116 protein-coding genes, 1 tRNA gene, 2 pseudogenes and 1 other annotated feature (2 of these 120 running past the window's edge) are annotated in these 115,343 nt (G+C 38.8%); of the genes and pseudogenes, 80 read left to right on the forward strand and 39 right to left on the reverse strand.

Annotated elements, in window-relative coordinates:
• On the reverse strand, nt 1–470 hold the 5' portion of the coding sequence (locus M3226_RS07900; protein WP_251564168.1) for a hypothetical protein. It extends 928 nt beyond the left edge of the window; the window shows 470 of its 1,398 coding nt (coding positions 1–470); it begins with the start codon at nt 468–470; the stop codon falls past the left edge of the window.
• 143 nt (nt 471–613) lie between these two features.
• Nucleotides 614–1,108, reverse strand: a complete 495-nt coding sequence (locus M3226_RS07905) for an antibiotic biosynthesis monooxygenase family protein (protein ID WP_251564170.1) — start codon at nt 1,106–1,108, stop codon at nt 614–616.
• Nucleotides 1,109–1,353: 245 nt separating this feature from the next.
• Between M3226_RS07905 and hemE the strand changes: the two genes are divergently transcribed.
• From hemE to M3226_RS07955, 10 genes and pseudogenes are all read left to right on the forward strand, one after another.
• Nucleotides 1,354–2,400: a uroporphyrinogen decarboxylase gene (gene hemE, locus M3226_RS07910; RefSeq protein ID WP_251564172.1), complete on the forward strand. Its 1,047-nt coding sequence runs from the start codon at nt 1,354–1,356 to the stop codon at nt 2,398–2,400.
• Between the two features lie 521 nt (nt 2,401–2,921).
• Nucleotides 2,922–3,851: a ferrochelatase gene (hemH, locus tag M3226_RS07915; protein ID WP_251564174.1), complete on the forward strand. Its 930-nt coding sequence runs from the start codon at nt 2,922–2,924 to the stop codon at nt 3,849–3,851.
• A gap of 39 nt (nt 3,852–3,890) precedes the next feature.
• On the forward strand, nt 3,891–5,303 hold the full coding sequence (gene hemY, locus M3226_RS07920; protein WP_251564529.1) for a protoporphyrinogen oxidase: 1,413 nt from the start codon (nt 3,891–3,893) through the stop codon (nt 5,301–5,303).
• A 394-nt stretch (nt 5,304–5,697) separates the two neighbouring features.
• Nucleotides 5,698–6,432 (forward strand): MBL fold metallo-hydrolase, encoded by a 735-nt coding sequence (locus tag M3226_RS07925; protein WP_251564176.1) that lies wholly within the window; start codon nt 5,698–5,700, stop codon nt 6,430–6,432.
• Nucleotides 6,433–6,448: 16 nt separating this feature from the next.
• Nucleotides 6,449–7,438, forward strand: coding sequence for a lipoate--protein ligase (locus M3226_RS07930; RefSeq protein ID WP_251564531.1), 990 nt, complete (start codon nt 6,449–6,451; stop codon nt 7,436–7,438).
• A gap of 136 nt (nt 7,439–7,574) precedes the next feature.
• On the forward strand, nt 7,575–9,137 hold the full coding sequence (locus M3226_RS07935) for a fatty acid--CoA ligase family protein (protein WP_251564178.1): 1,563 nt from the start codon (nt 7,575–7,577) through the stop codon (nt 9,135–9,137).
• A gap of 69 nt (nt 9,138–9,206) precedes the next feature.
• Nucleotides 9,207–9,983 carry an enoyl-CoA hydratase-related protein gene (locus M3226_RS07940; RefSeq protein ID WP_251564180.1) on the forward strand — a complete coding sequence of 259 codons (777 nt, stop codon included), beginning with the start codon at nt 9,207–9,209 and terminating at the stop codon, nt 9,981–9,983.
• A 383-nt stretch (nt 9,984–10,366) separates the two neighbouring features.
• A pseudogene (locus M3226_RS07945) lies at nt 10,367–11,096 on the forward strand (AzlC family ABC transporter permease).
• Entirely contained in the window at nt 11,086–11,394 is a 309-nt protein-coding gene (locus M3226_RS07950; protein WP_251564182.1) for an AzlD domain-containing protein, read from the forward strand. Before M3226_RS07945 ends, M3226_RS07950 begins: the two are co-directional and overlap by 11 nt.
• Before the next feature lie 97 nt (nt 11,395–11,491).
• Entirely contained in the window at nt 11,492–12,763 is a 1,272-nt protein-coding gene (locus tag M3226_RS07955) for a M48 family metallopeptidase (RefSeq protein WP_251564184.1), read from the forward strand.
• Nucleotides 12,764–12,875: 112 nt separating this feature from the next.
• Here the strand turns inward: M3226_RS07955 and M3226_RS07960 are convergent, their stop codons facing one another.
• Entirely contained in the window at nt 12,876–13,112 is a 237-nt protein-coding gene (locus tag M3226_RS07960; RefSeq protein ID WP_098529780.1) for an IDEAL domain-containing protein, read from the reverse strand.
• A 193-nt stretch (nt 13,113–13,305) separates the two neighbouring features.
• Between M3226_RS07960 and M3226_RS07965 the strand changes: the two genes are divergently transcribed.
• Nucleotides 13,306–13,866, forward strand: a complete 561-nt coding sequence (locus M3226_RS07965; RefSeq protein ID WP_251564186.1) for a competence protein ComK — start codon at nt 13,306–13,308, stop codon at nt 13,864–13,866.
• A gap of 3 nt (nt 13,867–13,869) precedes the next feature.
• Here the strand turns inward: M3226_RS07965 and M3226_RS07970 are convergent, their stop codons facing one another.
• Complete coding sequence (locus M3226_RS07970; protein WP_251564187.1) at nt 13,870–14,235, reverse strand: hypothetical protein; 366 nt, start codon at nt 14,233–14,235, stop codon at nt 13,870–13,872.
• Nucleotides 14,236–14,505: 270 nt separating this feature from the next.
• Between M3226_RS07970 and M3226_RS07975 the strand changes: the two genes are divergently transcribed.
• From M3226_RS07975 to addA, 5 genes are all read left to right on the forward strand, one after another.
• Nucleotides 14,506–15,444 carry an LCP family protein gene (locus M3226_RS07975; protein ID WP_251564188.1) on the forward strand — a complete coding sequence of 313 codons (939 nt, stop codon included), beginning with the start codon at nt 14,506–14,508 and terminating at the stop codon, nt 15,442–15,444.
• A 27-nt stretch (nt 15,445–15,471) separates the two neighbouring features.
• A complete protein-coding gene (locus tag M3226_RS07980) occupies nt 15,472–16,137 on the forward strand; it encodes a TVP38/TMEM64 family protein (RefSeq protein ID WP_251564189.1) in 666 nt (221 codons plus the stop codon).
• The gene (lepB, locus tag M3226_RS07985; protein WP_098529785.1) at nt 16,127–16,681 is read left to right on the forward strand and encodes a signal peptidase I; all 555 of its coding nucleotides are present in this window, start codon (nt 16,127–16,129) and stop codon (nt 16,679–16,681) included. The genes M3226_RS07980 and lepB overlap by 11 nt, the downstream gene beginning before the upstream one ends.
• A 203-nt stretch (nt 16,682–16,884) precedes the next feature.
• On the forward strand, nt 16,885–20,379 hold the full coding sequence (addB, locus tag M3226_RS07990; RefSeq protein WP_251564190.1) for a helicase-exonuclease AddAB subunit AddB: 3,495 nt from the start codon (nt 16,885–16,887) through the stop codon (nt 20,377–20,379).
• Nucleotides 20,372–24,151 carry a helicase-exonuclease AddAB subunit AddA gene (gene addA / locus M3226_RS07995; RefSeq protein WP_251564191.1) on the forward strand — a complete coding sequence of 1,260 codons (3,780 nt, stop codon included), beginning with the start codon at nt 20,372–20,374 and terminating at the stop codon, nt 24,149–24,151. The genes addB and addA overlap by 8 nt, the downstream gene beginning before the upstream one ends.
• A 37-nt stretch (nt 24,152–24,188) precedes the next feature.
• Here the strand turns inward: addA and M3226_RS08000 are convergent, their stop codons facing one another.
• From M3226_RS08000 to M3226_RS08025, 6 genes are all read right to left on the reverse strand, one after another.
• Complete coding sequence (locus tag M3226_RS08000; protein ID WP_101649170.1) at nt 24,189–24,407, reverse strand: spore germination protein; 219 nt, start codon at nt 24,405–24,407, stop codon at nt 24,189–24,191.
• A gap of 56 nt (nt 24,408–24,463) precedes the next feature.
• The gene (locus M3226_RS08005; RefSeq protein ID WP_251564193.1) at nt 24,464–24,853 is read right to left on the reverse strand and encodes a spore germination protein GerPE; all 390 of its coding nucleotides are present in this window, start codon (nt 24,851–24,853) and stop codon (nt 24,464–24,466) included.
• Entirely contained in the window at nt 24,834–25,040 is a 207-nt protein-coding gene (locus tag M3226_RS08010; RefSeq protein ID WP_251564195.1) for a spore gernimation protein GerPD, read from the reverse strand. The genes M3226_RS08005 and M3226_RS08010 overlap by 20 nt, the downstream gene beginning before the upstream one ends.
• Nucleotides 25,037–25,654, reverse strand: coding sequence for a spore germination protein GerPC (gene gerPC / locus M3226_RS08015; protein WP_251564197.1), 618 nt, complete (start codon nt 25,652–25,654; stop codon nt 25,037–25,039). Before gerPC ends, M3226_RS08010 begins: the two co-directional genes overlap by 4 nt.
• 110 nt (nt 25,655–25,764) lie before the next feature.
• Nucleotides 25,765–26,013, reverse strand: coding sequence for a spore germination protein GerPB (locus M3226_RS08020; RefSeq protein ID WP_251564199.1), 249 nt, complete (start codon nt 26,011–26,013; stop codon nt 25,765–25,767).
• Between the two features lie 18 nt (nt 26,014–26,031).
• The gene (locus M3226_RS08025; protein WP_251564200.1) at nt 26,032–26,253 is read right to left on the reverse strand and encodes a spore germination protein; all 222 of its coding nucleotides are present in this window, start codon (nt 26,251–26,253) and stop codon (nt 26,032–26,034) included.
• Nucleotides 26,254–26,597: 344 nt separating this feature from the next.
• Between M3226_RS08025 and M3226_RS08030 the strand changes: the two genes are divergently transcribed.
• The 3 genes from M3226_RS08030 (at nt 26,598) to M3226_RS08040 (ending at nt 27,624) form a co-directional block, all read left to right on the forward strand.
• Entirely contained in the window at nt 26,598–26,957 is a 360-nt protein-coding gene (locus M3226_RS08030; protein ID WP_251564202.1) for a YisL family protein, read from the forward strand.
• Nucleotides 26,958–27,077: 120 nt separating this feature from the next.
• Nucleotides 27,078–27,350, forward strand: coding sequence for a ubiquitin-like small modifier protein 1 (locus M3226_RS08035; protein ID WP_251564203.1), 273 nt, complete (start codon nt 27,078–27,080; stop codon nt 27,348–27,350).
• A gap of 1 nt (nt 27,351) precedes the next feature.
• Nucleotides 27,352–27,624: a hypothetical protein gene (locus M3226_RS08040; RefSeq protein ID WP_251564204.1), complete on the forward strand. Its 273-nt coding sequence runs from the start codon at nt 27,352–27,354 to the stop codon at nt 27,622–27,624.
• Between the two features lie 43 nt (nt 27,625–27,667).
• Here the strand turns inward: M3226_RS08040 and M3226_RS08045 are convergent, their stop codons facing one another.
• On the reverse strand, nt 27,668–29,497 hold the full coding sequence (locus M3226_RS08045; RefSeq protein WP_251564206.1) for an aldehyde ferredoxin oxidoreductase family protein: 1,830 nt from the start codon (nt 29,495–29,497) through the stop codon (nt 27,668–27,670).
• Nucleotides 29,498–29,723: 226 nt separating this feature from the next.
• Here M3226_RS08045 and M3226_RS08050 point away from each other — a divergent pair, with 226 nt between their 5' ends.
• Entirely contained in the window at nt 29,724–30,758 is a 1,035-nt protein-coding gene (locus M3226_RS08050; RefSeq protein ID WP_251564208.1) for a ThiF family adenylyltransferase, read from the forward strand.
• 36 nt (nt 30,759–30,794) lie between these two features.
• Here M3226_RS08050 and M3226_RS08055 read toward each other — a convergent pair whose 3' ends face one another.
• Nucleotides 30,795–31,358, reverse strand: a complete 564-nt coding sequence (locus tag M3226_RS08055) for a DUF2777 domain-containing protein (protein ID WP_098532453.1) — start codon at nt 31,356–31,358, stop codon at nt 30,795–30,797.
• 238 nt (nt 31,359–31,596) lie between these two features.
• Here M3226_RS08055 and asnB point away from each other — a divergent pair, with 238 nt between their 5' ends.
• Together asnB and M3226_RS08065 are read left to right on the forward strand one after the other, a co-directional pair.
• Entirely contained in the window at nt 31,597–33,444 is a 1,848-nt protein-coding gene (gene asnB, locus M3226_RS08060) for an asparagine synthase (glutamine-hydrolyzing) (protein WP_251564211.1), read from the forward strand.
• Between the two features lie 127 nt (nt 33,445–33,571).
• Complete coding sequence (locus tag M3226_RS08065) at nt 33,572–35,065, forward strand: alpha-amylase family glycosyl hydrolase (RefSeq protein ID WP_251564213.1); 1,494 nt, start codon at nt 33,572–33,574, stop codon at nt 35,063–35,065.
• A gap of 288 nt (nt 35,066–35,353) precedes the next feature.
• Here the strand turns inward: M3226_RS08065 and M3226_RS08070 are convergent, their stop codons facing one another.
• Nucleotides 35,354–36,226: an SDR family oxidoreductase gene (locus tag M3226_RS08070; protein WP_251564214.1), complete on the reverse strand. Its 873-nt coding sequence runs from the start codon at nt 36,224–36,226 to the stop codon at nt 35,354–35,356.
• Nucleotides 36,227–36,364: 138 nt separating this feature from the next.
• A complete protein-coding gene (locus M3226_RS08075; protein ID WP_251564216.1) occupies nt 36,365–36,856 on the reverse strand; it encodes a YajQ family cyclic di-GMP-binding protein in 492 nt (163 codons plus the stop codon).
• Between the two features lie 430 nt (nt 36,857–37,286).
• On the opposite strand from M3226_RS08075, the gene M3226_RS08080 reads away from it, so the two are divergent.
• The gene (locus M3226_RS08080) at nt 37,287–38,150 is read left to right on the forward strand and encodes a CvfB family protein (RefSeq protein ID WP_251564218.1); all 864 of its coding nucleotides are present in this window, start codon (nt 37,287–37,289) and stop codon (nt 38,148–38,150) included.
• Nucleotides 38,151–38,222: 72 nt separating this feature from the next.
• Complete coding sequence (locus M3226_RS08085) at nt 38,223–38,354, forward strand: DUF3941 domain-containing protein (protein WP_081810752.1); 132 nt, start codon at nt 38,223–38,225, stop codon at nt 38,352–38,354.
• 323 nt (nt 38,355–38,677) lie between these two features.
• On the opposite strand, the gene M3226_RS08090 is transcribed toward M3226_RS08085, so the two are convergent.
• Complete coding sequence (locus tag M3226_RS08090) at nt 38,678–39,526, reverse strand: DegV family protein (protein WP_251564220.1); 849 nt, start codon at nt 39,524–39,526, stop codon at nt 38,678–38,680.
• Nucleotides 39,527–39,645: 119 nt separating this feature from the next.
• Between M3226_RS08090 and M3226_RS08095 the strand changes: the two genes are divergently transcribed.
• Nucleotides 39,646–40,488 (forward strand): YitT family protein, encoded by an 843-nt coding sequence (locus M3226_RS08095; protein ID WP_251564222.1) that lies wholly within the window; start codon nt 39,646–39,648, stop codon nt 40,486–40,488.
• 64 nt (nt 40,489–40,552) lie between these two features.
• Here the strand turns inward: M3226_RS08095 and M3226_RS08100 are convergent, their stop codons facing one another.
• The 3 genes from M3226_RS08100 to M3226_RS08110 form a co-directional block, all read right to left on the reverse strand.
• The gene (locus M3226_RS08100; protein WP_098528332.1) at nt 40,553–40,738 is read right to left on the reverse strand and encodes a DUF3813 domain-containing protein; all 186 of its coding nucleotides are present in this window, start codon (nt 40,736–40,738) and stop codon (nt 40,553–40,555) included.
• Nucleotide 40,739: 1 nt separating this feature from the next.
• Nucleotides 40,740–40,892, reverse strand: coding sequence for a hypothetical protein (locus M3226_RS08105; RefSeq protein ID WP_176541100.1), 153 nt, complete (start codon nt 40,890–40,892; stop codon nt 40,740–40,742).
• A gap of 128 nt (nt 40,893–41,020) precedes the next feature.
• The gene (locus M3226_RS08110) at nt 41,021–41,830 is read right to left on the reverse strand and encodes a Cof-type HAD-IIB family hydrolase (RefSeq protein ID WP_251564224.1); all 810 of its coding nucleotides are present in this window, start codon (nt 41,828–41,830) and stop codon (nt 41,021–41,023) included.
• Between the two features lie 306 nt (nt 41,831–42,136).
• Here M3226_RS08110 and M3226_RS08115 point away from each other — a divergent pair, with 306 nt between their 5' ends.
• Nucleotides 42,137–42,445 carry a metal-sulfur cluster assembly factor gene (locus tag M3226_RS08115; protein WP_251564226.1) on the forward strand — a complete coding sequence of 103 codons (309 nt, stop codon included), beginning with the start codon at nt 42,137–42,139 and terminating at the stop codon, nt 42,443–42,445.
• A gap of 182 nt (nt 42,446–42,627) precedes the next feature.
• Nucleotides 42,628–43,755, forward strand: coding sequence for a TIGR04053 family radical SAM/SPASM domain-containing protein (locus M3226_RS08120; protein ID WP_251564228.1), 1,128 nt, complete (start codon nt 42,628–42,630; stop codon nt 43,753–43,755).
• A gap of 49 nt (nt 43,756–43,804) precedes the next feature.
• On the opposite strand, the gene M3226_RS08125 is transcribed toward M3226_RS08120, so the two are convergent.
• Nucleotides 43,805–44,503, reverse strand: a complete 699-nt coding sequence (locus M3226_RS08125) for a Crp/Fnr family transcriptional regulator (protein ID WP_251564230.1) — start codon at nt 44,501–44,503, stop codon at nt 43,805–43,807.
• A gap of 317 nt (nt 44,504–44,820) precedes the next feature.
• Here M3226_RS08125 and moaA point away from each other — a divergent pair, with 317 nt between their 5' ends.
• Entirely contained in the window at nt 44,821–45,837 is a 1,017-nt protein-coding gene (gene moaA / locus M3226_RS08130) for a GTP 3',8-cyclase MoaA (RefSeq protein WP_251564232.1), read from the forward strand.
• A gap of 70 nt (nt 45,838–45,907) precedes the next feature.
• Here moaA and ric read toward each other — a convergent pair whose 3' ends face one another.
• Nucleotides 45,908–46,606 carry an iron-sulfur cluster repair di-iron protein gene (gene ric, locus M3226_RS08135; RefSeq protein WP_251564234.1) on the reverse strand — a complete coding sequence of 233 codons (699 nt, stop codon included), beginning with the start codon at nt 46,604–46,606 and terminating at the stop codon, nt 45,908–45,910.
• Between the two features lie 230 nt (nt 46,607–46,836).
• Between ric and M3226_RS08140 the strand changes: the two genes are divergently transcribed.
• The 3 genes from M3226_RS08140 to M3226_RS08150 all read left to right on the forward strand — a co-directional run bounded on the left by M3226_RS08140 (nt 46,837) and on the right by M3226_RS08150 (nt 49,672).
• A complete protein-coding gene (locus tag M3226_RS08140; RefSeq protein WP_251564236.1) occupies nt 46,837–48,102 on the forward strand; it encodes a molybdopterin molybdotransferase MoeA in 1,266 nt (421 codons plus the stop codon).
• On the forward strand, nt 48,090–48,626 hold the full coding sequence (mobB, locus tag M3226_RS08145; RefSeq protein ID WP_251564238.1) for a molybdopterin-guanine dinucleotide biosynthesis protein B: 537 nt from the start codon (nt 48,090–48,092) through the stop codon (nt 48,624–48,626). The genes M3226_RS08140 and mobB overlap by 13 nt, the downstream gene beginning before the upstream one ends.
• 317 nt (nt 48,627–48,943) lie before the next feature.
• On the forward strand, nt 48,944–49,672 hold the full coding sequence (locus tag M3226_RS08150; protein ID WP_251564240.1) for a YwiC-like family protein: 729 nt from the start codon (nt 48,944–48,946) through the stop codon (nt 49,670–49,672).
• Between the two features lie 37 nt (nt 49,673–49,709).
• Here M3226_RS08150 and M3226_RS08155 read toward each other — a convergent pair whose 3' ends face one another.
• Entirely contained in the window at nt 49,710–50,402 is a 693-nt protein-coding gene (locus M3226_RS08155) for a Crp/Fnr family transcriptional regulator (RefSeq protein WP_374110573.1), read from the reverse strand.
• A gap of 269 nt (nt 50,403–50,671) precedes the next feature.
• Here M3226_RS08155 and M3226_RS08160 point away from each other — a divergent pair, with 269 nt between their 5' ends.
• Nucleotides 50,672–50,851: a YjzC family protein gene (locus M3226_RS08160; RefSeq protein ID WP_098528344.1), complete on the forward strand. Its 180-nt coding sequence runs from the start codon at nt 50,672–50,674 to the stop codon at nt 50,849–50,851.
• Nucleotides 50,852–50,971: 120 nt separating this feature from the next.
• Complete coding sequence (gene clpB, locus M3226_RS08165; protein WP_251564242.1) at nt 50,972–53,572, forward strand: ATP-dependent chaperone ClpB; 2,601 nt, start codon at nt 50,972–50,974, stop codon at nt 53,570–53,572.
• 48 nt (nt 53,573–53,620) lie between these two features.
• On the opposite strand, the gene M3226_RS08170 is transcribed toward clpB, so the two are convergent.
• A complete protein-coding gene (locus tag M3226_RS08170; protein WP_098528346.1) occupies nt 53,621–53,806 on the reverse strand; it encodes a YjzD family protein in 186 nt (61 codons plus the stop codon).
• Nucleotides 53,807–53,989: 183 nt separating this feature from the next.
• On the opposite strand from M3226_RS08170, the gene M3226_RS08175 reads away from it, so the two are divergent.
• The 4 genes from M3226_RS08175 to M3226_RS08190 all read left to right on the forward strand — a co-directional run bounded on the left by M3226_RS08175 (nt 53,990) and on the right by M3226_RS08190 (nt 56,955).
• A complete protein-coding gene (locus M3226_RS08175; protein WP_251564244.1) occupies nt 53,990–54,712 on the forward strand; it encodes a hydrolase in 723 nt (240 codons plus the stop codon).
• Between the two features lie 80 nt (nt 54,713–54,792).
• Complete coding sequence (locus M3226_RS08180) at nt 54,793–55,614, forward strand: hypothetical protein (RefSeq protein ID WP_251564246.1); 822 nt, start codon at nt 54,793–54,795, stop codon at nt 55,612–55,614.
• A gap of 170 nt (nt 55,615–55,784) precedes the next feature.
• A complete protein-coding gene (locus M3226_RS08185; RefSeq protein WP_251564248.1) occupies nt 55,785–56,732 on the forward strand; it encodes a BMP family ABC transporter substrate-binding protein in 948 nt (315 codons plus the stop codon).
• Nucleotides 56,733–56,754: 22 nt separating this feature from the next.
• A complete protein-coding gene (locus M3226_RS08190) occupies nt 56,755–56,955 on the forward strand; it encodes a ComZ family protein (RefSeq protein ID WP_261380761.1) in 201 nt (66 codons plus the stop codon).
• Nucleotides 56,956–56,974: 19 nt separating this feature from the next.
• Here M3226_RS08190 and M3226_RS08195 read toward each other — a convergent pair whose 3' ends face one another.
• Nucleotides 56,975–57,247, reverse strand: a complete 273-nt coding sequence (locus tag M3226_RS08195; RefSeq protein WP_251564249.1) for a hypothetical protein — start codon at nt 57,245–57,247, stop codon at nt 56,975–56,977.
• Nucleotides 57,248–57,451: 204 nt separating this feature from the next.
• Between M3226_RS08195 and M3226_RS08200 the strand changes: the two genes are divergently transcribed.
• From M3226_RS08200 to M3226_RS08215, 4 genes are all read left to right on the forward strand, one after another.
• Nucleotides 57,452–58,384 (forward strand): beta-ketoacyl-ACP synthase III, encoded by a 933-nt coding sequence (locus tag M3226_RS08200; protein ID WP_144567467.1) that lies wholly within the window; start codon nt 57,452–57,454, stop codon nt 58,382–58,384.
• A 53-nt stretch (nt 58,385–58,437) separates the two neighbouring features.
• Nucleotides 58,438–59,676: a beta-ketoacyl-ACP synthase II gene (fabF, locus tag M3226_RS08205; RefSeq protein ID WP_251564251.1), complete on the forward strand. Its 1,239-nt coding sequence runs from the start codon at nt 58,438–58,440 to the stop codon at nt 59,674–59,676.
• 133 nt (nt 59,677–59,809) lie between these two features.
• A complete protein-coding gene (locus M3226_RS08210; RefSeq protein ID WP_251564253.1) occupies nt 59,810–60,595 on the forward strand; it encodes a DUF2268 domain-containing protein in 786 nt (261 codons plus the stop codon).
• A 193-nt stretch (nt 60,596–60,788) separates the two neighbouring features.
• Entirely contained in the window at nt 60,789–61,535 is a 747-nt protein-coding gene (locus tag M3226_RS08215; protein WP_144567470.1) for a YjbA family protein, read from the forward strand.
• 59 nt (nt 61,536–61,594) lie between these two features.
• Here the strand turns inward: M3226_RS08215 and trpS are convergent, their stop codons facing one another.
• Entirely contained in the window at nt 61,595–62,584 is a 990-nt protein-coding gene (trpS, locus tag M3226_RS08220) for a tryptophan--tRNA ligase (RefSeq protein ID WP_251564255.1), read from the reverse strand.
• A 53-nt stretch (nt 62,585–62,637) separates the two neighbouring features.
• Nucleotides 62,638–62,893, reverse strand: a binding site (T-box leader).
• Between the two features lie 56 nt (nt 62,894–62,949).
• Entirely contained in the window at nt 62,950–63,306 is a 357-nt protein-coding gene (locus tag M3226_RS08225; RefSeq protein ID WP_251564257.1) for a DUF3899 domain-containing protein, read from the reverse strand.
• A gap of 223 nt (nt 63,307–63,529) precedes the next feature.
• Here M3226_RS08225 and M3226_RS08230 point away from each other — a divergent pair, with 223 nt between their 5' ends.
• From M3226_RS08230 to M3226_RS08250, 5 genes are all read left to right on the forward strand, one after another.
• A complete protein-coding gene (locus M3226_RS08230; protein ID WP_251564258.1) occupies nt 63,530–65,215 on the forward strand; it encodes a peptide ABC transporter substrate-binding protein in 1,686 nt (561 codons plus the stop codon).
• 112 nt (nt 65,216–65,327) lie between these two features.
• Nucleotides 65,328–66,257 carry an oligopeptide ABC transporter permease gene (gene opp3b, locus M3226_RS08235; protein ID WP_251564260.1) on the forward strand — a complete coding sequence of 310 codons (930 nt, stop codon included), beginning with the start codon at nt 65,328–65,330 and terminating at the stop codon, nt 66,255–66,257.
• Nucleotides 66,258–67,286 carry an oligopeptide ABC transporter permease gene (opp3C, locus tag M3226_RS08240; RefSeq protein ID WP_251564261.1) on the forward strand — a complete coding sequence of 343 codons (1,029 nt, stop codon included), beginning with the start codon at nt 66,258–66,260 and terminating at the stop codon, nt 67,284–67,286.
• Nucleotides 67,287–67,303: 17 nt separating this feature from the next.
• Nucleotides 67,304–68,347: an ABC transporter ATP-binding protein gene (locus M3226_RS08245; protein WP_251564263.1), complete on the forward strand. Its 1,044-nt coding sequence runs from the start codon at nt 67,304–67,306 to the stop codon at nt 68,345–68,347.
• On the forward strand, nt 68,348–69,289 hold the full coding sequence (locus M3226_RS08250) for an ABC transporter ATP-binding protein (RefSeq protein ID WP_251564265.1): 942 nt from the start codon (nt 68,348–68,350) through the stop codon (nt 69,287–69,289).
• A 78-nt stretch (nt 69,290–69,367) separates the two neighbouring features.
• On the opposite strand, the gene M3226_RS08255 is transcribed toward M3226_RS08250, so the two are convergent.
• Entirely contained in the window at nt 69,368–69,553 is a 186-nt protein-coding gene (locus M3226_RS08255; RefSeq protein WP_098528362.1) for a hypothetical protein, read from the reverse strand.
• 564 nt (nt 69,554–70,117) lie between these two features.
• Here M3226_RS08255 and spxA point away from each other — a divergent pair.
• The 5 genes from spxA (at nt 70,118) to pepF (ending at nt 76,313) form a co-directional block, all read left to right on the forward strand.
• On the forward strand, nt 70,118–70,513 hold the full coding sequence (gene spxA, locus M3226_RS08260) for a transcriptional regulator SpxA (protein ID WP_251564266.1): 396 nt from the start codon (nt 70,118–70,120) through the stop codon (nt 70,511–70,513).
• Nucleotides 70,514–70,784: 271 nt separating this feature from the next.
• Nucleotides 70,785–71,456, forward strand: a complete 672-nt coding sequence (mecA, locus tag M3226_RS08265; protein WP_251564537.1) for an adaptor protein MecA — start codon at nt 70,785–70,787, stop codon at nt 71,454–71,456.
• Nucleotides 71,457–71,532: 76 nt separating this feature from the next.
• Nucleotides 71,533–73,044, forward strand: coding sequence for a cardiolipin synthase (cls, locus tag M3226_RS08270; protein WP_251564539.1), 1,512 nt, complete (start codon nt 71,533–71,535; stop codon nt 73,042–73,044).
• 108 nt (nt 73,045–73,152) lie between these two features.
• Nucleotides 73,153–74,346: a competence protein CoiA gene (locus tag M3226_RS08275; RefSeq protein ID WP_251564268.1), complete on the forward strand. Its 1,194-nt coding sequence runs from the start codon at nt 73,153–73,155 to the stop codon at nt 74,344–74,346.
• 146 nt (nt 74,347–74,492) lie between these two features.
• A complete protein-coding gene (pepF, locus tag M3226_RS08280; protein WP_251564270.1) occupies nt 74,493–76,313 on the forward strand; it encodes an oligoendopeptidase F in 1,821 nt (606 codons plus the stop codon).
• Nucleotides 76,314–76,428: 115 nt separating this feature from the next.
• Here the strand turns inward: pepF and M3226_RS08285 are convergent, their stop codons facing one another.
• The 4 genes from M3226_RS08285 to M3226_RS08300 form a co-directional block, all read right to left on the reverse strand.
• Nucleotides 76,429–76,602: a hypothetical protein gene (locus M3226_RS08285; protein ID WP_251564272.1), complete on the reverse strand. Its 174-nt coding sequence runs from the start codon at nt 76,600–76,602 to the stop codon at nt 76,429–76,431.
• A gap of 317 nt (nt 76,603–76,919) precedes the next feature.
• On the reverse strand, nt 76,920–77,798 hold the full coding sequence (locus M3226_RS08290) for a ClpXP adapter SpxH family protein (protein ID WP_251564273.1): 879 nt from the start codon (nt 77,796–77,798) through the stop codon (nt 76,920–76,922).
• Nucleotides 77,782–78,192: a globin domain-containing protein gene (locus M3226_RS08295; protein ID WP_251564276.1), complete on the reverse strand. Its 411-nt coding sequence runs from the start codon at nt 78,190–78,192 to the stop codon at nt 77,782–77,784. The genes M3226_RS08290 and M3226_RS08295 overlap by 17 nt, the downstream gene beginning before the upstream one ends.
• A gap of 209 nt (nt 78,193–78,401) precedes the next feature.
• Entirely contained in the window at nt 78,402–78,992 is a 591-nt protein-coding gene (locus M3226_RS08300; RefSeq protein WP_251564278.1) for a CYTH domain-containing protein, read from the reverse strand.
• Between the two features lie 155 nt (nt 78,993–79,147).
• On the opposite strand from M3226_RS08300, the gene M3226_RS08305 reads away from it, so the two are divergent.
• The 4 genes from M3226_RS08305 to M3226_RS08320 all read left to right on the forward strand — a co-directional run bounded on the left by M3226_RS08305 (nt 79,148) and on the right by M3226_RS08320 (nt 81,978).
• A complete protein-coding gene (locus tag M3226_RS08305; protein WP_251564279.1) occupies nt 79,148–79,516 on the forward strand; it encodes a UPF0738 family protein in 369 nt (122 codons plus the stop codon).
• Between the two features lie 66 nt (nt 79,517–79,582).
• The gene (locus M3226_RS08310) at nt 79,583–80,221 is read left to right on the forward strand and encodes a GTP pyrophosphokinase (protein WP_251564282.1); all 639 of its coding nucleotides are present in this window, start codon (nt 79,583–79,585) and stop codon (nt 80,219–80,221) included.
• 39 nt (nt 80,222–80,260) lie between these two features.
• Nucleotides 80,261–81,055, forward strand: coding sequence for an NAD kinase (locus tag M3226_RS08315; RefSeq protein WP_251564284.1), 795 nt, complete (start codon nt 80,261–80,263; stop codon nt 81,053–81,055).
• A gap of 17 nt (nt 81,056–81,072) precedes the next feature.
• Nucleotides 81,073–81,978, forward strand: a complete 906-nt coding sequence (locus tag M3226_RS08320; RefSeq protein WP_251564286.1) for an RluA family pseudouridine synthase — start codon at nt 81,073–81,075, stop codon at nt 81,976–81,978.
• 32 nt (nt 81,979–82,010) lie between these two features.
• Here the strand turns inward: M3226_RS08320 and prpE are convergent, their stop codons facing one another.
• Complete coding sequence (gene prpE, locus M3226_RS08325; RefSeq protein ID WP_251564288.1) at nt 82,011–82,751, reverse strand: bis(5'-nucleosyl)-tetraphosphatase PrpE; 741 nt, start codon at nt 82,749–82,751, stop codon at nt 82,011–82,013.
• A 92-nt stretch (nt 82,752–82,843) separates the two neighbouring features.
• Here prpE and M3226_RS08330 point away from each other — a divergent pair, with 92 nt between their 5' ends.
• From M3226_RS08330 to M3226_RS08340, 3 genes are all read left to right on the forward strand, one after another.
• On the forward strand, nt 82,844–84,703 hold the full coding sequence (locus M3226_RS08330) for a monovalent cation:proton antiporter family protein (RefSeq protein ID WP_251564290.1): 1,860 nt from the start codon (nt 82,844–82,846) through the stop codon (nt 84,701–84,703).
• Nucleotides 84,704–84,811: 108 nt separating this feature from the next.
• Entirely contained in the window at nt 84,812–85,576 is a 765-nt protein-coding gene (fabI, locus tag M3226_RS08335; protein ID WP_144567491.1) for an enoyl-ACP reductase FabI, read from the forward strand.
• A gap of 112 nt (nt 85,577–85,688) precedes the next feature.
• On the forward strand, nt 85,689–86,258 hold the full coding sequence (locus M3226_RS08340) for a CotO family spore coat protein (RefSeq protein ID WP_251564291.1): 570 nt from the start codon (nt 85,689–85,691) through the stop codon (nt 86,256–86,258).
• 129 nt (nt 86,259–86,387) lie between these two features.
• Here the strand turns inward: M3226_RS08340 and M3226_RS08345 are convergent, their stop codons facing one another.
• The gene (locus M3226_RS08345; protein ID WP_251564293.1) at nt 86,388–86,906 is read right to left on the reverse strand and encodes a CotY/CotZ family spore coat protein; all 519 of its coding nucleotides are present in this window, start codon (nt 86,904–86,906) and stop codon (nt 86,388–86,390) included.
• Between the two features lie 142 nt (nt 86,907–87,048).
• On the opposite strand from M3226_RS08345, the gene M3226_RS08350 reads away from it, so the two are divergent.
• The 7 genes from M3226_RS08350 (at nt 87,049) to M3226_RS08380 (ending at nt 90,719) form a co-directional block, all read left to right on the forward strand.
• A complete protein-coding gene (locus M3226_RS08350) occupies nt 87,049–87,402 on the forward strand; it encodes a DUF1360 domain-containing protein (protein WP_098528379.1) in 354 nt (117 codons plus the stop codon).
• A gap of 311 nt (nt 87,403–87,713) precedes the next feature.
• Nucleotides 87,714–88,181 (forward strand): YhcN/YlaJ family sporulation lipoprotein, encoded by a 468-nt coding sequence (locus M3226_RS08355; RefSeq protein WP_251564295.1) that lies wholly within the window; start codon nt 87,714–87,716, stop codon nt 88,179–88,181.
• Nucleotides 88,182–88,197: 16 nt separating this feature from the next.
• Nucleotides 88,198–88,674 (forward strand): stage V sporulation protein AC, encoded by a 477-nt coding sequence (spoVAC, locus tag M3226_RS08360; RefSeq protein WP_098528381.1) that lies wholly within the window; start codon nt 88,198–88,200, stop codon nt 88,672–88,674.
• Nucleotides 88,675–89,700, forward strand: coding sequence for a stage V sporulation protein AD (gene spoVAD, locus M3226_RS08365; RefSeq protein ID WP_251564297.1), 1,026 nt, complete (start codon nt 88,675–88,677; stop codon nt 89,698–89,700).
• 4 nt (nt 89,701–89,704) lie between these two features.
• Nucleotides 89,705–90,061, forward strand: a complete 357-nt coding sequence (gene spoVAE, locus M3226_RS08370; protein WP_144567497.1) for a stage V sporulation protein AE — start codon at nt 89,705–89,707, stop codon at nt 90,059–90,061.
• A 109-nt stretch (nt 90,062–90,170) separates the two neighbouring features.
• Complete coding sequence (locus M3226_RS08375; RefSeq protein ID WP_098528384.1) at nt 90,171–90,287, forward strand: YjcZ family sporulation protein; 117 nt, start codon at nt 90,171–90,173, stop codon at nt 90,285–90,287.
• A 177-nt stretch (nt 90,288–90,464) separates the two neighbouring features.
• Complete coding sequence (locus tag M3226_RS08380) at nt 90,465–90,719, forward strand: stage VI sporulation protein F (RefSeq protein ID WP_098528385.1); 255 nt, start codon at nt 90,465–90,467, stop codon at nt 90,717–90,719.
• A gap of 22 nt (nt 90,720–90,741) precedes the next feature.
• On the opposite strand, the gene M3226_RS08385 is transcribed toward M3226_RS08380, so the two are convergent.
• The 5 genes from M3226_RS08385 to M3226_RS08405 all read right to left on the reverse strand — a co-directional run bounded on the left by M3226_RS08385 (nt 90,742) and on the right by M3226_RS08405 (nt 95,275).
• Entirely contained in the window at nt 90,742–93,042 is a 2,301-nt protein-coding gene (locus tag M3226_RS08385; protein ID WP_251564299.1) for a UvrD-helicase domain-containing protein, read from the reverse strand.
• A gap of 108 nt (nt 93,043–93,150) precedes the next feature.
• Nucleotides 93,151–93,597, reverse strand: a complete 447-nt coding sequence (locus M3226_RS08390; protein ID WP_251564301.1) for a GNAT family N-acetyltransferase — start codon at nt 93,595–93,597, stop codon at nt 93,151–93,153.
• A 3-nt stretch (nt 93,598–93,600) separates the two neighbouring features.
• Nucleotides 93,601–94,116, reverse strand: coding sequence for a YjcG family protein (locus tag M3226_RS08395; RefSeq protein ID WP_251564303.1), 516 nt, complete (start codon nt 94,114–94,116; stop codon nt 93,601–93,603).
• 112 nt (nt 94,117–94,228) lie between these two features.
• On the reverse strand, nt 94,229–94,951 hold the full coding sequence (locus M3226_RS08400) for an alpha/beta hydrolase (RefSeq protein ID WP_251564305.1): 723 nt from the start codon (nt 94,949–94,951) through the stop codon (nt 94,229–94,231).
• Nucleotides 94,952–95,050: 99 nt separating this feature from the next.
• The gene (locus M3226_RS08405) at nt 95,051–95,275 is read right to left on the reverse strand and encodes a hypothetical protein (RefSeq protein WP_251564307.1); all 225 of its coding nucleotides are present in this window, start codon (nt 95,273–95,275) and stop codon (nt 95,051–95,053) included.
• Between the two features lie 165 nt (nt 95,276–95,440).
• Between M3226_RS08405 and M3226_RS08410 the strand changes: the two genes are divergently transcribed.
• Nucleotides 95,441–95,513 (forward strand) — tRNA-Val (locus tag M3226_RS08410).
• Nucleotides 95,514–95,639: 126 nt separating this feature from the next.
• Here the strand turns inward: M3226_RS08410 and M3226_RS08415 are convergent.
• Nucleotides 95,640–96,488 (reverse strand): DNA-3-methyladenine glycosylase family protein, encoded by an 849-nt coding sequence (locus M3226_RS08415; RefSeq protein ID WP_251564541.1) that lies wholly within the window; start codon nt 96,486–96,488, stop codon nt 95,640–95,642.
• A 197-nt stretch (nt 96,489–96,685) separates the two neighbouring features.
• Here M3226_RS08415 and M3226_RS08420 point away from each other — a divergent pair, with 197 nt between their 5' ends.
• Nucleotides 96,686–97,270 carry a bifunctional transcriptional activator/DNA repair enzyme AdaA gene (locus M3226_RS08420; protein ID WP_251564309.1) on the forward strand — a complete coding sequence of 195 codons (585 nt, stop codon included), beginning with the start codon at nt 96,686–96,688 and terminating at the stop codon, nt 97,268–97,270.
• Nucleotides 97,271–97,274: 4 nt separating this feature from the next.
• On the forward strand, nt 97,275–97,802 hold the full coding sequence (locus tag M3226_RS08425) for a methylated-DNA--[protein]-cysteine S-methyltransferase (protein WP_308211935.1): 528 nt from the start codon (nt 97,275–97,277) through the stop codon (nt 97,800–97,802).
• 161 nt (nt 97,803–97,963) lie between these two features.
• On the opposite strand, the pseudogene M3226_RS08430 reads toward M3226_RS08425, so the two are convergent.
• Nucleotides 97,964–100,533, reverse strand: a pseudogene (locus tag M3226_RS08430) (rhamnogalacturonan lyase).
• Nucleotides 100,534–100,933: 400 nt separating this feature from the next.
• Here M3226_RS08430 and M3226_RS08435 point away from each other — a divergent pair.
• The 12 genes from M3226_RS08435 to M3226_RS08490 all read left to right on the forward strand — a co-directional run.
• Nucleotides 100,934–101,608, forward strand: a complete 675-nt coding sequence (locus tag M3226_RS08435; RefSeq protein ID WP_251564311.1) for a rhamnogalacturonan acetylesterase — start codon at nt 100,934–100,936, stop codon at nt 101,606–101,608.
• A 142-nt stretch (nt 101,609–101,750) separates the two neighbouring features.
• Complete coding sequence (bglB, locus tag M3226_RS08440; protein WP_251564313.1) at nt 101,751–102,836, forward strand: beta-galactosidase BglB; 1,086 nt, start codon at nt 101,751–101,753, stop codon at nt 102,834–102,836.
• Nucleotides 102,837–102,852: 16 nt separating this feature from the next.
• Nucleotides 102,853–103,866 carry a sugar kinase gene (locus tag M3226_RS08445; protein WP_251564315.1) on the forward strand — a complete coding sequence of 338 codons (1,014 nt, stop codon included), beginning with the start codon at nt 102,853–102,855 and terminating at the stop codon, nt 103,864–103,866.
• 40 nt (nt 103,867–103,906) lie between these two features.
• Entirely contained in the window at nt 103,907–104,737 is an 831-nt protein-coding gene (gene kduI, locus M3226_RS08450; RefSeq protein ID WP_251564317.1) for a 5-dehydro-4-deoxy-D-glucuronate isomerase, read from the forward strand.
• 87 nt (nt 104,738–104,824) lie between these two features.
• A complete protein-coding gene (locus M3226_RS08455) occupies nt 104,825–105,667 on the forward strand; it encodes a sugar phosphate isomerase/epimerase family protein (protein ID WP_251564319.1) in 843 nt (280 codons plus the stop codon).
• A gap of 24 nt (nt 105,668–105,691) precedes the next feature.
• Nucleotides 105,692–106,447, forward strand: a complete 756-nt coding sequence (gene kduD / locus M3226_RS08460; protein ID WP_251564321.1) for a 2-dehydro-3-deoxy-D-gluconate 5-dehydrogenase KduD — start codon at nt 105,692–105,694, stop codon at nt 106,445–106,447.
• Between the two features lie 206 nt (nt 106,448–106,653).
• Nucleotides 106,654–107,961, forward strand: coding sequence for a Gfo/Idh/MocA family protein (locus M3226_RS08465; RefSeq protein WP_251564323.1), 1,308 nt, complete (start codon nt 106,654–106,656; stop codon nt 107,959–107,961).
• Nucleotides 107,962–108,121: 160 nt separating this feature from the next.
• Complete coding sequence (locus M3226_RS08470) at nt 108,122–109,150, forward strand: glycoside hydrolase family 88/105 protein (RefSeq protein WP_251564324.1); 1,029 nt, start codon at nt 108,122–108,124, stop codon at nt 109,148–109,150.
• A 78-nt stretch (nt 109,151–109,228) separates the two neighbouring features.
• The gene (locus M3226_RS08475; protein WP_251564326.1) at nt 109,229–111,316 is read left to right on the forward strand and encodes a glycosyl hydrolase 115 family protein; all 2,088 of its coding nucleotides are present in this window, start codon (nt 109,229–109,231) and stop codon (nt 111,314–111,316) included.
• A 171-nt stretch (nt 111,317–111,487) separates the two neighbouring features.
• Nucleotides 111,488–113,347: a rhamnogalacturonan lyase gene (locus M3226_RS08480; protein WP_251564328.1), complete on the forward strand. Its 1,860-nt coding sequence runs from the start codon at nt 111,488–111,490 to the stop codon at nt 113,345–113,347.
• Between the two features lie 19 nt (nt 113,348–113,366).
• Complete coding sequence (locus M3226_RS08485) at nt 113,367–114,047, forward strand: rhamnogalacturonan acetylesterase (RefSeq protein ID WP_251564331.1); 681 nt, start codon at nt 113,367–113,369, stop codon at nt 114,045–114,047.
• 48 nt (nt 114,048–114,095) lie between these two features.
• A protein-coding gene (locus tag M3226_RS08490; protein ID WP_251564333.1) for a beta-galactosidase crosses the window boundary here: on the forward strand, nt 114,096–115,343 show its 5' portion. Its footprint extends 756 nt past the window's final position; the window shows 1,248 of its 2,004 coding nt (coding positions 1–1,248); it begins with the start codon at nt 114,096–114,098; the stop codon falls past the right edge of the window.

Consider the following 115,343-nt stretch of genomic DNA (forward strand, 5'->3'; position numbering starts at 1 on the left):
TGCCCGAACAAATTCATTGCCATGGCGACCCCAAGTGCAGGAAGCCCCGCTCTAATTGCTACCGGCAGCAGGACGGCGCCAAGCAGGGCAACAGCAGGAGATGGCCAAAAAAACCAGGAAATTACCATCATTAGGATCCCAATCGTCCAATAGGCAAGCCCTGGATTACGGATTAATTTTCGAAATGGTGAAATCATCACATCATTTATTCCAGTGGAAGTTAGGGTATGGCTCATCGCGACAATAATCGAAATAACAAGAATAGTAGATAATAGTTCAGTTATTGCATAGCTAAAACTGTTAAAAATACTGCTGACGGAGTGGCTTAAACTGCCGGTGGCTGTCAAGGCTATTAAGAATATCCCGACAATACACACAATGGTTGTGTCCCTTCTCATGACCATAAAGCCAATAATTAAAATAATAAAGGCCACATATATCCAATGAAGGGCTGTAAGTTCAATAAGCATTGAAAATCCTCCTTTCTTCCAAAAAGGGCTATAGCCCTTTTTGACTGTAATACAGAATATGTAATCTGTATCAAGTGGTGAAGTAGAGGAATAAAAAATTCGTGCAATAAAAAAATGGAGCAAAACTCCATTTTAGGTTAAGGTTAACTGTTACCTGCGATTGTATATTTGTTTATATATGGTGAGCTTGTGAAAATTTTTTGCTGCCCGTTGAAATTGGCTTTAAGTGCATCAAATGTGGAATTAGCCCCCTGCCACTTTTGATACAAGGCATTGTTTTCCCAGACAGTCATAATAATATAAGGATTGGAGGATAGAGGACGCAGCAGTCGTAATGCTGTTAAACCTTGGGCGGTTACTACATTTCCCGTCAGCTGTTTAAACTGGTGTTCAAATAAAGGACGGCCTTCATCAGTAACGGAAATGTTATTCATAACAACAAAACCCTCTTTATTTAAGTCTCCATAGGATTCTAAAACCTCATACCTGCGTGGTTCATTAAAAACGGTTTGACCACTGGTTTCATGCAGCAGTATTGCCCCATTTTCATTCAGCATCGCCAACATTCGTTCATTAGGATATTTACTTTCGATCTTCTGTAAAAAGTCTAATGTTCCAGCGGTAATATAAACATTCATCTTTGTCACCCCTAATTAATAAATCTTCCCTATTTTATACATATTCAATCTCAGTATGCTTTCTATTTATTTACACAATTTTAGTCACTTAAAAACGACTTTTTTTTGACAGATCATTTCGTACGCTATACAGAAATAGGAATAATCGTTATAGTGAGGACAGCTATGTATACCAATGGTTTTTAATTTTACCTGTATTATATTAAAATGGAAAACAGACAGTCTTTGAAAGGTGGATATTCCTCATGACAAGAACCATTAATGAAACATTTTTAAAAGCCGCAAAAGGCGAAAAGACAGACTATGTACCTGTATGGTATATGCGCCAGGCTGGCCGCTCGCAGCCAGAGTATAGAGAAATAAAAGAAAAATATTCCTTATTTGAGATTACACATCAGCCGGAGCTATGTGCTTATGTTACACGCTTGCCTGTCGAACAATATAATGTCGATGCCGCCATTTTATATAAAGATATCATGACACCGCTCCCAGCTATAGGCGTGGAAGTAGAAATAAAGGGTGGAGTTGGCCCGGTCATTGATAAACCGATTCGCTCTTTAGCTGATGTAGAAAAATTAGGTGAAATACATCCGGAAGAAGACGTTCCATATGTGCTCGATACCATCAAATTACTAACACAAGAACAGTTAAATGTACCATTAATCGGTTTCTCTGGTGCGCCCTTTACCCTTGCCAGTTACATGATTGAAGGCGGTCCATCCAAAAACTATAATAAGACCAAAGCTTTTATGTATGCAGAGCCAAAGGCATGGTTTGCATTAATGGACAAACTCGGAGATATGATTATTACATATGTAAAATCGCAAATTAAAGCTGGTGCAAAAGCCATCCAAATCTTTGATTCATGGGTTGGTGCCTTGAATGTAGAAGATTATCGGTACTACATCAAGCCAGTCATGAATCGAATTTTTACATCCTTAAAAGAGGAAAATGTTCCGCTCATTATGTTCGGCGTAGGTGCAAGTCATCTTGCCTTAGAATGGAATGAACTTCCGCTCGATGTTGTTGGTCTTGATTGGCGTCTGCCCATTCGTCAGGCTAGAGAAATGGGTATCCAAAAAGCGGTACAAGGCAACCTTGATCCGGCGATCCTTTTAGCTCCTTGGGAGGTTATCGAAGAGAAAGCTAGAGAAATATTAGACCAAGGAATGGCCCAAGACGGATATATCTTTAATTTAGGCCATGGTGTATTCCCATCGGTCAATCCAGACACATTAAAAAGATTAACTTCGTTTATTCATGACTATTCGGGATCCAAATTAAGTCGCTAATTCTTAAAAGTAAGTCGTAAAATTGGTAAGCAGTCCAATTTTTTGGCACAATATAATAAGCTGTTTCAAAAAGGCATTAAAGGATAGTAAGCCTATAATCCCTTTTTAAAAGATAAGCGTATAAAAGTTTTTAACTTTGAGAATTGTCTAGCTCCGGCGCCTAGCCCCTCGATGGTCTACAGCTTATCCAGTTGCGGCTCCTTGGGACGCAAGTCTAGCCACCCCCTGAAGAAGGCAAAAAGCGCCTTCTTGCAGGGTACGTCTTAGTCTAGAGTCCCAGGACAGTCGCCTCCATATTTAGGACAATCCGTCCAAAAGGTTAAAAAGCAACCTTTTGGCCGGCTCGTCTTATGCTTGGCTACAGAAAGCTATCGCTTTCTGTGCACATTACGGGCGACTAGTCTTTGACCCAGCTAACACCGGCCAGTCGACAAGTCGCCCTATATCGGGGCTGGCCAAGTCGCTTGCGCTTTTCTTACATAAACCAGAAAAAGTAGGACTTAAAACGAGGTGCTTTTGAGATGACAAAGAAACGAATGGGTCTATTAGTAATGGCCTATGGTACCCCATATTCATTAGATGATTTAGTGCCATACTATACCCATATTCGCCATGGCCGTAAACCAACACCTGAACTGATAGAGGATCTCAGGAACCGTTACGAAGCAATTGGGGGAATCTCTCCGTTAGCTAGAATTACCTTAGATCAGGCAGAAAAGCTGGAAGAACATCTTAATCAGATTCAAGATGAAATTGAATTTAAAATGTATTTAGGGTTAAAACATATCGAACCATTTATTGAAGATGCAGTAAAAAAAATGCATGAAGATGGTATTGAAGAAGCGGTAAGTCTTGTGCTTGCCCCGCATTTTTCAACCTTTAGTGTAAAATCTTACAATGGAAGAGCGGTTGAAGAAGCAGAAAAATTAGGTGGACTTAAAATTAAAACGATTGAAAGCTGGTACAAGGAACCAAAATTTATTAGCTACTGGGCTGATAAAATAAAAGCAATCTTTGATCAAATGCCTAAAACTGAAAAGGAGCAGGCTGTTTTGATCGTTTCTGCCCACAGTTTGCCGGAGAAGATTCTTCAATTTGGCGACCCATATCCAAGTCAGCTGAAAGAAACGGCTGAATTAATAGCCAAACAGGCTGGAATTGAAAACTTTGAAATTGGCTGGCAAAGTGCCGGCAATACACCAGAACCGTGGATTGGTCCCGATGTACAGGACTTAACGAGAGAACTGTTTGAAAAAAATCAGTACATGTCTTTCGTTTATGCACCTGTAGGATTCGTATGTGACCATCTTGAAGTGCTTTATGATAATGATATTGAATGTAAAACAGTAACAGATCAATTAGGGGCAAAGTATTATCGCCCGGAAATGCCTAATGCAAAAGGCGAATTTATTGATTGTTTAGCAACTGTAATCTTAAAAAGTTTAGCTTAATTGGAATAGACAGAAATGTTTATGGAAGCAGGTGAATCCATGGCGGAGGATAAAAAGAAGGTTGTTATTGTTGGTGGAGGAATAGCTGGACTAGCATCAGCTTTTTATCTGCAAAAAATGATTCTAGAAAATCATCTCCCCATCGAAATTCAGCTGATTGAATCATCACACCGTCTCGGCGGCAAATTACAAACCGTCAGAAGAGACGGGTATACGATTGAAAGAGGTCCTGATTCTTTTTTAGCAAAAAAAACAAGTATCATTAGGCTCGCAAAGGAAGTGGGTATGGAAGGTCAATTGGTGCCAAATGCAACGGGGAAATCATACGTTTTGGTGGACGACAAACTTCATGCAATGCCCGGCGGATCAATTATGGGAATTCCAACAGAAATTGGACCATTTATAACAACTGGTCTTTTTTCCGTTCCCGGTAAACTAAGAGCGGCAGCTGATTTTATTTTGCCTCGTTCTGAGAGCGAAAAGGACCAATCTCTAGGTCAATTTTTCAGAAGAAGATTGGGAGACGAGGTAGTTGAAAATTTAATTGAACCATTATTATCCGGTATTTATGCCGGCGATATTGACCAATTAAGTCTTATGTCAACATTTCCACAATTTTATGAGGTCGAACAAAAATACCGAAGCTTGATCATAGGGATGAAAAGAACAACGCCATCACACCCAAAACAAAAGGATGCGATGGATAAGAAAAAAGGCGGATTTTTAACCTTCAGAACAGGTCTACAATCATTTGTAGAGGCAATTGAGGCTAGGCTTAATCCTAAAATAATTTTAAAAGGCCACCGTGTTGATAAAATAATCAAATCAGAACATGATTACGAAGTTCTTCTAAACAATGGAGAGTCAATTAAAGCTGATACTATTATCGCTGCAACTCCACACCAGATAACTCAATCGATATTTTCGGATTATCGTTTCTTTGCCCCATTTAAATCTGTGCCGTCAACCTCAGTTGCAACCGTTGCATTAGCTTTTCCTGAGGAAGCTATTAAAAATGATATTGATGGGACTGGCTATGTTGTTTCAAGAAATAGCGACTATTCGATAACTGCCTGTACTTGGACACATAAAAAATGGGAGCACTCCACACCAAAGGGAAAGGTTCTGCTCCGCTGTTATGTTGGAAGAGCTGGGGATGAGACAATCGTTGATTTGTCAGATGATCAGATTATTAAAATTGTCCTTGATGATTTAAAAAGGACGATGAATATTACGTTAAATCCTGACTTTTCGATTGTTTCACGTTGGAAAAAATCGATGCCTCAATATACGGTGGGACACAAACAACGCTTAGCAAAGATCCAGGAGCAGATGAAAAAGGAATTACCAGGTGTTTTTTTGGCTGGCGCCTCTTATGGCGGAGTAGGAGTCCCAGATTGCATTGATCAGGGTGAAGCAGCAGTCCAAAATGTATTAGAATTTTTAAAATGAAAAAATCCAATCAGGAGCTGTCCGATAAGACCAGCTTCTTTTTTTATGAGATATGAAAGTATAAAAGTTTTTGACTTCGAGAATTGTCCAGCTCCAGCGCCTAGCCCCTCGAGGTCACAAGCATATCCAGTTGCGGCTCCTTGGAACTCGAAGCCTAAGCCACCCCCTGAAGAAGGCAAAAAGCGCCTTCTTGCAGGGTGCGTCTTAGTCTAAAGTCCCAGGGCAGTCGCCTCCACATTTAGGTCAATCCGTCCAAAAGGTTAAAGAGCAACCTTTCGGCCGGCTCGTCTTGTGCTTGTCGGGGCTGACCAAGGCGCTTGCGCTTTTCTAATAGAATGAATAGATGCGGTTTTTTGAGTATATTAAAGTTAGACTAAGATTTGGAGGGGATTTCATGAAATTGACCGTTATCGGATATTGGGGAGGTTACCCCAAAAAGAATGCTGCAAGTTCTGGTTATTTATTGGAACATGAAGGATTTCATTTACTAATTGATTGTGGGAGTGGTGTTCTCTCAAAACTGCAAAATGTCGTACAACCAGAGGAATTGGATGCAGTCATCCTCTCACATTACCACCCGGATCATATTGCGGATATTGGGGTTTTACAGCATGCCAGGTTAATACAAGGCTTCCTTGGTAATAAACTTCCTAATCTGCCTGTTTACGGGCATTCATTTGATGCACATGAATTTAGCAAACTGACCTATAAAACGATTACTAAAGGAGTAGCGTATAATCCTACAGATATCCTATCAGCAGGCCCGTTCAAAATATCATTTTTAAAAACGAATCATCCCGTTTCCTGTTATGCATTGAGAATTGAGGCTGGCGGAAAAACCCTTGTTTATACTGGTGATAGTTCATTTAAAGAGGAATTTATTGAATTCAGTCATGATGCAGAAATCCTTTTATGTGAATGTAACTTTTATGGAAATCAAAACGGCAAGTCTGCTGGGCATATGAATAGTATTGAGGCGGGACAGCTTGCACAGAAGGCTGGGGTAAAGCAACTAATTCTTACGCATCTGCCCCATTATGGGAACCTTGATGAGCTAATTACGGAAGCATCCAGCGAATTTAACGGTGAAATAAAACTTGCAGAAGAATTTCTATCTATCTCACTATAAGGAAGGGAATGTGACCATGTTATTTATCGATAACAAAGGGATTACTGATCCTCGTATCAATCTGGCGATTGAAGAATATGCATTGAAAAGCCTGGATATAAACGAAACATATTTATTGTTTTACATAAATGAGCCATCGATTATTATAGGAAAAAATCAAAATACGATTGAAGAAATCAATACGGATTATGTCGATAGGAATGGAATTATTGTCGTTCGCAGATTATCTGGTGGTGGTGCCGTCTACCATGACCTGGGGAATTTAAACTTTAGTTTTATTACAAAGGATGACGGGGAGAGCTTCCATAATTTCCGTAAGTTTACTGAGCCAGTGGTTGAAGCCTTGCAAAAATTAGGAGTAAACGCGATGTTGAGCGGTAGAAATGATTTAGAAGTTGAGGGCAGGAAAATATCTGGTAATGCCCAGTTTTCAACAAAGGGCCGAATGTTTAGTCATGGAACCTTGATGCTTAATTCGGAAATCGAGAATGTGGTTTCAGCTCTAAAGGTTAAAAAAGATAAGATTGAATCAAAAGGAATTAAATCAGTTCGCAGCCGAGTCGCTAATATTTCTGAATTTTTAACAGAAAAAATTAGTATAGAAGAATTTCGTTCTTTACTGTTAAAGAGTATTTTCGGCGGACAAGATGAAATACCAGAATATATTTTAACAGAAGAAGATTGGGACAGAATCCACCAGCTTTCAAAAGAGCGTTACCAAAACTGGGACTGGAATTATGGAAAATCTCCAAAATTTAATCTTCAGCATACGCGTCGTTTCCCAGTAGGTTCCGTTGATGTCCGCTTAGAGGTAAATAAGGGAATAATCGAAAGTTGCAAAATATATGGTGACTTTTTCGGTGTGGGTGAGGTAACTGAGATTGAGAAAATATTAACAGGCATCCGCTATGAAAGAAGTGATATTGAGCAGGCTCTTGACGACATAGAGACAGAACATTATTTCGGTAATATTTCAAAAGAGGAATTTATTAATTTAATCTATTAAAAATCAGCGATGTCACTTAGACATCGCTGATTTTTTACCATTTTTCACGAATTACACTTGAATACTTAAAATTCAAGCAATATAATATATTTAGAAAATTTAATATGAATGATTATTCATTCAGGGGAGGGAAACGATGAATCTTTCAGCTCAGCTTCAAGAAACCGCCAAGAAATTTGCCGACAAACCAGCCTATTATTTTATGGGGCAGCAGTGTACTTATGCTGAATTAGAAACTGCAATCCAAAAGTTTGCTTCTGGTTTAGAAAAATTAGGAATCAAGCAAGGAGACCATATTGCCTTGTTATTGGGAAATACCCCGCACTTTGTCATCAGCTTATATGGGGCGTTACGGCTTGGGGTAACCGTTATTCCCGTTAATCCCCTCTACACCGCAGATGAAATTGGTTTTATCTTAGATAATGGGGATGTAAAAGCGGTGGTTGTCCTTGATTTAGCATTACCACTTGCAGAAAAAATGCATACCTTACTCCCAAATGTAGAGCACTATATTTTTTGTGAAACAAAACCCGATTATCTCTTACAACCAGAACTAGAGAAATTATCTGTTTACTCTAAAATGAAATCGTTTACACAAGTGGTTGTCTCTGGTGCGCTGTCATTCCATGGTCCAACTCTGAAGGAGGATGATGTGGCGATTATCCTTTATACTTCTGGGACAACAGGAAAACCTAAGGGCGCTATGTTGACTCACAAAAATCTAATTAGCAACGCTAAAGATGTTGGTGATTACTTAAAAATGAATCAGGATGACAGAGTTGTCACGGTTCTGCCAATGTTTCACGTATTTTGTTTGACTGTCTCCTTAAACGCCCCATTACTAAACGGAGCAACCTTATTAATTGTACCGAAATTTAGTCCAAAAGAAGTTTTCTCGTTAATAAAGGAACATAGGGCCACTATCTTTGCAGGTGTGCCGACCATGTATAATTTCCTCTATCAATATCCAGATGGAGACCCTGATGACCTCCAATCCTTACGTTTATGTATTTCCGGTGGTGCCTCCATGCCGGTTTCGTTATTAAAGAATTTTGAGAACAAATTTAATGTGTTAATTTCAGAAGGGTATGGATTATCGGAAGCATCACCGGTAACCTGCTTTAATCCACTTGATCGTCCGCGCAAGCCTGGTTCGATTGGTACCTCGATTCTCCGGGTGGAAAATAAAATTGTCGACGAACTTGGGCAGGATGTTCCGATTGGTGGTGTTGGAGAGCTAATTGTCCGTGGGCCAAATGTGATGAAAGGGTACTATAAGATGCCGGAAGAAACACAAGCAGCAATTCGGTATGGCTGGCTTCATACCGGAGATATGGCCAGAATGGATGAAGAAGGTTACTTTTATATTGTTGATCGGAAGAAGGATTTGATTATTGTAGGCGGCTATAACGTTTATCCTCGCGAAGTAGAGGAGGTAATTTACAATCACCCGGAAGTGGTCGAGGTGGCGGTAGTGGGTATGCCGGATCCTAATCAAGGGGAGACAGTCACTGCTTATATCGTCAGCAAAAAGCCTGGACTAACACGAGAACAGGTTCAAGAATATTGCAGACAGCACCTAGCCAAGTATAAAGTGCCAACAACCATTGAATTCATAGATGAACTTCCCAAGAATACGACTGGAAAAATACTTAGACGGGCTCTTAAACATCAAATCTCCCAAAAGGTGAATAATTAAAATTTATCTTGTAAAAGCAGGCATTTTCCCTGCCTTTTTAGAATTCTCTTAATAAAGGGAGGGGTTAAAATGGAGCAAGTTTTACTTGAGATTCAAAATCATGTAGCAGTCATCACCATTAATCGTGCTGAAGCCTTAAATGCTTTTGATTATGACACTTTACTGGAATTAAAACAAAAAATAGAATCGATCCGAGTTAATCAAGAGGTAAGGGCCGTTATTTTCACCGGTGCAGGGGAGAAAGCCTTCAGCGTAGGCGCAGACTTAAAAGAACGAAGGCACTTAACTGAGGAGCAAGTCAAACGAAATTTAAATAAAATCAATGAGGTTTTTACCGATATTGATCTGCTGCCCCAGCCCACGGTTGCAGCTATAAATGGCTTTGCATTCGGCGGAGGGATGGAACTTGCGTTAGCCTGTGATTTTCGGATTTCAGCTCATGATGCGGTAATGGGATTAACAGAAACGAGTCTAGCTATTATTCCGGGTGCTGGCGGCACACAGCGGCTTCCTAGACTTATTGGGCAGGCAAAAGCTCTTGAACTCATCCTGACGGCAAGACGGCTTACAGCAAACGAAGCCGATCATTATGGACTGCTTACAAGGGTTGTCAATCGGAGTAATTTGTTAAGCGAATGTTTTTCTTTTTGCTCACAGTTGCTCGCTAACGGACCGGTTGCTTTACAGCAGGCTAAGTTTGCTATAAAGAATGGTATGAATGCGGATTTGCATACTGGCATGCAAATTGAGCGGAAGGCATATGAGATAACTCTCCCAACAGAGGACCGAATTGAAGCATTACAAGCCTTTTCAGAAAAGAGAAAACCAAATTTTAAAGGGAAATGACACGGTGCTTAGCATCGTGTTTTTTAATGAGATAAAAAAGTAAAATAGTTTTTGACTTTGAGAATTGTCTAGCTCCAGCCCAGGCGCCATCGGCTCGAGGTCACAGCTTATCCAGTTGCGGCTCCTTGGGACTCGAAGCTAAAGCCACCCCCTGAAGAAGGCAAAAAGCGCCTTCTTGCAGGGTGCGTCTTAGCATAGAGTCCCAGGGCAGTCGCCTCCACATTTAGGTCAATCCGTCCAAAAGGTTAAAGAAAAACCTTTCGGCCGGCTCGTCTTGTGCTAGTCGCCGAAGTCTATGCGCCTGGTGCTTTTCTTATTCCGTTCTGAATAAAAGTTTGCTAAAATTTATGGTTGTGAGTGGTAGAAACAAAGGGGGGAGCAGGATGGTTGATTTAGCAATAGGGAAAGAATCATCAGAATTTAAAAAGGGTATACAGGCTGGTATAAGCATCGGGATCGGTTATTTTTCGATTGCCTTGACATTCGGCCTCCTTGCCAAACCAACAGGTCTGTCCATTTATGAAACGGTTTTGATGAGTTTAATTGTGTTTGCTGGTGCGGCACAATATATTTCCTTAAGTCTTATCGCATACGGGACTGGCATTTTTGAAATTATTTTAACAACCTTTATTGTAAACATACGTCATTTTTTAATGTCTGCCACATTAAATGAGAAGGTTGAAGAGGACCACCTTCTTAAAAAATTACTCTTTGCTTTTGGAATTACGGATGAAACCTTTTCGGTTGCAGCAACAAGAGAAGGTTCAGTATCTACTGGGTATATGTTTGGGATCATAATGGTCTCCTATTCTAGTTGGGTCTTTTTTCGGGGGTTGGCCATTTAATTGGTGCCAGTCTTCCGCAAACATTGCAGGAAAGTATGGGAGTTGCATTGTATGCTATGTTTATTGGGCTGCTTGTCCCATCGATGAAAAAAGTGTGAAGGTTATTTTTTTGGCAGTTCTGGGGGCAGTTTTTAATTCTATCTTTACTCTTAGCCACATCATGGCACAAGGATGGGCGATTGTGAGCGCAACACTGCTGTCTGCCTTTATCACGGAGATTGTTGAATTGCCGAAAAGTAGGCATCGGGGGGTTCAGAATGAGGAGTGAAATACTATGGATGATTATTGGAATGGGATTTGTTACATATATCCCGCGGATGCTTCCGTTTCTCCTCTTTAAAGGGAAAGAACTTCCGCCATTTATTCAAGGGGTACTAAAAAATGTTCCTTATGCCACCCTTGGTGCGCTTGTTTTTCCAGCTATTATTTTTATTCAAGACGATGACATTTGGTATGGGGTTCTGGGAGCAGCCGCTGCTTTTGTCCCTGCGTTTTTAGGTGCCAATGTAATTGTAGTGGTCCTGGGCTCGATTGCTGTCCTTTCCTTATACTCTTATCTTCTGTAGCCAGTATTAAGACCTGCTTTTCGTTTTCTTAGTTCTAAATCCTTCTTTTTAAACTAAACTAAGTATAGAGAGGTTGTACAAAAAGGGGGACAAAATCATGGTGCGGAAAATGGGGGTCTATGCGGTTTTGGCCTTTTGTTTATATGGTTTGTTTATTTATTGGTATTTATTTCATTTAGCAGATACCTCATTACCATTTGAATTCCAAGGCTCCAAAGCAGACCCATCAACTTTCCTTAATGGAAGGGAGTTAGACTTAAGCGAAGAGTATTCAAGGATTAGAAATTTATTGTTTTTTTTATCAACTCCATTTGAATGGCTTTTCTATTTTCTTATCCTGCTATTTGGGTTTTCAAAGGCCTTTAAGCGGTGGGCAGATCAGTCAGCAAAGTATAAGGTATTGCGAATGCCTATTTATTTAATTTGGCTATCCTTTTTTGCCTTTGCTGCTACCTTTCCATTGAATTATCTTAGCTATTCATTATCTCGGACCTATCATATTTCAACTCAGACCTTTGCTTCTTGGATGAAAGATGAATTAATTGACTTCTGGATTAACTATGGTACATGGCTGATTATTGTTCCGGTTCTTTACTGGTTAATGAAGAAAAGCCAAAAGCGCTGGTGGCTCTATGGCTGGCTGTTATCTGTACCTTTTACCTTATTTATGATGTTCTTACAGCCGGTTGTGATTGACCCGTTATACAATGATTTTTATCCTTTGAAAAACAAAGAATTGGAAACAAAGATTTTAGCATTGGCAGAGAAAGCAGATATCCCGGCACAGCATGTTTTTGAGGTTAACATGGCGGATAAGACCAACGCGTTAAACGCTTATGTAAGCGGGATTGGTTCAAATGCGAGGATTGTCCTTTGGGATACCACATTAAACAGGTTAAATGATGACCAAATTTTGTTTATCATGGCTCATGAAATTTGCCATTACGTTGAAAAACATATTTATTTTGGGATAGCTGGTTACTTACTGCTCTCACTGCTTGGACTATATCTAACTTACAAAATAATGAACTGGGCTGTAAGGAAATGGGGCAAGGAATTGAAAATAGACGATGTAAGGGATATTTGCTCCTTGCCGTTATTTTTTATGATTTTATCCCTGCTATTATTTTCCGCGAGTCCACTGACTAATCTTGCTTCACGTTATGAGGAAACGCGTGCGGATAAGTATGCAATTGAAATGACCAAAAATCCGCAGGCTGCCATTAGCTCCTTCCAAGAATTAACCCGTTCTGGGTTAAGCGAGATAAACCCGCCATTACTAGTAAAAATATTCCGATATACCCATCCATCGATGCTAGATCGAATTTCCATGCTTGAGGAATATGAAATTAAGCATCGTAATCAATAGTATTTAGAGCATTTAAAGGCCAAGGATTTTTATCCCTGGCCTTTTCTAACGGTGCTGGAGCTATTAAATGTTACAAAATAAATAACCGCCGTTGATCACGGCGGTTAACATTTTAGGTTCCGAATCGTTTGTTAATCTTTTTTAGCTCAATTGAAAGTAGCTGAAAGGTCTTTTTATCACGAGTATCAATGGCTTTGTCAATTTTTTGCAGAAGCTTTTCCTTTTCCACATTCAACTGGATTTCTGACAACAGCATCTCGATGTATAAATCTTGGACGAAGTTCTCTTTCATACGGGTTCGTTTCATGGCACCAATTTTCATTAATTCTTGGTATGATTTATCGTTCATGAAAATCACCTCTGAGCTTTTTTAAAGTATATGGTTTTTTTATTATAATATCAATACTTTTTAAAATTTTCTAACAGTTTTATTCTTGACAAATAATTGTGAATATTTTCTGAACAATAAAAAGAAAGTAAGGGAGTTAAAAGTGAAAAGTGGTAAGATATGGTGGATAAATGTAACAAAAGGAGTGGGTATTTTGACGCACAATCATCAAACCGAAGATTATATAGTGAATTCCTGTACCATGTTTATAAAACCAAAAGAATATGGAAATAAAGTATTTTCACTCATTGGTGAAGTCGAAGATGAAATCCTATCTCCGCTTAAACCATTCAGTATTATTCAAAAAGGCTGTTCTTATTATGGTGTTGATTATGAAGGCAGAAGGAAAGGGACACGGCTTTTGATTGATTATTCACGTAAGCTTCCGATTCTAATTGAACCGATTAACAATATCTATACATTCTGTACCGCTTCCCCAGAGAACCCTAAATGTATTTGGTTCTTCGCAGAACATATCAAAGATTATCGTCGTGTTTCCGCACGAGAAACATTGGTCATTTTCCGCAATAATCAATCGCATATTTTCCCTGTTTCCTATAATACATTTAATACCCAAATGTTACGGACTTCTCATTTACAAATGAAGTTAATGCAAAGAGTGGAGTTTAGTCAGAAAAAATTAGCTTTTTTACTTCATGGTTCCAAGCCTTCAAAAGCATCAGAGAGTCATGAGCTTTATTTGAATAAGAAATAAGAGCTATGACGATAGGTGTTTTTTTGATAAGTATGTTTCTAATAATTCTTGGACTTTGTTTCGAATTCTTGGATTAAAATAATTATGATATTCTTCGTAGCCCTTATAGATAAACATATACATTGTAAAAGCTTCATCTCGTTTTGTTTCAATTACTTGAAGTTTATTCTTCATCATGTATTGTTTAACTTCAGCTAAATCCCGTTGAATTTCCTTCATGGTTTCTTCAATTAAATTCAAATAGGGCTTTTTTAATTTAAAAGGGCTGTTTGTTACTACAGAAAAATCACGGTTAAGGATTATAAGTACCATTGGTAAATAAATCGCCTTTTCCATGATGTCCCGCTCATCCTCTGGAATTCTAGTCATCTTATCTTCACCTTTCTTAAAAAAACGAACAAATGTTCCTTATTAATTTTAACAAAAACAGATCAAAAAATGCAATAGGAGATTAATTTACGAAAGCTTGTCATAGGACGAGCTTTCTTTGTTGCAAAAATAGGGAAAGATATGAGAAAGTTTTTAGTAATAGAAGGATATTTAATAGGGGAAAATGAATTAAATGAAGAAACTAAGTAAGAAAAACATTGTCATATAAAAGCTGAAGGGAAATAACGTGGACGAATGGGTGATAAACAAATGAGAGCTGATAGACATCAGAAAAAGAGAAGAAGAAGATGGCCGTCCATTTTTCTTGTGTGCTTGCTGTTAATTGGTGGAGTAACAGGATATGCTTATTATCAATATAAACAGGGTATTAATCAAGCATTGAAAGACATTAATACAGATCAAAAAGAAGCTGATGTGGTTTATGATTTTAAAGGGCAGAAAGATCAGTATGGTGATACAAATGTGCTGCTGCTTGGAAGTGATGCAAGGGGAAACGAAAAATCGCGCGCTGATACGATTATGATTTTACATTATAACCAAGATAGAGGGACCTTTAAGCTAACATCGATTATGCGAGACAGTTATGTCTCCATTCCAGGCCATGCAAAGCATAAAATTAACTCTGCTTTCGCTCGGGGAGGCCCTGAGTTAATGAGACAAACGATAAAGCAGAATTTTGATATTGATTTACAGTACTATGCTATTGTGAATTTTCAGGGATTTGTCCAGCTTATTGATGAAATTTTTCCTAATGGTGTAGAGATTAATGTTGAAAAAGAAATGTCAGAGTATGTGGACCCTCCATTAGAGCCTGGTCTTCAAAGACTAAATGGCAAACAAATGTTAAGCTTCGTTCGTTTTCGTCATGATGCAGTTGGTGACTTTGGCCGTGTAGAAAGACAGCAAATAGCTATTAAGGCTATTAAAGAACAATTAAGTGGTGTTAAAACTATTGCGAAACTTCCGAAACTAATTGGAGTTGTTACACCGTATATAAATACCAATATGCCGACCACTGATGGGTTATTCATGGGAAAAGAATTCCTTACAGGCGATCAAAGTATTGAGACCCTTCGGATTCCCATTGATAATAGCTTTACAGATCAACGGATAAGTGGAGAGGGAGCGGTACTTGATATTGATGTAGAGAAAAATAAAGAGGCTCTCCATCAATTTATAACAAAGTAATATAGATTAAATAAAGGAGAAAGCAGGATGGACTTCGAATCAATTAAAGCTTGGTTTACACTAGAACATATTATGAGCCTCATACAAGAGTATCGGGCTCTTGGACCGATACCAGGCATCTTGTTGATTATTGTGGAAGCATTTTTACCGTTTCTCCCTCTATTTGTGTTTGTAATGGCAAATGCGAATGCCTTTGGTCTATGGTTCGGATTTTTATATTCATGGGTTGGGGCATGTTTAGGTGCAATGCTTGTTTTTTTTCTAATTAGAATGTATGGGCAAAAACGGTTATTATCGTTTTTGTCCAAGCATCCAAAAGTCCGCAAACTTATGGATTGGGTAGAGAGTCATGGGTTTGGTCCGCTTTTTTTACTATTATGTTTTCCATTTACCCCATCAGCAGTTGTGAACATTGTTGCTGGTCTTTCGAGAATTAGCTTTGCTCAGTACATGCTGGCAGTGTGTATTGGGAAAATGGTAATGATTTTTACAATTAGCTTTATAGGTTATGATCTTCATTCATTGATAACTAAACCTTTTCGGACGGTCATTGTTTTGCTTGTGATTTTTATTCTTTGGTTAGTAGGGAAAAGAATTGAAATGAGAATGAATAAGCGTTTGGAAATTGACCATAATGGAGAAATAGATAGAAAGAAAGAAAAGGAGAAACGGAGGAGTGTTAATGAAGATTGAATGGAAAAAGGAAGGGTTAGAATGGGTTAAGGCTTTTGCAATTGGAATTATTATTTTTGCTTTTATTCGAACTTTTTTCTTTTCTAATTATATAGTAGAAGGTGAGTCTATGATGCCGACTCTCCAGGACGGAAACAAACTTGTGGTTAATAAGCTCGGATATCAGGTTGGCGAGTTAAACCGATTTGATGTGATTGTCTTTCATGCTAATGCTAAAGAGGACTTTGTTAAGCGGATAATCGGACTGCCTGGTGATAAAATTGAGTATCGGAATGATACGTTATATATTAATGGCCACAAGTATGAGGAACCCTTCTTAGATAATTATAAAAGGAAATCCCCAGGTTTAAAGTTAACGGGAGATTTTAGTTTAAAGGAAATTACTGGTGAAGATATTGTACCTGAGGGGAAATTATTCGTTCTCGGTGATAATCGATTAGGAAGCTGGGACAGCCGTCAATTTGGCTTTATTAATGCAAGTAAGGTCGTCGGTAAAGTCGATTTGCGCTATTGGCCGTTAAATGAAATAAATGTTCATTTTTAAATAAGGATACTGACAACACGATTTAATGAATCGTGTTTTTTCTTTGAGACTGTATAGCTCCAGCGCCTGTACGAGGCGCTTCCGCTTTTCTGGGTATATTTATCATTATTGGCTTAAACCAGTTCACCTGAAAATACAAACGTTTGTACTATTTTGTGGTAGAATGGGAGATACAGAGTTTCTTGGGAAAGGGAGGTTTTCTTATGTCATTAAGAATTATTACAGGCAGGTCCGGCAGTGGAAAAACTGCATTTTTCCTAAATGAAATCCGCGAACGTCTTTTAGAAAATCCGGAAGGAAAACCGATTATTTATATCGTACCCGAACAAATGACATTTTTAACAGAATATCGTCTGGCGACAGACTCGCTCGTTGGCGGGATGATTCGGGCTCAGGTGTTCAGCTTTTCCCGTCTGGCATGGCGAATACTGCAAGAGACAGGCGGGATTACTCGTTATCATTTAAGTAGTGTTGGTATGAGCATGTTGATACGTAAAATAATTGATGAACAAAAAGAAAATTTAAACATCTTCCAGAGGGCTGCTGATAAAAATGGATTTGTTCAGCAGCTTGAGCAAATGATTACTGAATTTAAGCGGTATTGTATTAGCCCAGAAGATTTAATTCAAAAAGCAGATCAGCTTGGAACAGATAGCTCCGTATCGAAAGCATTACATGATAAATTAACAGATTTAGAGAAGGTTTATTCGGAATTTGAGGATGAAACCTTTGGGAAATATATTGATTCGGAAGATTATTTCCGCCTTTTGGCAGAGAAAATTTCAGTCTCGTCTTACTTAAAAGAAGCGGAAATTTATATTGATGGGTTTTACAGCTTTACACCGCAGGAATATCAAATCATTGCAGAATTAATGGCTCAGTGTAAACAAGTTTCAATTGCGATGACAACAGACCGCTTGTCTGTGGATTCAGCGCCAGATGAACTCGATCTATTCCGCTCTTCGGCAGAGGCCTGTTACAGCCTTTATGATATTGCTAAAACATGTGGTATTGAAATAGAACAACCTATCATACTGAATGAGCAAAAAAAATGGCCATCCCCCTCCTTACGCCATTTGGAGGCACAGTTTGATACTCGCCCAGCTCTGCCTTTTCATGGGGAAACTGAAATACAAATTAGTCAGGCCGTTAATCGGAGAGCAGAGATTGAAGGAATCGCCCGGGAAATCCGTCATGTGGTTCAAACAAAAGGGTACCGTTATCGAGATATTGCCCTGTTAATTAGAAATGGCTCAGACTATCATGAAATCGTTGAACCGGTTTTTGCCGATTATCAAATACCATATTTTATTGATCAGAAAAGGACCATGCTTAACCATCCCTTAATTGAATTGATTCGCTCAACGCTAGAAATCATGAACTCTTTTTGGCGCTATGAATCCGTATTTAGAGCGATTAAAACAGAATTGCTCTATCCTCTCCAGGAGAATCCTGCTAAAATGCGCGAAAAGATGGACAGGCTTGAAAATTATTGTTTGGCCTATGGGATTAATGGCAGTAAATGGACGAAAAAGGATCGTTGGGTTTATCGGAGAATAAGAGGTCTGGAATTAACGGGAAGCGGCCAGACAGATGCCGAAAAAGAAATGGAAAATGAATTAAACGAATTAAAACTTCTCATTACAGCTCCAATATTACGTTTGTCCAGACGTTTGAAAAAAGCCGATACCGGACGAAAGCTGTGCGAGGCGATTTATTTATACTTGGAAGAATTGGATATAGCCGATAAACTAGAGCATTGGAAAATGGCGGCAGAGGAAAGTGGAAACCTTGTAAGAATGCGAGAACACGAGCAAGTATGGAATGCCGTGGTAGATCTTCTCGATCAATATGTAGAAATATTAGGGGATGACCAAGTTAGCTTAAAGGCCTTTGCTGCTATTTTAGAAGCAGGCTTTGATTCCTTACATTTTTCACTTATTCCCCCTGCACTTGACCAAGTTTTAATTGGAGACTTGGAAAAATCCCGGCTAAATGATAGTAAGATTGTTTTTGTTGTGGGCGTAAATGAAGGAGTATTACCAGCCAAAATCTCAGATGAGGGCATTCTGGCTGATGAGGACCGGGAACTATTGTTGGCAGAAGGGATGAATGTGGCACCAAGCAGCCGTACCCGTCTGTTAGATGAAAACTTCCTTGCCTATAAAGCTTTTACGGCACCCTCAGAGTTTCTTTATGTAAGTTATCCTCTTGCCAATGATGAAGGTAAAGCTCTAATTCCTTCGTCATACATCAAGCGTCTTAAGGAACTGTTCCCGGACATTCAGGAGGCTTATTATGTTGCAGACCCTTCAGAGCTTGACGAGGAGGGGCAGTTAGGGTTTGTATCTAATTTTACGACCACCCTTTCTTACCTAAACGCACAATTGCAATTGAAAAAGAGAAACTACCCCGTTGCTGATTTGTGGTGGGATGTGTATAACTACTATCTCCATAGCTCGTGGAAAAATAGGGCAGCCAAAGTGTTCTCGAGTCTTTTTTATACAAACAGGACGGTCCAATTGTCTACTGAGGTAGCAGATGCATTATATGGTGATATCATTCAGGCTAGTGTCTCAAGAATGGAATTATACAATGGCTGTGCTTTTTCTCATTTTGCCCAGCATGGCCTAAAGCTTCGTGAACGGCAAATTTTCCGGTTAGAAGCACCGGATATAGGGGAATTATTCCACGCTGCTTTAAAACAAATTGCTGAGACCGTAAATGAGCAGAACATATCATGGGCTGAATTAACGCGTGGGCAATGTGAACATCTAGCAAGAAATGCTGTCAAAACCCTAGCTCCAAAGCTGCAAAATGAAATTCTACTAAGTTCCGAAAGACATCATTATATTCAGCGGAAGTTGGAACAAATCATTACCCGTGCCTCGATTGTTTTGAGCGAGCATGCAAAGGTAAGTGGTTTTTCGCCGATTGGATTGGAATTGGCTTTTGGACCTAATGGGGAACTGCCGCCGCTAAGCTTCTCTTTGAAAAATGGCAAAAGAATGGAGTTGGCGGGGCGGATTGATAGGGTTGATCAAGCAAAAGCTGAGGATGATAGTGTCTTTTTAAGGGTAATTGATTATAAATCAAGTGAAAAAGATATTAATTTAACAGAAGTATACTATGGTTTAGCCTTACAAATGCTGACCTATCTGGATATCGTCATGACACACTCTACTGAATTGGTAGAAATGAAAGCGAGCCCTGCAGGGGTCCTTTATTTTCATGTTCATAATCCTTTTATTAATACAAAGAAAATGCTGACCATAGATGAAATTGAAAATGAAATGATGAAAAAGTTTAAAATGAATGGGTTAATGCTTAGCGATCAAAGAGTAATACAGCTAATGGACCAATCTTTGGAGTCTGGAGACTCACAAATTGTAGCAGCCGGAATCAAGAAAGATGGTAATTTATCTAAAAAATCAAAGGTTGCCAGCTTAGAAGAATTTAATCAGCTAAGAAACCATATCCGTACCATCTATCAGAAAACTGGAAACGCCATTGTAAGTGGTCAAATTGATATATCACCATTTAAATTGAAAGACAAAACACCATGTACTTTCTGTTCCTATAAATCTGTTTGTCAGTTTGATGAATCTATTGATAGCAATCATTTTCGGATTCTAACACCACATTCAAAGGATGAGATATTGGAATTGATCAAAGGGGAGGTTTCTCGAAATGAATAGTATTGTGATTCCTCCGAAACCAGAAGGGGTTACCTGGACGAATGACCAGTGGAAGGCCATAGCAGCGAGAGATAAGAATATTCTTGTCGCTGCTGCTGCCGGTTCGGGGAAAACGGCAGTTCTTGTCGAACGAATCATCCGAAAGATTCTTTCGAAAGAAGTACCAATCGATGTCGATCAATTATTAGTCGTTACGTTTACGAGTGCTTCCGCTGCAGAGATGAGGCACCGAATCGGGGAGGCACTAGAAAAAGCAATCGACCAAAATCCAGAATCTAGAAATTTGCGAAAACAGCTTAATCTTTTAAACAAAGCTTCCATTTCAACGCTTCACTCTTTTTGTATGGAAGTCATCCGTAAATATTATTATTTAATTGATATTGACCCCGGCTTCCGTATCGCTGACCCAACTGAGGCCCAATTAATCAGAGATGAAGTGATGGAAGAATTATTTGAAGAGGAATATGGAAAAAGAGAGAATGAAGCATTTTTTAATTTAGTAGATTCGTTTACAAGTGACCGCAGTGATGCTGCATTAATGGATATTGTTCGTTCCATTTACGACTTTGCTCAGTCTAATCCTCTTCCTGATCGTTATTTGGAAAAAATCATTGCTATGTATCAGGTGGAGGAAATAGCGTCTATTGAGGAGCTTCCCTTTATCGATGTACTCCTTTTTGATATTAAGCTGCAATTAGAAGCTGCTAAAGAAATGATAAATCAAGCTCTTGAACTCACAAAGCGGCCAAATGGACCGGCACCTCGTGCAGAAAACTTTTTAGATGATTTGCAGGTCATTGACACCCTTATCAAAGCCTGGCAGGATTCCTGGAACACGCTTTACCAGGCAATGCAAACATGGTCTTTTACAAGAGCGAAACAGGTAAAAGGGGATCACTATGATAAGGATTTAATAGACAAGGCACAGAAACTGCGGGACAAAGCTAAGAAAAAAATTCAAGGCATAAAGGATGAACTCTTTTCACGCCGGCCTGAAAGCTTTTTACGGGATATGGTGGAAATGCGTCCTTTAATTGCAACATTAGTTTATCTTGTAAAAGAGTTTTCAAAGCGGTTTGAGAAGGCAAAACAGGAAAAAGCGCTGGTCGACTATAACGACCTTGAACATTATTGCCTCGCTATTTTAACAGAAGGAATTTCAGATAAGGGTGAATTTCTTCCATCTGAAGCTGCCCTTGCTTACAGACTCCATTTTAAAGAAGTCTATTGCGACGAGTACCAGGATACGAATTTGGTGCAGGAGACTATTTTAAAGCTGGTGGCACAGGATGAAGAAGAAGTTGGTAATTTCTTTATGGTCGGTGACGTTAAACAGTCTATTTATCGTTTTCGTTTAGCGGAACCACAGCTTTTCCTTTCCAAATATAATCGTTTTACAGCGGATGGGTCCTCATCTGGTCTCCGCATTGACCTGGCTCAAAATTTCCGAAGCAGGAAAGAGGTCCTTGATGCCACTAATTATCTCTTTAAACAGATTATGGGGGTCAAGGTAGGAGAAATCCAATACGATGAGGCAGCAGAACTGCGGAATGGTGCACCCTATCCTGAAAATACAAAATATCCGGTAGAGTTAATACTCATTGATCAAAATGCCGAGAGTCACAAATCTGAAGAACTAGAAACAGACAACGAGAATGAAGCAGTGGAATTCGACACAGCCGATCTTGAACAATCGCAGCTAGAGGCAAGGGTAATCGCTGCTCAAATCAAGAAATTAATAAGCGATGGGGTTCCTATTTTTAACGCCAAAACCAAAACGGAAAGACCGTTAATGTACCGGGATGTTGTGATCCTTCTTCGTTCGATGACTTGGGCACCGCAATTTATGGAGGAGTTCAAACAGCAAGGAATTCCTATTTATGCAAATTTATCAACCGGTTATTTTGAAGCAACAGAAGTATCCATTATGATGTCACTTCTTAGGGTTATTGATAATCCGTATCAGGATATCCCGCTTGCCTCCGTATTGCGTTCACCTATTGTTGGGTTAAATGAGGAGGAACTATCGAAAATACGGATTGGCAGGAAACGTGGTTCTTTTTGGGAGGCTGTTACTGCCTTTTGTTTAAGTAAAACTACGGAAGTAAATGAACCTTTTTATGAAAAGGTTCGAGCATTTTTTGACATGGTAACAGAATGGCGCTCGTTGGCAAGGCAAGGTTCGCTCTCAGAGTTGATCTGGCAGTTATATCGTGATACTCAATTTTACGACTTTACGGGCGGGCTGCCTGGCGGGAAGCAGCGGCAGGCAAATTTACGCGCTTTATATGACAGGGCTCGACAATATGAACAGACATCGTTTCGAGGACTGTTTCGATTTTTACGATTTATTGAGCGCATGATGGAAAGAGGAGACGATCTCGGGGCTGCGAGAGCGCTTGGCGAACAAGAGGATGTGGTCAGAATTATGACCATCCATAGCAGTAAAGGATTGGAATTTCCTGTTGTATTTATGGCGGGAATGGCACGAAACTTTAATATGACTGATATTCGCAAACCCTATATGCTGGATAAAGAACATGGATTTGCAGCGAAATATGTGAATGCTGAAAAAAGAATATCATATCCATCATTGCCGCATATCGCTTTTAAGCAGAAAAAAAGGATGGAAATGCTCGCTGAAGAAATGCGAGTGCTATATGTTGCGATGACAAGGGCAAAGGAAAAGCTGTATGTGACAGCAACATTAAAAGATGCTGGCAAACAAATTGACAAGTGGAAAGACGTCTCCTTGCATAACGAATGGCTATTGAAAGATTATGAGCGAGCTTCTGCTATGAGTTATATAGACTGGATTGGACCCGCACTCATCCGACATCAAGATGCTAGCGAACTATGGAATGGAGAAGAGGGTAATTGGGGGATGCCGCAGGAAATCTCAAACCATCCATCTTCTTGGAATATAACGTTACAACATGCTGATGAAATAAAAAAACAGGAAATTTCCATCGAAAATGAAGAGGATCACTTTCTTAAAAAGGTTGAAAGTTTAGAGCAGGTGCCATCTGATTCAAATCTAACGGATGAAATACATGCACGGCTTACGTGGGAATATCCTTTCCCTGGTGCTGCCAGCCATCGGTCAAAGCAATCAGTTTCGGAAATAAAACGTGTCCGGGAATTAACGGATGAATATAGCAGTACAGAACTGGTTGGGCGTTTTCGAAAATCCATCTTGAAACGTCCTAAGTTTATGCAGGAGAAACAATTAAGTCCCGCTGAACGTGGGACAGCCATGCATATGGTCATGCAGCATGTGGATTTGGCAAAAGAAGTGAATCAAAAGACAATTGTTGAACAATTAAACTGGATGGTTAACAATGAACTGTTAACCCCTGAACAAAGTGAAGTGATTGATGCTAAATTGATTGCCCAATTTTTCACTTCACCGCTTGGACAAAGGTTTTATAAGGCCAAAACTGTTCACAGGGAAGTTCCCTTTACGGTTTCCTTACCTGCAAGTGAGGTTTATCCGGATTGGAATGAGGGAGATGAATCTGTTTTTGTACAAGGGATTATAGACTGTATCTTAGAGGATGAAGATGGTCTTGTGTTGATTGACTATAAATCAGACGGGATAACGGACAGATATAAAGGCGGTTTCCAGCAGGCTAAAGTAATCCTTGAAGATCGCTACAAATTGCAAATTAACTTATATACGAAAGCGATCGAACAAATTTGGAAAAGAAATGTAGTTGAAAGGTATCTATTTTTCTTTGATGGTGCCCACATATTGAAGGTAGAAAAATAAAAAAAAATGACATAGACCATTGTGGTTTATGTCATTTTTAGTTATTACCCGCTATAGGCTGATCAATCAGATTCGTGTCAAGTACATTGGTGCCGCTTAAGCCGTTATTCGTCACAATTATTCCTCCGGTATTAAATGCACCCGAGCCAGCATTCGTTTTAGAACTGCTTTTCGGGGAGATATAAACAGTATCACCAAATTGTACAATTCCTCCGCCTACATTAACAATTTGTACTGGACCAAGGATTGCTGGCATGAAAAACATCCTTTACTATTTAACTTACAGTTTTGGGCCATACATTACCATATGCATTATCCTATTTCTTGTTCATGTCCGCGTGGAAGAAGCTGGCGGATATGTTTAATTCTTACCTCCATTGAAGCATGTTTTGTGTTTCCAATATGGACAATAGATGAGTTTGATACGGCTGTAATATTAATATTATTTGCTTTAATAATGGGAGTTCGATTATGTCTTATAAATGAGATAGATTCATTGATAGGAGGGAGTTGGAGCGGCATTCTAAAAATGGAATACGAAGGAAAGTTTCCCTCGTTACCGAAAAATATTTCAGCTTCCCTTTGAACGGCAAGAGCTCGAGAGAATCCATTCAGGATGCAGGAATCACCAAGTTGAATAACTGATGAGAATGAAAGAATTATGTTCTTAAAAGTGTCGACACTAGAGGTTCGGGTTAGCATAGCCTGGAGTCACGTCCTGTTCTAATGGAACAAAAGGTCCGATGATCAGAGACTCAGGAGGGGTGTCAAAAACAGAGGCCAACTGAATGGTCTCCGCATCGCCGACTAAAAATAAGGAGGAGCTCGCAACCCCGATAACTTTTATGTTTTCTACATGAAGGATATGGTTGTAAACTTCAAAATTCATTCTGGCTTCATTCCTTTCATATTTTCAGGCAGGTTATTTAAAAAGGTCCAAACTCCATTTTGGATTTCCTGTTTGATTGCGTTAATGACAATTTCATCAATTAAAGGATCATTTTCATCGGACCGAACTTTTCCAATGTTAACTTTTAGATGATGATCAATTCTGGTAGGCAGCTGGCGAATAATATCTTCCTTTATAAAAGCTAGATATGAATCGTTTGGTTGAATAGCTAACCTATTTTGAGCATCAAAAATTATTTGTGGTAAGTCAGCTTCTAAATAATGATAAATGGCTTCTTCTATCTTTATCGATCTCTGCATTTGCTCTTTTGGAGGTATTGGTGATTTTAATGATTGGTTTTGGACAGCAAAGTCTTCGATATTAGACAAATCATTTGGATTTAAACCAATATTTAATGTGCCTTCGAGGGTCTCTACTTTCAATTGATCAAAGCTATATTCAATCCTATCTACATGAATTGTAGGCTTTTCTTTCACCTGCTTGAAATCCTTTTGTAAATTTTGGATGGCTTGTTCTAACGCAGCAATCCTTTTTTCTTGGGCTTGAATATACATTTGCATCCATTGAAGATATTGGTTCAAATCCTGATACATATAAATCACCTCACAAGCTTAATCCCCTATTTTTAACTATATGCACAATCAACACTCGATTTGCATAATTTAAATAAGTTCAACGGGAATAACGTTTTTATTTCCCCTTTTTAAGAGGTTCGAACAGCTGCTTGTAGAGGTACTGAAGGGGCTAATAACATTTGTGATCCAGATGGGTAGAATGGCACTCCTCCGGGCTTTATTCCTGACGGTGCAGGTTTTGTAAACCCTCCTGTATTAAACAAATTGGCCTGAGGTTTTATGATACCAGCACTGCCGATTTGTAAAACACTGGAGTTGGTTATACCTCCAATTTTAATGAAATTTATATGAATGGATTGCTGGATATAAAAATTCATTATTAAATCCCCCAATCACTACATATTCAGGAAATTGTTTTGATCAATGACATCTGGGTCACTTGTATTAGTTGAACTTAATTGGTTATGAACGTTTAATTGTTCGCCGGTGTTAAAGGAACCAGCACCAGCAAATGTTTTAGCAGTAGCAAATGGCATTATTTTATATACATCCCCAATGTGAAAAACAGAACTGCTCCCCAGTGTGATAACCTGTGCAACTCCAACAATCGCTGGCATAAACAACACCCTTTTTTCTTTTCAAATTTTCACCTAAAAGATAGCATCTAGAGTTAGCGTTTAAAATTTCTTTATTATCTTATGACTGGGCATTTGTAATGTGAATCATTTGCCTAAATTATATTTGTTAGACAGTTCTGTTTATTCTATTATATAAGTGACTGGTTAATTCTTTACGGGGGAATTTATATTTTAGGTTGGTAGCGGTTGTGCAAAAACATCAACCATCTGTAGGAAGTAATTTCTAAGTAGTTTGTTACGATGATTGCCTTACTTATTTTCGTAATTTAACTACTCCTATGGTATGATAGTGTGGAGCAGCACATACATAGGGAGGAATTTTCGTGATTCATGCACATATTACGGCGTGGGTTTTAGCTCTAATTTTATTTTTTGTGACAATTTCATTAACTAAAAGCGGTAAAGCAAAGGGAGCTAAAATTGTTCAAATGATATTAAGAGTACTATACCTGCTGATTATTGCCACAGGTGTAGGTCTTCTTTTCTCAGTGTACAAAATTGATGTATGGTATATTTTAAAAGCGGTTGTGGGTTTATGGGTTATTGGATTATTCGAAATGATTCTTGGCCGAGTCATTAACAAACGAAGAACTTCTACTTTTTGGATTCAGTTTGTTGTTGCATGGTTACTAGTCCTATATTTAGGATTTGTAAAATTGCCAATGTCATTTTTACATCCATAATTAAAAAAGCTGTCGGGGAGTTTCCGGCGGCTTTTTTGATTTAAAGTGTGGTGATCAACGATTCATTAGTGACAACTTGTTAGTTTGGTTTTAATATTTATGAAAGGGGGGAATTTACATATGCTAGTAAAAGTGTTTGCGAATCTCCGTCAAATTTGCGGAGGGGTAACGGTAGAGGTAAAACCTGACGGCAATCGCGTAATCGATGTTTTAGAAAAAATGGTAGATATGTTTCCGGATTTACATGCTGAAATTTTTACGTCTGAAAAAACGCTACTTCCGTTTGTTCATGTGTATGTAAATGGAAGGAACATCATTCATCTAGATGACCTCGAAACGATCGTAAAGGATGAAGACCAATTTGCCCTCTTCCCACCAGTTGCCGGTGGTTGAGATGGTAGAAAAAGATTTAGAGTTTCGCGGTATAAACATAGACCATCTCGGTATGTATTTTGAAGAACTTGGGGCAAAACTGGTAACTGATATTTTTCCTTATATTTATGAGGCCGAAGGGTGGAGCGGTCAAATCATATCAGAAGAGGAAATTTCATTTACGGCGATCTTTAAAGTTAATACTGTAAAGGTCCGTTTTATGGCAGAAGATGAGGATACGCTAGTGCGGGTGATTAAGAATTATCGTTATAAAACAACCAGGATAGGCGGATAAAAAAGCATCTGCGAAATTTACTTTCGCAGATGCTTTTTTCATATTAGACTAGCTGGCTTTCTGAATCGATAATGCCTAATTCACGAAGCTTTTGCTCAGGTACTAGACCATCTTTCCAGCCGCGGACTTGATAGTATTCTTCGAGCATAATATCCATCCGGCTTACATGACCTGCACTGTTCCCAGATGCGGGTTCTTCTGTAAAGCGTTTTGGAAGGAAATCATCTTCGCGTGTATTGAAACCAGCAAGGTTATTATAGTAACGTTCAAGATTATAAATTCTTTCCCCAGCCTTCATCACATCATCAGCAGTCATTGGAATGCCGGTCATCGTACTGTATTGCTCAGCATAGTGCTCAGCGTTTTCCGAGAATGAAGAGAACTTACAAATATTCATAGAGTCTGAGAATGCCAGCATATCTTGGAATACTTTTAATAGTTCCCCTTTACCTTCTGGTTTTAAGCGATCAGTTGGTTCAGGTATACCTGCAATTTCACTTGCTACGGTATAGCCGCGTAGGTGACAGGCACCACGGTTACTTGTTGCATAGCCAAGTCCGATACCTTGGATTCCTCGTGGATCGTATGCAGGAATAGATTGACCTTTAACCGACATGGAAAGCTCTGGTGCGCCCCAGGCAGCTGTAGCACGGGCAGGGCCTTCAGCAAGAATACCGCCGAAACCTTCACGAAGGGCGATTTTTCTTGTCAATTCAATCATGGAGTCGGCATCGCCCCAGATTAATTCTTCACTTATAATTCCTTTTTCGAATGCTTCCATTGTTACGGAGAAGCAATGACCAAGCTCGATCGTATCGAGGCCGTATTCATTACAACGGTCAATTAAATAAGAAATTGCCTCGGCATCACTTAGAAGGCAGTTAGAGCCAAGGGACCAGGCAGATTCAAATTCAACACTCTCAACCCGAGTTTTGTACTTGCCATCTTTTACTTCTACTTCTATTTTACAGCCAACCGGACAGGCATGGCAGGTTTTATTAGCAACCCGAAGGTGTGTATTAACATATTCACCACTATGTTTTTCTGCTTCATCCCAGTGAGTTAGCTGCGAGTTTTTAGTTGGAAGCGCTCCCACTTCGTTGATTAAGTTTGTAAGCACGTTTGTACCATAGACGGATAAGCCGCCTTTGTTTGGTGCTGTTAAGCCGCCATCTAAGATTGCTTTAACGGCTTTCTTATTAGCTTCTTTATATTCAGCCTCTAACTTAGGAGCCGGCATATTTCCCTTTTGAGCTGCCTTAATAACAATCGCTTTTAATTTTTTATAACCAGCAACTGCTGCAGTACCGCCGCGGCCGGCCGCACGATCATGTTCATTTATAAAGGAAGAAAAGCGAACAGTGTTTTCCCCAGCTTGACCAATCGTCATCACACTTAGGTCTTGTTCACCATAATGGTCTTTCATAGCCTGTATAAATGCTCTTGTACTTGTCCCCCACAGATTAGAAGCATCACGGAGTTCAGCTTTACCATCTTCAATATAAAGGTAAACCGGCCTGTCGCTTTTTCCTTTAAAAATAAGGTTATCAATGCCGGCCCATTTTAAACGTGCAGCAGTCCAACCGCCAATGTGAGAATCTGTAACCGTTTCTGTAAGTGGAGATTTGGTTACGACACAAAGACGCCCGCTCATGGATGAACGTGTTCCGGTAACAGGTCCTGTCATAAAACATAAGATGTTTTCAGCGGATAATGGCTCGACTTCTGGGCCGTTATCTAATACATATTTGACACCGAGACCACGGCCGCCTATGTATTTTCTGGCATCATCTTCATTGATGGGTCTGTAATCTACTGTTCCACTTGTTAAATCCACTAGAACCTCTTTGTTTTTGAAACCGCCAATGCTCATATTTTCCCTTCTTTCTATTATTCTTTTTATATAAATCTCTTAACCTTCTTACTAAAAAAGTTAAAAGACTTCTCCAAAATTTGCTAATTACCCAATTTTAATTATACACTTTTTTAAATTGTAATAAAATTAAAAATTTTAGTTGTAGCTGATAATTATTTGATAAGATAAAAGTAAATGAGCCTATTACAGCTGGACATGAATTGGAATAGAAAAGAGGAGCACAATGAATGATGATTTAGCACGATATTCTAGACAAATCCTTTTTAAAGCGGTTGGTGAAGAGGGACAGAGGAAAATGCTGAAAAGCCGCGTTGCCATTATCGGGGCAGGTGCACTCGGAACTGTTATCGCCAATCATCTTGTCCGATCTGGGGTTGGGTACTTAAAGCTGATCGATCGAGATCTAGTGGAATGGTCTAATTTGCAGCGGCAAATTCTTTATACGGAGGAAGATGCACGCATGCAGCTTCCAAAGGCCGTTGCTGCTCAAAAAAGGCTTAGGGGTATCAATTCTTCTGTTACGGTGGACGCCGTTATTGCTGATGTAAATCTAGACAATGCCGAGGATCTGTTATCAGGTATGGACGTAATTGTTGATGGAACTGATAATTTTATGACCCGTTTTTTAATTAATGATGTGGCAGTAAAGTATAGGATTCCATGGGTACATGGAGCGGCAGTAAGTTCACGAGGGATGTTTGCTGTTATAAAACCTGGGGTAACTCCCTGTTACCGTTGTCTCTTTCCGAACGTTCCAAGCAGCAATGGAGAAACCTGTGATACTGTCGGGGTATTATCAGCATTAACCGATATCATCGGATCCTATCAGGCAGTGGAAACCATTAAGCTTCTGTTAGGAGCAGAAACCACTCCTAATTTAGAACAAATAGATATTTGGGATCATTCATCCCTGCAAATGGATATTTCACAAGGGAATAATCCTAATTGCCCTGCTTGCGCACAAGGCCAATTTGATTTTTTGGACCGTTCCTCGGGTCATCAGGTTGCTTACACCACGCTTTGCGGGCGTGAAACGGTGCAAATTAGCCCGAGGCGTTCTAGAGAGTTGGAGTTAAAGAAGACAGCAGAGAACCTTCGGAGAAGTGGAAAAGTAACGGTTAACGAATTTTTACTTCGCTTTTCTCCGAATGAAGAAAAAGTATCCATTGTGATCTTTAGAGATGCCAGGGTTCTTATTCATGGTACAAATGATATTGTAAAAGCTAGACAGCTTTACGCGAAGTATTTAGGGAGTTAATAAACAAAAGGCTGGGAGTTTCCAGCCTTTTGCTTATTAAGAAATCATTTTTTCAATTACTAACCGTTTTCCCGTGTTTAATGTGAATTCAAACCGATCATTAACCTTTTCAAAGTAGCAAAAATGATGCTGAACATTACAAATTTGCTCTTGATTGTCAAAGACCATAAAATTCACCCCATCCTTTCGATTTTCGTCCGATAAAAAAGACAAATGGTTATAACAATAGATGCAATCATAAATCGAAAAATTTAAGGAATTTAGTGTCGTAACAAATTGGAAAAATGCGTCATCATTCACCCCATCCAAAAGGCGCTCAAGAGAGTAAATCAAGTGTTTTCTCATTCTAATGGTATCGTGATCACGAAGCATAATCGCTTCCTTCCCACAGTGAATTTTTCCGGGTTCACCCAATATCCCTTTCTTCCAACGGTTCAACCGGAAGACCTCAATTTCTTGATGAACGAAGTCATCTAACATCGTTGCTTCTTCGGTTTCCTCATCGAAAAAAATCCATTGATCATTGATTTGTTCGACTGTACCTACATTGTAAGCCCGCTGTTGAAAATCATATAGTTTTAATCGTTGTTGTCGATTCATCACTAACCTCCGTACACAGTTGCTTTCCTATTTCTTTTTTGACATCTTCCTGTCTTTTTAAACAATGCTTATTTCTAAAACGTAAGTATAAAAATTTTATCCAGAAGAATCCGCGTTCCATGCGGCAATTTATACCATTCTAATTAGGACAATTAACCATTTAATCTGGGCTGAATAGTATAGAGCATGTAATACCTGTTCAGTTATTCATATCTATTTGTAAGGGAGTGAGATGCGAATGTGCGGAATCTCAGGATGGGTTGATTTTAATAAAGCGATAAAAAACGAAACAGAAACCCTTGTGAAAATGGTGAATACATTAGCAAAAAGAGGCCCGGATGAAACAAATATATGGCAGGATACAAACGCCGGTTTTGGACATAAAAGGCTAATTGTGGTTGATCCTGAAGGCGGAAGACAGCCAATGACCAAACACAAAGAGGGTTATGATTACACCATTTGCTACAATGGGGAATTATACAACACTGAAGATATTCGCAAAATCCTTCTTACTAAAGGATATTCTTTTAAAGGTCATTCTGATACAGAAGTTCTGTTAACAGCCTATATAGAATGGGCGGAAGAGTGCGTAAATCATTTAAATGGTATATATGCCTTTGCCATTTGGGATCCAAAAAGGGAACAACTATTTATCGGACGTGATCGTCTTGGGGTCAAACCGTTATTTTTCACAGAACACCAAAAAGGGATCATCTTTGCCTCGGAAATTAAGGCGATTTTAGCTCACCCGGATATCAAAACCGAAATCACTCATGAGGGACTGGCGGAGGTCCTTGGAGTAGGTCCATCAAGAACCCCGGGATCAGGTATTTTCAAGGGAATGAAAGAACTACGGCCTGCCCATGCTTTAACTTTTTCACGAAACGGCTTAAAGATTTGGCGTTATTGGAATGTAAAAAGTGAGGAACATAAAGAAGATGTGGAAGAAACAGCAGAGAAGGTCCGCTATTTAGTGACGGATGCAGTTACAAGACAGCTGGTTTCCGATGTACCACTATGTACCTTTTTATCTGGCGGTCTCGATTCCAGTATCATTACGGCAATTGCTGCAAAAGGATTTGAAGAACAGGGAAAGGGACAGCTTCATACTTATTCGATTGACTATGAAGGAAACGACCTGTTTTTCACCTCGAATGAATTCCAGCCGGATGCAGATGGAAAGTTCATTCAAATGATGACAGAAAAGTTCGCCACCCAGCACCATAACAAAACGATCTCACAAGCACAATTAGTTCATGACCTAGTAGAGGCCACGGCCGTTAGAGATTTTCCTGGAATGGCCGATGTCGATTCCTCCTTGCTTTGGTTTTGTAAAGAAATTAAAAAGGATTTTGTTGTTAGTTTGTCTGGTGAATGTGCCGATGAAATTTTCGGTGGATATCCATGGTTTCATCGTAAACAAGATTTAGAGCGGCCAGGATTTCCTTGGATGCGTTCGGTAAATGAGCGGCAAAATCTGTTGAAGCCGTATTGGCGGGATCAACTAAAATTAAGTGAATTTTGTATGAAACAGTATCAACAGGCCATAGCTGAAACTCCAAAATTGGAAGGCGAAAGCTTTGAAGAAGCCAAGCGGAGAGAATTATTTTATATCAATATGACTTGGTTTATGACCACATTACTTGATCGAAAAGATAGAATGAGTATGGGTGCCAGCCTTGAGGTACGTGTTCCATTTGCTGATCATCGTCTTGTAGAATATTTGTGGAATATCCCTTGGGACATGAAAATGTATCGAGGCAGAGAAAAAGGACTTCTTCGTAAAGCATTTGAAGGAATCCTGCCGGAGGAGGTTCTTTATCGGAAGAAGAGCCCGTATCCAAAAACCCATAATCCGGAATATACAGCTGCTATACAAAAATGGATGGAGACGATATTACAGGATAAATCTTCAGTATTACATGAATTTTTCCAAAAGGACCAACTCCAAAGTATTGTAGAGACCGGCGGGAATTCATTCAAAGAGCCATGGTTCGGTCAGCTTATGACAGGGCCGCAATTATTAGCCTATCTTGTGCAGTTCCATACATGGTTTAAGGACTATGATATTAATATAGTGAATTAGGTTTTAATCTTTAAAGTACGCTTAATCTAAAAATAATTATTAAAATTTGGAATAAAAGCGGGATTAGATTAAAATGTTTATTGGAAGAGGAATCCTTACCTCTTCCTTTTTTAAGGAGGAAAAAGCCGTGAAAAAAATAACGTTCTTATTATTAACCTTTTTGCTGTGCTCATCTCTTCCTGCCCATGCAGAGATAAAAAAAGAAAACCGTTTATGGCAGGATGAATCCATTTACTCGCTTATGATAGACCGCTTTAATGATGGGGATATAAAAAATGATTTGGATGTAAACGCAAAAGATCCCTTAGCGTATAATGGCGGTGATTTTCAGGGAATCATTGACAAATTAGATTACATACATGAGATGGGATTTACAGCGATTCGGTTAACTCCCATCGTTGATAATACCCAAAATGGCTATCATGGTTATTGGGTAAAGGATTTTTATAAAACTGATGAGCACTTTGGCACAATTAAGACCTTTCAGAACCTAGTGAAAGAAGCACATAAACGGAAAATGAAGGTTATTATTGATTTTGTCGCCAATAATACCGCAGCCGATCATCCATGGGTAAGTGATCCATCCAAAAAGAACTGGTATCATCCAAAACAGAATATGGACAATGGGACTAAAAGCTGGGTAGATGGCTTGCCTGACCTAAATCAGGACAATCCTGAAGTGAGTAAATATCTGATTGATGCTGCAAAATGGTGGATTAACAAAACGAATATTGACGGGTATAGCCTGCCTGAGGTCAATCAAGTGCCATTAAGTTTCTGGACTGAATTTTCAAAAGCTGTAAAGAAAGAGAAGAAGGACTTTCTGTTAATGGGTGTTCCAACAGAAAATGCTTCAATAGATGCCGCGAGATATCAAAGCTCGGGAATTGATAGCGTGTTTGATTATACCCAAAGTAAGAAATTAAGAAAGGCATTTGCTACTACCAATCAATCATTTACTGATTTGAACTCTGCTTCAGGACAGGTTGGCAAACCAGAATTAATGGCCAACTTTTTTGATAATGAGTATACGATAAGATTTACTTCTGACATTGTGGATAAACGGCAATATCCAGGTTCACGGTGGAAAACAGCGTTGACATACCTGTACACAACCCCGGGAATTCCGATTTATTACTACGGGACGGACATTGCCTTAATAGGCGGAAAAGTTCCTGATAACCGCAGGCAAATGAACTTCCGAACCGAGAAGGACCTGATTGATTTTACAACAAAGGTGGCTGAACTAAGAAATAAGCTTCCATCCTTAACAAGAGGGAACATGGAAATGCTTTATGACAAAGGCGGGATGATTGTATATAAGCGTGTCTATAAAGGTGAAACAGCGATTATTGCGATCAATAATTCCACAAAATCACAAAAGGTTGTTTTAACAGACAAGCAATTAGCTGCTGATAAGGAACTTCGTGGTCTACTTGGCGGAGATTTAGTCCGCAGTCACAAGAATGATTACATCCTTATCATAGATCGCGACAATTCAGAAATCTATGTCCTCGCTGATAAAAGCGGGATTAACATTACCTTTATTGCTGCTTTAGTCGGTGTGGTCATCTTAACGATCATATTCTTATTATTCATAATTAAACGTGGAAAAAAATGAGAGTAGAATAATCGGCGGAAGTTGTTCCGCCGATTTTTTTATGAGATAAGTAGTATAAAGTTTTTGCCTTTGAAAATTGTCTAGCTCCAGCGCCTAGCCCCACGAGGGTCACAAGCCAATCCGTCCAAAGGGTTAAAGAGAAACTTTTCGGCCGGCTCGTCTTGTGCTCGGCTACAGTAAGCTATCGCTTTCTGTACGCATTAAGGGCGACTAGTCTTTGACCCTGCTTTCGCCGGCCAGTCGACAAGTCGCCCTAGATCGGGGCTGACCAAGGCGCTTCCGCTTTTCTTACGCATTTACGATAGTTCCCCCATTTACGTGGATCATCTGCCCACTAACATAGGAGGCGTCATCTGAGGCAAGGTATACGTAACTTGGGGCGAGCTCATGCGGTTGTCCCGCTCTGCCCAGCGGCGTATTTCCTCCAAAGGCTGCAACCTGATCCTCAGGAAAAGTAGAAGGGATCAGGGGCGTCCAAATCGGACCGGGAGCGACACCGTTCACACGAATTCCCTGTTTTGCCAGGGACATCGCCAATGAGCGTGTAAAGGAGACAATCGCCCCTTTAGTGGCGGAATAGTCTAATAATTGTTCATTTCCATGATAAGCTGTGATGGAAGCCGTATTAATGATGGATGCTCCTTTTTTTAAATGAGGCAAAGCCATTTTTGTCATATAAAAGAAGGAAAAGATATTAGTCCGGAAAGTTCTTTCCAACTGTGTTGAGGTAATATCTAATAAGCTTTTTTGTGGGTGCTGCTCGGCTGCATTGTTGACGAGAATATCAAGCTTCTGAAACTCGTTAATCGTCTTGTCTACAATATCCTTACAGGTATCTTCGGATCCAATATCACCTGAGAAAAGGAGACATCGGCGGCCTTCTGCTTCAACAAGCTGCTTAGTTTCCTCAGCATCTTGATGTTCATCTAAGTAAACAATCGCGACATCAGCCCCTTCTTTTGCAAAATAAATCGCAACAGATTTTCCAATGCCGCTGTCACCTCCCGTAATAATCGCAGTTTTACCCGCTAATTTCCCACCCGGTTTATAATTAGGATCAACTGAAACTGGGCGTGGATTCATTTCACTTTCTACCCCAGGCTGGTGACTCTGATGCTGTGGTGGAAAGGTTTGTTTTTGTTGGTTTTGATTATTACTCATTCTCGTAACCTCCCAATGTTTATTCACTGTTAGTGTGAGAAAAAAGGGCCCAATTCATGAACAAAATAAAAAAGGCAAAGGAAGATTTTCCTTACGCCTTTAATATTACCCGCCACTACGAGTAGTAAAACGATTTTATTATCGATAATTTATAAATTGAACATCAATACTAAGGTCAGCTTCACGGACTAAAGAAATAATTTTTTGCAGGTCGTCTCGGCTTTTCCCGCTTATACGCACTTGATCGTCTTGTACCTGGCTCTTTACTTTAACACCACTATTTTTAATAATGGTATTAATTTTTTTAGCGTTTTCCTTATCGATTCCCTGGACAAGATTCGCCCGTTGGCGGACAGTACCGCCTGATGCCTTTTCGATTTTACCATAATCTAAGTTTTTAACTGGCACGCCACGCTTAATTAATTTACTAAATAAGACATCCTTTAATTGGTCCATTTTATATTCGTCATCTGAAACAAGAACAAGTTCTTCTTTATCAAGTGATACTTCACTTTTACTGCCTTTAAAGTCATAACGGGTCGCAATTTCTTTCATGGTTTGAGTGATTGCATTGGTGACTTCAGAAAAGTCTACTTTGGATACAATATCAAATGAGCTGTCTTTAGACATTAGCCATACCTCCAATTAATTGATACATTCCCTGCTAAAGTTTCCCTTTACGGGTACATTATAGTAAAATATAGCAGTTCAAACAAGCAAGAAAAGCGGAAGCGCCTTGAACAGGGGCGACAGGCATAAGACGAGCCGGCGAGAAGGTTGTTCTTTAACCTTCTTGATGGATTGGCTTATGACCCCGAGCCCCTAGGCGCTGCAGCTGGACAAGAAAAGCGGAAGCGCCTTGAACAGGGGCGACAGGCATAAGACGAGCCGGCGAGAAGGTTGTTCTTTAACCTTCTTGATGGATTGGCTTATGACCCCGAGCCCCTAGGCGCTGCAGCTAGACAAGAAAAGCGGAAGCGCCTTGAACAGGGGCTTATGACTCTGAACCTAGGAGCTGGAGCTGGACAAGAAAAGCAGAAGAAAAAAGGAGTTAGAATAGATGTCTTTAACTGAACTTATCGGTCAAACTGCCACATTAAACGTAGCCCGAATTACGGACTTTGGTTATTTCTTATCAGATGGTAATGAGGATGTTTTATTGCATAAAAATCAAGCACAGCAAGAATTGGCGGAAGGGGATGAGGTAGAGGTCTTTTTATTTACCGATTCTCAAGGAAGAATTTCTGCTTCCATGACAATACCGGAGCTTTCTGTTGGTACTTATGACTGGGTCAAAGTGACAGATACAAATCCAAAAATTGGTGTATTTTTAAACATCGGTCTCCCAAAGGATATTTTGTTAGGTGCAGACGACCTCCCTGCTCACCAGTCAGTATGGCCGAAGGTAGGGGATATGGTTTATATTACTTTGAGGGTAAATCGGAGTAACTTGCTTTATGCACGGTTGGCGAGTGACCAGGTAATCCAATCCATCTCGATTGAAGCAACGAGAAAGGATTTTAACAAGAATGTACAAGGGCATATTTATCGTACCGCCAAGGTCGGCAGCTGGGTTTACACAATTGAGGGATTTAAAGGATTTATCCATGAATCGCAACGCATGGTCGAGCCTCGCTTAGGTCAAAAGGTTGAGGGGCGGATTATTGACGTTAAGGAAGACGGAACGATTAATGTATCGTTATTGGGGAGAAAAGAAGAATCCCAAGATTTAGATGCAGAAAAGATTTACGAATATTTGATGAGCCGTAATGGTGCGATGCCATATAACGATAAAAGTGCTCCAGAAGATATCCAAGAACGTTTTAGCTTAAGTAAAGGGGCATTTAAGCGGGCATTAGGAAAGTTATTGAAAGAAGGAAAGGTCTATCAGGAAGGAAGTTGGACCTACGCAAAAAAAGATTAAGGTTTGCTTACATACTCTTTTTCTAAATGACAGACAATAAGTCTTGCAAGAAATTTAGAAAGGAGTAAGGATATGCCGCACACTTCTGATAACGATAAAAAAGCACAGGACAATAACGCCTTACGACATGAAAAAAATATGATGCGAGAAAAAAACCGTCAAGCAGGAAAAAATCAATATTCTAAGAAAACAGATCACAAATAAGAAAAGCGGAAGCGCCTTGAACAGGGGCGATAGGCTACAGCCGAGCCGGCGAGAAGGTCTGCTCTTAGCATTCTTGACGGATTGACCTAAATGTGGAGGCGACTGTTCTGGGACGTGGACATAAGACGTACACTGCAAGAAGGCGCTTTTTGCCTTCTTCAGGGGGCGGATTATGGTTTGAGTCCCAAGTAGCCGCAACTGGATAGGCTTAGACCTAAGAGCCCCTAGGCGCCTGCAGCTAGACAATTCTCAAAGTCAATTTTTATACTTGTTATCAAATAAAGAAAGAGCGGGGGACCCCCGCTCTTTTTTCAAATTCATATTTAATTTAAAAAGAAAGTAGAAATTGTTCCCGGGCCAGTATGGGATCCAATTGCTGAGCCGATGGAAGAGATATATACTTCCTTTGGGTGGAACTCATTAATAATCATCTCTTTCAATTCTAGGGCAGTTGCTTCCGTATCTGCATGACTAATACCGATGATTTGTTCATTCAAACTCGAGCCCCGCTCCTTCATAATTTCAATAATCCGGCGGTAGACTTTCTTTTGCCCTCTTATTTTTTCAATCGGAACCAGTTTTCCATCCTCCATATTTAAAATCGGCTTAATATTTAGCAATCCGCCTAAGAATGCAGAAGCCTTAGAAACCCTGCCGCCTTTTGCCAAATAATCTAAATCCTCAACCGTAAAAATATGCTCCATATGTTCACTTCTAAATCTAACATCCGCTATAATTTCCTCTTTGGTTGCATTATGAAGAGCAAGTTTAGCAGCCTCTATGACAATAAGACCCACTCCAAGCGAGGCACACTTTGTATCAACAATGGTTAAATGAAAGTTTGGATATTTTTCCTTAACTTGGTCAAGAATCATAACAGCAGTAGAATATGTTCCGGATAACTCAGAGGAAAAAGCGATATAAATTCCCTCTTCATTTTTTTCAGCCATCTCCGTAAAAACTTCCTCAAATAAAAGGGGAGAAACCTGAGAGGTCTTAGGGACAACTCCACTTCTAATCGCATGATAAACAGTTTTAGGATCAATTGTTTTTACATCTTCATAGTCTTGGTTATTAATTTGCACCTTCAGGGGGAATAATATAACATTATTTTCCTTATAAAAACTTAATGGCAAATCACATGCACTGTCAGCAAGTATTTTTACTGTCATAAGCTCACCTGCTTTCCAATCATATATTTAATTACAGTTTATCGGTTTCATCTTTAAATTACAATTTCTAAATGAAGAAGTATTTAGTTCATAAATTCAGTGAATGAGGGGGAGTTCCATTGCTTTGGCTCCAAACTAAAAAAATCGTGATTGTTATTGCTGGTGCATTCATAAATGCCCTAGCCATGAATCTATTTCTTATACCGGCGAATGTTTATTCCAGCGGTTTTACTGGTGTTGCTCAATTACTCTCAAAAGTACTAAGCGATTATACACCAATTAATGTTTCGATGGGTTTTTTATTGCTTCTATTAAATATTCCGGTTGCCATTCTCGGTTGGAAAAAGGTCGGGAAATCATTTACCGTTTACAGTTTTATTAGTGTTTTACTTACTTCCTTATTTCTTTCTCTGATTCCCATCAAGCAAGTTTCACATGATATTTTACTCAATGCTGTTTTTGGAGGAGTGATTCTGGCAATCGGGGTAGGTATCACATTAAAATGGGGTGCCTCAACAGGTGGAGTCGACATTATAGCAATGGTTCTTTCGCGGATGAAGGACAAACCTGTTGGTCCCTATATGTTTGTCCTAAACGGGATAATCATTATTACGGCCGGTTTCCTTTATGGCTGGGAAAAAGCACTCTATACTTTAGTTACCTTATATACTTCTACTAGGGTAATTGATGCCATTCATACCAGACACGCCAAGTTAACGGCTATGATTGTTACAAAAAAGGCCGATGAAATGAAAAAGGCCATTCATGCTTCTCTTGTAAGGGGTATTACGATGATCCCGGCTAAAGGTGCCTTTTCAAATGAAACAAGAGAAATGCTGATGATTGTCATAACTCGATATGAACTGTTTGATTTAGAACGGATCATTCAGGAGGTCGATCCTAATGCCTTTACGAACATTGTTCAAACGACAGGGGTTTATGGGTTTTTTCGAAGAGAATAATGGAAAAAAGAGCAAGCGCCCATTTTAGCGACTAGTGTCGGTACTAAAACGGGCGCTTTTGCTACTATCTAATCTGATCTAGCTCTTGTTGCATTTGTTGGAGCTGGGCTTGTTCTGCTACAGTCGAATTGGCATAAGCAGAACTAAGTGCATTCTTTGCTTTCGCGACCGCAGAATCAAGGTCAGCAGGGTTGGCAGATTTCGCCATCTCCACAAATCTTCTGGCTTCCTGGAACAATTGGTTTCCCATGTTATATTCCTCCAAGCGAGGATTCATGCACATTCGCCATTTTCTGAGCTTCCGCTTCAGCATAGGTCATGTGATAAGGAATACGTGCAGCATGCTGGCTGACAGTATCCACTCCTTGTTGGACAAAGCGTTTTGATTTGTTTCGTTTACCCATTCGAATCCCTCCAATATGCTCAAAGCTAAGATTGAAACAGCTTTGCTGCCTCAAAACTAGTATGCACATCTATTCCCCGGTTCATTTAGGTAAACAATGGCGAAAATCTGAATTTTAAGTTTGTCCTTTTATAAATTTAACAAATCTGCAATATATTCTCCAACACCGTCTTCCTCATTGCTATGGGTGACATCCTTCGCGATATTTTTTACTTGGTCAATCGCATTTCCCATCGCAATTCCGTGACCCGCAAACTCAAGCATCTCTAAATCATTGTCCTCGTCACCAAATGCCACAACTCTTTCAGCAGGAATTCCAAAATAGTCAGCTGCTTTTTTCAAACCAACAGCCTTATTCAAACCACTTCTAATAATTTCAATTACATGCCATGGTGCTGCCCAACTGCGTTGTTCAATGACTTCGGCATGAACAGCAGATAAGTGATCGCGAATTTTCTGCAGCTGATCTTCTTCTGTATGAATAAGCAAACTTGTTGGTGAATCAGTTAAATAGTTCGCTAAATCTCCTGTAGTAATCCTAGGGTTCCCGTAGTTAAAAATTTCCAAAAGTTTCTCATCATGATAATGGAAATAAACATCATCCATTACCTCAGCAATAATATTGTGAAATTGAAAGCTTCTACATGCCTCTACAATGTCTTTTGCTACCTTAACATCGAGCGGCTCATGGTAGAAACCCCAATTCTTGTCAAGCGGATGATGGGTAAATGCTCCATTAAAATTAACGATTGGGGTATCCAATTTTAATTCGTGGTAATACATTTCACTAGAACGGTATGGCCTACCTGTTGCAATCATTACGATATGACCTTCTGCTTTTGCTTTTTCAATTACTTCCTTATTTCTAAAGGAAATGGTTTTATCATCTTTTAACAATGTCCCATCTAAGTCTAATGCAATTAAATGTTTCTCCGCCACGTGGACACCTTCTTTTTTTAAAATTTAATCAATAATGCGTTGGTTTAGAAAAAATTTTTTCAACATGATAAACTACTTATGTGTTTTATTTGAAAAATGAGGATAAATATTCCTATAATTACTATGTTAACAATTTAATAGCCAAACTGTAAAAAAATTCACACCAACTTGTTGTTAAAAAAGATATACTTGTTTTACTTAATTGCTTTAGGTTAAAGTTTACCATAAGTGAATAGGTGAGCCAAAAGCAGTGCAAGGTAGTTTTAAGAGTTATCTAAAAAAGGTGAAATTAAGGAGTGTTTCAATATGAATGAAGAATTAAAAGATAATATAATGGGTGCATTAGAGCTTGTTATCGACCCCGAGTTGGGAGTAGATATCGTGAATTTAGGATTAGTCTACGATGTTGATATGAACGAAGAAGGATTGGTTTCTGTAACCATGACTTTAACAGCAATGGGGTGTCCGCTGGCTGGTACCATTATTGACCAAGTAAAACGCGCTTTGGCAGATATTCCTGAAATTAAAGATACGGATGTTAATATTGTTTGGAATCCACCATGGAACAAAGATATGATGTCACGCTACGCAAAAATTGCCTTAGGAATCCGTTAAGAAAAAAATAATAATTTTAGAAAGCAGCAGATACCCTCATCTGCTGCTTTTTTCGTCACAAAAGATACACATATCATTTCCCACATGTGAGATAGTTCACTTTTTTTAAATATAAACAACATTATAATACAGTTAATCGACGCTGTTTGAATTTAAAATAGCGGATTAAGGGGGAGTATTAAGTGTCATTTAATCGTGATTTTAATAAAGATCCGTTTATTGTAATCTGGGAACTAACACGTGCCTGTCAGCTAAAATGTCTGCACTGCCGTGCAGATGCCCAGTATACACGCGATCGACGTGAATTGTCCTTTGATGAAGGTAAAAACCTAATTGATCAAATATATGATATGAATAATCCCATCCTCGTTTTTACAGGTGGAGATCCTTTAATGAGACATGATATCTTTGATATTGCGAAATATGCAGTCGAAAAGGGAGTACGGGTATCGATGACTCCAAGTGCCACACCCAATGTAACAAAAGAAGCAATCCAAAAAGCAAAAGAAGTGGGTTTATCGCGCTGGGCCTTTAGTATTGATGGACCTAATGCAGAAATTCATGATCATTTTCGCGGAACGGCAGGTTCATTTGATTTAACAATGGAACGAATTAAGTACCTTCATGATCTGGAAATTCCTATTCAGATTAATACTGTCATCTCAAGGTATAATGTTGCATACTTAGACGAAATGGCTAAAATGGTCGAGGCTTTGAATTGTGTACTATGGAGCGTCTTTTTCCTCGTACCAACTGGTAGAGGCCAAGTAACTGATATGATCTCACCTGTAGAGCATGAAAAGGTCTTAAGGTGGCTTTATGACTTAAGCAAACGTGTTTCTTTTGATATCAAAACAACCGAAGCAATGCACTACCGCCGGGTTGTCATACAGCAAAAAATGCGTGAAGCACATACACAGGCGAATGAAATTGATTATTTATGTGCTCTGACTGAAAAAGGCCTAACAGGTTCAATTGATGGACTTGGACGTGCCCCGAAAGGTGTAAATGACGGGAACGGCTTTGTGTTTATATCACATATTGGCGATGTCTATCCAAGTGGACTTTTACCAGTAAAAGCAGGGAATGTTAGGGAAACGCCGTTAGCAGAAATCTATCGGGAATCTCCTATCTTCAAGGCTTTAAGAAATCCAGATGGATTTAAAGGAAAGTGCGGTGTGTGTGAGTTTCGTTATGTTTGCGGCGGATCTAGGTCAAGAGCCTATGCAATCACAGGAGATTACCTTGAGAGTGAACCATTCTGTGTTTATATTCCTAAAGCATTAAGAGAAAAAAAGGAACAAGAATAAACTATATAACAAGAGGCTGCCTCTTAACAGAGTCAGCCTTGAAATTAATCTATTCAATATTGCAATATACTGCAGAACAGTTTTCACAGCCAATTTCATCCTTTAAATATTGCAAATCTAAAATGGAGATTTTGCCTTTTTTAATAGAGATTTTTTTATCTCGTTTTAATTCACTTAAAATTCGATTTGTACTTTCGCGGGATGTACCGCAAAAATTAGCAAGCTCTTGATTGGTTAGAGGTAGATCTATTAAAATTTCTTGATTCTTTTGTATGCCATAACTATTGGACATCCTGATTAAGGTTGAGAATAAGGCACCGCGTTTGCCATTTAATACAAGATCACGGAATTTGGTCTGAGTTTTACGGAAATGGTCACTCATCCATTTCATAAATTCAAATGCCAGCTTACTGTTTTGAAAAATTTCACTTTCAATAATATCTTTATTAATGGCGACAATTTCGCCTTCTTCAAGTACTTTTGCACTTAGTAAATATCTGGGATTATCTGTGAATAAGGTTAATTCTCCGCAAATATCGTTTGGTCCGCAAATTCTTAGGGAAAGTTCACGGCCGTCAGATGTAATTTTACTGATTTGAATTTTACCGGAAAGAATAATGTAAAGCTCTTCTGCCACCATTCCTTCTTGAAAAAGAAAAGTTCCTCTTTCACTTTTAAATTTCCGATCTGCAAATGTAAGTAATTCCTTTATTTCAATTGAATGTGTTGGTTTCATTGTATAAGTCATTTATATCACCTCTTAATTATTTATAAACGAGTCAAATTTCGTATTTTAGTTTGTAATCTTATTCTAACTGATTACTGGTTCATAAAACGGAGTAAACAATGACAATATAGTGAAAACCCTTAGAAGGAAAAACCTAGAGTTTGGATGAAATTGTAGAGCATCTTTTCCAAAACAACCGTTTATTCAATTAGAAACATCTGTTAAAATTAGAATAGATATAAAATGTGTTTTAATAGTGAATAAAGTAACAGTCTTTTTCTTGTAATCCTGTTACACTTATCGTATAAGCTGCCTTTAATATAATGGAGTTGATATAAATGGAAAAAACCATTATTAAAGATAAATTAAACAGACCTTTACATGACTTACGAATTTCAGTCATTGACCGATGCAACTTTCGTTGTCAGTACTGTATGCCTGCAGAAAAATTTGGACCTGATTTTGAATTTCTCCCAAGAAATGCATTATTAACCTATGAGGAAATAGAACGGCTGGGAAAAATATTCGTCCATTTAGGTGTTGAGAAAATACGGCTAACTGGTGGTGAACCGCTTCTTCGTAAGGATTTACCTCTTCTAGTAGAAAAGCTTTCAGCAATCGAAGGGCTTAGCGATATCGGGTTAACCACAAATGGAGTGTTACTGCCGAAATTGGCAAAGGACTTAAAGATAGCTGGTCTTAAACGAGTAAATGTCAGCCTTGATACGTTAAACGATGAATTGTTTGGTCAAATTAATGGACGTGGAGTGGGGACCGCTCCCGTGTTGGAAGGCATTGAGGCAGCAAAACAGGCTGGTCTCGGGGTCAAAATCAATATGGTTGTTAAAAAAGGCTTAAATGATACAGAAATTATCCCAATGGCGGAATATTGTAAAAAACATAGCCTGGAATTACGCTATATTGAATTCATGGATGTGGGATCGACAAATGGCTGGAAAATGGATGATGTAGTGACAAAAAAGCAAATTTATCATTTGCTCAAGGGGCATTTCGAGCTTGACCCTGTTGGTCCTGCATACTTTGGTGAGGTAGCCAAGCTCTATAAATATAAAGATAAGGATGTTAATGTTGGTTTTATTACGTCTGTTTCTGAGTCATTCTGCTCCAGCTGTACTCGGTCAAGACTGTCTGCAAATGGACAAATTTTCACCTGCTTGTTTAATGGCAATGGTCACGATATACGAAATTTCATGAGAAATGGAGCAACGGATAAGGAAATAACCGAGCGGATTACCGCGATATGGAATGGCCGGGATGACAGATATTCGGATGAAAGAACAGCTGAAACCCATAAAAATCGAAAAAAAATTGAAATGTCCTATATTGGCGGATAACTCTCTTTTAAAAAGAGGGTTATTTTTTTACAAAAAAACACAACCCGCTGTGGAAGCGGGTTGACTTCGATTAGATTAAATATCTTGGGAATAAAATGTTGTTTTCAAGATGCACATGCATAAAGGTTAAGCCTTCCAATGCTTCTAAACGGGCATAAACTAAACGGTAAGTACCACAGGCATCTGCTGGAAGGGCAAAGTCAGCTGTAACAGCCCGGATTTGCCGTAAAATTTCTCCGGCATGGTCATGTTCTTTTTCTAGCTCGACAATCATCTTAATGGCTTCTTCAGGATTTGGAGCCGTACCATCCGCAAGCTGCTTTATAAGCGGGAACACAATTTCTTCTTCTTTTGCCATATGCTCAAGCAATTCCTTTTTAAACTCATAAAATAGCTCATTCATTTTAATAAGTTCCGGATGATGTTCACCGTGTACACGCGAAACCTTAGTAACATATGGGCTCAGCATTGTTAATTCTTCTTCAGAAACACGATGGTAATTATTAATAACATGATTAATAATGGTATAGGAGTCTGAGTCTGTCCACACATCTACATTTTTCTCAGTGTTTTCATACTTTTCAAAGACATCTTTTAATTCTTCGATGATATTGTTAACTTTTAGCCCGTTTTGTTCTGCAGCTTGTGATAGTGGGATATTTCCCCCGCAGCAAAAATCAATTCGGTTCTTCTTAAATATATCACTTGCTTTTGGAAGTTCGTTAACAATATCCCGAACTAATGAATTGGCTGTTATGGTGAAAGTCATGATAATTCCTCCTAAAGATAAGGTAAGTTATTTATGACTTAAGCATAATAGAAATATTGAATATTAAAGGTGACCTGTATCACACATTGGCTATGTTTTTTTCTTTTTCGTCTAATTTGTGACATTTGATACGTTTGTAAGTCTTCTATAGACTTATAATGAATATTAGCTGTTATAATCCATTACATATCTAACCAAAATTATCTGTTTTGAGGCAGGAGCTGATTTATTTGCTAGAAAGAAGAAACCCAATTCTGATTGGAGAAGCAGTAAAACAAATTATGAAACATCGAATAAGTGGCGTGACGGAATACGTTTCTATAAGTGAAAGCTATGGTCGTTATTTATCAGAAGATTTAATAGCTACGAGTAATGTTCCGCACTTTGATAGAGCACCATATGATGGCTTTGCAGTTCGTTCTATCGATACCCTTGAAGCATCCCAATCAAATCCGGTCGAATTTGAAGTAATCGACCACATTGGTGCCGGAATGGTCTCGTCTAAATTAGTTGGTGAAAACCAAGCTGTTCGGATTATGACAGGTGCGATGATGCCAAATGGAACAGATGCGGTTGTCATGTTTGAAGTTGCAAAAGACTATAAAAAAAATGGTATTCCATATATGTCCATTAAAAGACAAATTAATAAGGGTACGAATGTTTCTTTCATAGGAGAAGATGCTAAACAAGGCGAAGTTCTCGTTGAAAAAGGCACCTTGATTAACCCGGGAATACAAGCGATGTTGGCGACCTTTGGCTATAAAGAAGTTCCTGTAGCAAAAAAACCGCTTATCGGTCTATTTGCTACGGGTACCGAATTGTTAGAAGTAGATGAAGAATTAGTGCCCGGCAAAATTCGCAACAGTAATTCCTATATGATTGCAGCTCAAATTGAACGGGCAGGGGGAACAGTTCATTATTATGGGAAGTTGCCTGATGAATTTGATACGTGTTTTAAAGCAGTTAAAGATGCTTTAAGTGAAGTGGATATACTCATTACAACTGGGGGAGTATCGGTGGGTGACTTTGATTACCTGCCTGGGATTTATAAAAAACTTGGAGCAGAGGTATTATTTAATAAGGTAGCTATGCGCCCTGGCAGTGTAACTACAGTTGCCATTTATAATGGAAAAATCCTTTTTGGACTATCTGGTAACCCCTCAGCTTGTTATGTGGGATTTGAACTATTTACCCGTCCGATAATCCGGACACAGCTTTTTTCCAACAAACCCCATTTGCGAAAAGAAAAGGCTTTGCTTGAAGTTGATTTTCCTAAGGCCAATCCGTTTACTAGATTTGTCAGAAGCACCACCTTTATTGATGAAGGAAGGTTAAAATCAACCCCGAGCGGTTTGGATAAGTCCAACATTATTATGAGCTTGGCCAGTGCAAACTCATTAATGATCCTTCCTGGAGGAACAAGGGGATTTATGGCAGGAGATGAAGTCGAGGTATTGCTGCTTGAAGATCATGTTGGAAGTGTGTGGCCTTGGTAGAACCTTTTATTTTTCAGGTGGTTGGATTTCAAAATAGTGGGAAGACAACAATTATAACTAAACTAATAAAATTACTGACAGACCGAGGAATAAAAACCGTCACAATCAAACATCATGGACATGGCGGTAAACCTGACGTAATGGAAGGTAAAGATTCTTCAAGGCATCTAAGTTCAGGGGCGCTTGCTGCTATTGTCGAAGGCGGTGGAAGAATGATTCTACAGGCTGAAAGGCTGAACCTAAGCCTGGAAGACGAAATAGAGCTATTAAAATTCTATCAACCCGACGTCGTCTTAGTGGAAGGCTATAAACAGAAAGATTATCCTAAACTCCTTTTATTAAAAAAGAAAGAAGACTTGTATTTATTAAAATCATTAACCAATATTTGCGCAGTTGGGTATTGGTCTGACGCGCTGAACACTGAACATATACAACCATCTTTCTCGATTAACGATGTAGCAGTGATTAATTGGACTGCTGAATTAATTTTGAGGCATGTTCATAAAAAAGATGAAAAAATTTAATAAAATTGTCAAATATGTTACTTTTATCACAGTAATACAAACTGGTACAAATTATAATACTTGTAGGGGTAATATGGTTTGATAAAATAGGTAGTTTGATTTTGTACTGGACTTGCCGGTTCCAATCAGTGGATAGCTACTATAAAGAAGTTCAAAGTTAACATAGCATGATTGGTTCCGATGCATTTCCATTTCTATCAAAGCAATGTAAAGAAGGTAATTTGCCTTCTATTTTTCACATTTAATGTGATACTCTTCACTTTTTTTTCAGAACAGCTCTTTTATAGTAAGGCTATCAGGAAAAGGAGTGAGAAAAGATGAAATTATTTTTACCCAAACAACATGGCGCATGGGCAATGCTGATTATTCCCTTTTGGCTAGGTGTAATTAATGGTGGATATGTATGGCAGGACATCCCGTTTTTTATTGGCTGGCTTTTTTTATATTTAGCGACATATCCTATGCTCCTTTTATTTAAGAAGAAAAAAGTTCAATTTTATGCCAAATGGACCATTATTTATATGATACCTGCTTTAATAATGCTGGTGTTTCCTCTTCTTCAAAGGCCTGCTATCATCATCTTTGGACTATTGATGCTGCCGTTTTTTTTAATAAATGCTTACTATACGTCTAAAAATAAAGATCGTGCGTTTATGAATGATATGAGTGCAATCTTTGCATTTGCTATCGCTGGTTTAGCTAGCAGCTACTTGGGGCAAGGTTGGCTAAAACTGAAAACAATGATTTTTCCCTTTTTAACATCGGTGTTATTTTTTATGGGCTGTACCTTTTATGTGAAAACCATGATAAGAGAGAAGAAAAATGATATGTTCAAATGGATTTCATGGACATATCATCTTCTTGTAGTAGCTGCGTGGTTGTTTAGTGGCTTTTGGATAGTCGCGATTGCTTATATTCCAAGTTTACTGCGAGCTTATTTCTTTTATGGAAAAAAATTATCGCCACTGCAAATTGGCGTATATGAAATTATTAATTCGGCTCTCATCTTTATAATCCTTTCCATTCAGATTGTTACCTTAAATTAAAAAAATCGGTGAGTTGACCGATTTTTTTTGCCTATTTTTAATCAACTTTACATATTTCTACCGGGCAATCCTCACAATCAATTTCTCTTTTTAAATAATCAATATCATAAATGGTGATGAAACCTTTATCGATTGAAATAATATCTGCCTTTCTTAAATCACTAAGCAGCCGATTGACAACCTCACGGGAAGTACCACAGAAATTTGCCAGCTCTTGATTTGTAAAAGCTAATTCCACCAGAATCCCTTGATCCGTTTTCATCCCATAACTATTGCTAATACGAATAAGAGTCGAATACAACGCCCCTTTTTTACCATGAAGGACTAAATCACGAAATTTAGTTTGTGTCTTTCGAAATTGCAGGCTCATCCATTGGATGAATTCAAATGAAAGAGCAAGATTTTGGGATAGCTTTTCTTCTAAGACGTCCTTCATAATGACAGAAACTTCACCGCTCTCTACAACCCGTGCACTTAGTAAATATCGAGATGAAGGCGAAAATAAATTCAACTCTCCAACAAAGTCTCCTTTGGAGCACATTCTAATTGTTAGCTCTCTTCCGTCAGGAATAATTTTGCTGACTTGAAGGATCCCGCTTTGGACAATATACATTTCATCAGCTTGAGAACCCTCTTGAAAAAGAAACATCCCTTTTTCAATCTTTTTTATATGGTGGACCGTTTCAAAGAGATGTGATAATGTCACAGGCATTTCTTTTACTGACTGCATACTATAACCACCTTTAAAGGTACAAATTCAATTTCCAAAAAAATTCAAGTCGTGTTAATGAGATTCCCTAGATAATACTATAATTATATTGTTAACGAAGAATAATTATCAATATCTGTAGAATAAGTTCATATAATCGTCAAAACTTAAGTCTAACGGTATTACCTAGGAAATATTGTCGACATATGTGGAATTTGAAAGAATTTCCCTTTAATGCTGTTGCAGGCAAACGGAGATAATAAAAATGTACTGGAAAAGGGGGGATAAGAATGGGACAAAATCATCAATTTAAGCCAGGTAAAAAGGCACCTAATAATGGCTTTTATATTGAGGTTGGTGACTCTGGAAGCAATGTAACTAACCCGAAAAAGATAAAACTTAAAGCGGGAGACTCATTTCCTGAGACATCAAATGATGATCGCGTTTGGAGCTACGTTCGAAAACCTTAATAAGTTTTAAAAAAAGTCATCTATTTGGATGGCTTTTCTTCTGTCATTATTTTACTTATTCTAATAAATTTTTTATAATAATATTAATAGGTCAAAAAAGGTCAAAAAGGAGTGAGGGAAATGGACCTAAACCGAATGACAGAGCGTATGCAAAATGGCATTATGGATGCACAGGTTTTAGCGATAAAGGAAAATCATCAAGAGATTGATGAACTTCATTTGTTATTATCGCTTATAAATCAGGAAGATAGTTTAATTGCTGCTATTTTAGAAAAAGCAGGCTTACCGGCGGATAGGGTAAAGAAGTCTTTATTGGGAGAATTAACCAAAAAACCACAGGTAACAGGAAGCGGTGTCGAACAGGGAAAACTTTATATTACCTCTAAACTGCAAAAGTTACTAGTAAGTGCCGAGGAGTTTGCATCTAAATTTTCGGATGAATTCATTTCTGTTGAACACATACTGTTAGCTGCCGTTTATGCAAATGATTCACATATGAAAAAAATCATTCAAACATACGGTCTAACACCGGAAATGATTTTAAAAGCAATAAAGGAAATAAGGGGGAACCAAAGAGTGACATCACAAAATCCAGAAGCGGGATATGATGCTCTTAAAAAGTATGGCCGAGACCTTGTAGCTGAAGCAACAAGCGGCAAAATCGATCCAGTCATCGGCAGAGACGCTGAAATTCGTAATGTGATTAGAATTTTATCACGTAAAACAAAGAATAATCCTGTCTTAATCGGTGAACCAGGGGTTGGGAAAACAGCAATTGTCGAGGGATTAGCCCAAAGAATTGTGAGAAAAGATGTTCCAGAAGGACTTAAGGATAAAACTATTTTTTCATTAGACATGAGTGCATTAATTGCCGGGGCAAAATTCCGCGGTGAATTTGAGGAACGGCTTAAAGCGGTCTTAAATGAAATTAAGAAAAGCGAAGGACGTATTTTGTTATTTATCGACGAAATTCACACCATTGTTGGTGCAGGTAAAACTGAAGGGGCCATGGATGCCGGAAATATGTTAAAACCGATGCTTGCCAGAGGGGAACTTCATTGTATTGGGGCAACGACACTTGATGAGCACCGGAAATATATAGAAAAAGATCCTGCCCTTGAAAGGCGTTTTCAGCAAGTATTGGTTCAAGAACCAAATGTAGAAGATACAATCTCCATATTAAGGGGACTAAAGGAACGCTTTGAGGTTCATCATGGGGTAAAGATTCACGATCATGCCTTAGTGGCAGCGGCCACATTGTCAGACCGCTATATTACAGACCGGTTTTTACCTGATAAGGCAATTGACCTTGTCGATGAAGCCTGTGCCATGATTCGTACGGAAATTGACTCCATGCCTACGGAACTTGATGAAGTGACACGCAGGGTCATGCAGCTGGAAATTGAAGAGGCAGCACTTCGGAAAGAAAGTGATGAAGGAAGTAAATTAAGACTTGAATCCTTATTAAAAGAACTGGCTGATTTGAAAGAACAAGCAGATACGATGAAGGCAAAATGGATGCAGGAGAAACAAACCATTCAAAAATTGCAGGAGAAAAGGGAGCAGCTTGAAAAACTTCGCCGCGAGCTTCAAGCATCAGAAGATCGATATGATTTAAATCGGGCAGCTGAATTAAGACATGGACAAATCCCTTTAATGGAAAAAGAACTTAAACAATTGGAGGAAAAATCAGAAAAGAATGAGCGGCTGCTCCGTGAAGAAGTAACTGGGGAGGAAATTTCAAATATCGTCTCAAGATGGACAGGAATACCACTTTCCAAGCTAGTCGAAGGGGAAAGAGAAAAATTACTTAAATTAGAATCCATTCTTCATCAACGGGTGATAGGCCAAAATGAGGCAGTTAGCTTGGTGTCGGATGCGGTTTTAAGAGCGAGGGCTGGTATTAAAGACCCGAACCGTCCAATTGGATCATTTTTATTTTTAGGTCCGACTGGCGTAGGGAAAACAGAACTTGCGAAGGCGCTCGCTGAGTCCTTATTTGACAGTGAAGAGCATATAATAAGAATAGATATGTCGGAATATATGGAGAAACATGCGGTTTCTCGATTAATTGGTGCACCTCCGGGATATGTAGGGTATGAAGAAGGAGGCCAGTTGACAGAAGCTGTAAGAAGAAGACCCTATTCTGTTATTTTGATGGATGAAATAGAAAAGGCGCATCCGGAAGTATTTAATATTCTCTTGCAGGCCCTTGATGATGGCCGAATTACTGATTCGCAAGGTCGAGTGGTAGATTTTAAAAACACCGTCATTATTATGACTTCCAATATCGGCTCCCACTTCCTACTCGATAGAAGTGAAAATGAGATTGAAATTTCAGATGAAACAAGGGAGAAGGTCATGAGTCAATTAAGGTCTCATTTCCGACCGGAATTCTTAAATCGAATTGATGAGACGATCCTCTTTAAACCTTTATCATTAGGGGAGATAAAGAATATTGTTGTAAAGATGCTGATCGATTTGCAAAATAGGTTAAAACAGCAGCAAATTAATATCACGATAAGTGAAGATGCGAAGGAATTTATTGCTGTAAATGGATTTGATCCTATTTATGGGGCACGGCCTTTGAAACGGTATATCCAAAGGAATATCGAAACGAAGCTTGCACGTGAAATCATTGCAGGGAAGATACATGATCAATCAACGGTTGACATCTCCATTGCTGAGGGTGAGGTATCTATAAAAGTACAAGAAAAGTAGTTAAAACAGAAAAAAAGGTCCTCCAGTTTGCTTGGAAGACCTTTTTTATTAATGATTTTCTACAGGTTCATTTGGAATCACAGCTGTAGCAATGAGAATTAATATGGTTACCCCAACAGCAGCAATAGAACCTTGAGCAAAATTATATTCTGCACCGGCTGTCATTGAACTAACAACATATGTAAGCATTTGCACTAAAAGGAAAGACCAGAAAAAAGTCCAAAAAATACGCACTCATTTTCACCTCTTACTTATTATACATTAATTTAAATACTACCATACAATACAGAAAAAATATATAAAAAACAATTTTCTGATTTATGTTTTCAAGTTCTGAAAAAAATGGGCAAACTCCCTTTCAACTTATGTGAAACGGCATACAATACCTTGAGGAATTATGTAAAAGGAGATTTAGCGATGGAGAATCGTAATTTTCAGATGGATACCCAATGGAATATCATTCATTACCCCGAAATGCCTACAGGATTTGGGATCCTAATAATTGGAGATGAAAGGCACTTTGTCGATGAAAGCAAATGCTTTTGGACGCAAAACGAAGGAAAGCAGGCAATTATCAATGAATTAAAAGATGCCGGGTACACCATTTTTTCCTCAAATCTTTATGGGCGAAACTGGGGGAGCGAAAATGCTGTCGAGCTTGCTCAAAGGTTATATCAGCATGTAATTAGAAGTGAAATTCTTAATAATAAAATTCATGTTTTAGCAGAAGGAATGGGGGCGTTAGTGGCTGTAAAGCTATTAGAAAAGATGAAGGGGTCAATTCGTTCAGTAGTCCTGCTTAATCCCATTCTTTCCCTAAAACATCATTTAGAACAAGAAAAAGAGCATAAGTTCTTTTATAAAAAATTAATGAGGGAATTAATTGCTGCACATCAACTCGACCAGTCTACCCTCGAAAATGAAATATTCAACATGGAAGAAATGGTTCATCTTGATTTTGACTGTCCGATAAGGATTATCCAAGTTTTAGCTGGCGGGAGATCGTACACTCAATCAAAACTTTATCAAAAAATCCTTAATACCCCAAAGATAGATCCAACCTTCATTCTACCCGAAAAAAAACCTCAGCTCGGAACCATGGTTATCAAATTTTTTAACAGTCATGAATCAGTACTATAATGGTAAGCCTCCCCAAAATGAAATAATTCCTATTAATAGAGCATAGGATTCATTAAGGTTATTTTGGGGAGGAAGATGTAATGGACAAGGCTATTATTTTTGGTATTTATAATTTTGTTAGTTTTCATATGGGAAGTACGCTCTTAAATAAGGGTTTAGAGGTTATTGGCCTTCATATTGGTGAAGCTCCGTTTCTTGAGGAGAAAAGGCTGGAGGTAGGCAGGAATGCAAACTTTAAGGAAATCTCCATATCACAATTAGATGCTTACAGAGAAGATGACACCGCTAAAACAACGTTGATCATTTCACTTTACGATTTATATATCTTGAATACTGAAACCATTTTACAAAAACAAACCGTTACAAGCTTAGAACAATATATTGAAAAAAATAAAAATCTGACTGATATTATATTCATCCTGCCAATCCAATTACTAATTTCTAATGAGGCACAGGCTTTGCGGACATTTATTGAGCATGCGATTGCCTGGCGGAAGAAAAACCGTTTTTATTATTTACCAGCCATTTATGGTCCTTGGCAGCCGTCCATGTTTACTTTCCAACAAGCACTGATGGCAAAAAGGGACGATAGCGTAATTAGGGCAAGTAAACGAGAATGGACTGGCGATATCCTATTTGTGGATGATGCGGTCGAAGCTATACTGGCATCGAGCGAAAATTCAGATGCTGTGGACAATATGAACTTTTTGATAGAAAGCGGTAAAGAGAATTATTGGGTTCAGTGTGCGGAGCAGTTGAAATTAGATAAAGTGATTATAGAAGGTGTACAATCTGAACAATTGGAAATAGATAAAACGATTAAACGAGTAACAGTAAAAAGGGTAACCCCATTCAATAATTCGATTGAAGAACAAATAGAAATAGTGAAGCGTTTAATTTAAATTTTTCTAATGTGCTTAATAAGGAATAATTCCTAATTAAATACACTGAACAAGTTGGTATTCGAGACTTTTCAATTAATTGTTCTAGGGTTAAAATAGAAAGAAAACAAGACGTATTTTACAATTTGGGTATATAATGGAAAGGGTGTCGTACAAAGGGGTTGCAGCAAATGGTAAACCGTTTCGGTATCATTCTCTTATGTCTTCTCCTACTGGCGGCATGCGGAGAACCAAAAGCTTCGGGAAAGTTATATAAGGTTGGCTTGTTAGTCCCTGAAACGATCAATGACCAGGTGTGGGGAACAAAGGGGTTTAATGGGATGCTAAAAATCCAATCGAAATTTCATGTGGAAGTATTTTATAAAGAAGGAATGACTTCTCAGGCTGTGGTCGAACAAGCGGTGAAAGAATTTGACCAAAAAGGTGTAAATCTTATTTTTGGTCATGGATCTGAGTACGCCGAATTCTTTAATAATATTTCAAAACAGTATCCTAACATCCACTTTGTCAGCTTTAACGGTGATGCAAAGAACAAGAACACCACCAGTTTAACCTTTAAATCCCATGCAATGGGTTTTTTCGGTGGAATGGTTGCAGCCCATATGTCCCATACTAATAAGGTCGGTGTTTTGGCCGCATATGAATGGCAGCCAGAAATTGAAGGGTTTTATCAAGGGGCATTGGCAGAAAATAAAGATACCAAGGTTAGTATTGAATATGTTGAAAATTGGGATGACAAGCAGAAAGCAATTCAGTTGGCCGACCAAATGCTGAAAAATGGTGTCGATGTGGTCTACCCAGCAGGGAATGGATTTAATGTACCTGTTATCGAGCAGGTCAAAGAACACGGGTTATATGTGATTGGCTATGTTTCTGAACAGTCTGATTTAGGTGAATCAACTGTTTTAACAAGTACCATTCAACAGGTTAACAAATTGTATGTAAAGGTTGCAGAGCAATATAGTAATGGGAATTTACATTCCGGTAATCTTTCATATGATTTTCAAGATAACGTTATTTCCCTTGGGAAGTTTAGCCCATTGGTCTCGAAGGAATTTATTGGTCAATTGAATCGGCAAATTGACCACTATAAGAAAACAGGAGAATTACCTAAATAATTTAATCAAAGGAGTACATAAAGTGAACAATCAAGACAATACACTACAATTTATGCAAATCGCAATGAAATATTTACCGGAAGCAAAAGAGCAATTAGATCAAGCAGGTGTTGAACTGTCCATGGAGCTCATTCAGCCCTTTATGAATTTATTCTCTAAGGTAATGCAGGAAGCATACGAGCTTGGTAAGGAGGATGCTCTTAAGGAGAGTCTAAGTAAATAAGCTGCCAGTTGTTGGCAGCTTATTTTTTTTTCCATAATTGCTCAATGAATGGGTATACTTTATTAAACAATGGCCTTAACCCGCGAACTGAATCAACTAAAGTATCGATATTCGTCATTAGTGCCTCATAATCAATGCTAGAATCTTGTTTAGGTTCTGAATGGTGCTGAGATTTTTGCCCATTGTTATCACTCCTAGGGCCAAACATTAAATTAGTAAATCGGTCTTCCTTTATCTGCTCTTCCCTTTCTTCTTGATTTTCAAATTCCTGCCCATCCTCAAAATCTGCCATACCTTTCCTTCCTCCCCTAAAAATACCTTTTAATGTAGAATATGTGTCAACAAATAAAAGGTATGCACATTAGCGGATTATAATTAGGAAGAAACAGTTGCTTAAAAGAGGAGGAGTTTGATAAAATTAGTACCAAGTCATAATAATTGATATTAATCCTAAAAAATAGATAGGGTCTGATCAAAAATTAAAGGAGATGGAATAATGAGAGCTGGTATTGTTGGAATGGGCAGATATTTACCTGAAAAAATTCTCACCAATCATGATTTAGAAAAGATGATGGATACCTCTGATCAATGGATAAGAACCATGACAGGGATTGAAGAAAGAAGAATAGCTGCCGATGATGAAACCACATCTGATATGGCATTTGCTGCTGCTCAAAAAGCAATCCAAGATGCCGGTATAACCCCGAAGGATATTGATTTAATATTGGTAGCGACTGTAACACCTGATTCTCCATTTCCATCCGTTGCTTGCCGAATCCAAGAAAGATTAGGCGCTACAAAAGCGGCAGCAATGGATATTAGTGCTGCATGTGCTGGATTTATGTACGGTATTATAACAGGTAAACAATTTATTGAGTCCCAGGCTTACAAATATGTATTAGTTGTAGGTGTTGAAAAGCTTTCAAAGATAACTGACTGGAATGATCGGAATACTGCTGTCTTATTTGGCGACGGTGCCGGTGCAGCCATTATTGGACCTGTTTCTGAAAATCGTGGGATCTTATCATTTGAATTAGGTGCTGATGGAACTGGGTCAAAACACCTATATCAAGACGAGTACATTATCATGAATGGCCGAGAGGTCTTTAAATTTGCTGTTAGACAAATGGGAGAAAGTTGTATAAATGTACTTGAAAAAGCGGGGTTAACAAAAGAAGATGTCGATTTCTTAATCCCGCATCAAGCAAACATTCGGATTATGGAGGCATCAAGACAAAGATTGGAATTACCAATCGAAAAGATGTCAAAGACGGTAAATAAATATGGTAATACTTCAGCCGCATCCATTCCTATTTCATTGATAGAGGATATTGAAGCAGGTAGAGTCAAAGATGATGACCTAATTGTTATGGTTGGCTTTGGCGGCGGCTTAACTTGGGGCGCCATTGCGATGCGCTGGGGAAAATAAGGGACGAATGATTATTATTTTTGGATAAATAGATTGAAAAAGGAGATGTCTAAATGGAAAAGAGAAGGGTCGTTGTTACAGGAATTGGTGCAGTCACACCGCTTGGAAACGATGTTGAGACCACATGGAAAGGGATTCTAGAAGGTAAGTCCGGTGTCGGACCGATGACAAGAGTAAATGCAGATGAATACCCGGCAAAGGTCGCTGCCGAAGTAAAAGACTTTAATCCGGAAGCTTTTATGGATAAAAAAGACGCACGTAAAATGGACCGTTTTACACAGTTTGCTGTTGCCTCGGCATTAATGGCAGTTCAGGATGCCAATTTGACGATAAATGAAGAAAACTCACATAGAGTGGGTGTTTGGATTGGTTCGGGTATCGGCGGGATGGAAACATTTGAAAACCAATTTGAAATATTCCAAAAAAGAGGATATAAGCGCGTAAGTCCTTTCTTTGTTCCAATGTTGATTCCTGATATGGCAACAGGTCAAGTTTCTATTATACTTGGTGCCAGAGGCTTCAATTCATGTACAGTAACAGCGTGTGCAACAGGAACTAACTCCATTGGTGACGCATTTAAGGTCATTCAGCGTGGAGATGCCGATGCGATGGTAACGGGCGGAGCAGAAGCACCGATTACGAAAATGTCAGTTGCAGGATTTTGTGCGAATACTGCCCTTTCAACAAATCCAGATCCTAAAACTGCCAGCAGACCATTTGATAAAAATCGCGATGGATTTGTCATTGGTGAAGGTGCGGGTATCGTGGTATTAGAAGAATTAGAGCATGCCCTAGCACGCGGAGCAAAAATTTACGCTGAGATTGTCGGATACGGAGCAACTGGAGATGCCTATCATATTACTGCTCCAGCACCAGGCGGTGAAGGTGGTGCCCGGGCGATGAAAATGGCGATAAATGACGCTGGTTTAGCACCAGAGGATATTGATTATGTTAATGCTCATGGAACCAGTACGGATTATAATGATAAGTATGAGACACTTGCAGTAAAAGAAGTATTCGGTGATCACGCCTATAAATTTGCAATCAGTTCGACAAAGTCCATGACAGGCCACCTTCTCGGTGCTGCAGGGGGAGTAGAAGCAATTTTTACTGTATTGGCGATGAGAGATAGTATCCTTCCACCAACTATCAACTATGAGACACCTGACCCAGAGTGTGATTTGGATTATGTAGTAAATACAGCACGCTCGAAAGAAATCAAAGCAGCGATGAGCAATTCACTTGGCTTTGGCGGTCACAACGCCACAATAGTCTTTAAAAAATACGAATAAGAGAAGATACAGGCCTGACGCAAAGTTTGGCCTGTTTTTTGTTTTTAATGATACTCCCCATGATTGGTCGAACTTATTAAAAAAAATTTCATAAAATGGCCAGAAGACGTAAATACGTTTATGGGGTGACGGAATGGGAATCATTAGGACTGATCAATGGCTTGAGGAGGATTTTGATAATCCATTAAAAATTTGTGAAAAGCTTCTTCCTTATTTTAAAGGGCAAACAGAAAGAGAAATATATCGCGAGTTAATGCATTTTGGAATGTACCAGCCGTCTCGATCCACTAAAAAAAATCAACTAGAGATGCTCAAACAGCAGTCATGGGATAAAGTAGAAAAAATTTTCGCTAAATATAAAAATAGATGGAGTGGTCCGGATATCCCTATTTTCCTCTTTCCGATTGCACAGGCTGGCGGTTTTTTTAAAAAAGAGGAAAAAGGAAAAGCGGGGGTGTCCTTCCCGGATAAAATGTTTCTATTTCTATCGAATTATGATAATCCGAAAGATGTCGAAGCACTCTTTGTTCATGAATACCATCATGTTTGCAGAATGCGCTTGTTAGATAAGAATATAGGGGACTACACGCTACTAGATTCTCTAATAATTGAAGGGCTGGCAGAATATACTGTATTAAAATATTGCGGGAGTGAATATTTAGCCGCCTGGTGCGGTATGTATTCTGAAAAGGAGATAAAAAAGTTTTGGAATCGATATCTTAAAAATCAGCTAGGAATAAACAAAAAGGAGAGAGTACACGATGAACTCCTATATGGAGGTGGAAGGGTTCCCAGACTATTAGGCTATGCAGCAGGATTTTATCTTATTGAAAATTATTACAAAAAGAGCCATTATTCTACAAAGTTATCTTTCACTACACCTGCTGAAAGTTATCTAAAAGGGATGGATCTATTTTAGTTAATAATTGAATGATTTATTAGAGACCGATGAATTCCCTCAAACCAATCCAAAATCTACCATGACGAGTGGTAGTTTTTTATGGATATGACTTTTTAAAATGGAATTGGATCAAAATATATATAGAGGAATAATTTAACTGAGGTCTGACCATACTGATTGACAAATAGTTTCTTGAAGTGAGGGGATGTACATGTTGTATCTTCATGATGTTTGGGTAAATTGGTTTGAAGGTGAAGAAAATGGATATAATGTTTGCCACTTTCATGAATGGCGTAAGGATGACGGAGTAGAGCTGTTAGATCAAGTGCCGCTACTTAAAGTTGAGCCGCTTCTTTTTGATTATATTGAGAATGATCTATCCGAGTTACCTCAACAGCTTCTCGATGATATTTATCAAAAAGCATACTTAAGAAAAAACCATGAAAGAATTCAAATGGACTATTGCTTCGTAGTTACGGACGGGACGGGAATATTAGCAGTTGATACAATTGGCTACAATATTCCAATTCGAAAAAGCAGATTAATACCTAGACAGGAACAGCTTGTTTACGAAATGATAAGCCAGCATGAAGCGAAACCATATCATTTTTACGCCCAGCCTAAAACAAAGGACTTTCATATACTATCACCAGAACCGGATTTGATGAGAGGGTTAACAAGAAAAGAACGACAGTTAAAACAACTACTATTTATGGCACTTGATCAACTTTTAACTTCCAACAATCAAGCAGAGGTAAGGTATTGGTACACTGAATGGTGTCCAGAGCAATATTCTACCATTCAAGAAATGAATTTTGAAGAAGCTTGGGAACAATTATTTGAAGAAACAAAGTATGGCTGGTCAAAACGCCATGAAACATTCTGTGAAAATTTAATAAAAGGGCAGCCCTTCTTTGAAAAACTTTGGGAGATGGAACACGGTCCAAAGGTTAATTAAAAAGCCTGACTGCAAAAGGTATGTCCCGCATACCTTTTGCCCGTCAGGCTTTTAGTTATTTATCTTTTCTTCCTGCCTAGCCCCATCGCATTTTCCATCTTCTTCAATGTTCTGCTGGCAACCTGGTTGGCTTTTTCAGCTCCGCGGTCTAAAATATCATCCAGCTCATTTGATTTTAACAAATTGTAGTATCTCTCTTGGATAGGTTTTAGAAAATCAACCACTACCTCTGCCAAATCGCCTTTGAAATCCCCGTAGCCTTTTCCAGCGTACATTTCTTCCAGCTCTTCAATTGTTTTTCCGCCAAGAATGGAATATATCGATAACAGGTTAGAAACGCCAGGTTTATTCACCGCGTCAAACTTAACAATTCCTTCCGAGTCTGTAACCGCACTCTTAATTTTCTTCACAATTTGATTTGGCTCATCTAAAGGAGTAATAAACGCCTTTTTATTCGGATCGGACTTACTCATCTTTTTTGTCGGTTCTTGAAGTGACATAATACGGGCACCGACCTTAGGTAAGCTGATTTCAGGAATGGTAAGAATATCATTATATTTTTTATTAAATCTCTCCGCCAAATCTCTTGTTAACTCCATATGCTGTTTTTGGTCCTCACCAACAGGAACAAGATCTGTGTTATATAAAAGGATATCAGCTGCCATCAACGGCGGATAAGTTAACAAGCTTGCAGAAACGGCTTCTTTACCTGATGATTTATCCTTAAATTGTGTCATCCGCTCAAGTTCTCCTATATAGGAAATACATTGCATAACCCATCCAGCTTGTGCGTGAGCAGGAACCTCAGATTGAATAAATAAAGTTGCCTTTTCCGGATCAATTCCAACAGCAAGATATAAGGCAGCTAAACTACGGATATTTTTCCTAAGTGTTTGTGGATCCTGGGGCACTGTAATGGCGTGCTGGTCCACAATACAAAAGAAACAATTGTATTCGTGTTGTAATTCTACGAATTGTTTCATAGCCCCAATATAGTTCCCAAGTGTTATGGTGCCACTTGGCTGAATACCTGAAAAAATTGTTTTCATTGTGTTTCTTCCTCCTAAAAATATATAAAAAAAACCATTCATCCCTAAAAAACTATAGGGACGAATGGTTCGCGGTACCACCCTAAATTACTCAAAATGAGTCACTCAGTTTCAAAACATCTATTATAGATATTTTGAATTCCTCTTAACGCAAGGTTAACGTCTGCTCCTACTGATTCAATCCCAAAGGATAAAAGGTTCAGGCAGAGGCTCAAAAGTCCATTCCGTATTTTTTCGTGTTTGTTTTCACCGGCCACAAACTCTCTGAATCGAAGGGAAATACGTACTACTCTTTATCAATGCTTTTAAAATTTTTATGCGGTTAGTCACATTATAGCTGAAAGCAAACATTGATTTCAAGTTAGTTAAGCATAATAGACAATTAGAGCGGCTGTCATCAACAGACCAGTAATCAGCCCATGAAGAAGGAGGGGCTTTTCATTTATTGTGATTAATTCCGATAATCCTGGAATGTCCTCGAATCTCCTTTTTTCTTCCTTCCGTGATAACACATAATTAAATGATTTTGACATGACATCATAAAATCCGCTATGGATGGTGAAGAGCAGTAAAGATAACAAAATGTACCCTGCAGTAACGAAAAAAGATATATCGATATAGCTATTTAAGGTGATATTATGGTGGAAAATAAGCGAGATTATGACAATCATTAACTGCGTAATTGAAAGAATTATTAGGTTTTTCTTGAAGTTCGTTTTCAAGAGATTCCCCCCAAAAAGATTGATTTAACAGGTATATCAAATGCAAAGTATACAAAAAATTACTGTATAAGTCTAAATTATATCATAGTCAATTGTAATCATTATGTAATGTATGTTTGGAAAATGTAATTTAATTTTCAAAAAGTAATGTACAATTTGTTAAAAATATGTATAATAGAGAATGTAGTAATTTTTCAGAATAATAGAAAAGGGAGGTCTACTAGTGAAGAAATCAAAACTTTCACTACTTTTAGTACTATCACTAGTACTTAGCATGTTCTTAGCAGCATGTTCTGGCGGCGATAAGAAAGACACAAGTTCGTCTAATAGTAAAAACACTGGTGATTCAGAGCAATTAGCTGATTCGCAGGAAATAAACGTTCTTGAATCTGCTGAAATTCCTAACATGGATAGCGTTATGAACGAAGATGTACTTGGCAGCGAGATGGTAACACAGGTAACAGCAGGGTTATACCGTTTAGATCAAACCGGTACTAAAGTAATTCCTGATGTTGCTGATGGTGAACCTCAATTTAATGCTGATAAAACAGTATTGACCATTAAATTAAAAAACAATGTAAAATGGTCAAACGGTGACCCTGTTACCGCAAATGACTTTGTTTATTCTTGGCGCCGTGCGATTGATCCAAAGGTAGCTTCACCATACGGCCCGTATTTCATGATGGATAAAATCAAAAATGCGACTGAGATCGTAAATGGTAAGGCTAAAGTTGAAGATTTAGGTGTTAAAGCAGTTGACGATTATACATTAGAAGTTACGTTAGTAAGACCACTACCGTACATCGAGTCTTTCTTGACATTCTCACTTTTCTATCCACAAAACCAAAAGTATGTTGAGTCACAAGGCGCTAACTATGCAAAAGATGCTGACCACCTGTTATACAGTGGTCCATTTAAAATGACAAAATGGGATGGCCCGCAGGCAACTGAATGGGTTATGGAAAAGAATGCTGATTATTGGGATGCTAAAAACGTAACATTAACGAAAATTAACTTTAATGTTTCAAAAGATCCTCAGGCATCTGTTAATGCATTCTCTGCTGGTGAAGCGGATATCACTCCAAAGCTTGCACAAGCAGCGATTATTTCTCAATATGAAGGTGCGGAAGAATTAGTTCGTTACCTCGAACCATCTATGTGGTGGTTGAAGATGAACGAAAAGAACCCTGCGTTGAAAAACGTGAATATTCGTAAAGCTATTGCATTAGCAATTGATAAAGAATCACTTGTTAAGGACGTGCTGGCTAACGGTTCTGTCGCAGCCAATTACCTTGTACCAAAAGAGTTTGCATTCAATAATGGCAAAGACTTCCGTGATGGAGCGGGATCTTATCTAAAAACTGATAAGGATGAAGCAAAGAAGCTTTGGGAACAAGGTCTAAAAGAAACTGGACTTAAAGATGTTACTTTCACCTTCGTTGGTCAAGATACTGAGACTGCGAAGAAAGAAGATGCGTTCATTAAAGACCAATTGGAGAAAACACTGCCAGGAATGAAAGTTAATATCCAAAGTGTTCCTTTTAAAATTCGTATTGACCGTGAAGATAAACAAGATTATGATATATTACATGCTGGTTGGGGACCTGACTATGCTGATCCAATGACATTCATGGATCTATTCTTAACTGGCGGCGGCCAAAACCACATGAGCTACGGAAATCCAAAATATGATAAATTAATTAGGGATGCACAAGGTCCTTTAGCTGCTAAAGCTGATGAGCGTTGGAAAGCTCTTCAAGATGCTGAAAAAATTCTATTAGAAGATGATGCAGCATTTGCACCGCTTTATCAGCGTGCGGTAAACCTACTAGTTAATCCAAAAGTAAAAGGTTTGCAACACAATGCCTATTCTGATTTCAGTTTCCAATGGGTTAAAGTGTATAAATAGTATCAATTTCTAATCAAATAAGAAGAGAGTATATTATTCAATATACTCTCTTTTTACCTGTATCAGAATTGTCGAACAAAGTCGAAAATTCAATTAATTAGGAGGTGTAGGCATGGCGAAATATCTTTTACAACGGATTTTCTACATGATTTTAACTTTATTCATTGTTGTATCTATAACCTTTTTCCTCATGAAATTAATTCCAGGTACGCCTTTTAATAACTGGGAAAAACTCACGGAAGCCCAACGTAATATTCTGAATGCCAAGTATGGATTAAGTGATCCATTGCCAGTACAATACTTTCATTATATGGTGAATATGTTTAAAGGTGATTTAGGTATCTCCTTCCAATTTAACAATACCCCTGTCACAGAACTTCTTGCCCAGCGAATCCAACCTTCCGCAATTCTTGGTGTGCAGTCAATGGTTGTAGGGGCACTATTAGGGATCTTATTAGGAGTTATCGGTGCGCTGAAACAAAATACTTGGGTAGACTATGGTGCAACTTTCATAGCTGTTATTGGAAAGTCTATTCCTTCTTTTATTTTTGCGGGATTACTACAATATTATGTCGCCGTTAAATTAGAATGGTTCCCAGTTATGTTTTGGAGAGGGCCGGAATACACAGTACTTCCTACAATCGCTTTAGCGATGTTTCCAATCTCTATTGCGGCCCGTTTCATGAGAACAGAAATGGTTGAAGTTTTAGGTTCAGATTACATTACCTTGGCTAAAGCAAAAGGGGCCAGCTTTTGGCAAATTAGTTTAAAGCATGCACTGCGTAATGCTTTAATTCCAGTAGTAACAGTAATGGGTCCGTTAACTGTCAGCCTTATGACAGGTTCTTTAGTAATAGAGAATATCTTTGGAATTCCAGGTATTGGAGAACAATTCGTAAAATCAATTATGGTAAATGACTATCCAGTCATTATGGGTACAAATATATTATTTGCAGTATTATTCGTATTTGTAATATTAATAGTCGATATTCTTTACGGTATTATTGACCCGCGTATACGGATTTCGGGGGGGAAGAGTTAAATGGTAAACAAAGAAACTAGCATCTCAAAAGAAATGTTTGCACCTGCCAATATCGATCCTTCCAAAAGTGAAAAAATTGCTAAGCCAAGCTTAAATTTTTGGCAGGACTCATGGCTTAGGCTTAGAAAAAATAAAGGTGCTGTTGTCAGTTTGGTAGTAATCGTCATTTTGGTAATATTGGCATTAGTAGGTCCATATTTAACGCCATACCAATTTGATACGCAAGTTGCCAAAAATAATAATCTGCCGCCGCGTGTTCAAGGTTTAGAAAATGTCCATTGGCTTCCGTTTGATGGTACCTTAACTAGAAGAAACGGTACCGAATATAATGCTTATGAAGTCCGCAATGTTAAAGAATATTATTGGCTGGGGACAGACGGCCTTGGCCGGGATATTTTTGCCCGTCTTTGGAAAGGTACGCAAATTTCTCTTTTCATTGCATTTATGGCTGCGTTAGTCGATATGCTTATTGGTGTAACCTATGGAGCTGTTTCTGGTTATATTGGTGGAAGAGTAGATAGTGTCATGCAGCGGATTCTCGAGGTTATAGTTGGGATTCCAAACTTAATCGTTGCGGTATTAATGATTCTTGTATTGAAGCCGGGAATAACCCCAATTATCATTGCAATCACACTTACAAGTTGGACGAGTATGGCTCGTGTTGTTCGTGCGCAGGTGCTGAAGTTTAAAAACCAGGAATTTGTACTGGCAGCTAAAACATTGGGTGCCTCAAATAGTTCAATTATCTTTAAACACATGATTCCAAACATGTTTGGTGTTATCATAATTAACACGATGTTTTCTATTCCAAATGCGATCTTTTTTGAAGCGTTCTTAAGCTTTATCGGTTTAGGGCTTCAAGAACCAAACGCATCTTTAGGTACATTGGTGAATGACGGATTTAAATCAATGATTGCTTTTCCATATCAGATGGTTGTTCCATCAATCATGATTGCAGTAATTATGGTTTGCTTTAACTTAGTAGCTGATGGATTACGGGATGCCCTTGATCCAAAAATGCGTGATTAGAAGGCAGGTGAATAAGAATGGATAAAATTTTAGAAGTTAAGGATTTAAATATATCGTTTCATACTTTTTCAGGTGAGGTAAAAGCTATTCGCGGTGTCAGCTTCGATTTAATAAAAGGGGAGACTTTGGCGATTGTTGGTGAATCTGGTTCTGGTAAATCGGTTACGTCTAAATCAATCATGGGTCTGCTTCCTGCACAAAATTCTGAGATTAAAAGTGGTCATATCCTTTTTGGTGGGAAGGATTTAACGAAGTTGTCAGATAAGCAAATGCAAAAGATCCGCGGTCATGAAATATCAATGATTTTCCAAGACCCGATGACTTCACTAAACCCAACTATGAAAATAGGAAATCAAATCACGGAGCCGTTAATAAAACATCAAAATATGAGCAAACATGCGGCAAAAGAAAGAGCAATAGAGCTTCTAAGACTTGTGGGAATTCCCAAGCCTGAAATTCGGGTGAATCAATATCCTCATCAGTTCTCAGGAGGAATGAGACAAAGGGTAGTTATCGCGATTGCACTTGCATGTAATCCTAAAGTTCTGATCGCTGATGAACCTACAACTGCACTTGACGTTACGATTCAAGCCCAAATCCTTGAATTAATGAAAGATCTGCAAAAGAAGATTGATACTTCGATTATTTTTATTACACATGATCTTGGAGTTGTGGCAAATGTTGCTGATAGGGTGGCGGTAATGTATGGAGGTAAGATTGTAGAAATTGGGACCTCGGATGAGATTTTCTACAATCCGCAGCATCCGTATACATGGGGACTAATAAGCTCAATGCCTGACATGGAAACAGATGATGAAGAGCTATATTCCATTCCAGGAACACCTCCTGATTTATTAGATCCGCCAAAAGGGGATGCATTTGCACCTCGTAATCCTTATGCTATGAAAATTGATTTAGTACAAGAGCCTCCTTTCTTTAAGGTTTCAGAAACACATTATGCTGCAACATGGCTATTGCATCCCGACGCACCAAAGGTTGAACCTCCAGAGACAGTGAAGAGGCGCCAAAGTCAATACCAAGGGGTAAAGGGGGGGAAGTAAATGGCTGAAGGAAAGAAACTGCTTGAAATCAAAAATTTAAAGCAATATTTTAATGAAGGAAAACCAAATGAGGTTAAAGCGGTAGATAATGTTTCTTTTGATATATACCAAGGAGAAGTAATGGGATTAGTAGGTGAGTCAGGATGTGGAAAATCTACAACGGGCCGTACGATTATCCGATTATATGATGCTACTGGCGGCGAGGTTTTATATGACGGTATAAACGTACATGGAAAAAAATCAAAAAATGATTTAAAAAAATTCAACCGTAAAATGCAAATGATTTTTCAGGATCCATATGCTTCACTAAACCCAAGGTTAAAGATTGCCGATGTAATTGCAGAGGGAATCGATATTCATGGTTTGGCAAAAACGCGAGAAGAGCGCATGAACCGTGTATATGAGCTGCTGGAAACTGTTGGTTTAAATAGAGAGCACGCCAATCGCTATCCACATGAATTTAGCGGAGGGCAGCGACAACGAATTGGAATTGCCAGAGCGCTAGCTGTTGAGCCTGAATTTATTATTGCTGATGAACCAATCTCTGCATTAGACGTATCAATTCAAGCACAAGTAGTTAATTTAATGAAAAAGCTTCAAAAAGAAAAAGGGTTAACCTATCTATTTATTGCCCATGATTTATCAATGGTTAAATATATAAGTGACCGGATCGGTGTAATGTATTTTGGTAAGATGGTCGAGCTTGCACCTGCAGATGAGCTTTATAAAAATCCACTTCACCCATATACACAGTCACTATTATCAGCAATACCTGCTCCTGATCCAATTAGTGAGCGAACAAGAAAACGTAAAACCTATGATCCTGCATGTCACAATTATGCAGATAATGAATCCATTGAATTTAGGGAAGTAACTCCCGGGCACTTTGTCCTTTGTTCAGAAAAAGAATTCAAACAAATTCAAGAAAATTCTAAGAAATAGAAAAAAACGATCTCGATTTACAATTGAGATCGTTTTTTATCTACAGGTATGAAAGGAAGACGCTTCCGCTTTTATAATTTAATTTTTTTTACCGCCAACCATTTTCCATCCAGTCCGGTATTTCGCACTTTCATCAGTAAATTCAGTTCTACGCTTACCACCGAATATTTTTTCCCCAATACCATTGGTTATAACACCCATTAAAGCAGTAATGCCAATAATTAATAAAGCAACGATCATCAAATCTGTTATGTAAGCACCCATCATGAATTCCTCCATTAAGTTAATTAAAGAAAACGATCTGATTATAAACCTTCCCTTATTTTATTGTAAAAGAACTCGTAATTTATTGAAAGTAAAAATTATAGAAATTCATCAATTAATGAATGCGTTTTCATTTAGTGCCATTTAATTGAGAATTGAAGTTAAGAGTAAATTAAGATTAGACTTTTAAAATGAAGGCAGTAAAAAAGCATGCACCTTTCCGTATGGCAATTACCCATATAGAAAGGTGCTGAATACGAAGATTTTAATGTTGGAAGTAATTTTTTTAAATGTAGAAGCTTTATAATGGAAAAAAATATGAAACCTTTTAGAAAATTATTCGTCTAATACCATGTAACCAAATAAATTGAAATTAGCTTCTGTGGATATTATTTTTCAAAAAAGGGATACCTTTTTTTGAGACAGTGGTGTATAATTTATGATAGAAATTACTTATTTATAATTATTTTAATTACGAAAAAAAGGGTTTCTTCCACAATAAAAATGGGTACATGACTATATAAGATTACAAGTATGTAAATTAAAGAGGAGTGTGAAGAACGGATGGTTACACTATACACTTCACCAAGTTGTACATCATGCAGGAAAGCAAAATCATGGTTAGAAGAACATGAAATTCCATACACTGAAAGAAATATCTTCTCTGAGCCATTATCCATGGACGAGATTAAGGAAATTTTACGAATGACTGAAGATGGTACGGATGAGATCATCTCTACAAGGTCAAAAACTTTTCAAAAGTTAGATGTAAACTTGGATTTAATGCCATTACAGGATTTATTTAAATTAATAAAAGAAAATCCTGGTTTGTTACGCCGCCCAATCATTATTGATGAAAAACGTCTACAGGTTGGTTATAATGAGGACGAAATCAGACGCTTCTTACCTAGAAGGGTTAGAACTTTTCAGTTGCGTGAAGCGCAAAAAATGGTTAATTAAATAAAAGACCTTCTTATGAAGGTCTTTTTTTCTATACGCATTTAATTTGAATATTATCATTCATTTTGCTATGATTAAGGGAATATCTTATATTAATCATTAGGCTAACTAACGGTTTTTAAGATTTTATTTTTTTTTATTTCCCATATAAGTACTTTTGTCATAAAATGAAAGTACAAGAGTATTTCCTTTTTTAGATGTCAATCATAATAGTATTATCTGCTTGGGGGTATTTGTCCCTTCAATACGGAAACGGAAGGGAGAGGTTATGATGGAGATTGAACGAATTGATGAATATACTGTGAAATTCTACATTTCCTACGGTGATATTGAGGAGAGAGGCTTTGATCGCGAAGAAATCTGGTACAATCGAGAGCGCAGTGAGGAACTCTTTTGGGAAATGATGGATGAAGTTCATGGTGAGGAAGATTTTGTTGTTGAAGGCCCACTATGGATCCAAGTCCAAGCACTTGATAAGGGGTTAGAGGTTCTTGTTACCAAGGCCCAACTCTCAAAAGACGGACAAAAGTTTGAGCTCCCTATCCCTAATGACAAAATAAAGGACATTCCCGTTGATGACAAAATTGAAGAGATCTTAGATCAGCACTTTAGTCATCATCATACAGATGAAGATGAATTAATGCTAGAGGAAGAGACTTTGGAATTCCTACTTGCCTTTAAGGATTTTGAAGATATTATTAGCTTATCAAATCGAGAAGGTTTAGATAATTTAGATACAAAGCTTTATCACTTTGATGGAAAATATTATTTATATACTGAATTTCCCGAAGATGTATATGAAGAAGATGAAATAGATGATATTCTCAGTATTTTATTGGAATATGGTTACGAGACACAGCTTACCATTCATCGAATTCAAGAATACGGTAAAGAGATTATGCCGAAAGACGTATTCTCGGAAATACGAAAATATTTTAGCTAATAATTATACCGATTTCACATTTGAAATCGGTCTTTTTATCATTGGATATATTTGAAAATTTTGGCAGGTGAGTGCACTGAAAAACACGGTTAGGGTGGTCTTATTTTTAGCTATTTTATCCGGATTATTGTTTTATTTTAAAGACCAACTGGAAAGCGGCATCTTCGGATTCTTGAGTGTTTTAATTACACTGTCTGTTATTTTTATAGGGTTTGTCATTTTCTTTGAGAATCGTCATCCTACACAAACCATTACCTGGCTAGTGGTTTTAGGAAGTTTTCCGTTAATCGGGTTTATTTTTTATTTATTGTTCGGGCGCAATTATCGAAAGGAAAGGATGTTTAGAAAGAAATATTTCCTTGATAAGCAAGCGTTTCTAACCGTTGAGGGAGAGGACGATCTAAGGAGTCAGGAGAAACTCAGTTTAATGGGGCAACATCAGGGGAAATTATTTAGGCTGGCTCAGAAACTGGGGAATAGTCCGATTTCCTTTGATACCTCTACAAAAGTTTTAACAAATGGAGAGGAAACCTTTCGACACATTACCGAACAACTAAAAAGGGCAAGACATCATATTCACCTTGAATATTATATTGTTCGTCACGATCTGATCGGTCAGGAAATTAAAGAAATATTAATTCAAAAGGCAAGTGAAGGTGTTAAGATTCGATTTCTTTTTGATGCGGTCGGCTCCTGGCAGCTTTCTAAAAGCTACATTAATGATTTAAGAAATGCGGGTATTGAAGCTGTTTCGTTTGGGCCTGTAAAATTGCCTTTTTTAAATAATAAATTTAACTTCCGTAATCACCGAAAGATTATTGTCATTGATGGGACCATTGGATTTGTAGGCGGGTTGAACATCGGGGATGAATATTTAGGGAGAAACGAAGAAATTGGGTTTTGGCGTGATACCCATTTAATGCTGAAGGGCGAAGCAGTCCGTACACTCCAATTAATCTTTTTACAAGACTGGTATTATATGACCAATCATAGCTTTCTAACAGCGGAATACCTTTCACCTCAATTAGATAATAAACGTCATGGTGGTGTACAGCTTATTGCAGGGGGGCCTGATAATGAATGGAGCGTCATTAAAAATATCTTTTTCTCCATGATTGCATCAGCTGAAAAATCTGTTTGGATTGCATCCCCATATTTTATCCCAGATGAAGATATATTCTCAGCAATTAAAGTGGCAGCCCTGAGTGGTGTCGATGTAAGACTCCTTGTGCCAAATCGCCCAGATAAACGAATCGTCTTTCATGCATCAAGATCCTATTTTCCAGAATTGCTTGAAGCTGGGGTAAAAGTGTATGAATATGAGCGCGGGTTTATGCATAGTAAAATTATAATTGTCGACAACGAACTCGCTTCGATTGGAACCTCTAATATGGATATGAGGAGTTTTCACTTGAATTTTGAAGTGAATGCATTTTTATTCCGAACTAAAAGTACGGAAGAGCTTGTGGAAGAGTACACCAATGATTTAAAGTATGCTAGACAGCTCGATATGAAAACCTTTCAGCAAAGGCATATTGGTTTTAGAATTTTAGAATCAACCGCTAGGTTATTATCACCACTACTTTAATTATATGAAAATGTAGAAACTCGTCGAAAAACCGGCGAGTTTTTTAATAATTAAAAGGATTATGGTGGGGGATAGTCGAATTGATAGATATAAAAGGAGGGGAATGTTTTGTTAACTGCATTAACCAAAACTGGGAAAAAGATTTGCTTAGGGTTTGATTACAAGAAGGAAACACTTATGTCACTGCGCGATAAGGAGGAATTTGTTTGTCCAGTCTGTAGGGAAACAGTTTTGCTGAGACTGGGGGATCAAAGAATCTTTCACTTTGCCCATAAACAAAGTAGTCAATGCCGTGAACTTTACGAGAATGAAACTTATGAGCATCTAGAGGGGAAGAGGCAGCTTTTTCAGTGGCTTCTCAAACAAAATATAGGATCAGTTCTTGAGTATTATGATCGAAACATCCAGCAGCGGCCCGATATTATGTTTAAATATAATGGCCAAAGGTATGCATTAGAATATCAATGTTCTACATTACCTGATAAAGTTTTGACGAAAAGAACTAATACTTATTTAGAAAATGGTTATACCCCGTTATGGGTCATATCTAGCAGCCATCTTCATCAAAAACGAAAAGATCTTATTACATTGTCAAACTTCCAATATTCATTTTTAAGAACTGCATCATCCGGGAAACTTTATATCCCTGCTTATTGCCCCGATAAACAACTCTTTCAATTAGTGGAATCAATTACTCCCTTCTCCATAAAAAATTCTTTCGCACATCTTTCATCACTACCAATTCAAACCATTGAGCTGGATGCTATACTAGAACCACAGAATGACCATCCCATTTCCCAGTCAAGCTGGAATAGGGAAGTGGAAAGATATATGTTTAACTGGGCCCTTCATCCAAGGACCGAGCATAAGCCCTTTTTGCAGGAGATTTATAACCAAGGATTAAATATCTTCCTGTTTCCTCCTGAAATTGGTCTGCCAGTTGCCCATTCTGTCCTTATTCAAACACCTCCGTTTATTTGGCAAACCTATTTGTTTGTCGATATTTTAGCCCACAAAAATACCAAAGATTTAATCACGCTCAAAGAGGTTAACACTTCCTATCAAAAAAGAGTCCAAAAAAAACAGATCATAGTTCGTCATCTGCCACAAGTGAAAAATGCAACTCCGTTTACGGCAATGATTGAGTATCTAGAACTTCTTGTGAAAATAAATTTCCTTAAAAAGAAAGGTGACAGGATATTTGAAGTGCAAAAGAAAATTCTAATCCCTCATACCAACCGTGAAAGAGAAGAAGCAAAACAGAATTTCTTAGCCCAATATGAAAATGTGCAATCAAGATGATAGAAGTGGGAAATTAATACTAATAACCCCCATATGGGCATAATATAGTAGGAGGGTATTTCGATTTGTTTTTAAAGGATATAAGCAAAATAAGGAGAATAATTTAATAGTAAGTATTTCCAAGTAAAATGAATGGAGGATAAATAATGGCGAATGAAACAAAAGTAAAGCAGCTGCCAGCAAGAAGTGAAATTCCTGTTGAGGATACGTGGAAATTAGAAGATATTTTTGCGAGTGATCAGGATTGGGAAAAAGAGTTTCAAGAAATTAAGAAAGAGATACCTGAGATAAAGCAATACGAAGGAAAACTAGGAGAAAGTGCTGAAACGCTCTATCAAGCTTTACAGTTTCAAGACAAATTGTTAGAACGAATCGGTAAGCTCTATACATATTCCCATATGCGCTATGACCAAGATACAACGAACTCCTTCTACCAAGGCTTAGATGACAGGATGAAGAATCTCTATTCCCAAGCGGCCAGCCAGCTAGCATTTATTGTTCCGGAAATTCTATCAATTGACGAAGAGAAAGTAAATAGTTTCTTAAATGAAAAGGCAGAATTAAAATTATATCAACATGCAATTGAAGAAATCAATTTACAAAGACCACATGTACTTAGTGCAGAACAGGAGGCGTTACTCGCTGAAGCTAGTGAAGTAATGGATGCCTCTAGTAATACTTTTGGTATGTTGAACAATGCAGACTTAGAATTTCCCACCATTCAAGATGAAAACGGCGAGGAGGTCGAAGTAACTCACGGACGTTACAGCCGCTTCTTGGAAAGTGCAGATCAGCGTGTCAGACGTGACGCTTTTGCCGCCGTTTATAAGACTTATGGAGCTTTTAAAAATACTTTTGCAAGTACGCTAAGCGGGAATGTAAAAAAGGATAATTTCAATGCGAGAATACGGAAATATGATTCCGCAAGACATGCGGCATTATCAGCGAATAACATTCCTGAGAGTGTTTATGATAACCTAGTGAATACAGTGACGGAAAATCTTCACTTGTTACATCGCTATATAAAGCTCCGTAAGAAGGTACTCGGACTTGAGGAGCTTCATATGTATGATTTGTATACACCGCTGGTGAAAGATGTAAAAATGGAAATTAAGTATGAGGAAGCAAAAGATTTAGTGGTAAAGGGTCTAGCACCATTAGGTGAGGAATATTCAAATATCCTTACAGAAGGATTCGAAAACCGCTGGGTGGATGTTCATGAGAACAAAGGTAAACGCAGTGGTGCCTACTCATCCGGAGCCTATGGCACGCATCCTTACATTTTAATGAACTGGCAGGATAATGTAAATAATTTATTTACGCTTGCTCATGAATTTGGCCACTCCGTGCATAGTTACTATACTCGCAAAAACCAGCCGTATGCATATGGTAATTACTCCATATTTGTGGCGGAAGTAGCCTCCACCTGTAATGAGGCACTGCTCAATGACTATTTATTAAAAACCATTGATGATGAACAAAAAAGAATTTACCTACTGAATCATTATTTGGAGGGCTTTAGGGGGACTGTGTTCCGTCAGACCATGTTTGCTGAATTTGAACACTTAATTCATCAGAAGGCACAAAATAATGAGGCATTGACCGCTGATTCCTTAACTGAAGCTTATTATGCATTAAATAAGAAGTATTTCGGGGAAGAGGATATTGTTATTGATGAGGAAATCGGTTTGGAATGGGCAAGAATTCCGCATTTTTATTACAACTATTATGTATATCAATATGCTACAGGATTTAGTGCTGCAACAGCATTAAGCAAACAGATTCTTGAAGAAGGCGAGCCTGCTGTGAAGCGTTATATTGAAGAATTCCTCAGTGCAGGAAGTTCCGATTATCCAATTGAGGTTCTTAAAAAGGCAGGAGTAGATATGACCAGTGCTGCTCCAATTGCGGATGCTTGTAAGGTATTTGAAGAAAAATTAAATGAATTAGAAAAACTGTTATCCTAAGAACAGCGAAGGGGCCCGTTTAGCAAAACAAACTAGCGATTGGCACTAGATCAGGGCAATTACCAAAGGTTATGTACTTTTAAAAATGGGATGGAGCGTTTAGGCTCCAACCCATTTAAAAGCCTCTAAAACGTCTCCGATCATTTAGATAAACAATAAAAATAAGTATAGATATAAACAGGATGGGCGCACTTAGCAGCATAGGGAAAATGTGAATTAATGCAAGGAGATTAAGAAAAAAGGCAAGCGCAATAAAAAGAATCATAATGATATAAGGTAATTTGCCCATTTAAAAGCCACCTTTTTGTTTACTTATTTTAAGTCTATTGTCCAAATCGTGAATTTATTACTATATGACAATATTGTGAAATAAAGCACAAGCTTATTGTCATAGGCTGATGCAGCATGGTATATTCTATACGTGAAGTTGATCACAACAAACATATACCCCTTTTGTTTGACCGTGAAAAATTTCTCCCATCCCCTTTGTTCGTATTAATAGAAAAATGCCTTACAGTCGGAAATGCTGTGAGGCATTTTTAATTCAGTTGAAAAACCTAATTATAAAAAAAGACAAGTGCCAATCGTCTCGTGATTGACACTTGTCTATTCATCAATATATCGCCAAAATGTACCATATTTAGCTGGTATTTGCTCAACCACCTGCTTTAACAAGAGCTTTTTCATTTCCCGTTCAATTTGCGAAATCGACATATTATAAACAACGGCAATTTCCTTTGAAGCAACAAACTTAAAAAACTTAAGAAATGATTCTAATGGCGGCGGTGGTGATTTCTCCGGTCTTTCAGAAAGCATTTCTTCTAATATTTGTACATAAACCTCATAGTGGTAAGAACCGGCAATTTTAATCCCTTCATCCTCAATATTTTCATTGAAAAATACCAGGGTTGGAATTTCAGTTACATCCATCTCGGAAGTAATTTTTAAATCACATTGAAAGGCCTTGGCCGCGCTGTCGGAATGAATATCTTTCATGAATTCCTCGACATCTAAGCCAGCACTATCCGCACATTCCTTTAATACTTCTAAGTTTGAAGGGTTTTGCTTTTCTAAAAATAACATTTCCTGGATTCTGCGAAAGAAACGTAATCCCGCTCGTCTTCCTTGTAATTCAGCCGCTTTAATCGCTATGGAGACAATATAAGGATTATCAATCGGATTCTCTAACCAAAGACTGCCGTCGCAAGACATCCCCGACCTGCTGGCTGTTTTTTCCCAAACTTGAGCAATATTTTCATAGTTCTTCTTTTTACTCAAATTTAAGTTAGCTAATCGTCCACTTAATACATGTTTAATGGAAAAGTACCGGCCATACTCAATTCGAAGTTTTTTGACAATCGGCTCTAATGCCCAGCACTCAGGACATAGCGGGTCAATAAACATATATATTTCGATTGGTTTTTTCTCATTCCCATTGAAAGAATTCTTGGGAACAGGTGACGAAGAATTATTCACAATTTTCACCCGTAATCTCGCCATCATCAGGCGTGTTAATCATATGTTGGGCAGTAAGATGCAGTCGCGCGTAAAATTCCTCTCTTACCGGCCCTTCTAATCCGATTATATCCATCGCTTTCTTCATACATGATAACCAAGCCCTTGCACGGGTTGGTGTAACGGGAAATGGTAAATGACGTGCACGCATCATCGGGTGACCATGTTCTTCTGTATACAGAGGAGGACCTCCTAAATATTGTGTTAAAAATTGCTTTTGTTTCCGGGCAATCTCAGAAAATTGATTCGGAAATATGGGCGCAAGGTCAGGATGTTGTGCAACAAGGCTATAGAAAGTGTCGACAAGACGGTGCAGTGTATCTTCACCAATAACTTCAAATGGTGTAAGTTTATTATCGATCATGTTGACAACTCCTTTCATCGATATTGTATTCATATTTTAACAATGCCCATTTCATATCTCAAATGAATTGCCTTGAAAAAGACTGATTTTTAAAATTGAAACTTTTTAATCTCATGGCTTTATCAAACTAGCGTGTTGATTTCCGCTCTAATCACGCTAATTATTATCACTAACCTTTAACACACCCTATGTAATAAAAGTGGCTGTTCCTATTTAGTTTTAGTTTGTTTATATTTTTGATTATAGAAACGGCGGACTTTATTTTGGGTTTGCCGTTCTGGGATTTTAAATCGGGCTAGAAGTGCGTGAAAACTTTTAAGGCCTTCTTGATAATCACCTACTTCATATTCCATTTCATAATCTTCATGTTCAAGATAGATACTGTGGTCAAGTACGAGTAGTCCATTATCATAGGAAATCTCTGCTCGATTAGTCATAAGTGAACCAAAATATTCAATTTTGGCGAAAGGGATGTTATTATCTTGTATTAATTGTTTTATTTGTCCACCAGGTAGTCTGCCTTCATTAATAGCCGCAGTTGTTTCCTCGTAAGTTAATTTTTGATTAGTTTCAAGCAGCCCAATCTCTCTTGGCTGTTTAAGAGTCATCACATAGTCCGTGCCTTTTTTTCGAATCCTTAATGCACTATCTGCTTTTTTTAAAGCAAAATCTGGCGTATCAAAGTACAGATTCTCCTGAGTGAAAATATGCTTTTCCCCAATGTTAAACGAAAGTAAAATTCTTTCATATTCTGCTTTTGTTAGCATGTTTTTAAACTCAATTTCAATATTTTGTGACATCTTTTGTCTTCCTTTCGCCATTAAGATAATTTCATCATACCGATGAACGTTGGATGCTGTCTAGTTTCCGCTTATTGATCATTTTAAAAAAGCAATCCTTGGGAGAAATGGTCCGATTATGCTAAAATAGGAAAGTGAAAGATGGAGGTTTAGTCATGAAGAAGAAAATAATCATTCAAACAGCAATAGTAACCGATCATAAACTAATTTTAGAAACTGATGAATCTATTACCGGGTTAATTCCTAGTGAGCAAATACTTGTTGATTCAGATAATAGTGCATTTATTTACCTTTTGGAGGATCAAGAAGACTATACATATATTGTTTTAGCGGAAGACTTCTGGTCTTATTTAAAAACAGCAAATGAACTAAAACTACCTGTACTTGTTAAATCTAATCAAGAACAAATTGAACTCATAAACTTTCATGATGAACTAGAATATATCCTGAGCAATATTAAAGGCAATAGTAACTATGGTGATGAGTTTGTAACGAAAGTGGAGGGATTTTTCCTAACTGTTTGAGCTTTGCGCTGAAGCGGAAAAAAGTTTCGCTCATCTAAACAATTTGGTTTTCTTTGAGGTGAATTCATGAAGCATTGGGATCAATTTTTAGCACCATATAAACAGGCAGTTTCTGAATTGAAAGTAAAATTAAAAGGGATGAGAGGGCAGTATGAGTTAGATTCCTCTCATTCACCGATTGAATTTGTAACAGGCAGAGTCAAACCAATTGCAAGTATTCTTGATAAAGCGAACCAAAAAGGGATTCCGCTTGAAAGCTTGGAAGAGGAGATGCAGGATATAGCCGGCATGCGGATTATGTGTCAGTTTGTCGATGATATTCATACTGTGGTTAATTTATTAAGGATTCGCAACGATTTTGAAATTGTAGAAGAAAGAGATTATATTTCTCACGAAAAAACAAGTGGATACCGCTCATACCATGTTGTCATTCAATATCCCGTCCAAACTATTCATGGGGAAAAGAAAATTCTTGCTGAAATCCAAATAAGGACGTTAGCGATGAATTTCTGGGCGACCATCGAACATTCACTTAACTATAAATACAAAGGAGTATTTCCTTCAGATATCAAAATGAGATTACTAAGAGCTGCAGAAGCGGCATTTCGTTTAGACGAGGAAATGTCTTTAATACGTGGTGAAATCCAGGAAGCACAAGCATTTTTTACCCGAAAAAAGGAATTGACACAAGAGGAAAAAAACTAACATCCGCCTGTGAATGCCGATTTGTAAGGAGAAAATAAGATGAAATTTGCGATTACATCAAAAGGGGATCAAAAGTCCAATATTTTAATGAGTAAAATGAGGACATATTTACTTGACTTTGATCTTATTTACGATGAAGATCAACCTGATATTGTTGTTTCCATTGGCGGTGACGGGACACTTCTCTATGCGTTCCACCGCTACAGCAGCCGGCTAAGTAAAACAGCATTCGTCGGAATACATACTGGGCACCTTGGATTTTACGCAGATTGGATACCGGATGAAATTGAAAAGCTGGTAATAGCCATCGCAAAAACCCCATATCAAGTTGTAGAGTACCCGCTTCTTGAAGTCATTATCCGCTACACACATGCCGGAAAAGAATCCCGTTACTTAGCACTGAATGAATCTACGGTGAAAAGTGTCGAGGGTACACTTGTGATGGATGTAGAAATTCGAGGAGAGCATTTTGAACGGTTCCGTGGTGATGGCCTTTGCATTTCTACTCCATCAGGCAGTACAGCTTATAATAAAGCTCTTGGCGGGGCGATCATTCATCCGTCGATTTCAGCCTTACAAGTTGCAGAAATGGCTTCTATTAATAACAGGGTGTTTCGAACAGTTGGCTCTCCGCTAATATTGCCAGCACACCATACCTGTATGCTTAAGCCAGTAAAAAAATCTGATTTTCAGGTAACCATTGATCACCTGACACTACTTCATAAGGACGTTAAATCGATCCAATATAGGGTACCAGAAGAAAAAATTCGTTTTGCCCGCTTTAGACCGTTTCCATTTTGGAAAAGGGTCCATGATTCATTTATATCTGATTAAGCCGGAGGACCTTGTTGATGGAAGCACGTTTTAAGTTGAACTGGATTATTGATAAGTCCAGTGCGGGTTTATTAGTTAAAGAGTTCTTAAAACAAGAAGAAATCTCCCGAATTGCTTTAACGGATATTAAATTTAGAGGCGGCTTTATTCTTGTTAATAATGAGGAAGTGAATGTAAGATATAAGCTAAACGAAGGTGATTCGTTGTCTGTGATTTTTCCTGCTGAAATTCCGAGTGAGGGAGTTATGGCGGAGAATATCCCGTTAACCATATTGTATGAAGATGAATTTTTACTTGTGGTAAACAAACCAGCGATGATGAACACGATCCCATCTCGTGAACATCCGAAAGGCAGCCTTGCAAATGCTCTTGTGGGATATTACCAGCGAGTGGGGATTCAGGCGACTTCCCATATTGTCACAAGGCTAGACCGTGACACTTCAGGAATAGTTTTAATCGCTAAGCACCGTCATGTTCATCATTTATTTAGTAAAATGCAGCAAAATGGATTGGTGAAAAGGACATACGAAGCTTTTGCAAGTGGTATACTTGAAGTTGATAATGGAACTATTATTGAACCGATTGGCCGCAAACAGGATAGCATTATTGAACGGGAAGTACGGGCTGATGGTCAATATGCTTGTACCCATTATAAGGTAATTAAGAGCTACTCTACATTTACTCATCTCGAGCTTAGACTTGAAACAGGGCGTACACATCAGATAAGAGTTCATATGTCGTTCTTAGGACATCCTCTGCTCGGAGATGATTTATATGGAGGAGATACTTCCTTAATCAAACGGCAAGCCCTTCATTGTAAAAAAATTCAATTCCTTCATCCCTTTTATAAAAAAGATATGTCCTTTTCGGCTCCACCCCCGGAGGATATGAATCGTATTTTAGAGGCTGACCTGCTTGAATAGCGGTCAGCCTTTTGTATTATTTTCAAACGAAACTAATCAAATTGTTTAAATTTTTCTTGAACATGTGGCATAGTAGAAGGAACAGACACCAATTCCATCTCCGGATAACGTAATGCCGTCAATTTACCGCCAAACACAGCTCCTGTATCTATGTTATACGTGTTATTAATAATACGGGGCTCTTTGACCGGAGTATGACCATAAACAATACAGGCATTGCCATGATAATTTTTTGCCCAATCCAACCTAACTGGTGATCCATCCGGATTTTTTTTACCAGTAATATCACCATAAAGGACAAATTCTTTTACTTTTCCATGTGTTTGGCCGATATATTCCTGTTTAATACCGGCATGTGCTATAACAAGCTTTCCATTGTCCAATACTAAGTAGAGTGGGGCTTTTTCATACAGCTCGATAAATTTTTTTCGAATGGATTGTTGATCTTTTTTATATAATGATTCATATTCAGCTACCGTGGTTTCTAGCCCGTGTGTCACCTGAACTTTATTTCCGAGAAAAAAGCGATACAGCTTATTGCAATGATTGCCTGGTGTGTAATGCGCATTTTGGTGTTGGACTACGAGCTGCCAAACGACCTCAATCACCTTAATGGATGCAGGCCCTCTGTCCGTTAAGTCACCAACAAAACCAAGAGTCCTTCCTGAGGAATGGACTGGTAACCCTGTTTCCCAACTGTAACCAAGCTTTAAAGTTAGTTCTTTCAATTCGTTAAAACAACCGTGTATGTCACCGATAATATCAATTTTCATAGGATGGCACCCCCTGTTAGTTCTTATTTATCTTTAGTTTATTCAGTTGCTTTTATAAGAAGGAATCCTAGTTTTGAAAGGTGGTTTAAATAATGGAACAACACATTTCTGTACTTTCGCTGCTTGTAGTTGTGACTACAGCATTTTTAACACCAATTATTCTGCATCGATTTAAATTGAATTTTATCCCGGTTGTGGTTGCAGAAATTATTATGGGTCTCATGATTGGGAAAAGCGGCTTCGATATTGTCCATCAGGATGCCTGGCTGTCCACCCTTTCGACACTAGGCTTCATTTTCCTTATGTTTTTAAGCGGGCTAGAAATTGATTTTACCGCCTTTCGCGGCAGCAAAAAACGGGATGCACTTGCTAATGGAAAAAAGGAGCCCAATACTTTTGTTACAGCAACGACGGTTTTTGCTGGAATTTTTATATTCTCCCTAATACTATCCTATCTATTTGTTCTAGCAGGATTTATTGATAATGCCTTTTTGATGACGTTAATTATCTCAACCATTTCCCTTGGAGTAGTAGTGCCCACATTAAAAGAGGCCCATTTGATGAAAACGGTCATCGGGCAAATCATCTTGCTTGTTGCGGTAATAGCCGATTTAGTAACAATGATTTTATTAGCCGTATTTGTTTCAATATATGAGGCTGGCCATGGGAATACGTGGCTGCTCTTGATATTATTTGGAGCAGGTATTGTTCTTTATTTTATTGGTAAGAAATTTAAAACTCGAACCTTTATTGAAACATTGTCAACAGGAACTGTGCAAATTGGCACAAGGGCGGTATTTACATTGATTATTGTACTGGTGGGCTTATCAGAGACGGTCGGTGCGGAGAATATCCTTGGCGCCTTTCTAGCCGGTGTTTTAGTTTCATTACTATCCCCCAACCAGGAACTCGTCCATAAACTTGATTCCTTTGGCTATGGCTTTTTAATCCCTATCTTTTTTGTGATGGTTGGGGTTAATCTGGATGTTTGGTCACTCTTTAGTGAAAAGAAGCTTCTATTGCTTATACCGCTATTATTGATTGGACTGCTTTTATCAAAGCTTGTGCCAGTTTTTCTATTAAAGATTTGGTATGATACGAAAACGGTTATTTCTTCAGGCTTTTTGCTAACCTCCACGCTTTCACTTGTGATTGCAGCTGCAACCATTGGTGAAAGGATGGAAGTAATAACTCCCCAAATGAGTGGAACCTTGATATTGGTGGCCGTGATTACATCAATTTTTACACCAATGGTTTTCAAAAAGCTCTTTCCGTTGGAGGCTGTGAAAAGCAAAAAGGTTAGTGTGGCATTTTTAGGTGCTAACCAGGTAACTCTATCTTTATCACAAGATTTAAAGTCAGGCCTTTATGCTCCGATTCTTTATCATACGAAAATGGAGAAATCAGATAAACAAATTGCTAATTCACTCTTTGATATTGTTGAAATCATCGATTACTCCATCGATTCTATTTCCAGAGCAAATGTTTTTCAATCAGAAATTGTAGTCATTTCTACTGGTGATGAGAATTTAAATGCAAGTTTGTCTATTGAAGCGAAGGAAAAAGGTGTTTCCAGGGTCATAGCCCGGATTGAAAGCATAGAACTAGAACAAAAATTACGTGAGCAAAATATTGAGGTGTTCTCTTCATTTATGTCGACAAAAACACTGCTTCGGGCATTAATTGAATCCCCAACAGTTATTAATATCTTGACCAATCAAGAGACAGGGCTTTATGAAATCAAGATGTTAAACACACACTTTGATGGAATGCATTTGAGGCAATTTCCATTTACAGGCGATGTAATCTTTGTTCGTATTTTTAGAGGAAAGGATTCGATTGTCCCTCACGGTGATACGGAATTGCAAATGGATGATCGTTTAATTGTTACCGGATCAAAGGAGTATGTTGTTGAATTGAAGCGGGAATTGGAATTTTGTGAGACATGCTAAAGAGTTTGGGAAAGAATAGTATCCGAGCCTTTTCATTTAAGGGGAAGTAGTGTAAAATTAGTACCAAGTACTAATATCATGTAATTATAGTAGGAGGACTATTTCAATATGAATCTTTCGGGAAAAACTTTTGTTGTTATGGGTGTAGCTAATAAACGCAGTATTGCTTGGGGAATTGCCCGTTCACTTCACAATGCAGGAGCAAGATTAATTTTTACATATGCGGGTGAAAGAATTGAGAGCAGTGTTCGTGATTTAGCTAACTCTTTAGAGGCAGAGGGAACTCTTGTGCTTCCATGTGATGTAACAAGTGATGAAGCAATTGCAAGCTGCTTTGCTGAAATTAAGGAAGCTGTGGGTACCATTCATGGTTTAGCACACTGTATTGCGTTTGCAAAAACTGAAGACTTAAAAGGTGAGTTTGTAAGCACATCAAGGGATGGATTCCTGCTTGCACAAAATATCAGTTCATATTCGTTGACAGCAGTGGCGAAAGTAGCGCGCGAACTAATGACTGAAGGAGGAAGTATTGTAACTCTAACATACTTAGGCGGAGAGCGAGCTATTCCAAACTATAATGTAATGGGTGTTGCAAAAGCCTCTTTGGATGCAAGTGTCCGCTACTTGGCTTCTGATTTAGGAAAAGACGGAATTCGTGTTAATTCCATTTCTGCTGGTCCGATCCGAACATTATCAGCAAAGGCAATTGGGGAATTCAATTCGATTTTAAGTGAAATTGAAGCAAAAGCTCCATTACGGAGAACGACTACTCCAGAAGAAGTCGGTGACACAGCCCTATTCCTATTCAGTGATCTTTCACGGGGAATTACTGGCGAAAACATCCATGTAGATTCTGGTTACCATATCCTTTAAAAAAAACAGCCTGCTAGCTCTTTAGCAGGCTTTTTGTTTGCCATAAATGAACCAAGATAGGCATATCGCATATATATAATGTGTGTGATTTCGTAACAAGGAGGTGAATTGCTTGTCAACGAAGAAGAGCCAGGGACCCATGTTATTTATCCACCAGGCGTTTGTAAGGCCGCCTTCAAATTTAAATATGCAGGATGTTTATACGAATCGACAGGAACCAGCACCACTCGAGGATGAACAGCCAGTGCAACAAAAAACTAAGAAAACACTCTCCCCTGCAAAAGAGGAACTGGCAGCAAACGAGGATGAGCCGTCAGTGCTACAAGAAACAAAAAAAACAATCCCCCCTGCAAAAGAGGAACTGGTTCTTGAAAATCAGGATAACTCGGTGCAGCTTGAGGTTCAATCCACAGAAAAACCAAAGGGGAAACAAAGGTCTTTCTTAAAAAAGGTCAAACCATTTAAAGAGATGGAACTGCTTGAGCGTTTAGACTATCTAATGAACTTTCCAAAAGTTCTGCCCCCTGTACCATGCGTCTTTTATACTGCGCGAGGAAACTTTCAAGGTTATTTAACAGAATACACAGACCAAGATGTAACCATACGTTTCCACAATCAAACCTCGAAAACCATTCCATTAGAACAGTTAACTAACGTCATTATGATTGGAATACAGAGATAAAGAAAATAAAAAAGCCAGCCGTTTTACGACTGGCTCATTTGTTCAATTTTTGTTAATCATCTTAGAATCTGATTAATAGTAGCCTCGAGCTCCAAGTAATTGGTCAGCTTTAATACTGCTGTTTCGTCCTTAATTGCAAAGTCCAAGGTTAACATCAGCGATACATTGCACTGCACAGAAGCAGCTTAAGTCAACGGTGATGCAATCTCTGCTCGCGCGGAATCTGTCAACTTTACAAACCTTCTTAAGGTCAATGCAGCATTTTTCTCCGCCTGAAACGAGATTAACCGGAACAAACTGTCCATTGTTATCCCGATGGCCTGGTACTAACACACGAAGAGTTGCACAGCAGTTATCAAATACATCCTCAACGCGGAAGAAGATAGATACACATGCATCACATTCCTCTGTTAAGAATGCATGAAATGGCGTACCATCAGCAGTACTTAGAACAAATACACGCGTATCAACCGGGTCTCTCCTTGTAGGCGACACCATCGATCCTAGCGGTTCGGTAAAGCAGCTAGTACACTCAGTACATTCTTGTTCAACTGCTTCAACTGCATTATCTTGAATATCCTTAATCGCACGAACTACTTCGCAAACGCAGTTTTCACCGTGAAAGTTGTTATTATTTCCACAACCCATTAATTTTTCCTCCTTATTCCGTGATATATCTTACAGTACTAACATATTTATATGAGCGCTTTTGGGAAACGGACAAACGCCTTGTTTGTCAAAATTAGGCTGGTCAATCATCTATTTAATCTCAGAAAGGATAGTAGCCGGTATGAATATAACCTATTTAACGTTGCTTCTATTATCGCTGGCAAGCTTTCGGCTGACGAGATTGCTTGTTTTCGATCGAATCTTTGAGTTTATTCGCGAACCTTTTTTTGACGAAGTAAGGGAGGAACATGAAGGGGAAGTTGAAATTTATTATGTTCCCAAAAAAGCAGGAATTAAGAAGTTTATAGGTGAACTGCTTAGTTGTTATTGGTGTACAGGAGTGTGGTCAGCTGCCTTTATAGTCGGTTTTCATTATATCTGTCCAGAATTTTCTAGACCAATAATCTTAGTTTTAGCAGTGGCCGGTTTTGCTTCCCTGATGGAATTATGTGTCCAGCTTTTTATCGAAAAATAATGCTTTCGTGGAGACAAGATTCGTTAATTCGACATATTCTAACTAGTAGCAAACACTGAAAGGGGAGAGAAGAAGTGAACAATAAAAATCAAAACAAACAAATGACACAATCCATTCGCAAATCGACAACTACTAAGAAGAATAAAGGCTGCGGATGCAGTAAAAAAACTTCAAAGTAACGCAAAAACTGCTGGTAAAACTGGCAGTTTTTTTAATTTAAGGTGCCATAGTTATTCAGTTATAATTTTGCAGGATATAGAAAAAACTAAAGTAGTATTCAAACACTCAACGGGACAAGGAAAGTGAAGCATATGAAAGTGGCATATCGTTTGATTATAAGTGTGAGTTTATTATTGTTGACGGCATGTTCTCAAAATCAGCCGGTTAAAGAAAGTCAATTAGCGCTCATGAAAACAACAAATCCGCCCCCGCTTAGTACGGAGCGGGAAAACAATAGTGATCGGGTAGAGGATATCAAAAGAGATGTGAGTTCTTTACCAGAGCTATATGACGTTGCGGTTATCAAAGGAGAAAAAGATACATTAGTGGTCTATAAGGTAAAACATATGCACAGATTTAAAATGAAGACAATCGAAAAGAACTTAAATAAGAAGCTAGAAAAAAAACATCCAAAGGAAAACTTTACAGTATCAAGTGATTATAAGATTTTCTTGGAAGCTGTCAGGCTGAACGAGGGGATGAAATCAGGAAGGTTATCACATTCTAAGGCTGAAAAGCGTTTAGAGGAAATTGTTAAGATGACGGAAGATATGAAGTAAGAAAGGATGTATCAGGATGGCTAGCAAGCAGAAAAAGATGACCCCTCAGCAGAAAAACTATCAAACACTACAACAAAAACATGAACTAAAGCGTCCAGTTTTAAAAAATTGTATTAAAGCATTTTTAGTTGGCGGGATTATTTGTATGATTGGCCAAGCTGTCAGTTATTTCTACATATATTATTTTAACTTTACCGAGCAGAACGTTGGAAACCCTACTGTTGCAACAATGGTCTTTTTTTCGATGTTGTTAACTGGTTTTGGCGTTTATGACCACATTGGCCAATTTGCTGGTGCGGGGAGTGCGGTACCGGTAACTGGGTTCGGGAATTCAGTAATCTCTGCAGCCATTGAACACCGGACTGAAGGGTTTGTCCTCGGTGTTGGTGGAAATATGTTTAAGCTTGCAGGTTCAGTGATTTTATTCGGAGTGTTCTCAGCGTTTGTTGTTGCATTAATTAAGACGCTACTTGTGATGTGGGGGGTTTTGTAATTGTTAAAGGGGCAGCAATCATGGGTTTTTAACAATCGGCCAATGATTACAGCAACAGGTGTAACAGGGGGACCGTTTGAAGCAAACGGCAACTTGGCGAATGACTTTGACCTGCTGTACGATGATTTATGGATGGGACAAGATTCTTATGAAAAAGCCCATCGGTTATTGCTCGAAGAAGCAATTAAAACCGCGATAAAAAAAGGGAATATCCAAAAAGAACAGGTCCAGTTTTTATTTGCCGGTGACTTGATTAATCAGATCACTCCAACAAGCTTTGCCGCAAGGACCATGCAGATTCCCTACTTCGGTTTATTTGGCGCCTGCTCAACATCGATGGAGGGTTTAGCCTTATCTTCCTTTGTCGTTAATTATCAGGGGGCAAATTACGTTTTAACAGGGGCATCCAGCCATAACTCTGCTGTCGAAAAACAGTTTCGCTATCCAACCGAATACGGGGGACAGAAACCGCCAACTGCACAATGGACGATTACAGGTGCGGGAGTTGCGCTGGTTGAGCCGAATAAACCGGGTGAGAATAATCCGGTGACCACGTCGGCAACAATTGGAAAAGTCGTGGATATGGGTTTATCAGATCCTTTTAATATGGGCGGGGCAATGGCTCCCGCAGCCGCGGATACCATTACCGCTCATTTTCGTGATTTGCAATTAGATCCATCATATTATGATTTGATTGTGACAGGTGACCTTGGACGAATTGGTCATGATACTGCTTTTGAATTGTTAAATAAAAATGGACTGAAAGTGGATAAAAAACAATTTCAGGATTGTGGATTATTGATGTATAAAGATGACCAGCCTGTTCAAGCCGGTGGCAGTGGAGCGGGGTGTTCGGCGACTGTCTTATATGGACATTTACTAAATGAAATGAAAAAGGGGACATACAAACGAATATTAGTCGTCGCTACAGGAGCATTATTGTCCCCGCTAAGCTTTCAACAAAAAGAGACAATTCCATGTATTGCCCATGCTGTTGCAATTGAGATGAATGGTGAAAAGGGGTGAATCGATGCTTGCAATGTTTTTTTGGGCCTTTGTTGTAGGCGGATTAATTTGTGTAGTAGGGCAATTATTGTTTGATGTAGCGAAACTCACACCGGGCCATACCATGAGCTTGCTGGTGGTTGCTGGAGCGGTCTTAGATGGGTTAGGGTTATATGAGCCACTGGTTGATTTTGCAGGTGCCGGAGCAACGATCCCGATTACCAGTTTTGGAAATTCTCTTGTTCATGGGGCACTCCAAGACGCTAAAGCACATGGAATTATTGGCGTTTTAACTGGGATGTTCCAAGTAACAAGCTCTGGTATTTCTGCTGCAATAATTTTTGGGTTTATTGGCGCACTAATTTTTAAGCCAAAAGGGTAAAATACTCATTTTTATAGCCAATTTTCCCATAAGGCTGTCATGCCTAGTACACATGATTAAGTAATTTCATATGTTATTAATGAGATTACCGAAAGTGAGGTGACAGTCTATGTGCTTTGGATACGGCGGCTACGGCTACGGCGGCGGTTATGGCTACGGTTCCACTTTCGTGCTTATCGTAGTATTATTCATCCTTTTAATCATTGTTGGCGCAAGCTTCTATTAATAGACAATGAGATGGAGGGGGCTGGACCTAAAAAGGGCCAGCCCTTTCTGTTATTACATAAGATTGAAGACAGTCCGAATATGTAACCCTTATCTTTGTAGTTAATTTCATCACATTCACCTTTTTTTCCCAACTTCATAGAATAAAGTAGTCTATGAAGGAGCGTGAAATTTTACCATGGATAATGGGTTCTTTAAGAACATAGAAAAGAAAACAGGCGTTAATATGAAAGATATTTTTGATTTAGCAAACTCCCTGCAAAATGCTAACTTTAAAGATGAAAAAACAGTTCGTAATGTCATCCGGAGAGTTTCTCAAATTGCCAATAAACCAGTAAGTAAAGACATGGAAGATCAAATCGTGAAATCGATTATTAACGATGGAAAACAGCTTGATTTTAATACAATTGCTCAAATGATGAATAAAAAGTAGAAAGGGGAATGACCAATTGTTTTTACAAATTGGTCTTCCTCTTTTTATTGATGGGAGCTAAAAATCTGGAACGATTAGCTTTCTTTCCCCGCCTGTTACTTGGAATGGAGATTAACAGCTCCTCCTTTGCTCTTGTCATCGCTACATAGAATAATCTTCTTTCTTCTTCAAGTGGAGCATAATCGCCGGCCCGGTAAGATTCAAGGGCAAAGTCGTGCGGTAAGCTACCGTCTACAGCACTGATCATATAAACGGTATTATATTCCAGCCCTTTAGCCCGGTGAATGGTACTAAGTGTGATGGCGTCAGTGAAATGTCTGCTCATATTCTTAATTTCCTTATTCATGGCCGACATATGCAGTGCGTGTTCCAACAAAGCCTCTATTTTTGTAAAGCTTTTGGATGCAACTTTAAGATCTTTTAAGTCATCAGAGCCTTTTTCAAGCTTACTCGATTCATTCCCTCGTTTCTTTAGAAAATCAAGGAATCCAATTTCTTTTTCAATTTGCTCAATCGCAACAGACGGCGATAAATGTTTAAGCCCGCGGATAAGGGTAACCGCCTTTTTTAATTTTTTCTCTTGAAAAGCGTGAGCAGTTTTTAGGTGCGAAAGGGCCTCTAGAAGGCTGCAATCCTTCAGAATGCTTTCGGCTTTTAGGTCTTTAAGGACCGATTGTTTTAAAAATAATAATGGCAGTAAATCGCTCATGGCATTCGGGTCGTCTTCATTTAGACTTACCTTAAGAAAGGAAAGGGCGCTTCTAACGATAAAACGATCGTAAAATGCCTCGGCATCTTGATCAATTTTAAAAGGGAGGTTCGAGGCGGCTAATCTTTCAAAGACTGCCCGCGAGCTGACATTTGTCCGATAAAGGATGGCAAAATCTCCGGGTTTCGCACCTTGTGAAATTCTCTCCTGTATATCGGTAACAATCATGGTAGCCTCTTCTTCTTCATCATATGGAAAAAACAATTGAGGAAGGATCCCTGAAGCGTATTGTGCTTCCATGCGTTTTAATCTGCGTTTTTTATTAAGGGCAATCATTTGATTAGCAGCAGCGACAATTTCATGTGAAGAACGATAATTCTGCTCAAGAGTTACTAATTTTGCCTTAGGAAAGTCTTTTTCAAAATCTAAAAGATAACTTGGGTCACTGCCCCTGAATGAGTAGATGGCCTGGTCATCATCACCAACCGCACAGACATTTTTATGTTTGCCAGATAACAGTTTAATCAGCTCATATTGAACCCTGTTTATATCTTGAAATTCATCAATTAGAAAGTATCTGAACTTGTCTTGGTAATACTCTAGAAGAGGAGGAGATGAAATAAATAACTGATAACAGCCAATTAACATATCGTCAAAATCAAATAATCCTTCTTTTTGTTTATATTCTTCATACTTTTTATATAAAAACACCGCGCTCTCTTCCCAATCAGATGTGGGTTTGACTTCATCCGGCATGAGAAGAGAATTTTTCCAAAAACCAATTTGCTGCAGTGCTAAATCATAAGCAAATTCCTTTTCAGACAATTGGAGGTCTTTCCCAGCCGCTTTAAGGATTTTATCGCGCTGCCAATCCTTCTTGAGTAATTTATTTGAGGACCAATGGGCAGCATCATGGAACATTAAGATTCGATAGAAGATACTGTGAAAGGTACCGGTAACAAGTTGATTGATCTTTCCTCGCTGAATATTTGGATAGGAAAGAAGGCGATTTTTCATTTCTGCAGCGGCCTTGGAGGTAAAAGTTACAAGCATTATAGAGCCAGGATCTACCTGTTTCACCTCGAGCATGTAAGCGGTTCTTGTGGTTAATACACGTGTTTTGCCGCTCCCTGCGCCTGCTAGGACTAATAACGAGCCATCTGTTTGGATGACGGCTTCTACTTGGCTTTTATCGAGGACCACACCTTTTTCAGCAAGCAATCGCAAATAGAGCGGCAGTTCCTGCTCTATATGTTTCTTGGATGGTGTATAAGGAATAGAGTATTCAATCGGTTTAGCAGGTTGAAATAGTTCTAAGTTTGTGTTTGTTACAGTAATGGTCCGTCCTTGGGGGATTTTGAAACCATTCCTCTCGATATAGTGTGGAGTAACATCCGATTTCTTAATGGGGTCAGAATCAAGGCATTTTTTTTCAGGTATATGGACATGAAAAAAATGTGGCTCCATCCCGATGCCGAGAAATAATCTTACTTTTTCATGGCAGGTGGGACAGTCAAGTTCTCCATTTTTTCCTGCTAGATATATTTTTTGGTACTGATCTCGAGCCAATTGTGAGAGTTGAATAAGCTGTTGTTGATAGAAAGCTGTTTTCATATATTAAAACCTCTATTTCGCGAAAATAACACATGTTCTATCTTAACAAAACCAGCCAGCTTCTGAAAGGGTTTGATTCATTATCTAGTTAAAAGAAGCACCTGCCGGTTAGTCGGCAAGTGCTTCTGTAGGAATTTGTTTTACCATTGTTTTATGAGGAATACCTGCATCCAAAAATTCTTCCGATACTACCTCATAGCCAAGTCCTGCATAGAAGGGAATCGCATGGGTTTGGGCATTTAGTTTTAGTTTGTGTAAGCCTTGTTTCCGAGCGAAGGTTTCGATGGCATTCATCATTTTTCTTCCTGCTCCGGATTTACGGGCTTCTTTTAACACACAAATCCGTTCGACTTTACCATAACCATCAACTACTCGAAATCTCCCTGCAGCAAGTGGATTGTCGGTATCTCCATACATAACAAAATGTGTGGCGTCATCCTCGTATTGGTCTATTTCCTCTTCAATCGGAACATTTTGCTCCTTAACGAAAACAATTTTTCTAATTGAAAAGGCATCTTCAAGTTCTTTTTGATTTTCAACAACTTTGATTTTCACGTCTTACGATTCCTTTCCAAGCCGAAATGTTTCATATACGGTCCAAGAACCATTCTCTAATTGATAAAGCAGATGAAAGCGGTCAATCGTTTCTTCATGATCAATTTTTGTCATCCGGAGTGACCCATAAACATCAGAGTGTTCATCATTTGACAGCTTTTGGCCAATCGTAATATGAGGGACAAAGGCATATTCTGTATTTTCATCATTCAATTCGCGATTGATATCCGAATGTAGGGTGGAAAGTTCGTTCGTTGGCTCCACCTTAAAATAGATTACATTATTTACTGGCTTGAAGGAACTGATTTTCGCCGTTTTTAAAGAAAAAGGGCCAGTCTTTTCAGCAATTTTACGTAGTTTATCAGCAAAAATCTTGGCATTTTCTTCTGTTGCTTCAAAAGCACTTTTTAATGTCAAGTGAGGAGGGATAAGAGCATAATGCGGATCGTAACGTTTACGATAAGAATTCACAACATCTTGAAGCTTTTTCGATGGGAAAATGACAACACCAAATTTCATGCGGTTACCTCCAATATAGAAATTATTTTACAAAAACATTGATAAAATCGCTTTCAATTATTATAGCAAATTTTCTAAATACATTAAATAAATTAAAATTTCTATAGAAGTTCTAAAAAAACATTTTAAGCGCCCGCTTTAAATCAGGCTGCCAATAGGTCCATGTATGGGTACCATTAAATTCTTCAAAAAAGTATGTAATTGGTTTTGCTTTTAATTTTTTTGCAAGTACCCTGTTTGGACGTAAAAAGTCTTTTACTTTTCCGTCCGTTGTTGGGACTTCTGTTTCTTGAGTTCCAATCACATGATAAATTTCTATAAGCTGCCCTTCTTTAAAATTTTCTACTAAATTGAGGACTTGCTCATCGACATATGGTGATTGAAGTACTACTTTTCCAAAGGAATGCGGATAGTGGACCGCTGTCATTAAGGAAACAGTGGCACCAAGAGAGTCACCAATTAATGCCCTAGTGGAACCCATTTGATAGGTTGGAAATTCCATATCTAGATAGGGAACTAATTCGTGTGCTAAAAAACGAATGTACTGGTGGTTTTGATCACCATCCGGATGGTATTTCCGACGTCGGTCTTGTACATTCTTATAGGGTACCCCAACAATAATTAAATTTTCAATTTCTTGTTTAAAAAGTAACTCATCTGCTAATCGCCCGATTCGGCCAAGCTGAAAATAATCTCTGCCGTCCTGAGCAATTAGCAGTGAGTATTTGAAAAGTGGTGAAAAGCTTGCTGGCAGATAGATAAGAATCTGCATGTTTTCTTGTAGTTCTGAGCTGTGAAAGGTATATTCTTTGATTGTGCCTTTTGGATACTGCATGGATTGCCCCCCGAAGTTCGTTTGATACAACTGCATTTTATCATAACTAGAAAGATGTTGCTTAATAGGAAGGGAATGATTGTGAGAGGTGAGGTGGGTCTAATGGAGGTATGATCGATGGGAACGATTTTCCGGCATGATCGATAAAATGTTTTCCCGTTTAAACGTGCGCATTTGTTTCCGAAGCAGGCAATAGGCACGAATGTAGTTATCGTTTATTTCTTTCACGATTAGCTTTCTTTGGGAAAGCTCTTGGTTTTCAGCAAGATAAATCATTTCAATTGGCATATGTTCTTCAATTGAGCGGATTAAAAGCCCATCCATGGTACTCACTCCTTTTGGTTGATAGTTCTATTATAACCGAACGTTAGTTCCTTATTCAAGTTAATTAGGAACACTTGTTCTAATATTATTTTTTCGAAAAATTGATTAAAATGGTATTGACATTCTGAGCAATTTCACTATAATTAAATTTGTAGTTTAATAAGAGATCTGTTAGCTCAGCTGGGAGAGCGCAACCTTGACAGGGTTGAGGTCGGGGGTTCGAACCCCTCACAGGTCATAACTAGTCCTAACATCTATGGTGTTAGGACTTTTTTGATTTGGTTGATAAAAAAATTAATGGTAAATGATTTTTTTAATAATCCTGCTCCATGTAAACAACCCGGAACTTCATACCTAATTACTTCTAATAAAGCACCCTCCATAAGTAAAACGTAGCATAGGCCTGCCAACCGGACCAGTTTAATGAAAGTTCCATTAGTTCTTCCTTGGAAGGCTTTTTCTCCGAACCCCTTAAGAACTTGATGGCGTTATGCAAACCCACATCATCAATTGGAAAAGCTGTCGGAAATCGTAAGCAGCGCATTAATACGTAATTGGCTGTCCATGGACCAATCCCGCGTATCTTAATCAAACTTTTTTCAGCGTCTTTAAAATCCATAGCCAATAGTTTTTCTTTTGAAAGTTCACCACTGTTCATTAATTGGGCGATACCAATAATATATTCACTCTTTCTCACAGTCATTTTAATATCCGCAAAATCCTCCGGTGTTAATTTACTGATTTTTTCATAGGTTGGGAAGGTCCAATATTTCTTACCATTCCATTCAATGGACTCCCCAAATTTTTCAACAAACTGTCTTTTTAGTGTGTAGGCAAAAGCTAAATTAATTTGCTGCCCTAGAACGCCCCAACAAAAAGCCTCGAACAAGTCGGGCACACCAATTACCCTTAATCCGCGGAATTCCTGGGCTGGTTTTTCGAGCAGCGGATCTCCTTTGGCCATTCCGTAAAATGGAGATAAGTCCCGGTCAAAGTCAAACCATTCCCAAATGAAACTAAAAACTTTTCTCCATTCTTTTTCGTCTGGTGTAGAATCTATAAACTGAACAATCATTTGGTTATTATCATTTACGTATATCTGAACAAGTCTGTTGGTTACCCCTGTATGAACTACTCTTGTAATAATTTTATCTTCAATGTCAAACATGCATTCATTCTTATTCCGTCCTAAATAACCAAGATTTACCGCCATATTAAAGTCTGGCGGTAAATGAATATAAAGCTTATCATTGCCGTCATACCAATGATTTCCACTTGTCTTAGTCAAATAATCACCCGCATTCTTTTCCTATTATTATCACAAAAAATGATTTCGTAATCTTGCTTTTCTATTTTGAAAACAGGCTATTTCTATTTGGGTTGCGTTATAATACGGTTAGAGGTGGAACAATGAGTGGACAAAAAGGTTTTGATAACGGAATGATAACAGCTAAAAAATGGCAGGCAATTATCGAAAACAACGCTTCGTATAATGATTTATTTTTTTACGCGGTAAAAACCACAGGGATATTTTGTAAACCGTCCTGCAAGTCACGTGTTCCCAAAAAAGATAATGTTAGAATCTTTCAAAGTGCAGAAGAAGCCTTGGCAGCGAATTATCGTCCGTGTAAACGCTGCAAGCCCACTGAACCAAACCTGCCCGACCAGGAATGGATTCATTCGATTACTACTTTTATCAATGAAAATTATCATAGCAAATTGACGCTTGAAACGCTAGCGGACATCAGTCATGGAAGTCCCTATCATTTGCAGAGAACTTTTAAAAAAGTAAAAGGGATGACACCTGTTGAATATATTCAAGAAGTCAGGATCGTAAAGGCTAAAGAGCTTTTAATAAAGTCAAACAGAGCAGTTACTGAAATATCTAGAATGGTAGGTATCCCTAATACACCTTATTTTATTACACTTTTTAAAAAGAAGACGGGAGAAACACCTGCACAATACCGTCAGTCAAAATGTAACACGGAGGAATGAGAACGTGAAATCTCAGACTAAGCCGACAATTCATTGGTCAATATTAAACTATAAAGATTGGAAGCTGTACATGGCGGCTACCTCAAAGGGACTTTGCTTTGTAGGTTCTCAGGGTATGCCGTTTGAAGAATTGGCTGAATGGGCAGCGAAACGCTTTCCCGGAAGTCCTATTGTTGAAAGTCGGGAAGAACTCAAGCAATATCAGATTGAACTTGCTGAATACCTAGATGGCAAACGGAAATGCTTTACCATTCCGTTTGATTACAATGGAACGGACTTCCAACAATCAGTATGGAACGCTTTGTGTGAGATCCCCTATGGTGAAACAAGATCTTATTCCGAAATAGCCAATATAATAAACAAACCCGCGGCCGTTCGTGCAGTCGGTACAGCAATTGGCGCTAACCCCATATTAATAACGGTTCCTTGCCATCGTGTCGTGGGAAAGAACGGAGCGTTGACTGGTTATCGTGGTGGTTTAGAAATGAAGACCCGGCTTCTGGAATTGGAACGACTAGGATTATCAAATTGAAAAAGGGTGTCAAACAACTTATCTTCATCAGTTGTTTGGCACCTTTTATAAGTTTAAGTTTCTTTTTCACTTTATGATTTGCTTTACGCAAATTGAAACACTCTATCTGCAAGTGGGAGCAGATTATTGCAATTGAATACTCTATCCGCAAATTGTCTTATCTATTTCTCTACTTTTTCTAACATATCTATCATTTCTTGTGCGTCATGGCTTAGGTTCGATTTTGCATTGGATGATAGATAGTTTTGATTCATTTTCTTGGCTAATTCAGAAGCGAATTTTTCCATAAAAGTTAGTGCAGTATTAACCGACCCTTTTTCCAAGTGGGACTGGGCTTGTTTCAATGAGTTTTCTAATTGTGGAACAATTGGTCCGGTTACATCCCCATTTGCTTTATAATCGGTAATCTTTTTCTCGATTGCTGACAAGACAGCTGGGGTCCAGTATACTTTGATTGGAACATTTGCCCAGTCTATATCACTTCCAAAATAAAAGCTTGTGTACGAAGGCTGATTATAAGCCGTATTTTGTCTGGCAACTTCGGCGCGATATTGAGGGTCGTGCATTAATGTATACAATTTATGATTTGTCACTTCCGTGCTGAGGTAAACCCGGATGGCCGAGCTATCGGCAGTTCGGACAAGGAGTTCCTCACGCCAGTCACCCAATATATCAGCTACTAACCCAGGATTTCCCTTTGTATCATTATTAGTTTTAGTACCCTCAGCCGTAAGTACAGTTCCTTTCAGCCAATCTTTAATAGTAGGAGTGACATCTCGTGCCCCGTCCACAATCTGTGTAGTCATATCTGCAGCCCACTTTATATTCATATTCGTTCCTGGTGCAGTGTTACTAATTTTTTGTCCATCCGCTGTCCACAGACCAACAGCCCAAGTTTCTAACCCGGGATGTGATGGATCAACATCTCCAATCATACCTCGGCCAGTATCTTTACCAGTATAACCGCCATAAATGGTTTGACCTGTTTTTGCATCACGGAGTGAATACCCATATGGAGCCCCTGTTGCTCCCTCATGAACCATAAAGGTTTCTAAACCAGGTCTATTTGGATCAATGTCGGTTACATGAAGGGCATCCCCATGTCCTAATCTGGCAAGTGTTCCTGGTGACGAGCTTTGAGGCGGCAAGATATCCTTTGAACTGTATAACAGAGAGCCGTCATGATCGATTGTAGCTCCTCCATAGACTATTTCTTGCTTTCCATCTCCATCAACATCTGCAGCACTTAACGAGTGTGCTCCCTGGGTAGTAATCGAACCGTATTGTGGATCCGTACCGTCTTTTCCATGTGGACTATCATTAAATGGATTAGTCATTGGTGTCCAGCCGCTGTCAACCGCCCAGTTTTCCTTAAGTTTTTTTCCATCCCAGCAATATGTAACCAGATTGGTTCTTGTGTAATAACCGCGGCCAAAAACGGCATAAGGCTTTTCACCATCGAGGTACGCTACACTTGCTAGGAAGCGGTCGACACGGTTTCCTGGTTCAATTCTTGCCATCGCGTAATCTCCCCACATTAGGCCATCGTCATAACGTCCAGGTTTATAGTCTATGGTATCCATCTCGGCACCTGTTTCTCCTTTAAAGACAGACAAATACTCCGGGCCGTCAACAATAAATCCTTCAAAGTTTCTTAGCTTGTTATTGCTGCTTCTACTAGGAGCATATACATCCATGAAATAATCTGTTAAACTTTCAGCATCTTCTTTCGAAAGTGGGTAGCTGTATTTCTTTGCAATTCCAAAACATTCTTCCAGTGTTTTTGACCAATGCCCTTCACTACCTCTTCCTGCTTGTCCCAGTTCATAAACATTTTAACCACATGATTATAATAATCTTCTTTACTCATTCGATAATCATCTGTATTGCTGTATCCTGCTTCAATGTCCTTTTGCTGCATTGTGATAAATTTTTCAGAGGTGATGTTTCCAACTTGGTCGTATTTGATCACCTTTGTTCCTGGCGCGGTTTTGAACATGATTTCGGATTTTCCGTCCCCATCAAAATCATATACAAGGAATTGGGTATAGTGGGCACCGGATCGAATATTCACTCCTAAATCGATGCGATAGAGGAGAGTACCGTCAAACTTGTAGCAATCAATATACGTATTACCGGTGTAGCCTACTTGTGACACATCCTTGGCATTAGAAGGATACCATTTGACAAAAAATTCGTATTTTCCGTCTCCGTCAACATCCCCAACACTCATATCATTTGCCGAATAAGAGTAGGTTTCACCAGCTGGGGTCACTCCGTCCGCTGGTTTTTTTAGGGTTAAATCATAATAGGCTTGACCCCATGCTGCGACGGTAGCGCTCTGGTCTAATTCTTTACCGTCTAAAACAGAACTAACATAGTACTTGGATGAAGAGCTACCGTTTTTATCTAAGAAGTTTGTACTGTCTGTAACAGTCGCGATCTTTTGCCCGTCGCGATAGACATTAAAATCTACACCAGTTAAACCTGTTTCAGAAGACCCTCTTGCCTCATTTGCCAGCAGGCGCCAGCTTAAGAAGACCCCTTCAGATGTAGAGGCGGCTACTAAACCTCTGTCAAGGTACTCTAATTGGACTCCTTTTCCCTGGAACTTGCTTGAAGGTTGGGTGCTCTGTACTCCGCTGGCAGTGGCAGTGGAAACACTTGTTAATAGCAGGGGTAATGCGATTGTGGTTGATAAAAGCTTTTTGGTGATAGAACGTTTCTTCAAATTTTTATCCTCCTAAAAACTTATTTCGAAAAGTTTATATATATGATTACGCTTACAAATTCGTACTGAACCACCTCTCCCTCATTAGAGATTAAAGCAAAGTGGATTTCAGGATGAAAAAACCCTCTTAATTATATTTTAATTATTCTGAACAATTAATTTAAAATTCCGTTATTATTTGTGAAAATACAGTGTATTCCTAGTGAAAAAAGAGGATTTAAGCCCATTTTCACAGTACAAATGGACCAATTTCCTGCTGATTCAAAAAGGTGCTATCAAAGCAAAAAAGTACAATTAAGTATCTGGCAGGTGCAAAAATGTCTAATGGTAAGCAGGTCTAGGTTATGTTATTTATTAAAAGACAGACAGTAAGCCAGTGGATGTGAGAGGGGGTTCATTCTTGACTATAAACAAAACGAAAATTTTTCTAGCAGCGGATTCGACTGTCCAATCCTATGGTCTAGGCGAAAAAAATCAAGGTGGCTGGGGAGAGTTTCTCCAAGACTATCTAACAGACGATGTTCAGGTAATCAATTATGCCATCGGTGGGAGAAGCTCTAAAACCTTTGTAGAGGAAGGGCGATTACATAAAATCGCAGGAGAAATGAAGGAAGGCGACTATTTGTTGATTCAAATGGGGCATAATGACGCCACTGAATACAAACCTGAACGTTATACGGATCCTTCAACTACTTATAAAGACTATTTAAAGATGTATGTAGAGAGTGCTAGGAAATGCCAGGCAGAACCGGTATTCATTACACCTGTTGCCAGGCTCCATTGTGAAAATGACCAGTTTATTAATGATTTCCCAGAATACTGCCAAGCAATGAAGGAAATAGCCAAAGAAGAAAACGTGGTTTTCATTGATTTAATGGAAAAAAGCTTAACGTTATTTGAATCCATTGGTTATGAGGAAGCTTTTACTTTTTTTATGGCGTCTGTCAATGAAACCGATTTTACCCATTTTACGAAAAAAGGGGCCAAACAAATGGCTAAACTTGTTGCGGAAGGCATTAGTGCGACAAAGCTGCCCATTTCAAAGTTTGTATATTTGCTTGAAGATCAGTCCTAAGAAAACACTGTTTTTTAATAAAAGAAAACGGAATTTTAAATTTATTTTAAAAAAGGGTTTTTATATAATGAAAAAGAATGCTTAACACTAAAATTTCATGTATTCACACGCCCTTGTAATAACATTAGTGGAGGTAATCAAATTGCACAGAAATGAAATTGAAAAGAAAATTGAATTACTGATTGATAATCTAGTTAACTTAAATGATCCAGACGGGAAATATGCCATTCCGCTTGCCGATGGCAGAAAAATTGATAATAAGAGCTTTAACTATTGGGAATGGACAGCAGGTGTTGGACTGTATGGAATGATGAAGTACTATAAACTGACAAAAAATGAAAACGTATTAAATATCATCGTAAAATGGTTCGACGATCAGTTTAAAGAACCGCCGGTCGAAAAAAACGTTAACACAATGGTGCAAATGCTAACACTTGCCTATTTGTATGAAGAAACCAACAATCCTACCTATCTTCCATACTTAGAAACTTGGGGCGATTGGCTCTATCACGATATGCCAAGGACAAAGGATGGCGGAATCCAGCATGTCGTGTTTGGATCTGAAAATTATCAACAATTATGGGATGACACCTTAATGATGAGTGTTTTACCGTTAACTAAAATCGGTTTATTACTAAACAAGCCGGAGTATATTGAAGAAGCGAAAAAGCAATTCTTGGTACATATTAAATATCTGTTTGATAAGAAAACGGGATTATGGTTCCACGGTTGGACGTTTGAAGGAAATCACAACTTTGCAAAAGCGCTATGGGGCCGCGGCAATTCCTGGGTAACCATTGCGATTCCAGAGTTTTTAGATTTAGTAGATTTACCGGATAATGATCCAGTTCGTCAAGTACTCATTGACACGCTTAATAGACAAATTGAAGCGCTTGAGACATACCAAAATGAAAGCGGTTTATGGCATACAGTGCTAAATGACCCATCTTCTTATGTGGAGGCATCTTGTACAGCAGGTTTTGCTTTCGGGACCTTAAAGGCTGTTCGGAAGCGTTATACGGATAAAAAATATTTAAATATGGGACTAAAAGCGATACTGGCAGTGGTTGAGAATATAGACGACAAAGGTGAATTACAACATGTATCAGCAGGAACCGCAATGGGAGAGACGCAAGAATTTTACAAGGAAATCCCTGTAACGGGAATGCCTTATGGGCAATCTATGGCGATTCTATCATTAGTAGAATACTTGTATTACAGAATATAAGGTTGAGGAGCAGAACATGAAAAAGATTGTGACACTTGGAGAGATTATGCTGCGTCTCTCTACCAAATCAGGAGAAAGACTTTTTCAGGCAGATAACCTGTTGATGCATTATGGCGGAGCAGAGGCCAATGTGGCGGTTTCGCTTTCACAGTTTGGCCATGATGTCAAATTTGTCAGCAAAGTCCCAAGTAATCCACTGGGTGCTGCTGTAGAAAGACATCTAAAATCTTATGGAGTTGATACCAATTCCCTTATCAAAGGCGGAGAACGGTTAGGAACCTATTATCTGGAGAGTGGAGTTGGCGGAAGAAGTACACAAGTAACCTATGATCGTAAGTATTCAAGTTTTTCCAGTTTATCGGTGGAAGAATTAAACTTTGATGAACTATTCCAAGGAATTGACTTATTTCACGTTACCGGAATTACGCTAGCCTTATCGCAGAATTTAAGAGATCTTGTGCTGATGGCAGTTAAGAAGGCAAAAGAAGCAGGAATTATGACCAGTCTCGATTTTAATTATCGGGCGTCACTATGGAGCCAACAAGCGTGCTCGGAAGCGATAAAGCCGCTTTTAAGCTATATTGATATCTGTTTCTGCGGAGAATTGGATGCGGTTTATTTATTAGGTATCGAACCTCCAAATCACTCACTTCCAAAAGCAGAAAAACTGAAATACTACTATGAAAAAATAAATGAGTTGTACCCGAATATCCAATACATGAGCTCTACTTTTCGTACAGTTCTTTCTGCCTCTACCAATAAGCTGCAAGGCAATATCTATACAAGAGGCGAGCTATTCCAATCCAAGGAGCATATGATCGATCATATAGTGGACCGGGTTGGCGGCGGGGATGCTTTTGCGGCTGGTGTGTTGCACGGCATCTTAGAAAATTGGCCATTATCTCGGACCATTTCTTTCGCTTTCATGGCATCAGCGCTTAAACATACCATTCATGGAGATTGCAATGCTTTTACAGTAGAGGAAATAGTGAAAGTATTGGACAACGAAGCAGGAAAAATTGTCCGCTAAGGAATTATAAAAATAGAAACATAGAAAAGGAGAATGAAAAATGGAAACTCGTTATGCACATCATCCGGAAGATATGAAGAAATATAATACTGAGGAGCTAAGAAGGGAGTTTTTAGTAGAAACACTCTTCGAAGCGGACCAAGTCCAGCTAACTTATACCCATGTGGACCGCATGATCTTCGGTGGGGTTACACCAGCAGATAAGGAATTGACTATTAAGCTTGATAAGGAATTAGGAGTAAGTTATTTCTTAGAACGCCGTGAGATGGGGATTATCAATATTGGCGGAGACGGCCTAGTCATTCTTGACGGTGAAGAATATGATATGCAGCGCTATGACGGTTTGTATGTAGGAAAAGGAACCAAAGAGGTTTTATTTAGATCCAATGATCCAAAAAATCCAGCGAAATTTTATATCAATTCCACACCAGCCCACCATAAATATCCAACGGTGAAGATTGATATCAATGAAATTAAACCGCTTGAAGCAGGTAGTCCAGAAACGTTAAATGAGCGGAAAATTCACCAATATATTCATCCGAATGTATGTGAGTCCTGCCAGCTTCAAATGGGATTAACAATGCTATCCCCTGGAAGCGTGTGGAATACCATGCCTTGTCATACGCATGAACGCCGTATGGAAGTTTATTTATATTTTGATATGGAACCGGAAACTCGTGTCTTCCACTTCATGGGCAAACCGGATGAAACAAGACATTTGGTTATGAAAAACGAACAAGCGGCCATCTCTCCAAGCTGGTCCATTCATACTGGTACAGCAACAAGCAATTACACCTTCATTTGGGGGATGTGTGGCGAAAACATCACTTATGATGACATGGATCATGTCAAAATGGAGGAATTAAGGTAGTCTCTTCCAGCAATAAATTAACTATCGGATAAGGGTGAGTGACTCTTGGATAAGATGGTTTTATTCTAGAAAAACAGAATGTAGGTGATGGAATTGAATATTGGCATAAGAGCACATGATGTGGAAAATCGTCCACTCGAAGAGTTAGTAGAAGAAATCGCAGGGAAAGGGCTCACATCTGTTCAGTTAGCCTTAGGTAAATCCTTTGATTATATGAAGCTCGAACCAGGGACATTAAGTCCTGGTTTGGCCCATCATATTGGAACAGCGTTCGCGCGCAAAAATGTTCAAGTTGCCGTTTTAGGCTGCTATTTCAACATGATTCACCCCGACCACGCAGAACGGAGAAAAGGGATCGAGCGATTTAAAGAGCATGTCCGCTTTGCGAGGGATTTTGGTTGCAGTATAGTCGGGACCGAAACGGGTAACGTCAATCCAGAAATTGTGTATACAGTTGAAAACTTTAAGGAAGAGCCGTTTCTGGAAGTGGTTGAAAGTGTTCGGGAACTAGTGCGGGAAGCGGAGAAATTTGGAGTCATTGTTGGGATTGAAGCTGGGGTGAATCATCCGATTTATTCTTCAAAAGTGATGAAACGACTATTGGATATGGTTAACTCCAATAATCTTCAAGTAATTCTTGATCCAGTCAATCTATTAACGATTGATAACTATCAAGAACAGGACAAAATTATCCAGGAAGCATTTGAACTGCTTGGTGACAGAGTTGTAATTCTCCATGCAAAGGATTTTGTTGTAGAGGATGATCAATTGAAGACAGTGGCAGTTGGCCAGGGACTATTAAATTATGATGTTGTATTGAAACAGGTTAAACAGAAAAAGCCATATCTCAATATTTTAATGGAAGAAACGACAGAACCTTATATTAATGAAAGTCTAGCTTTCTTAAAAAATAAGTACGAACAAGCCTAAAAGGACTTGGAAGGAGGAAGTAACATGAAATCTTTATTTTCATTAGAAGGGAAAGTGGCCCTTATCACTGGTGCAAGCCGGGGGCTTGGCCAAGGCATGGCAATTGGTCTAGCGGAAGCGGGGGCAACTGTCATTGGTGCAGGCATGAGCGATATGTCCGCAACGCGTGAGAAGATTGAAGCAATCGGCGGAACTTTTCATGACCTTAAAATCGATTTGTCAAAGCAAGGGGCGCCTAGTGATCTTGTTGTGGAGGCATTATCCGTTGCTGGACAAATTGATATTTTAGTAAACAATGCAGGTATCATTCGCCGTGCACAAGCGGAGAATTTTTCTGATGAGGATTGGTATGAAGTCATTAATGTCAATCAACATGCCGTTTTCCAATTATGCCGTGAAGTGGGCAAACATATGATTGAAAAAGGCTCAGGGAAAATCATTAATATTGCTTCTATGTTATCTTTTCAAGGTGGATTACGTGTACCTGCCTATACAGCCAGCAAACATGCGGTGGCAGGTTTGACTAAGTCATTTGCAAATGAGTGGGCAGGCAAAGGCGTAAATGTCAATGCGATAGCACCAGGCTATATGGTAACGGATAATACGGCTCCAATCCGCGGAGATGAAAGCCGGAAGGCCTCTATTACCTCAAGAATTCCACAGGGACGTTGGGGGACTCCAGAAGATTTAAAAGGAGCGGTCATTTTCCTAGCTTCTGATGCCTCCAATTACGTTAACGGTCACATCTTACCGGTTGACGGCGGCTGGTTAAGCTCTTAATTTCTTTAGATGTTATGGTTGATTGTAAGAAAGCTGATTGGGGCTAAAATCACCACTCAAGTTCAAAACTGCCTAATTGAAAAATGAATAAAGTTCATTAAATGAAAATACCCATTTTAATTTTGCTTACAAACAGAATTACAATGGGGATTTTTTATAGGTAAATAGGTAAACAAGCTTAACCTACGGGAATGGGGGGAACGAAAATGAAAAGAATCGTAGTCTGCGGACTAAGCAATCGTGCACTTGGGATGTTTATTCAGCCAGTATTAACACAATTTTCACAGCAAAATGAAATTGTAGGGTTACTCGATCCGGATGAGCGCAGAATTGAAATCGCAAAGGAAAGTTTTCCATCCTTAAGTTCGATCCCTGCTTATCAGCCAAACCAATTTCAACAAATGATTAAAGAGACCAATGCCAATACAGTAGTGGTGACGAGCCGGGATGACACACATATTGATTATATTTTACAAGGTTTAGAGAATGATTTAACGGTAATCACGGAAAAGCCTATGGTGACGAATGCCAATGATGCAAAAAGGGTCATGGAGGCTGAGGCAAGAAGTAATGGAAAAGTTATTGTAGCCTTCAATTACCGCTATAATCCTTTCCATCGGAAAATTAAGGAGATGATTTTAGAAGGAAAAATTGGCCGAGTTACTTCTGTTGATTTGAACTGGTATATCGACACCTATCACGGTGCCAGTTACTTCAAGCGTTGGAATCGCGATCGGAATCGTTCAGGCGGTTTATCAATTCATAAATCAACTCACCACTTCGATTTGGTCAATTGGTGGATTGATCAAAAGCCGGAGCAGGTCTTTGCCTATGGTGCCTTAAATTATTATGGCAAGGATGGAGAATTGAATCCAAGTCCAACCGATCATCGTTATTGCAGTACTTGTCAGGAAAAACAAAATTGCCAATATTTTATGCGCTGGTCGAATCGCCGAAATAACATGGCAGTAAAAGATGATCATATCAAATCTGAAGGTATTGAAAAGTCGGCACAAAACTATACGAATTATCGTCCTGACTCTTGTATTTTCGACCATGAAATCGAAATTGAAGATACCTATGCCGTGACGGTTAAGTACGATAAAGGGGCCTTTTTAAGCTACTCCGTTAATTTTTCGCTTCCATATGAAGGTTATCGCCTAGCTATAAATGGAACAAAAGGAAGAATTGAAACGACAGAATTTCATGAACCAAGCAGAATTCCTTTCCCATTCCCGGAACAGACGATTGAATATTATCCACTATTTGGTTCTAAAGAAATCATTCATGTCTTGCAAAACGAGGGGGGACATGGCGGGGGCGACCCATTGCTTCAGGAAGATCTCTTTATAGGGGTTGATCCAAAACGTCCTTATCAAATTTTAGCAGGTGCCGAAGCGGGGGCCTATTCGATTGCTGTTGGTGAAGGCGTATGGCGGTCATCTAAGGAAAATCGTCCTTTTAGTATAAATGAATTATTAAAGCAGACTAGTGATTGTTCGCAATTAGTTTAGTGAACGATTAGGGGCATAACATTGTTTTTTATTTTTTGACGAAAAAAGAAAAATCGCTGATATTTTACTGAAAATCGCCGATAAAATGTCATTCCAAGCTCAATCGAATTCAAAAAGTTATACCAACTATTTATATTTATTAATTTTGGGTGGGATAAAAATGCCTCAACTAGTATTTGATGAAGAAAAAGTAAAAGAAGCTATTGAACACATCGTCGATAGGACCTCTAAAATGGATTTCAGCTGGGACTGGCCGGGCGGAGTTGCCTTTTACGGTGTTGCGGAAAGCTATGAAGCAACTGGCGAGAAAAGATATTTACAGTTTATTAAGGATTGGGTCGATGAAGAATTAGAGGATGGACTTCCTAAGCTAACTGTGAATGCCTCATCCATCGGTCATACTCTCCTCACTTTATATAAAGCAACCGATGAGGAGAAATATTTAGAGTATGCCATTCAAATGGCAGATTTCTTATTGAATGATGCGGAGCGATTTGCAGATGGTGTTCTGCAGCATACTGTAAACGGTGCCAATAGTGTATTCCCTGAGCAGGCATGGGTCGATACGATGTTTATGGCCGGCTATTTTCTTTTACGAATTGGGCATATGCTGGATCGGAACGATTATATTGATTTTGGCTTAAAACAATATCATGGTCACGAGCAGTTTCTCCAGGATGACTTGACCAACCTATACTATCATGGCTGGGATAACATCGCCCAAAACCATATGTCCGGGATATTTTGGGCCCGAGGAAACAGCTGGGCAGCCTACACAATGGCCAGGGCACTGGAACTTGTAAGGGTACAGCATCCATCCTTCATGATTATTCAGGGTTCACTCCGTGATCAGCTAAGTGCATTGGTTCGCTTACAAGACGATTCTGGACTTTGGCATACAATTGTGACAGATCCTGAATCTTACTTAGAAACATCAGGGTCCGCAGGGATTGCTGCTGCATTACTAACAAAAGGAAAGCTTTACAACAAATATGTTCAAAAATCAATTGACGGTATCTTGAAGCAAGTCAAAGAGGACGGTTCCATCATGAATGTTTCAGCCGGAACAGCGGTTATGGATGATGCCGGAGGCTATAAAGGAGTTCCTTATAAAAGAGTCCAAGGCTGGGGTCAAGGCCTTGTCCTTGCCTTTTTATCATTGTTACTAAAATCCCATAAAAAAAATTAGGGTACACTGTTCTCAACCTGCGGAGGGGCTTTCCTTCCACAGGTATTTTTACATAACCAAAAAAAGCAGGGGGAGAATATGTTCAATCAATCGTATCTTCTAATTAATGAAAATACCGTTATTTTTCCGCCAGATAACATGACAACGCCAGTGCAATATGCACTGGATATGATCGTACGGGATCATAAAAAGGTATTTGGAAAGCCTCCTAAATTAACATCCTCACTTGAAGAGAACCCTGATTTGATCATTCGATATGCCTCAAAGGAGGATAAGGGTCCCGAGTGGCCGGAGGGTTATTGTTTCCGGTTCAATGTTCAAAATGGGAAACCGGTCATGCACATCATTGGGAACGATGATCTTGGAATTATCTATGGACTTCTCCATTACAGTAAGGATTATTTAGGCATTGATCCTTTTTGGTTTTGGGCTGATTTATCAATTAAACAAAAAAAGAGCGTTCAAATCCCTATTAAGAATTATACTTCTGAAAAGCCCAAGGTAAGGTATCGAGGCTGGTTCGTGAATGATGAGGTTTATTTAATAGGTTGGAAGGAAGAGTATCCACCTACAAAAGAAGTATGGTATCCCGTGTTTGAAGCTCTATTACGCTGTGGGGGTAATATGGTAATCCCAGGCACAGATCTTCCAAAACATGGAGTTCATAGCGATTTAGCGTCAGACATGGGGCTATGGATCACCCATCACCATGCAGAACCTTTGGGAGCTGAAATGTTTTTACGTGCTTATCCTGGCCAAAAACCAAACTATCGAGAAAATCCAGAACTCTTTGAGAATCTTTGGAAGGAAGCGGTAGAAAAACAAAAAAATCAAAAAATCATTTGGGTCCTCTCATTCCGCGGACAAGGGGATGCACCCTTTTGGCAGTATGCCCCGGAATTTGACACTCCAGAAAAACGGGGTGACATGATTTCAAAGGTTGTGGAAAGGCAATATGAATTGATTAAGCAATCTGTCGAACAGCCGGTTTGTTCAATGGCCCTATATGGTGAAATTGCAGAGTTGTATAAAGAAGGGCATATCAAGGTGCCAGAGGGTGTCATCTACATTTGGGCTGATAATGGATATGGGAAAATGGTGACACGCAGACAAGGAAATGAAAATCTCAGGATACCTTCCTTGCCGACTGCGGACGATCCAGGTGAACATGGAATTTACTATCATATTACCTTTCATGACCTGCAGGCCTCCAATCATTTAACGATGTTTCCCTCACCACCAGAAATAATTATTGAGGAAGTGGAAAAAGCCTTCGAGGCAAGAGCAGATTCCTATCTATTATTAAACAGCGGAAATATTCGGCCCCATCTCTATCCTTTAGATTTAGTAAGTGAATTATGGAGCAAAGGAACTGTCAATCAAGAAAAACACTTAGAGCGTTTTATAAAGCGTTTGTACCAATCGGATAACAAACAAATTGAACAGCTTTATCAAAGCTATTTCATCCAATCCATCCCATATGGTGAAAATAAAGATGATAGAGCGGGAGAAGAATTCTACCATCACCCTGCCAGGAAAATCATCGGCCACTGGCTTCAGGGAAAAGCCGATATCCCTTTATCCAAACTCTTTTGGGCAACAGGTGAGATCCCCTTTGATGAGCAGGTCCTTTGGTTTAAGAACAAATGCGAAAAGGGGCTGAAGGGCTGGGAAGGATTATTACAGCACTGCCGGAACTTGAGTGCCGAACTTGGTAAAGAGGATCAGCAACGATTCTACGACCAGTTTACATTACACGTTGAACTACACGTTTCTGGATGTATAGGTTTTATAGCCTTATGTAATGCATATGTCCATTTTAAGGAACAAGAATACGCGCTTGCATTTGTTCGAGTGTCACAATCGTTACGATATTATAACGATAGTATTCTCGCATTAAAACGGTCGGAACACGAGAAATGGGGAAATTTTTATCGCGCAGATTGGTTAACCAATGTAAAAAGTACCCTGTATTCACTCGATGCTTTACGCAAATTTATTAGAATGCACGGAGATAGCCCTGATTTCTTCATATGGTATAAGGAATATTTGATGCCTGAAACAGAAAAATATATTTATTTGGAAAATACTCATCGTAATCCTTTATCCGATGATGAACTTTCTAATAGACTGGAAGAATTGTTTATTCAGCGACAAGACTTATGATTGATTTATTTATGTTGAGAAGAATAACAAAAAAGTACAAAGAAACAAGAAAGTCCAAATTTTAAAACGGTCTTAAAACGTTACGATTCAAAAAAATGTAATTGTGGGCTAATCCTACTTCCATTACCCTTATGGTGTCCAACGAATAAACAATTGAGGAGGATCAAATGGATGTCAGATATTCGTAATAAACAGTCAGCAGCTTTACGTCAAATGGAGAACTTAAATCGTGGTCTAATCGCAGTCAAGGTTAAGAATGGTGTTTATGTTGGGTGGCGCTTGTTTGGGACCGATCCAGAAGATATTTCATTCAACCTCTATCGGGATGCTATGAAAGTGAATAATTCACCCATTACTACAAGTACAAATTACTTGGATCCAACCGGTGATTACAGTTCAATCTATACTGTTTGTCCTGTACTTAATGGTGTGGAACAGCAGCCTTCAGAGCAAGCGGAGGTGTGGGATACGAACTATTTGACCATTGCACTAAATAAACCAGAAGGAGGAATCTCTCCGGACGGTGTCTCCTATACCTATCAAGCAAATGATGCTAGCGTGGGAGATGTGGATGGAGATGGAGAATATGAAATCATCTTAAAATGGGACCCAACGAACTCTCATGACAACGCCCATAAGGGGTATACAGGAAACGTCTACTTAGATGCCTATAAATTAAATGGTTCCCATTTATGGAGAATAGATTTAGGGAAAAACATCCGCGCCGGAGCGCATTATACTCAATTTCTCGTTTATGACCTTGATGGTGATGGGAAGGCGGAAATCGCCTGTAAAACAGCAGATGGAACGCTAGATGGATTAGGAAATGTAATAGGAGATGCAGATGCCGATTATCGGAATAAAGATGGTTTTATTCTGGAAGGACCCGAGTATTTGACTATATTTGAGGGATCAACAGGTAAAGAGCTGGTAACAACAGAATATGATCCGCCAAGAGGAAAAGGTTCCGATTGGGGAGATGATAAAGGGAACCGTGTCGACCGGTTTCTCGCCTGCATTGCCTATCTTGACGGCGAAAGACCAAGTCTAGTGATGTGCCGTGGCTACTACACCAGAGCAGTGTTAGTTGCTTATAATTGGCGCACCGCGGAACTGTCAAAATTATGGAAGTTTGATAGTCTTGAACCTGGTAATGAGGGATACTCCGGTCAAGGAAACCATAGTGTAAGCGTTGCAGATGTCGATGATGATGGCAAGGATGAAATTATCTATGGCTCCTGTGTGATTGATCACAACGGAACAGGGCTCTATACCACTGGTCTAGGACATGGCGATGCTATCCACGTCGGGAACTTCATCCCCAGCAGGTCCGGTTTAGAAATCTTCCAAGTGCATGAGACTCCACAAGAAAATGGCACAGAAATTCATGACGCAAGAACAGGAGAAATTCTTTGGGGAATTCCATCAGTTGAAGATGTTGGCAGAGGGATGGCCGCCGATATTGATCCAAGATACGAGGGAGTCGAGGTTTGGTCGTCGACTCATTGGAAAACTGGAGGTGCAGGTCTATATAGCAGCTCTGGGGAAAAAATATCGGATGTAAACCCACAATCGTTTAATTTTGCGATCTGGTGGGATGGGGATCTGTTAAGGGAACTTCTCGACCATGATTATGAAATTGAAACTGGAATTGGTGTAGGAAAAATTGATAAATGGGACTATGAAAATGGCAGACTAGTGAATCTGTTAACAGCGGACGGAACTAGATCAAATAATGGAACAAAGGGGAATCCTTGTTTACAGGCCGATATTCTGGGGGATTGGCGCGAGGAGGTTATTTGGCGCACTGATGATAGTACAGCACTTAGAATCTATACCACAACTGATATAACAGATCATCGGATTTACACACTGATGCACGATCCAAATTATCGATTAGCCATTGCCTGGCAAAATGTGGCCTATAATCAGCCGCCTCATCCTGGGTTCTATCTCGGACACAATATGGAAAAGCCGCCGGTACCAAATATCTATGAGGTAAAACCTATACAAAAATCAAAGGTGAAATAGTAAATAGGAGGGGTTTAAAATGGTTTCAAAGAGGCCAGTCCAAATTTTTTTAGCAGGAGATTCAACAGTAGCCAACTGCCCGCCTCATGAAGCACCCATGGCGGGATGGGGGCAGGTCTTTCAATCCTTTTTCACGGATGAGGTAAAAGTCCATAATCATGCAAAAGGTGGAGCCAGTACAAACAGCTTTATTGAAGAAGGACGGTTAAAAACGATCCTGGAATCGATTCAACCGGGAGATTATTTGTTCATTCAATTTGGACATAATGACCAAAAACCATATGGGACAGAAGCCTTTACAACGTATCAGTCATACCTGACAGAATATATTAAAGGTGCTAGGGAAAAAGGAGCTACTCCCATCTTACTTACATCCGTAAATCGCAGACATTTTGATGAAAAGGATAACCTAGTCCACTCATTAGGGGACTATCCTCAATCAATGATTCAATTAGCTGAAAAGCTAGAGGTACAGCTAATTGATTTATTAGCAAAGACAACAAAGCTATATGAATCATTAGGCGTAGAAGGTTCAAAGCAATTATTTACATGGTTTGAACCCAATGTACATCCTAATTACCCAGAAGGGATTCAGGATAACACCCATTTTTGTGAACACGGAGCAAATGAGGTTGCAAAATTAGTCATAGAAGGGATAAAGGAATTACAATTACCCATCACTGATTTTATTAAAAAATAGATTGATAGAAGCATCAAGCCTAAATACAAAATACTGAGGTGAAGTCAATTGGGCAAAAAGTTATATCACGGAGCAGCTTATTATCCTGAACTATGGGATGAAAAGGTAATAAATGAAGACATTGAAATGATGAAACAAACGGGGATTAATGTAGTAAGAATCGGTGAATTTGCTTGGTCCAATATGGAGCCGAAAGAAGGTCAGTTTGATTTATCCTTCTTTATGAATGTGATTAATAAACTCTATGAAAATGGTATTGATACCGTGATGTGTACGCCGACTCCCACACCGCCAATCTGGTTCACAGACGGTCATCCAGAAAGGATGTATGTCGAGCGGGATGGAAGAGTAATGGGACATGGCTCAAGACAGCATGCCTGCACCAACCATTTCTACTTCCGTGAAAGAGCCGCTCTGATAACAGAACATATTGCCCAAGCAGTGGGTAGTCTGCCAGGTGTGATTGGCTGGCAGATTGATAATGAATTTAAATGTCATGTTAGTGAATGTATGTGCGCTACATGTAAAGAATTATGGCATCAGTGGTTAGAGGAGCGTTATGGGACGATCGAGCAACTGAATGAAGCATGGGGTACGCAAATTTGGAGTGAATACTACCACAGCTTTGAACAAGTACCACCGCCAGGTCATGCACCATTTTTACACAACTCATCGTTGAGTACCATGTATCAATTATTTTCAATGGAAAAAATTGCAGAATTTTGTGATGAGCAAGCAGCGATTATTAGAAAGTATTCATGTGCACCCATTACCCATAATAGTTCAGTTATGTTTAGTGTTGATAATGAGAGACTCTTTAAAAACCTTGACTTTGCCTCTTTTGATACCTATGCAACCATCGATAATTTCCCTGCCTATCTTATTAACAGTGATTTGTGGCGGAACTTTAAGAAAGGCAAAGACTTTTGGGTAATGGAAACCAGCACATCGTATGCTGCATCGCTCGAAAGCTACGCAAGCCCGCATCCAAATGGGTATTTAAAAGTCGAGGCGGCTGCAGCATATGCCTTAGGGGCGGAAGGATTTTCGTATTGGTTGTGGAGACAGCAGCGTGCCGGCTGCGAGCAGCCGCACGGTTCTGTTATAAGTGCATGGGGAAAACCAACAGTGGGCTATGCGAATGTGCTGGAAGTAGAAAAGATGAGAAAAGAAATCGAACCTATTATCCTAGCGACAAGACCGAGTCAAGCAGAATTGGCCATCACCTATTCTGACCGGGCAAAGGCTTTTTTGAAAACGGAATCACACCGTGGGTTAAATCACCGTGCATTAGTA

This window comes from Neobacillus cucumis (assembly GCF_023715505.1).

Coding starts and splice junctions, on each gene's coding strand:
- M3226_RS08445 (WP_251564315.1), top strand. CDS start 102,853: ATGAAAAAGATTGTGACACTTGGAGAGATTATGCTGCGTCTCTCTACC.
- spxA (WP_251564266.1), top strand. CDS start 70,118: ATGGTTACACTATACACTTCACCAAGTTGTACATCATGCAGGAAAGCA.
- M3226_RS08400 (WP_251564305.1), bottom strand. CDS start 94,951: ATGCAGTATCCAAAAGGCACAATCAAAGAATATACCTTTCACAGCTCA.
- M3226_RS08485 (WP_251564331.1), top strand. CDS start 113,367: ATGGTTTCAAAGAGGCCAGTCCAAATTTTTTTAGCAGGAGATTCAACA.
- M3226_RS08255 (WP_098528362.1), bottom strand. CDS start 69,553: ATGGGTGCTTACATAACAGATTTGATGATCGTTGCTTTATTAATTATT.
- M3226_RS08175 (WP_251564244.1), top strand. CDS start 53,990: ATGGAGAATCGTAATTTTCAGATGGATACCCAATGGAATATCATTCAT.
- M3226_RS08150 (WP_251564240.1), top strand. CDS start 48,944: ATGAAATTATTTTTACCCAAACAACATGGCGCATGGGCAATGCTGATT.
- M3226_RS08405 (WP_251564307.1), bottom strand. CDS start 95,275: ATGGATGGGCTTTTAATCCGCTCAATTGAAGAACATATGCCAATTGAA.
- M3226_RS08180 (WP_251564246.1), top strand. CDS start 54,793: ATGGACAAGGCTATTATTTTTGGTATTTATAATTTTGTTAGTTTTCAT.
- M3226_RS08080 (WP_251564218.1), top strand. CDS start 37,287: ATGTCTTTAACTGAACTTATCGGTCAAACTGCCACATTAAACGTAGCC.
- spoVAC (WP_098528381.1), top strand. CDS start 88,198: ATGGCTAGCAAGCAGAAAAAGATGACCCCTCAGCAGAAAAACTATCAA.
- M3226_RS07980 (WP_251564189.1), top strand. CDS start 15,472: ATGGACTTCGAATCAATTAAAGCTTGGTTTACACTAGAACATATTATG.
- M3226_RS08025 (WP_251564200.1), bottom strand. CDS start 26,253: ATGCCAGCGATTGTTGGAGTTGCACAGGTTATCACACTGGGGAGCAGT.
- M3226_RS08295 (WP_251564276.1), bottom strand. CDS start 78,192: ATGATCGATAATAAACTTACACCATTTGAAGTTATTGGTGAAGATACA.
- M3226_RS08310 (WP_251564282.1), top strand. CDS start 79,583: ATGAAGCATTGGGATCAATTTTTAGCACCATATAAACAGGCAGTTTCT.
- M3226_RS08040 (WP_251564204.1), top strand. CDS start 27,352: ATGGTAGAAAAAGATTTAGAGTTTCGCGGTATAAACATAGACCATCTC.
- M3226_RS07975 (WP_251564188.1), top strand. CDS start 14,506: ATGAGAGCTGATAGACATCAGAAAAAGAGAAGAAGAAGATGGCCGTCC.
- M3226_RS08395 (WP_251564303.1), bottom strand. CDS start 94,116: ATGAAATTTGGTGTTGTCATTTTCCCATCGAAAAAGCTTCAAGATGTT.
- hemY (WP_251564529.1), top strand. CDS start 3,891: ATGGCGGAGGATAAAAAGAAGGTTGTTATTGTTGGTGGAGGAATAGCT.
- M3226_RS07905 (WP_251564170.1), bottom strand. CDS start 1,108: ATGAATGTTTATATTACCGCTGGAACATTAGACTTTTTACAGAAGATC.
- addB (WP_251564190.1), top strand. CDS start 16,885: ATGTCATTAAGAATTATTACAGGCAGGTCCGGCAGTGGAAAAACTGCA.
- ric (WP_251564234.1), bottom strand. CDS start 46,606: ATGACTTTCACCATAACAGCCAATTCATTAGTTCGGGATATTGTTAAC.
- M3226_RS08105 (WP_176541100.1), bottom strand. CDS start 40,892: ATGGGTAAACGAAACAAATCAAAACGCTTTGTCCAACAAGGAGTGGAT.
- trpS (WP_251564255.1), bottom strand. CDS start 62,584: ATGAAAACAATTTTTTCAGGTATTCAGCCAAGTGGCACCATAACACTT.
- M3226_RS08035 (WP_251564203.1), top strand. CDS start 27,078: ATGCTAGTAAAAGTGTTTGCGAATCTCCGTCAAATTTGCGGAGGGGTA.
- M3226_RS08330 (WP_251564290.1), top strand. CDS start 82,844: ATGGAACAACACATTTCTGTACTTTCGCTGCTTGTAGTTGTGACTACA.
- M3226_RS08345 (WP_251564293.1), bottom strand. CDS start 86,906: ATGGGTTGTGGAAATAATAACAACTTTCACGGTGAAAACTGCGTTTGC.
- M3226_RS08100 (WP_098528332.1), bottom strand. CDS start 40,738: ATGGGAAACCAATTGTTCCAGGAAGCCAGAAGATTTGTGGAGATGGCG.
- asnB (WP_251564211.1), top strand. CDS start 31,597: ATGTGCGGAATCTCAGGATGGGTTGATTTTAATAAAGCGATAAAAAAC.
- kduI (WP_251564317.1), top strand. CDS start 103,907: ATGGAAACTCGTTATGCACATCATCCGGAAGATATGAAGAAATATAAT.
- M3226_RS08375 (WP_098528384.1), top strand. CDS start 90,171: ATGTGCTTTGGATACGGCGGCTACGGCTACGGCGGCGGTTATGGCTAC.
- M3226_RS07970 (WP_251564187.1), bottom strand. CDS start 14,235: ATGACTAGAATTCCAGAGGATGAGCGGGACATCATGGAAAAGGCGATT.
- M3226_RS07955 (WP_251564184.1), top strand. CDS start 11,492: ATGGTGCGGAAAATGGGGGTCTATGCGGTTTTGGCCTTTTGTTTATAT.
- M3226_RS07960 (WP_098529780.1), bottom strand. CDS start 13,112: ATGAACGATAAATCATACCAAGAATTAATGAAAATTGGTGCCATGAAA.
- M3226_RS08465 (WP_251564323.1), top strand. CDS start 106,654: ATGAAAAGAATCGTAGTCTGCGGACTAAGCAATCGTGCACTTGGGATG.
- M3226_RS08320 (WP_251564286.1), top strand. CDS start 81,073: ATGGAAGCACGTTTTAAGTTGAACTGGATTATTGATAAGTCCAGTGCG.
- M3226_RS08070 (WP_251564214.1), bottom strand. CDS start 36,226: ATGAGTAATAATCAAAACCAACAAAAACAAACCTTTCCACCACAGCAT.
- hemE (WP_251564172.1), top strand. CDS start 1,354: ATGACAAGAACCATTAATGAAACATTTTTAAAAGCCGCAAAAGGCGAA.
- moaA (WP_251564232.1), top strand. CDS start 44,821: ATGGAAAAAACCATTATTAAAGATAAATTAAACAGACCTTTACATGAC.
- M3226_RS08455 (WP_251564319.1), top strand. CDS start 104,825: ATGGAATTGAATATTGGCATAAGAGCACATGATGTGGAAAATCGTCCA.
- M3226_RS07935 (WP_251564178.1), top strand. CDS start 7,575: ATGAATCTTTCAGCTCAGCTTCAAGAAACCGCCAAGAAATTTGCCGAC.
- spoVAE (WP_144567497.1), top strand. CDS start 89,705: ATGCTTGCAATGTTTTTTTGGGCCTTTGTTGTAGGCGGATTAATTTGT.
- M3226_RS08085 (WP_081810752.1), top strand. CDS start 38,223: ATGCCGCACACTTCTGATAACGATAAAAAAGCACAGGACAATAACGCC.
- mecA (WP_251564537.1), top strand. CDS start 70,785: ATGGAGATTGAACGAATTGATGAATATACTGTGAAATTCTACATTTCC.
- M3226_RS08415 (WP_251564541.1), bottom strand. CDS start 96,488: ATGGCGGTAAATCTTGGTTATTTAGGACGGAATAAGAATGAATGCATG.
- fabI (WP_144567491.1), top strand. CDS start 84,812: ATGAATCTTTCGGGAAAAACTTTTGTTGTTATGGGTGTAGCTAATAAA.
- pepF (WP_251564270.1), top strand. CDS start 74,493: ATGGCGAATGAAACAAAAGTAAAGCAGCTGCCAGCAAGAAGTGAAATT.
- M3226_RS08055 (WP_098532453.1), bottom strand. CDS start 31,358: ATGAATCGACAACAACGATTAAAACTATATGATTTTCAACAGCGGGCT.
- M3226_RS08380 (WP_098528385.1), top strand. CDS start 90,465: ATGGATAATGGGTTCTTTAAGAACATAGAAAAGAAAACAGGCGTTAAT.
- M3226_RS08245 (WP_251564263.1), top strand. CDS start 67,304: ATGGATAAAATTTTAGAAGTTAAGGATTTAAATATATCGTTTCATACT.
- lepB (WP_098529785.1), top strand. CDS start 16,127: ATGAAGATTGAATGGAAAAAGGAAGGGTTAGAATGGGTTAAGGCTTTT.
- M3226_RS08420 (WP_251564309.1), top strand. CDS start 96,686: ATGAGTGGACAAAAAGGTTTTGATAACGGAATGATAACAGCTAAAAAA.
- M3226_RS08285 (WP_251564272.1), bottom strand. CDS start 76,602: ATGGGCAAATTACCTTATATCATTATGATTCTTTTTATTGCGCTTGCC.
- M3226_RS08210 (WP_251564253.1), top strand. CDS start 59,810: ATGGGAATCATTAGGACTGATCAATGGCTTGAGGAGGATTTTGATAAT.
- M3226_RS08480 (WP_251564328.1), top strand. CDS start 111,488: ATGTCAGATATTCGTAATAAACAGTCAGCAGCTTTACGTCAAATGGAG.
- opp3C (WP_251564261.1), top strand. CDS start 66,258: ATGGTAAACAAAGAAACTAGCATCTCAAAAGAAATGTTTGCACCTGCC.
- M3226_RS08050 (WP_251564208.1), top strand. CDS start 29,724: ATGAATGATGATTTAGCACGATATTCTAGACAAATCCTTTTTAAAGCG.
- M3226_RS07925 (WP_251564176.1), top strand. CDS start 5,698: ATGAAATTGACCGTTATCGGATATTGGGGAGGTTACCCCAAAAAGAAT.
- kduD (WP_251564321.1), top strand. CDS start 105,692: ATGAAATCTTTATTTTCATTAGAAGGGAAAGTGGCCCTTATCACTGGT.
- fabF (WP_251564251.1), top strand. CDS start 58,438: ATGGAAAAGAGAAGGGTCGTTGTTACAGGAATTGGTGCAGTCACACCG.
- M3226_RS08185 (WP_251564248.1), top strand. CDS start 55,785: ATGGTAAACCGTTTCGGTATCATTCTCTTATGTCTTCTCCTACTGGCG.
- M3226_RS08470 (WP_251564324.1), top strand. CDS start 108,122: ATGCCTCAACTAGTATTTGATGAAGAAAAAGTAAAAGAAGCTATTGAA.
- M3226_RS08385 (WP_251564299.1), bottom strand. CDS start 93,042: ATGAAAACAGCTTTCTATCAACAACAGCTTATTCAACTCTCACAATTG.
- M3226_RS08125 (WP_251564230.1), bottom strand. CDS start 44,503: ATGACTTATACAATGAAACCAACACATTCAATTGAAATAAAGGAATTA.
- M3226_RS08000 (WP_101649170.1), bottom strand. CDS start 24,407: ATGCCAGCAATCCTTGGTCCAGTACAAATTGTTAATGTAGGCGGAGGA.
- M3226_RS08315 (WP_251564284.1), top strand. CDS start 80,261: ATGAAATTTGCGATTACATCAAAAGGGGATCAAAAGTCCAATATTTTA.
- gerPC (WP_251564197.1), bottom strand. CDS start 25,654: ATGTATCAGGATTTGAACCAATATCTTCAATGGATGCAAATGTATATT.
- M3226_RS08010 (WP_251564195.1), bottom strand. CDS start 25,040: ATGAATTTTGAAGTTTACAACCATATCCTTCATGTAGAAAACATAAAA.
- M3226_RS07940 (WP_251564180.1), top strand. CDS start 9,207: ATGGAGCAAGTTTTACTTGAGATTCAAAATCATGTAGCAGTCATCACC.
- hemH (WP_251564174.1), top strand. CDS start 2,922: ATGACAAAGAAACGAATGGGTCTATTAGTAATGGCCTATGGTACCCCA.
- M3226_RS08250 (WP_251564265.1), top strand. CDS start 68,348: ATGGCTGAAGGAAAGAAACTGCTTGAAATCAAAAATTTAAAGCAATAT.
- M3226_RS08200 (WP_144567467.1), top strand. CDS start 57,452: ATGAGAGCTGGTATTGTTGGAATGGGCAGATATTTACCTGAAAAAATT.
- M3226_RS08090 (WP_251564220.1), bottom strand. CDS start 39,526: ATGACAGTAAAAATACTTGCTGACAGTGCATGTGATTTGCCATTAAGT.
- M3226_RS08160 (WP_098528344.1), top strand. CDS start 50,672: ATGGGACAAAATCATCAATTTAAGCCAGGTAAAAAGGCACCTAATAAT.
- M3226_RS08115 (WP_251564226.1), top strand. CDS start 42,137: ATGAATGAAGAATTAAAAGATAATATAATGGGTGCATTAGAGCTTGTT.
- M3226_RS07950 (WP_251564182.1), top strand. CDS start 11,086: ATGAGGAGTGAAATACTATGGATGATTATTGGAATGGGATTTGTTACA.
- M3226_RS08045 (WP_251564206.1), bottom strand. CDS start 29,497: ATGAGCATTGGCGGTTTCAAAAACAAAGAGGTTCTAGTGGATTTAACA.
- addA (WP_251564191.1), top strand. CDS start 20,372: ATGAATAGTATTGTGATTCCTCCGAAACCAGAAGGGGTTACCTGGACG.
- M3226_RS08305 (WP_251564279.1), top strand. CDS start 79,148: ATGAAGAAGAAAATAATCATTCAAACAGCAATAGTAACCGATCATAAA.
- M3226_RS08355 (WP_251564295.1), top strand. CDS start 87,714: ATGAAAGTGGCATATCGTTTGATTATAAGTGTGAGTTTATTATTGTTG.
- M3226_RS08350 (WP_098528379.1), top strand. CDS start 87,049: ATGAATATAACCTATTTAACGTTGCTTCTATTATCGCTGGCAAGCTTT.
- M3226_RS08215 (WP_144567470.1), top strand. CDS start 60,789: ATGTTGTATCTTCATGATGTTTGGGTAAATTGGTTTGAAGGTGAAGAA.
- M3226_RS08195 (WP_251564249.1), bottom strand. CDS start 57,247: ATGGCAGATTTTGAGGATGGGCAGGAATTTGAAAATCAAGAAGAAAGG.
- M3226_RS08300 (WP_251564278.1), bottom strand. CDS start 78,992: ATGTCACAAAATATTGAAATTGAGTTTAAAAACATGCTAACAAAAGCA.
- M3226_RS08475 (WP_251564326.1), top strand. CDS start 109,229: ATGTTCAATCAATCGTATCTTCTAATTAATGAAAATACCGTTATTTTT.
- opp3b (WP_251564260.1), top strand. CDS start 65,328: ATGGCGAAATATCTTTTACAACGGATTTTCTACATGATTTTAACTTTA.
- prpE (WP_251564288.1), bottom strand. CDS start 82,751: ATGAAAATTGATATTATCGGTGACATACACGGTTGTTTTAACGAATTG.
- M3226_RS08020 (WP_251564199.1), bottom strand. CDS start 26,013: ATGAATTTTTATATCCAGCAATCCATTCATATAAATTTCATTAAAATT.
- M3226_RS08155 (WP_374110573.1), bottom strand. CDS start 50,402: ATGCAGTCAGTAAAAGAAATGCCTGTGACATTATCACATCTCTTTGAA.
- M3226_RS08005 (WP_251564193.1), bottom strand. CDS start 24,853: ATGCTAACCCGAACCTCTAGTGTCGACACTTTTAAGAACATAATTCTT.
- clpB (WP_251564242.1), top strand. CDS start 50,972: ATGGACCTAAACCGAATGACAGAGCGTATGCAAAATGGCATTATGGAT.
- M3226_RS08075 (WP_251564216.1), bottom strand. CDS start 36,856: ATGTCTAAAGACAGCTCATTTGATATTGTATCCAAAGTAGACTTTTCT.
- M3226_RS07930 (WP_251564531.1), top strand. CDS start 6,449: ATGTTATTTATCGATAACAAAGGGATTACTGATCCTCGTATCAATCTG.